This window comes from Balneolaceae bacterium (assembly GCA_034521445.1).
Lineage (GTDB): Bacteria > Bacteroidota > Rhodothermia > Balneolales > Balneolaceae > JAXHMM01.
Genome location: JAXHMM010000005.1, coordinates 227,766 through 338,794 on the forward strand (window position 1 = coordinate 227,766; position 111,029 = coordinate 338,794).

Sequence of the window (111,029 nt, forward strand, 5' to 3'; positions counted from 1 at the left end):
TTCCGATCTAAAAGGGCGTATCGGAGGTACCGGGGCGATATCCCTCCGACTGATTGTCTGTAGTTGCGGGATTGATTACCTTGGTATGTAGTAAAGCCGGAAAATCATGAGCGAACAACTCCTGCATAGAATTACCAAGAACCCCGAAATTTGCCACGGGAAGCCTACCATTCGCGGCCTGCGATATCCCGTTGACTCGATGTTGGAGCTTATGGCGTCGGGCATGAGCCATGAGGAGATCTTAGAGGATTATCCCGATCTGGAGAAAGAGGACCTGCTGGCCTGTCTGGAATATGCCGCACGGGTAACCCAAACCAAGAAAGCGCAAAAAATTGCCCCGTGAGAGTCGTAAATGAGGAAGAAATCCAGGTCCACTATTAACGGACGTATTTACCATGCCGCAGTCCGAGCTGTTCACGCCTTCCACGCTGAGCGTTTCCGATCTTACAGGGGAGATCAAGGAGATTCTGGAGGGACACTTCCCGGACGTACGGGTGGAGGGGGAGGTAAGCAACGCCAGCCGCAGCCGCAGCGGACATGTATACTTCACACTGAAGGACGAGGACGCCCAGCTCTCCTGCGTGATCTGGCGCAGCACGCGCAGCCGAAGGGAAATCGAGCTGGAGGACGGACAGCAGATCGTGGCCGGCGGAGAAATCCAGGTCTATCCCCTCACGGCAAGTACCAGCTCATCGTGCGCTCGGTGGAACAGGCCGGAAAGGGCGCCCTGCAGGAGGCCTTCGAAAAACTGAAGGCCCGGCTGAAAGACGAAGGGCTCTTTGAGGAAAAGCACAAACAGGCCCTGCCGAAATACCCCCGGCGCATCGGCGTGATCACCTCCGCCACCGGGGCCGCCTTTCACGACATCAGGGATACCGTGGCCAAACGCTGGCCGCTGGCCACCCTGGTACTGCACCACGCCAGCGTGCAGGGCGTGAAGGCCGCCCCCGAACTGGTGCGCGCCATTGAATACTTCACGCGCGAGAAGAACGTGGACGTACTTGTGGTAGGACGCGGGGGCGGCTCGCTGGAAGATCTCTGGCCATTCAACGAGGAGGCGGTGGCACGGGCTTTATTTGCCTGCCCGCTTCCCGTGATCAGCGCGGTGGGACACGAAACGGATTTCAGCATTTCTGATTTTGTGGCCGACGTCCGCGCCGCTACGCCCACCCAGGCGGCCATCCTGGCTACGCCCGACATCAACGAGCAGCGGATGTACGTGGACGACCTGGCCACGCGGGTGGCCGAAGGAGTGCCCGAACGTATACTGCGGCAAAAGGAGCGGGTAAGCCAGCTCCTGAAATCCCATGCGCTGGGGGCCATCCGCCAGAAAGTGATCAACACCCGGGAGCGTATTCACAGCTATGCAGGCCGGCTGAAGCATGTTGGAGAGCGAACGCTCACCGGACGGAGGGACCGCCTGAAACGCCTGGCCGAGCAGCTGCGCCACCGCGGGGAGCTCCAGCTCTCCGGCCGCCGGGAACGGCTGACGGAGCTTCGTCACCGCCTGGAGATGCTTGACATGAACGCCCCGCTGGAACGGGGCTTCGTGCGTGTGCACCAGGAGGGGAGGTGGGTGCGCAAGGCGGAGGCCTTTGACAATGACGCGGCTTTCGAGCTGGAATGGAAGGACCGGCGGGTGGACGTGCACCCCTGATGCCGCCGGCACCCGGAGCGCCGCCTACTGCACTTTTTTCCTGTAACGCATCACCGCGGCCGGCAGGATGAGGGCCGCCATTCCCCCCAGCACGCCCACCAGAAGGGCGATGTCCGCCAGCCCCGCCCCCTTCAGCATGACCCTGCGCATGATCTCAATGAAATGTGCCACGGGGTTGCCCCAGGTGAGCTGCCGCGCCCACTCCGGCATGCTCTCAACAGGCGTGAAGAGCCCGCCCATGAGAATAAACACCACCATGATGAACCAGGCGATGAACATGGCCTGCTGCTGGGTGTGGGTAACGGTGGAGATGAACAGCCCCAGTCCCTGCACCACCAGCAGGTAGAGGGCGGCCACGCCCATAAGAAGCAGCACGCTGCCGGTAAAAGGAATGTGAAAGCCCCAGCGCGCGATGGCCAGTCCCAGCGCCAGCTCAAACATGGCGATGATCCAGAAGGGCAGCAGCTTGGCGATAATGAACTGGTACCTGCGCACCGGGCTGACGTTGAGCTGCTCGATGGTGCCCAGCTCCCGTTCGCGCACGATATTCATGCCCGACAGAAACATGCCTATCATGGAGACCAGAACCACCAGGATGCCCGGCACCATGTAGTGCAGGTAGTCCAGCTGCGGGTTGTACCAGTTGGAGGGATGAACGGCGATGGTCCCGGCCCGGGTGACCTGGGCGCCGGCTTCCCCGCTGGCGCCGGCCGCTTCGAATCGGGGAGTCACCTCCCGGTTGAAATCCGCCACGATAGCCTGTCCGTAGGCCTGGATAAGGCCCGCCTTGGTGCCGTCCACCGCGTCGATGAGAAACTGCACCGGCGCGCTTCCTCCCCCGGCCAGCCTCTCCCCGAATCCGTCGGGTATTTCCAGGACCACGTCGGCTTCGCCCGATTGCAGCAGGCGAATGCCCTCGCCGGAGTTGCCGGAAGCGGAGGCGACCCGGAAGTAGCCGGAGGCCTGCAGTTTGGCCGTCAACCTCTGAGAGAGCTGCGAGCGGTCGCGGTCCACCAGGTGCAAATTGGCCCGGTTCAGCTCGAAGGTGGCGGCGAATGAGAGCACCACCAGCTGGATTACCGGCATCACGAAGATGATGGGCAGCATCCCCTTGTTGCGGAAGATCTGCAGGAACTCCTTCTGCAGGAGAAATCGTATGGTTCTCATTCCAGCCTCGATTTGAAGTTGGCGATACTGAGTCCCACGAAGCCGGCCATCATGACGACCAGTATGAGGGTTTCCTTCCAGAGCATGGGCAGTCCCGCGTCCTTGAGCATGACGCCGCGCACAATGACCAGAAACCAGCGCGCAGGTATGAGATTGCTGAGCCACTGCAGTACCCCGGGCATGCTGGAGATGGGAAAGATGAAACCAGACAGCAGCACGGTAGGCAGCAGGAGCCCGGCCAGGGAAACCATCATGGCCGTCTGCTGGTCGTCGGTGCGCGTAGATATGAACACGCCCAGCGAAAGAGCCACAAAAATAAAGAGCAGTGACTCGCCCAGCAGCAGGATGTAGGAGCCTCGCACGGGTACGTCGAATACCAGCCTGGCCAGCAGCAGGATGGCGAGCACGTCGAGGAAGGCGAGGGCCAGGTAGGGCAGTGTTTTGCCCACCACGATGTGAAGGGGTCGTAGGGGCGAGACGAGCAGCACCTCCATGTTGCCCATCTCCTTTTCCCGGGTTATAGAGATGGAGGTCATCAGCGTGCAGATGAGCATGAGGATGACCGCGATCAGTCCCGGTACGAAAAGATTCACGCTCTCCAGGGTGGGATTAAACATCATTACGGGCTGCAAGGCGGCCCCCGGCACCAAATTTTGATTCTGAGGGCCTATCTCATTCTGGTAATCGTTTACTATGGCCGTTGCATACTCCTGGACAAGCTTTGAGAGATTGGGGTTGGAGGCGTCTGTGATGAGCTGAATGTCCGCCTGACGTCCGCTGAGTAGGGTTTTGGCAAAATCAGGTGCGATGACCACCACCTGGCCTATTTCTCCTTCGCGAAATGTGGATTCAATTTGAGACACATCGTCAAGATGCCGGTTGACCGAAAAAGTTCCGGAGGCGTCCAGCTTGGCAACGAGATTCCTGGAGTGGACGTCTCTGGAATGGTCCAGCACAGCCAATGAAGCACTATTTATCTCATTGCGTATCGCGAATCCAAATATCAACATCATGATCACCGGCATGCCGAAGAGCACCGCCAGGGTTCGTTTGTCCCGGTAGATCTGCTTGAATTCCTTGACCACAAAGCCCTTGAAACTGCTCATGACCCCTCCCCCCTGATGGCTGTACGCGCCAGCCTGATAAAGATCTCCTCGATGGAGGCCGCGTTCCGGCTCTCTTTCAGTCCTTCCGGACTTCCCAGGGCCTCAATGCGCCCGTCCACCATGATGGAGAGGCGATCGCAGTACTCGGCTTCGTCCATATAGTGCGTGGTGACGAATACGGTGGTACCATGGGAGGCCACGCGATAGATCTCCTCCCAGAACTGCCTCCGTGTCACGGGATCAACGCCGCTGGTCGGCTCGTCCAGGAAGACAATCTCGGGATCGTGCAACAGGGCTACCGAAAAGGCCAGTTTCTGCCGCCATCCCAGGGGCAGGGAGCGAATGCGCTCGTCCCTGCTGCCCGATAGGCCCGTAGCCTGCAACAGGCCGCTGGCCTTGGCTTCAATTTCACGGTCCGTCAGCCCGTAAATCCCCCCGTACAGGCGAATATTCTCCCAGACGGTGAGATCTTCGTAGAGAGAGAATTTCTGGCTCATATAGCCGATGCGCCTCTTGATATCCTCCGCCCGTCGGTAGATGTCCAGTCCGGCCACTTCGGCATGGCCGGACGTGGGGCCAAGCAGTCCCGTCAACATACGCATGGAGGTGGTTTTTCCCGCCCCGTTGGCTCCCAGAAATCCAAAAATCTCCCCTCGCTCCACACGAAAGGTTATGCCGTCTACAGCGGTAAAATCGCCAAAATCACGCCTGAGATCCTGGACATCAATAGCTGCTTTACTCATTCCGGGCTTTCCCCCCTTCGGTCCATGAGCTCCATGAATACGTCCTCCACGCCCGGTTTGATCTCCCGTACATCCACGTTCTGCGGCAGGTGATCACGCAGCAGTTTTTCCAGGCGGGCCGTATCCAACCCGCTCGAGACAGCGGTCACATGTACGGAGGCCCCGAATGGATGAACCGAATGGAGCTCTTCAAGAGACCTCAGCTGTCCAATCAATGCATACCTGTTTTCCCCTTTAACGGCCCATACGCGCCTTTGCATCCCGGAAGCCAGCTCGTCGGGCGGTGCCACCCGAAGCAGGCGCCCCTGCTGCATAAGCGCCACCCGGTCGCACCGGCGGGCCTCGTCCATGTACGGGGTCGACACTACTACGGTGATGCCGCTGCCTGTTATCTGACCGAGCATCTGCCAGAATTCCTGTCGCGAGACGGCATCCACTCCAGTGGTAGGCTCGTCTAGCAAAAGCAGGTGGGGCCGGTGCACCAGGGCGCAGCTCAAGGCCAGCTTCTGTTTCATGCCGCCCGACAGGTCGCCCGCCAGGCGGTTCTTGAAGGGTTCAAGATGACGGTATATGGGCTCAATGAGCTCATAGCCCTCCTGCACCGAGGTGCCAAATACAGAAGCGAAGAACGCAAGATTCTCAACTACGGAGAGGTCGCGGTAGAGTCCGAATTTGCCCGGCATGTATCCCAGCAGGGGACGCAGGCTTCGGTAGTCCCGTACGGTATCCATGCCGAGCACGCTTGCCCTGCCGGCGTCGGGACGTATTAGAGAGGCCAGGATACGGAAGAGGGTGCTCTTGCCCGCTCCGTCCGGGCCTATTATTCCAAATAATTCTTTATTTGCGATTCGCAAACTTAAGTCTTTCAATGCCTGGACATTCTTATACGACTTTGCCAGGCCTTCCGCTATGACGGCAGGGGCGCTCACGGACTTCCCTCCACCCCTTCGAAGCGCACCTCGCCCGGCATGCCGATCTTCAGGCGTCCCCCGGGGTTGGGCACCCTCACCTTGACGGCGTAGACCTGGCTGACACGCTCCTCGCGCGTCTGGATCATTCGCGGAGTGAACTCCGCCTGCGAGGCGATCCAGCTTACAGTCCCCCGCATGCTGCGCAGCCCGGCGGCGCTGCTGTCCACCAGCACCTCCACCGACTGGCCAAGGCGCACGGCGGTAAGCTGGCCCCCGCTCACATAGACCCTCAGCATCAGCGTATCGAGAGCTGCAATTTCATAGAGAGGCTGTCCCGCGCCCACCAGCTCAAACTGTTCGACCATGGTGGTGAGCACACGTCCCCGTATGGGATTGACGACCGATGTCCTGCGCAGCCGGTCACGCACCTGCCGGATACGCACCTCCAGTGGACCCGCTTCGGAGGAGACGGTGTGCTGCTGTGCCTCCAGGGCCTGCACCCTTTTCTCCAGCGTGCTTACCCGCCCACGGGCGTCGTCCAATTGCTGCCGGGTGACTGCCTCCTCCTCCGCAAGAGCCTCCACACGGCGCAGGTCACCCCGCGCCACGGCCAGCTCCTGTCGCGCCACCTCGGTCTCGGCCTCCACACCCGCCCGTCTTGCACGCAGGGAGCGGCGCTGTGCCTGCAATTCCTCAAGCTGCATGGCCAGCTGGGTGGTGTCCACCCGTCCCACCCGGCGTCCCGGCGCGAGGGTGTCCCCTTCCCGTACCTCAAAGTGAAGAAGCGCCCCCCCCACCTCGGCGGAGACCGTCACCGGCTGCGCCTCAAACTGTCCCCAGGCGTCCGATGCGCGCTCTTGGGTACACCCTGCGACCATCGTCAACAGGAACAGAAGCGTGGCGATTGTGCCTGCGCTTGTTTCCAGTCTGCCCTCACCGTGCGTTGCGGCTTCCTCTACCTTATCGTCAGTCGTTTTCATGGCTTTGCTCCCAATTTGGTGTTGTAGTCGCTTACGGCCCTGGCCAGCTCCACGCGATGCACCTGGCGGTTCAGCTCGGCGCGGTTAAGACGGTTCAGAGCCGAGAGGTATTCCGTGGCGGTAATGGCGCCCTGCTCCAGCCGGCTGGCATGCTCCTCGACGATCTGCCGGCTGAGACGGATCAGTTTTTCATCACTTGCAACGACCTCCTCCAGGGAGAGGATCTCCCGGCGCAGGGTGGCCAGCTCCCCGCCGAGCCGACGTTCGAACGCCCGCTCGTCAGCCTCTGCCTGCTGCCGCTGCAGGTTCAATACCTGCCGCTCCCGGCCGGCGTTCACGGCCTGCCACAGGTTCCAGCGCAGGCGCACGCCCACCACATACCAGGCCTGCAGGTCGTCGTCAAAAGCATCCAAACCGGGCCGTCCCCATGCGGTGGTGGCGAAGGCCGACAGGCTGGGCGTCCTGCGGGAGCCCGCCAGCTCCGCTCGCCGGTCTAGAAGCGCCATAGAGGCATCATAGAGACCGAATTCGGGTCTTAGCTCGTCCTGCAGACCGGCCCGGGACATCTCTGTAGGGGGCACCGACAGGGCGGTGCCGGTACCCAGCTCGCGTCCCAGCAGCTCGCCCAGCATCTCCCGGGCGCCGTGCAGGCGCGACGCGGCGCGAATGGAGTCCTGCCGGGCCCGCACCAGCTCCGCCTCCAGGATGTACTGCTGGCTGGCGAGTAGCACGCCCTGACGCACTCTGGCGCGAACCGTGCGGAGCTGCTGACGAAGGTCCCCGGCCAGCAGGCGCACCGATTCGGCCTCCTTCTGCAGCATCAAGGCATTGAAGTATACGCGGCTCACTTGCTCGCGCACCTGCTGCAGTTCCACCCGCACCGAGGCCGCGCCCCGTCGCCCGGAGGCCTCCTCCACGGCCTGCAGGGCCGAAATGCGGCCGCCGGCATAGATGGGCTGAGCCAGCTCCAGGGAGAGCCGGTAGTGATCCCTGCTGAAGGTGGGCGGTTCGGCGCCCGGTGGAGTGAAGGTAACTTCGGTAACATCGGACTGATAGCTGGCCATAGCGCCCGCCTGCACCTGCGGGAAGGCGCCGCTGGCCGCCATGCGGCGGTTGATCTCGGTCATACGGCGCTGCAGCTCCTCTTTGTCGGCGGTCGGGAAACGCTCCTCTACCAGGAGGTGGCTCTCGGCCAGGGTGAGGGTGTCCGGGGCGGCGCCGGATGGGCCGGCGGCCACCTGCATTCCAAACAGCAGTGCGAAAAGCCAGATCATAGTCGACCTCCCTTATTTGCTTACGGAGTTGAGTATGTAGCCTGGGAGCGACCTGCGACGCTCCTCCATGAATCGCTCGTATTCCCGCGGATCCATTTCGAAAACCGTCTCCACCATGCTCCGGGCGATAAAGGGAAATACACAGAGGGCGATGATGTTGACCAGAAATTCGTGCGGCTTGACCTGCTTCATGCTTCCCGCCCGAATCTCCTCCTCCACCTGCCGCAGGAAGGGGGCCGGAATGCCCCCCACCTGGCCTTTCATAAACTGCTTGAATCGCTGGGGGTTCTGATTCATCTCATAGATCACGAAGGAGGGCAGGTGCGGATGCTCTCGGAAAATGCCGTAGTAGGTGTCGACCAGCTCCTTCACTTTGGGCACAATGCCCTGATCGCCGGCCAGCACCTTCTGGATCACGGGAAAGAAGTGGCGGACTGCGTCCTGGAATACGGCCTGAAAGAGCTTGTCCTTGCTGCGGTAGTAGTAGTGCAGCATGGCCTTGTTAATACCGGCCTCGTCGGCGATGGCCTGCATGCGCGCGCCTTCGTAACCTTCGCGGTGGAATACCATTTTAGCTGCCTCGAATATCTGCTCTTCGGTCTCTTCGCTTTCGGACATGTGTGGCATCTTGCATTGTACGATTTCGCGTATATAGGCCCACAGGGGAGTATGCGCGCCTTCTGCACCAGTATAGGCCATTTAACTGAATGGTTCAACCATATAGTTAAATCTTGTGGTTGAAATACTTCGGGAAACAGGGCCTCGTCTTTTGAACTATCTGCCGGACATGCAGGCCAAGGGAATCCGAAGAGGACAGATCGTGCAGAGAAAACTGGAATTTACGGCCGGTCACCTGTAAACCAACACGGTGGGTTAATGTCACTCTACTATCTCTTTGGCAACCTGGCACTGCTCATCCTGGGCATGGTCCTCATTTACCGCAGCTCCCTTTCCCCCAAAGCTAAATCGCGCGGCTACCTGGTCTTTTTCGCCGTGATGGTCCTGGCCAACTGGGGCTTTCTCTGGTTCTTCGGCCGTGTATTGGAAAGGATGTAAACCTCCACCGAGACCCTAGCCGATGCGGTACTTCAGGTCCTCAATCATTTCCAGAATCTCTCCGCGGTCCATCTTCCGGTAGCGCTCGGGAAGCAGCTCCTTCGAGGTACACTCGATCACCGCGCTTAATGTCTGAAGCTCAATCTCCTCCGGGTAGGTGGGCGGGAGGAAATCAGCCAGGGCGGCGTCGAGCATCTGCGGGGTGACCTTACGCTGCCCCTCGGCGGCCGCACGGAACTTGGCGCGTGTGAGGGCGGCCTCCATGTCGGCTCCCGAAAAGGTTTTCAGTCCGTCCTCGATGATGCCCGGCACATACTCCTCGGTCATCTCCAGGCCCGTTTTTTTGGCCATGGCCTCGTAGAGCTCCAGGCGCTCCTCCCTGGTGTGGGGCGGAAAGAGGGCCAGGTGCTCCTCGGCGCGGCCCTGCCGCTTGAGATCCACCGGCATCAGGTCGGGGCGAGCCGTCATCAGAAACCAGATGATGCGTCCCCGGTTCCTCGTATCGCTCATAAAGGTCGCAATCTGCGAGAAAACGCGGCTGGAGACCCCGCTGTCGCCGCTGGCGTCGCGGTCGCCCAGGTAGGCATCCGCCTCGTCGATCATCACCGCCACCGGCGCCATGGCTTTAAGCAGTCCCAGGATCTTCTCCAGGTTCCCTTCGGTGACGCCCTGCCACTGGCTTCGAAAGTTTTTGAGTTTAACCATGGGGATGCCTACCTCGCTGGCAAAGCAGGTCACCAGAAAAGTCTTGCCGGTGCCCACGGGACCGCATACCAGGTAACCCATGGGGAGCACGTCCTCGCGCCCCGCCTTCAGGGCCTGCACCGCCTGGCGCAGGTGCCTCTTCACCCCGCCGTGACCCGCAACGTTGTCGAGGTTGTACTCGGTCTCCACGAACTCCAGGAGCCCGTAGGCCTCCGCCTCGATCATCTCCTTCTTGATCTCCTTGAGCTGGGCGAAGGTGACCGGTTCGTTGTTCTCGCGGGCATTGGAGAGGATGGCTCGCAGGTTGATGTAGTTGAGGCCGGCCGTCTGCCGTGCGAGGTTCTCCGCCTGCACCTCAGAAAGTTTCCTGAACTCCTCCTCCCCGCAGTCGAAGCGGATGTAATCCAGGCGGTCCGACTCCCCGGGGATGTTGATTCTGATCTCGGTGGTGTAGGGATTCTGGATCAGGGTCTTGCTTAGATCAGCAAGGTTTTCGGAGACAAGCACCGTAGTGAAATCGGCCGCCAGGAACATGGGGTCGTGGGCCCAGCGGGAGAGGTAGACCAGGGCGTTGCGGTCTTCCGAGCCTGTGGAGCCCGCCTCGTTCATAGGCACCACTGTTTCGGCGTAGTCGATGATGAAGGCGATGCTCTTGCCGTCGTCTATACGGATGCGGAAGTACTGCTCCAACAAGGCGAAAACACGGACCGGGTCCTTCGGCAGCTTTTCGGCATACTCGGTGCCCACCAGGGAGTCGCGTCCTGCCACCGCCCGGTTGAAATCCTTCTGGGTCTCCTTGTCCCTGAAATAGATGCCTGAGGAGCGGTCGTAAAATATCACGTAGTCGCGGGCCCCGAAGAACTCCTCCGACAGAAAGGATTTGAGCCGCACAAAGCTCGTCTGTTCCTCCCGGCGCAAGGCAACCAGGTCGTGCACGTTGCCGTGGATGATGAACTGGTTGATGGTCCGGCTGAGGTATTTCTGGGCGAACTCCTGCGCCCAGCGCGGGTAGTGGTCAAACATGGCTCGGGGGTTGGTTGGTTACTCCACGTTCAGGATCAGCCGTATGGTCTCGATACGGCTGGGCGTGGCCTTGCTGATGATAAACTTGTGTCCGCCGAGCAGCAGCTCCTCGTTCACCTTCGGGATGCGTCCCAGCTCATGGATGATGTAGCCCGCCACGGTCTCGAACTCGGCCGACTCCTCCGGGAGGGCGATCTCCGGGAAAGCCTCCCCCAGGTCTTCCAGCTCCACGCCTCCGCTGATCACGAAGGAATTGGCGGAAAGTTTTTTGGCGAAATGCTCCTCGGTATCATACTCATCCTGTATGTCCCCGACCACCTCCTCCAGCAGATCCTCGATGGTCACCATCCCCGCCGTGCCGCCGTACTCGTCAATGACAATGGCCACGGATATGTTCGATTTGCGAAACTCGGAAAGCAGGTCTTTGGACTTCTGGGAAGAGGGGACCAGCTTGATCGGACGCATGATCTGCGTCAGGTTTTCAGGATTGCCAAACAGGTCGTAGGCAAAAATAACCCCGATAATGTCGTCGATGCTCTCCTGGTAGACCGGCAGCTTCGAGAAGCCCGAACCGATAAAAACCTTGAGGGTCTCTTCGATGCTGGTGTTCTTCTCCACGGCCACGATGTCGGTGCGAGGGATCATAGACTCGCGTACCCGTTTGCTGGAGAGCTCCAGCACGTTGTGCAGAAGCTCCGAGTCATCTTTGTCCAGGTCACTTCCTCCGGTGTCGCGCAACTCCTTGAAGATCAGCTCCACGTCCTGGCGGCGAAGGAGATGTTCGGAAGGCTCGGAGCCTGGAGCCAGGGCGCGGATAAGTATGTTGGAGGCGGCGTTGGCCACCATAATGAGCGGCTTGAATAACCAGTGGAACAGCTGCTGCGGGATGGCGATAATCTTGAACCACCAGTCAGCGTGGATGCGGAAGAGCGCCTTGGGAAGGATCTCCCCAAAGATCATGATTATCACCGAGGCGATGAAGGTCTGCACGGCCAGTACCAGTCCGGTGGAGGGAGGGACGCCGGTCCATCCCAGGTAGACCTGCGTGATGGGACCCACCAGGAAGATGGTCATCAGCGTGGCGTAGAGCACGTTGACGATGTTGTTGCCCACCAGGGTGGTAGTCAGAAAGGTTTCCGGGTTGCGGGTAAAATAGTTGATGGTGCGCCCGGTAAAGGAGCTCTTGCGTGACTCGATCTCCAGTTTGAGGCGGTTGGCGGAAACAAAGGCGATCTCCGATCCCGAGAAAAAACCGCTGAGCAGGACGGTGAGAACGATGAGGGCGAGTTCGAACATCTACCTGCCCTTAAAATCCGCCTTTCGCTTCTCCAGGAAGGCAGAGGTTCCCTCGGCGAAATCCTCGGTATCGCAGAGATTGCCGAAGAGCGAGGCCTCCGCCACATAGCCTTTTTCGCCGCCTGCCCGGTTGACGGCGCGGATGGCGTTGCGTACCGCGAGGGGGCCGTTCTTGAGGATGGCTCCCAGCAGCTCCCGCGCCTCCTCGACGGGATCATCGTCAGCGAGGCGGTTTACAAGCCCCATCTCCAGGGCCTTCCCTGCCTTCACCTGGCGTCCGCTGGCGATCATCTCCACGGCGCGTGCGTTGCCTACCAGACGCGGCAGACGCTGAGTGCCCCCATACCCGGGGATGATGCCCAGTCCCACCTCGGGCAGCCCGAAGACCGCCGAGGGTCCGGCCACACGCAGGTGACAGGCCATGGCCAGCTCGCACCCGCCGCCCAGGGCATAGCCGTTTACGGCGGCCACCACGGGCTGGGGATTGTCCTCTATCTGCTGCATGATCTGCTGTCCGCGGCGCGAAAACTCCTCCCCGGAGGCACGGTCAAGTTCGCTCAGCTCGCCGATGTCGGCGCCGGCCACAAAGGCCTTGTCGCCTGCGCCGGTCACGATGACCCCCGCGATCTCTCCGTCGCCGGCAATAGACTGGAAGGCTTCCGAGAGCTCGTCCAGCACTTCGGCGTTGAGGGCGTTCATCTTCCGGGGACGGTTGACCGTCAGTTGGGCGATGCCGTCGGCACCGGTTTCCAGGGAAAGGGTGCTGTAGGATTGGCTCATAAATGAAGGTGTGCTATTCTTTGACGCGATTGGGGGAATTGGCCTGGGACTCCCGCGATTCCTGTCCTGTTTCGCCGGAATCCGCCTCGGAGTCCAGTTCGGCGTCTATCTCGGCTTTTCTGCCTGCGCCCGCCTCCGATTCGGCTTTCCTAAGTTCGGCATCCAGCTCCATTTCATCAAGTTCGGAGTGCACCGGCAGGATGTCGCGGTCAAGGTCGTCGATAAGTTGCGAGGTCTCCTCCACCTCCTCCAGCAGATTATCAAGCTGGAAACCGATCTCCTCGGGGTTGCTCATGGTCATCGACTGCTCATAAATGTAACGGATCGCATCCTCTATGGTCTCCAGGTGCGTCTCGCAGATGAGGTACTTTTCCTTGGCGATCTCAAATTTTTTGAGCCTCTTTTTCAGAATGGCGATACGGCGTTTCTTGGTCTTCTTCAGCCGTTCCGAATGCAGCTTCTCCACGTTCTGCTCCTCGGCTTCGACCTCACGCTTCAGGCTCTCCTCCACGGAGGTGTTCATGTAGAGCTGATAGCGTTTGTGCAGATCCAGCAGGGTAAGGTAGTTGGAGGTGAGCTCCTCAATCTTGTTGCGAATGTTGTCCAGCAGCCCCTGGGAACTGTAGGGCAGTTTATCGAAATTTTCCCGGATCAGCTTGGCCAGGTGTTTCAGCACCAGGAAGCGCTTCTTGCTCTTCTGGTCCAGCTCCTGGAAAGTGTTCTTGTCATCATGGGCCGCATTGCGGTCGCGCAGCTTCTTCAGCTTGATGTTTTTGCGGAAGCGTGGCAGGCGCGGCACAATGCCCAGGTACATCAGCTCCACGCCGAAGGTCATGGTAAGCACCAGGTTGGAGATGAGTCCCATGTCGCTCAGCACGAAAGCCGATACGGTGGCCACCAGCAGCCCGCCCAGGTTCAGGGGGTGCAGGAAGGCCTCGCGCGCATAGTTTATGGAATCTTGTTCCTCTTCCATGCTTTTCAGGACTGGCTGTTTTGTGATTCGGAATCCGGCCCAACAGACTTTTCGACTTTTGGACTTCCCGACTTCCCGACTTTATGACTTTCTGACTTCCCGACTTTATGACTTTGTTTACCGATAGTCTTATCCACGTCCAGGGCGGAGGCCTGCTTCTCGATCTCGCTGTAGAGCAGCCCCATCTCCACCTTCACCTGCTTGAGGGTCTCCTTGGCACGGACGCGGTTAAGCTCCTCGTCACGCTCCATCTCGCCCACGGGCGAATCCGGATCCTCGTCCAGGCTGTCCATGGCCACCTCGAGGCGGGCCTCCACGGTGGCGATTTTCGTCTTTACGCCGGTCAGGAAATCGTCAAAGGAGTCCATCACCTGGGAGGTGTCCATGTCGCGCAGAGCCTGGGCAATGTTGCGCGTTTTGCGGGTGCGATTAAGCCGCTCCTTGGTCTCCCGCATCTTGCGGTAGTGCTCCTTGTACTCCTCCTTGAGGCGTTCGCGTTCCTCGCGGCTGTTGCGGCTCATGGCGTGGGTGCGTTGGCGTTGTGTGGGGTCAGGACTTCGAGCGCTCCTTGTTGCCGATAGTCTTGCCGGACTCCTCCTGCTTTTCGCCGGAAGCGTCCACGTCAATGCGACCATCGGACTGGGAGGCTTCCTTCCCGGCGAATTCTCCGCCGGCCTCGAGTCCCATTTCGGACTTGAACTGCTTGACCAGCTCGCTGGCGCGCAGCTTCTCGGCGTTGGCCTCGATTTCCATAGCTTCGGTGTCCACGCTGTCGAGGGCAATCTCCATGCGCGCCTCGTTTTTGGCGGTCCGCTCGTTGAGGCGGTTGATCATCTCGTCGTGGGTCTGGTCGAGTCCGCCCACTTCGAACTGCTCCAGGGTGTCGGCCACCTTGGCCTGCCACTCGGCGCGTTCGCTGGCCCGAAGGGCCTCCTTGGCCTCCTGGATTTTGTGATCCTTCTCACGAATAAAGGCCTTCTTAACCTTGAGGGCTTTCTCGTAGGCCTGCTCGGCAAACTTGAGCTGTTCCCTGGAGGTCTGCAGATTTTCCTTCGCTTTCTCCAGCTGCAGGGCGTAGCCCTCGGCGATGTCGTCGCGGTCGGCCTGGATGGCAGACTTGATTTTGGCGGTGAGGTCCTCGATGCGCTTCTCGTACTTCTTGACCTCCTTCTGAAGCATCATCAGGTTGGCCTTCACCGTGGCGATGTTCTCGTTCATCTGCGGAATCTGGTCGTTCAGGTCCCGGATGTTCTGCTCCAGGATCAGCTTGGGATCCTCCATGGAGCTGATAAAACCGCCAAATATCGATTTGAGAGCCCTAATAAATCGTTTAAACATGATACGTTCCCTTAGATTGAAATTGCCCATGCCCGCTGGCCTGAAACCGCACAGGGGCTACAATGTTAGGTTTAATTGATTTTATTGCAATTATTTATCGCTTTTTCCTGCCGATTCCAAAATGCCCCGTTCGTCCACCTTGCCGGAGATCAGTCGAGGGGGGTCCGGCGGCGTTTGACCTACCGAGAAAGCATCCCGTAACATGGCGTTAACTTCCTCAATGGCATGGTTATTGTTCGTAAAGGCCCTTAGTATTGTTTCATCCTTTTTGACAGTATCCCCAATTTTCTTTTCAAGCACAATGCCGGCGACAGGGTCCACCCCGTCCTCTTTCCTCCGGCGGCCGGCCCCCAACTCCAGGGAGGCCATACCCAGCGCGTAGGCGTCCAGGCGCTCCAGCCATCCCTCCTCTTCGGCCTCCACGCTGAAGGCGTGCTCCGCCGGCGGGTAGCGGTCGGGGTGGCGCAGCAGTCCGACATCCCCGCCCTGGGCCTCGACGAGCCGCAGAAAGGTCTCCCAGGCCTCCCCGGATACCACCGCCTCCCGGCTCATGGCCCGGCCCTCCTCCTCCGAGCCGGCCGCCCCGCCCAGGTGCAGCATGCTCCCGGCCAGGGTGTGGGTCACCTCCATGACGTCATCGGGTCCCCCGCCCTGCAGGCAGGCGATACTCTCCTCCACTTCCAGCCAGTTACCGATACGGCGTCCCAGGGGCTGCTCCATGGAGGTCATCCAGGCCACGGTCTCCACCCCGAAGCGCCGGCCGATGGACACCATGGTGCGGGCCAGCTCTTCGGCCTGTCCAGGGTCGGGAAGAAAGGCCCCGCTGCCCGTCTTTACATCCAGCACCAGCGCGTCGATGCCCTCGGCCAGCTTCTTGCTCATGATGCTGCCGGCGATCAGGGGGATGCTCTCCACGGTGGCCGTCACGTCACGCAGGGCATAGAGGCGCTTGTCGGCGGGGGCGATCTCCTCGGTCTGTCCGCACATGACCATACGGTGCTCCCGCAGGAGCTCGCGGAAGCGGTCGGGCGGCACGTTCACGTCGAAGCCTGTAATCGACTCCAGTTTGTCGAGGGTGCCGCCTGTGTGGCCGAGTCCACGTCCCGAAATCATGGGCACATTCACGCCCCGGCTGGCCACGATGGGCGCCAGGACCAGGGAGACCTTGTCGCCCACCCCGCCGGTGGAGTGCTTGTCCACCTTGCTGCCGGGGATGTCGTCCAGGTCGAGCACCGTGCCCGAACGCAGCATGGCCTCGGTGAGCACGGCCGACTCCTCCGGGTTGAGTCCCCTGATAAAGGCGGCCATGAGGAAGGCGCTCATCTGGTAGTCGGGGATCTCGTCGGCGGTATAAGCCTGGATAAGGCGGCGGATCTCCTCCCCGGAGAGCGTGCCGCCGTTCCTCTTCTTGCGGATGATCGATACGGGGTTGAACTTGATTCCCATAAAAGGGATTGTAGGTTAGCGATGACACATGGAACCAGAGCCTCCAATATACAGCACAGAAGGTATTCATGATAAACGTACTGGCCGACCGATACCTGGTGGAACTGGAGTCCCTGCTCCCCGAAGGGGCAGAGCTCCGTACCTTCGACCCGGCCGACGGATGGCCCGGGGGACAGCTGGATGTGGACGCCCTGCTGACGCGCACCGTACTGCAGGTGGACCGCCCCGCACTTCAGCGTTTCACCTCACGGCTCGCCTTCGTGGGTACGGCCTCGGCCGGCACGGACCATGTGGACCTTCCCGCCCTTCGCGAGCGCGGGGTGGCCTTCGCCGACGCCGGCGGCAGCAACGCCCGTTCAGTGGCCGAATTCGTGGCCGCCTCCCTGATCTGGTGGACCGAAGCGCACCATCGTCCCCTGGCGGGCCTCACGGTGGGCGTGGTGGGCGCGGGTCACACCGGAGGGGCTACCGCAGAGCTGCTGGCCACCTGCGGCGCGGGGGAGGTGCGGTGCTACGACCCGCCGCGCGCCGCGCGCGATTCAAACTTCGAAAGCTGCGTCCTGGAGGAGGTGCTCGGCTGCGAGGCGCTCACCTTTCACGTGCCCCTGACCGAAGGCGGCACCTGGCCCACCCGCGGGTGGCTGGATGCGGAAACTCTCGGGCGCTTCAGCGGCTCGCTGGTCATCAACGCCTCGCGCGGAGGAGTGGTGGACGAGGAGGCCCTGCTGCGATGGGGACGCGGGGGACCCTCCCGACGGTTCGTCATCGACACCTGGGAGGGGGAGCCCGCCTTCTCCGAGCGCACTGCACGCACGGCTTTCCTGGCCACCCCCCACATCGCGGGTTACGCGCGGCAGGCCAAGCTGAAGGCCAGCCTCATGGTGGTGCAGGATCTCTGCGAACATTTCGGGCTCACGCCCCCGGAAGTGCCGGCCCGGGGCAGCAAGGTCCGCGCCGCCGAAGTGGAGGGCCATCCCTCCTCTGCCGGACAGGTGCTGCGCCAGGTCCATCCCGCCCGTCGCTACGAGGAGAAACTGCTGGAGCTGGCCGGGCTGCCCGACGGCGAGAAAGGGACCGCCTTCAACCGCCTGCGCGCCACCTTCCCGCTGCGGGACGAGTTCTCCTTTCTGGCTCTTCCGTACGAACTGCTGCAGGCCCACCACCTGCTGGAGAAACTGGGATTTCATTCGGCGGAGGCCTGAACGCCTTCCAGCCCGGGTGGAGCGCTAAACCTGCAGCCCGAAGAGTTCCAGAGCGGTGGCCGTGGTGCGGCGGGCCACCTCGCCGAGGTCCGTCTCCTTTACCTGCGCCAGCCGTTCGGCCGTGTGGCGCACGAAGGCAGGCTCGTTGCGCTCACCGCGGCACGGCTCCGGGCTCAGGTAGGGCGCGTCGGTCTCCAGCACCATGCGCTCCAGGGGTAGCTGTGACACGGTGAGGTCCACCCCCGCATTTTTAAAGGTGAACACGCCCCCAATACCCAGATGAAGTCCCAGGTCCAGCGCCCGGCGCCCCTCCTCTACGCTGCCGTTGAAGCAGTGCCAGATGCCGGTCAGAGATCCGTCCTGCTCCTCTCCAATGATGTCCAGCAGATCGTCCGTGCTGTCCCGGTTGTGCAGGACCACGGGCTTGCCGCAGGCACGGGCCACCTCGCAGTGCATGCGCAGGCTGCGCTGCTGCGCCGCCTTGTGGTCGGTGTCCCAGTGATAGTCCAGGCCCGTCTCCCCCACCGCCACCACGTCCGGCGCCGCGCAGGCCTCGGCCAGCTCATCGGCGCCCGCGCGCACCCCATCGTTGATCTCCGTGGGATGTACGCCCGCCATGGGATAAAAACGGATGTCCGGGTGCTCGAGGGCGCGCATGCCGGGGAGGGAACCGAGGTTGAGGGCGGGCAGGAAGATGTGCCCCACCCCCGCCTCCACGGCGCGGTCGAGCACGGCGGGCAGGTCGTCCGAAAAGGCGTCCATGTAGAGATGGCAGTGGGTATCGGCAAGCATGGTCAGGCGTTTCGGTTGGGATGGAAAGGCGTCTGTCAGCCGGGACGCAGGTGGAATTCCACCAGGCGCTGCATGGGCTTGCGGATGAAGAGCCCCGCCTTCATGCCGCGCTCCTCCAGCACCCGGGCAATGAGCTTGCGGTGCGCGTAGGCCACCGAGCCCACGAAGCGCACCTCCAGCTCCCCGGCCCCGCTGTACTTGGCGAGGATGCGCCCGGCGAGGTTTTGGAAGCCCTCCCGAAGCAGCGACTTTACATAGTCCGATTCAGGGTGCCGTCCCATAAAAGAGGCGTAGGAGGCCACGAACCGGCTGGGCTGCTGCTCGTCGTAGACCCCCCGGTGGATGGCCTCCAGCTCCATGTCGCACTCCGCGGCCAGGGCCTCCCGCAGCTCGTCCGGCATCTCGTATCTGAAATAGTCGTTGATGAGGCGCTTGCCGAACCAGCCCGCCGAGGCCTCGTCTCCCAGCACGAACGCCAGCGAGGGGATGTGCTCGGTGATGCGGCGCCCGTCGTAACGGCAGGAATTCATGCCCGTACCCAGTATGCAGGCGATGCCCGCCTCGTCAAAGAAGCAGGCGCGGGCGGCCCCCAGCAGGTCGTGGTGCACGTGGATGCCCGCCCCCGGAAAGTGAGGGCCGATGGCCGTGGCCACTGTCTTCTCGCGGCGTGGACTGTCCACCCCGGCCCCGTAGAAGTGGATCTCCTCCACCTCGCGCCCCTCCAGGCGGGCGTGCACCCCACGGCCGGTGATGCGGCGGATCCCCTCCAGGGTGTGGTAGTAGGGATTGAGTCCCTCGGTCTCGAGCTCCAGCTTCTCCTCGCCGGAACTGCTCACGTAGCTCCACTCGGTCTTGGTGGATCCGCTGTCGGCAATCAACAGGCTCATGGGGAATGCGTCCAGGCTGGTGGTTAGGGGTTCTCATGCGCTTCGTGCCGGGCCAATCTAAACATTTTTGGGGAGAAGATTTAGGGAGGCGTTTGCACGCTGCGGCCGCGATTGTTACCATTCCCCTGACATGAAACTCACCTACAACAACTACCTGAAAATCGACGAGCTGCTCGACCTGCAGGAGCTGCGCTCCGATCCGCAGGAGCACGACGAGATGCTCTTTATCATCATCCACCAGACCTACGAGCTCTGGTTCAAGCAGATCCTGCACGAGTTCGGCAAGCTGCGCCGGGAGCTGAAGGAGGGAGAGACGTGGACTTCGGTGAAGACCATGCGCCGCGTACTCTCTATCCTGAAGACCATGGTGGCCCAGATCGACATCCTGGAGACCATGACGCCTCTGGAGTTCAACTCCTTCCGCGGTTTCCTGGACGAGGCCAGCGGTTTCCAGTCGGTGCAGTTCCGCGAGGTGGAGGTCCTTTGCGGGCACCGCTCCCCTCACGTGATGAAGGCCTACGCCGACAAGCCGGAGTACCTCCGCCGCATGGAGGAACGCATGGAGGAGGACACCCTCTGGGAGTGCTTCTGCATCTACCTGCGACGGAGTGGCTGGGAGGTGGACCTGCCGGAGCGCGCCAACGATAAGGGCCTTCTCTACGACCCCAACCCCGCCACCCAGGAGACGCTCATCGAGATCATGAACAGCGATCCCGAGACCGCCATGCTCTGCGAGCTCTTCGTGGACTTCGACGAGGGCATGCAGGAGTGGCGCTACCGCCACGTGAAGATGGTGGAGCGTACCATCGGCAACAAGATGGGCACGGGCGGCTCCGACGGGGTCTCCTACCTGCGGGGCACCCTCCACCAGCGCATCTTCCCCGATCTCTGGGAGATCCGCTCCGAACTCTGACCCGAACGGTGACATGGACATCGACGAACTGGCCGGGCGCCTCGCCCCCCACTATTCGCACTTCGACGTGGCCGACCGCCTGCTTTTTACCGGCCACTCCCACCAGGCCTGGCCCGATGCGGCCCGCGAGGGACTACTGGAGGCCTGGGAGGCCGCCGCGGGGGAGGTGGACGCCAAGTGGGAACGCGCCTTCGAAAAGGTGGACGTGCTCCGCGGCTACCTGCGCGACTGGTACGACGATCCTGACGGGCTCTGGTGCCGGGGCGAGAACACCCACACGCTGCTGGTCTCCTGGCTGTCGGCCCTCGACCTGCCCTCCAATCCGCGGGTGGTGACCACCGATGCCGAATTCCACTCCATGGCCCGCCAGCTCAAGCGCCTGGAGGAGGAGGGCGTGACGGTGGACCGTGCGAAGGCCGACCCCGACAGCCTGGTGCGCCAGCTCGGGAAGCTGCTCGAGCGCCCCGCGGCCGCCCTCATGCTCTCGCGGGTCTGGTTCGAAAGCGCGGTGGTAAACCGGCGCCTCCCCGAAATCGCCGCCCTCGCCCGGGAGCGCGGAGTGCCCCTGCTGGTGGACGACTACCACGGCACCAACGTGGTGCCCCTCTCACTGCGGGAGGCGGGCATGGAAGACTGCTATCTGCTGGTGGGCGGCTACAAATACCTGCAGTGGGGAGAGGGCAACTGTTTCCTGCGCTACCCGACCGGCTGTGGGCTGCGTCCCGTAGTCACCGGCTGGTTCGCCGACTTCGGCTCCCTGGACCGCCCGCAGGAGGGTCCGGTGGCCTACGGGGAAGAGCACATGCGTTTCGCCAGCGGCACCTTCGACCCCGCCCCGGTCTTCCGCGCGGCGGCGGTGGTGGAATTCTTCCGGGCGCAGGGACTCACCCCGCAGGTGCTGCGGCGGCAGTACCGGGCGCAGGTGGGCCTGCTGCGGGAGTGTTTCAGGGAGACCGGCCTCAACCCGGATAGCATCCGCCTGCTCCACGAACGTCCCCTGGACCAGACGGGCGGCTTCCTGGCCCTGCAGGCCCCGCGGGCACGGGAGATTCGCGCGGAGCTGATGCGCCGGGGCGTCTGGACCGACGCCCGCGGAGAGGTGCTGCGCATGGGACCCGCACCCTATACCACATCAGATCAGATCCGTGAGGCCGTGGGGCTCCTGGCCGAGGCGGTACGCAGCCTCTGAAGGCCGCTCGTCGGAGCTGGCGTAAGGCCCCGCCCGCTGGCGGGTCTACCCCGTACGCGGCATGGAGGAAGAGCGCATATTTTACTTATATTGTTCCCCGTCCGTGCAGCGGACACGCCAGCATCGCCGGCTGGCATGCAGCCCGCAGCCTTTTTGAATTACGGGTGACACCGGGCTGTCACCAACGCCCCGTATCTTGCAGGCGTCACCCCAAACGAGCAACGCAACCGTTCAACCACTTTCGCTATGTCAGAGAAAAAGGACCGGGAAAAAGCCCTGGAAATGGCCATCGGCCAGATTGAGAAACAGCACGGCAAGGGAACCATCATGCGCCTGGGCGACGAGGCCAGCCGCAACGTGGAGGCCATCTCCACCGGTTCCATCATGATAGACTATGCCTTGGGCGTGGGCGGCATCCCCCGGGGCCGCGTCACCGAGATTTACGGACCGGAGGCCAGTGGCAAGACCACCCTGGCCATGCACGTGATTGCCGAGGCCCAGAAAGCCGGGGGCTACGCCGCCTTCATTGATGCCGAGCACGCATTCGATCCCAAATACGCCAAAAATCTGGGCATCAACACCGACGAGCTGCTCGTCTCCCAGCCCGACAGCGGGGAGCAGGCCCTGGAGATCATGGAGACGCTGATCCGCTCTGCCGCCCTCGATGTGGTGGCCATCGACTCGGTGGCCGCCCTGGTGCCCCGCGCCGAGCTGGAGGGCGAGATGGGCGACGCGCACGTGGGTCTGCAGGCCCGCCTCATGTCGCAGGCCCTGCGCAAGATCACCGGCATCGTCAGCAAAACGCGAACTTCCTGCATCTTTATCAACCAGATCCGCGAGAAAATCGGCGTGATGTTCGGCAATCCCGAAACCACCAGCGGCGGACGCGCCCTGAAATTCTACTCTTCGGTACGCATCGACATCCGCCGAATCGGCTCCATCAAGCAGGGCGACGACGTGGTGGGCAACCGCACCAAGGTCAAGATCGTCAAGAACAAGGTGGCCCCGCCCTTCAAACAGGTGGAGTTCAACATCATCTACGGCAAGGGCATCTCCAGGATGGCTGAGATCCTCGACCTGGCCGTGGAGTTCGACATTATCCAGAAGCGGGGCAGCTGGTACCGCTACGACGGGGAGCCTATCGGCCAGGGCACTGACAACGCCATCGAGTTCCTGGAGTCCGACCCCGAGATCACCGATAAAATCGAGAAGCAGGTGCGCCGCGAGATTGACCCCGATCAGCAGGCCGAAGAGGAAAAGGCTGAAGGAAACGGGGAGGAAGGAGAAAACGGCGGCAATGGCGACGACGGGGATGACGACTAGCGGTGAAGGAGGAGATTCCGGCTGAACTCCCGGGGCCCATCACCGAGATCCGGCCCCAAAAGAAAAGCAGCGAACGTTATTCGCTCTTCGTAGGGGAGGCCTTCGTCATCGGCCTGTCGGGTGACACCCTGCTGGAGTTCGGCCTCAAGAAGGGCGACCTCCTCACGCCCGAACTCTGGCGGCGGCTGCGCGAGGCCGAGGGGCGCGGCGCCGTCAAGTCGTACATGGTCCGCATGCTCGGCCGCCGCGACCACGCCCGCCGGGAACTGTCCGACAAGGCGCGCCGCAAGGACCTCAACCACGCCTTTATCGACGACGTGCTCGACGAGCTGGAACGCAAGGGCTACCTGGACGACCGCGCCTTCGCCGTCTCCTTCGCCCGCGACAAGTACGAGCTGAACCGCTGGGGACCCTCCAAAATCCGCGCCCACCTGCGCAAGAAAGGCATAGGACGCGCCGACGCCGACCGCGCCCTCGAAGAGGTCTTCGAGGAGGCCGATCTGCAGGCGGCGCTGCGCGGGCTGGTCGAAAAGCGCCGCAGGCACTTCTTGCGGGAGGAGGACCCCTTTAAGAGAAAGAAGAAAATATTTGATTATCTTGCCCGCAAAGGCTTCCGGGCCGGCAGCATCCACGCCTGCCTGGACGAGCTGACAAAGCTGGTGTCGGAATGAAAAACATCACTCTCGAAAAGGTCGTACGCTCCATCCTGGCGCTGGCCGGGATTGTGGTGCTGGGCATGGTGCTCTACAACTTTGGTGTGCTGGTGGGCTACGCCGTCATCGCCATGATCTTCAGCTACATCCTCGACCCGGTAGTCAACCGCATGCAGACGGCCGGCATGAACCGCACCGTTGCCATCACCCTTGCCATGCTGGGTGTTGGACTCATCCTGGTCTGGATCTCCACCAATATCATCCCGGTCATCGGCAACCAGATGGTGGAGCTGGCCGCCCAGCTCAACATCCAGAATATACAGACCATCGCCCAGCAGGTAGAAAACCGCCTGGTGGCACAGTTCTCCTTTCTGCCTGACCGTTTTCTAAGCGACAACATTACCGACGTGCTCCGCGAGCTTTTCACCGTGGGCGAGGTGCCGGCCGCCGTCGGCAACCTCATCGGCATTTTCACCAACCTCTTTGCCGCCTCCCTTATCATCCCCTTCGCCACCTTCTTTTTCCTGAAGGACGGCTCGAAGATACGGCGCGACATCCTCTCGCTGGTGCCCAACAAGTACTTTGAAACCACGCTCAGCCTGGTGGACAAGATCGAGGCGCGGCTGGGCCACTACTTCCGCACCGTCATGCTGCAGAGCGTGCTGGTGGCCCTGACCTCCTTCCTGGGACTCACCATCGCAGGGCTCAACAACTCTCTCTCGGTAGGCATCGCCGTAGGCGTGGCCAACACCATTCCCTACTTCGGACCGGTTATCGGCTACTTCCTTTCGGCTGTGGTCTCCATTATCGAGGTGGGCGACTTCTCGCTGGTGCTGCCCTGCGTGCTGGCCATCCTCTGCGTACAGATCCTGGACAACGTGGTCTTCCAGCCCATGCTCTTCTCCCGCTCGGCCGACATGCACCCGGTGGCCATCCTCTTCATCATCATGATCGGGGCGGAGGTGGCCGGCATCCTGGGCATGCTCATCGCCATCCCCATCGCCACTATGGTCAAGATCACCATCAACCAGGTGCGCTGGAGCCTCAACAACTACTACGTCTTCCGCACGGGCGGCTGACCGCCTGCGGGCGGGGCGAGGCCCCGATTCTCTTCACTATTTTCCTTATCTTCCTGCTGAACCGAAACGCCCGAACATCTCACCTACCGCGGACGTGCCCAGCATCGTCGTTTTTGCCTCCGGCTCAGGCTCCAATTTCCAGGCCGTCATCGACGCCGCCCGAAGCGGACGCATCCCCGCCTCCGTCGCCGGACTGATCACCGACCGGGAGGGTATCCGCGCCATTGAACGGGCACGGGAGGCAGGGATTCCCGTGCGTGTCATCCCCCCCGGCGAACAACCCGGCAGACAAAACTTCGCCGGGGCCCTGCTCGACGCCCTCAATACCTGGAAGCCCGACCTGGTGGTGCTGGCCGGTTACCTGCGCAGAATTCCACCCTCGGTCATCCGCCGCTATCCCGGGCGCATCATCAACATTCATCCGGCCCTGCTGCCCGACTTCGGCGGGGAGGGCTTCTACGGCATGCGCGTGCACCGCGCCGTCCTGGAGGCGGGCCGTGAGACATCCGGGTGCACTGTCCACCGGGTGACCGAGAACTACGACGAGGGACCCATCCTGGAGCAGGTAACCGTACCCGTGCACCCCTGCGATACCCCCGAGACACTGGCCGCCCGCGTGCTGGAAAAAGAGCACGAACTGCTGCCCCGTGTAATCCGCAATCTGCTGGAGGGTGAGCGTTCCTCCGCGTCCGGCAATTCCGCAGCCCCCTCATCTCAATCCCAATCCTGATCCCCGACGCCCTTGGCTCTCCAACCCCTGGAATCCCTCCCCGAAACGCCCCTCACCCCCAAACGCGCCCTGGTCTCGGTATCCGACAAGCGCGGGCTGGAGTCTCTGGCCCGCGCCCTGCACGCCGCGGGCGTGGAGATCATCTCAACCGGCGGCACCGCCGCCCGCATTCGCGAGCTGGACATCCCGGTCACCGGCGTCTCCGAGCTTACCGGCTTCCCGGAGTGCCTGGACGGCCGCGTGAAGACGCTCCATCCGAAGGTGCACGCCGGCGTGCTCGCGCGCACCTCCCACGCACCCGATCGGGAGGAGCTCGCCCGGTTGGACATCGAACCCATCGAACTGGTGGCCGTCAACCTCTACCCCTTCGGGGAAACGGTGGCACGCGACGGAGTCGGCCCCGCCGAGGCTACCGAGCATATTGACATAGGCGGACCCACCCTGATCAGGGCGGCCGCCAAGAATTTCGCCCACGTGGCCGTGCTCACCTCCCCCGACCACTATGCCTCCCTCATCGAAGAGCTCCAGGCGGACGGCACCGTTTCCTTCAGGCTGCGCCGCAAACTGGCCCTTGAGGCTTTCAACCACACCGCCGCATACGACGCCCGCATCGCCGGCTGGTTCAGCGGCTACTGCGGGGAGGAGGTGCCCTCCCGGCTCCATCTCTCGCTGCCGCACTCCCAGGAGCTTCGCTACGGAGAGAACCCGCACCAGAAGGCCGCGGTCTACGGGAAACAGAATCGCCATATCGACTGCTTCCACGGCAAACAGCTCAGCTACAACAACCTGCTGGACGTAGATGCCGCACTCAATCTCATGGCCGATTTCGGGGAGGCAGGTCCCACCTGCGCCATCTTCAAACACACGGTTCCCTGCGGAGTGGCCTCCGCCGGCACCCTGCGGGAGGCGTGGTCCCGCGCCTTCGCCACCGACACGCAGTCGCCCTACGGAGGCATCGTGGCGGTGAACCGACCCATCGACCGGGAGACCGCCGAAGCGATTGACGAAATCTTCACCGAAATTGTGCTGGCCCCCTCCTTCGAGGACGAGGCCCTGGAGCTTCTCACCGAAAAGAAGAACCGCCGCCTCATCCGCATCACGGAACCGGTGGACCACACCGGGGTCCGTCAGGTGCGCTCCATCTTCGGGGGCGCCCTGGCCCAGGAGCCCGACCACGGCCCCATCCGCTATGAAAATTACGAGGTGGTTACCAAACGCCGTCCCACGGAAGAAGAGGTCGAAAACCTGCTTTTCGCCTGGAAGGTGGTCAAGCATGTGAAGTCCAATGCCATCGTCTACGCCCGCGGGGGACAGACCCTGGGTATAGGCAGCGGACAGACCAGCCGGGTGGAATCCTCCAAAATTGCCATCGCCAAAGCACGCGAGGAGGGCCTCTCCCTGGAGGGCAGCGCCATCGCCTCCGATGCCTTTTTCCCCTTCGCCGACGGCGTGGAGGCGGCCGCCGAAGCCGGGGCCGAATCGGTCATTCAGCCCGGCGGAAGCATTCGCGACGAGAAGGTGATCGAGGCCGCCGACCGCCACGGCATGGCCATGGTATTCACCGGCATGCGCCATTTCCGCCACTAATCCTCAGGCCCTGCAGAATGAGTCCTTAATTCGCAAATAGATTAACAATATTGTATTTTCAATCTGCCGTTTCGGCAGGCAACCGAATCCACACATCGCGCACCCCAAGAAGGAGACCATGCAGACTACCGAGGCCACCGATAACCAAAGCCAGAAAAAGAAGGGCGGGCTCTTCGACTGGCTCTATACCGACATCGCCATCGACCTGGGCACCGCCAACACCCTGATCTACTCGCGCGATGAAGGCATCGTACTCAACGAACCCTCCATCGTGGCCCTCAACATGCAGAACGAGCCGGTGGCTACCGGACACGAGGCGCGCCTCATGCACGAGAAGACCCACAAGAACATCCGCACGGTTCGTCCCCTGCGCGACGGGGTGATCGCCGATTTCGAGGTGGCCGAGCAGATGATCCGGGGCATGATCAAGAAGGTACAGATGAAGTGGTATTCCAGCACCCGCAAGATGGTGGTCTGCGTTCCCAGCGGCATCACCGAGGTGGAGCGGCGCGCGGTGCGCGACAGCGCCGAACACGCCGGCGCCAAGGAGGTCTACCTGGTGGACGAGCCGATGGCCGCCGCCATCGGCATAGGCCTCAACGTCCATGAGCCCATCGGCAACATGATTGTGGATATCGGCGGGGGCACCACAGAAATAGCCGTCATCGCCCTCTCGGGCATCGTCTACGCACAGTCGGTGCGCCTTGGCGGAGATGAACTGAACGAGGACATCATCAACTATTTCCGGCGCAACCACAACCTGCTGATCGGCGAGCGTACGGCCGAAAGCATCAAGTGCGAGATCGGTTCGGCGGCCCCGCTGGACGAGGAGCTGGAGAGCGTGACCAAGGGACGCGACCTGGTTAACGGCGTGCCACGCACGCGTCATGTTACTTCCAAGGACGTGCGCGAGGCCATCTCCGAATCGGTAAACACCATCGTGGAATCCATCACCAAGTCCCTCGAACAGACCCCGCCCGAGCTCTCGGCCGACATCCTCGACCGCGGCATTATGCTCACTGGAGGAGGCGCCCTGCTGAAGAATCTGGACAAACTCATCATGGAGACCACCGACCTCCCCGTACACATTGCCGAAGATCCACTTACGGCGGTGGTGCGCGGCACGGGCGCCATCCTCGAGGATCTCGACTACTATCGAACCGTCATTACCTGAAACCCCTCCCACGTGAATGCGCTTCCGACTCCCACGCATATCCGACGCTAAGGACCACATCCTGGCGGCTGTGCTGCTGGTACTCGCCTCAGCCCTGATGCTGGGACGCTACCAGGGGGGCATCGACAACCTGCGCAAAGTCTCCATCACCCTCTTTTCCTACCTGGAGGAGCCCCTTTCCAACATACGGGTCTACCGGCAGGCCTTGAAGACCAACGCCTACCTGCGCAAGCAGAACGTGCTGCTGCAGGACGAGGTAAGCCGCCTGCGCGCCGCCGGGCAGCGCAACGAGGAGCTGCGTTCCCTGCTCAACTTCCAAAGCGAAAGCACCCTGCAGATGGAGCCTGTGCGCGTGGTGGCCAAAGAGATTAACCAGATCAATAATTTCCTGACGGTGGACGCCGGCGCAGAAGCCGACATCGAGGTGGGCATGCCCATGGTGGCGGCCGACGGACTGGTGGGCAAGGTGATCCTCACCTCCGGCTCCTACGCCCAGGTCATGCCCTTCTACAATTCCGCCTTCAGGGTCAGCGCCAGGCTGCTGCGTTCCAGTCAGCCCGGCATCGTCTCCTGGGAGGGTACCAGCGGCATTGCCATGGGCGAACTGGTGCTCAACTACGTGCCCCAGACCGTGCCGGTGGACACCGGTGAGGTGGTGGTCACCTCGGGCTTCAGCAATCAGTTTCCTGCCGACATTCCCATAGGCCGGGTGATACGCACCGAGCCCCTGGAGGGCAGGGAGACCCAGCGCATCTATCTGCGGCCCTACGTGGACATACGTCCCCTGGCCGAAGGTTTCCTGGTGCGCTTCACGCCGGACACCACCATCTCAAACCTGAACGAGGCCTACCGGGAGATGTTTGAATGAGCGGAAAGCAGATTAAGCAGATAGCGCTGGGACTTGGCATGGTGGCGGTGCAGGTGATGCTCTTCCGCCATCTCAAAATCCTGGACATGCAGCCCGACCTGGTGCTGGTGTTCCTGCTCTGGTACATGAGCCGCGCCGACCGGACCTCCGCTATTCTTATGGGTGCACTGCTGGGACTTACCCAGGACGCCATGATGGATCTCTGGGGACTAAATATGTTCTCCAAAACGTTTATAGCCTTTGCGGGACACAACCTATTGCCAGGCGGCAGCGAGACCCGCCTGCTGCTGAACCAGGTGGCCCTGACCGTCCTGATCGCCGCCCTTGCCCACAACCTGGTCTTCCTGGGACTGAATTGGGTCGTCGATATCTACTCCGGGGAGTTCATATTCTGGCGCCACTGGCTGGGCAGCAGTGTCTACACGGCCGCGCTGGCGGGCTTTATTCACCTGTTCCGCACCCGATAAGATATTCTCATGCACTACCGCTCCAAACAGCGAACTAAAACCTCCATCCGGGTCCTCCAGATCGCGATGGGCGGGCTTGCCCTGATCATCCTGGGAAGGCTGGTGCAGCTGCAGATTGTGGAGCACGACACCTACGGACCTCTCAGCCGCGAGAACGCCCTCCGGCAGGAGACGGTAACACCGGCACGGGGACTGATCTTCGACCGCAACGGGCGGCTGCTGGTGGACAACGAACCCATCTATACCATCACCATCACACCCGCCCGCTACGACAACAGCAAAAGTCCCGTGCTGGCCGACATCATGGACGTGTCCCTGGACGTCGTGGAGCGGAGGGTTCAGGAGGCGCGCGACTACTCATGGTACCGCTCCTCGCGGCTATTCACGGAGGTGGACTTCCGCAAATTCTCAGTACTGCAGGAGAACATTTGGAGGCTCCCCGGCATCGGACACCAGTTGGAGAGCAAGCGACACTACCCGGTGGACAGCCTGCAGGCCTCCCACGTGATGGGCTACCTGCGGGAGGTCTCCCAGCAGGAGTACGAAAGCTCCCGGAACTACCACCTGGGCGACAAGGTGGGCAAGAGCGGACTGGAAATGGTCTACGAAAACCACCTGCGCGGGGAGTCGGGCATCGAGTACATCAAGATCAACGCGCTCGGGCAGTCCCTCGGCAGTTACGACAACGGTTCGCTCGACGAGTCACCGGTCAAGGGGGCCGACCTCTACACCACCCTTGACGCCGGCCTTCAGGTATTGGCGGAGGATCTCATGGAAGGGCTGCGCGGTGCGGCCGTGGCCATAGACCCCGACAACGGGGCCATTCTCTCCCTGGTGAGCGCTCCCCAGTACGATATCCGCAAGCTCTCCGGACGCATCGACTCGGCCTATTGGCAACAGGTCAACGCCGACACCACCGACCCCCTCTACAACCGCGCCATCTCCAGCATCCAGCCGCCGGGTTCCACCTTCAAGCCTCTGATGGCGTTAATGGGACTTGAAATGGGCCTTATTACCCCCGAAACCGAGATCAACAACCCGGGTTACTACCAGCGCGGTCGCCGTTACAACGACCTGGCCCCCCCGGGCGCCTACGATGTGGGACGCGCCCTGGAGGAGTCGTCCAATACCTTCTTTTTCTGGCTGATGGACCGCATGGCCAATAGTCGCAGCATCAACCGCTGGCACGAGCTGGCTTCCGATTTCGGCTTTGGCAAGGCCAGCAACGTGGACCTGCCCTATGAAAACGCCGGCATCCTTCCCGACTCCGCCTGGCTGAACCGCAACCTGGGCGAAGGGCGCTGGGGCATTGGCGACATGATGAGCCTGGGGGTGGGACAGGGTTTCATATCGGCAACCCCCCTCCAAATGGCGCAGCTTGCCGCCCAGATCGGCAATGGGGGATACCGCATTCGTCCCCACCTGGTCAACACCATCCGCCAGAGCGACGGTACGGTGCGCTACACCGATACGCCCCGCGAGAAGATCGCTTGGGTGGACGAGGAGAACCTCGAGGTGGTCAAAAGCGGCATGCGGCGTGTGGTGCAGAACGGCGGCGCCCGCATATACGCCGACCTGGACAGCGTGCGCGTGGCGGGCAAGACGGGCACCGCGCAGAACCCCCACGGGGCCGACCACGGCTGGTTTATCGCCTTTGCCCCCATGGACGACCCGCAGATCGCCGTCGCCGTGCTCGTGGAGAACGCAGGATACGGCTCCCAGTCGGCCGCTCCCATCGCCTCGCTCATGATTGAGCAGTACCTGAACGGGCGCATCGGCGACAGCTGGGAGCGGCAGTTTACACGGCAGCGGGTGGAAGAACTCAAGGCCGAGCTCCGGGGAGGCGGGTCCGCCGACAGCGTGGCCGTGCCCACGACCGCCCCCTCCAACACCGAAGACGACCCGCAATGAAGAGCCTACGAGACCTGAACTGGATTATGGTAGGCCTCTGGGCGGCCCTCTGCGCCATCGGCATGGTGGCCATCTACAGCGCCACGCTGGGACCCGTCTCGCAGTTCCTGCCCGAATACATCCAGGTCAACTTCTGGAAGCAGCTCATCGCCTTCGGCATCGCAGTTGTGGTGCTTGTGGGCGTGCAGTTCTTTGATCCGCGCAACTTCCAGGAGGGTTCCTACCTCTTCTACGCAGTCTGCATCGTACTGATGATTCTCACGCTGATCTTCGGGCGCGAGGTGAACGGTGCAAGGAGCTGGCTGGTTATCGGACCCCTGAACCTGCAGACCAGCGAGCTGATGAAGGTGGCCACCATCCTGGCCGTGGCCAACTACCTGACCAGCCGGCGCAACATCTCCACGGAAAACCTGCGCTACGCCTTAACCACCGTGGGACTTATCCTGCTGCCCACCGTACTGGTGATCCTGCAGAACGACACCGGAACCGCCATCGTCTTCCTGGCACTCATCCCCGTCATGCTCTTCTGGTCCGGCCTCCCCTACGGGATCTCTCTGCTGATGATCTCCCCGGCTATCATCGGCTACCTGAGCATCATCGCATGGTACTGGGGACTGGCCGCCGCACTGGTGCTTACGCTGGCCATCTTCCTGATCCAGCGTCGGACCTGGCTCACCTTCGTCTCCTTCGCCAGCGGACTGCTTATCGTTATCGGCATGCAGGTGGCCCTCTTCCAGGTGCTTCAACCCCACCAGCGTGCGCGCATCGAAGCCTTCACCAACCCCTCATTCGATCCCCAAGGGGCCGGCTGGAACGTAATTCAGGCCAAGACGGCCATAGGTTCGGGGGGACTCTACGGCAAGGGATTCACGGAGGGGACCCAGACCCAGCTCCGCTTTCTGCCGGAGCAGTGGACCGACTTCATCTACTGCGTCATCGGCGAGGAGTTCGGCTTTGTCGGCTCCAGCCTGGTGCTGCTGCTTTTTATGGGTCTCGTGCTGAGGCTGCTCAACAGCGCGGGCACCCACAAGTCACCCTTCGCCCAGCTTGTCATCGTTGGGGTGACCACCATCCTATTCATCCACTTCTTCATCAACGTGGGCAGCGCCACCGCCCTGCTTCCCGTCATTGGACTGCCCCTGCCTTTCATCAGCTACGGGGGCTCGGCCCTGCTCGCCAACACCCTCATGCTGGCCATCTGCCTGAACCTGGACTTCTATAAGCGCCACTTCAGTATCTACGGCTAAAGGCACCGTGTGAAACTTCCCTTCCTGTACGCTATATTACATAGGTACTTTTGCATCGGCCCTCCTCTATATGACCAAGCCGGAGCGCACAAACCCATCGCGCCACCCATTCGGGACCACGTCCCGAAGAAAGATCCGCCCCGGCCCTACCTAGTTTTACATACATAGATACACCTAGTACAAGATTAGGCGGATAAACCTATATACATCATCCCACAAAAAACGTATCCTAGTTAAAAATCACAGACAGTTTATCAGGGGGGATTCCCCTCCAACGATTCTCGATGCGTGGGCTGAGATTGCCTGATGAAGGCAGTCGTGCCGGGACGGGGACGCACGGGGCACGGTTACGTAGCTAGGAACTATCAGTACCACCTATTTCATCTATGGCATCGGTTACAATCCTGATCGCGGTCTACTACGAACTGGTCCGTGACGGTATTGAAAAGCTGCTGGACGGCCAATCCGGGCTATCGGTCGCCGACACGGTGCAGAACTCCAAAGAACTTGCCTCCTACGACTTTCCCGGGGGGGCCGACCTGCTGGTCCTGGACCTTGACATGCCTGACCTGGATGCCCGCAATTTCATTCACGGACTGCGCCGGGAACATCCCGACGTCCACGTCCTGGCGCTGAGCGACCAGGCCGACGCCGAAACGGCTCGCGCCGTCATGCGGGTGGGCGCCTCGGGCTATATGATGAAAAAACGGGGCGTGGAAGACCTCGTCAAGGCCATCGAGAATATTGCCGGGGGCGGACAGTACGTCTGCGACGACACCCTCCGGCTGCTGATTCAGCAGAGCGGGACAAGCCATGACGGGGCGCTCGAATCGGACATCCTCACCGATCGCGAGATGGAGGTGCTGCGTGAAATCTGCGGGGAGCTTACCAACAAGGAGATCGCCGAAAAACTCTCCATCAGCGTCCGCACGGTGGACGCCCACCGCCGCAACCTGCTTCAGAAGACGGGCGCACGCAACACGGCCGGCCTGGTCAAATACGCGATAAAGCATGGCCTTTACGAGCCGTGAAGGCCTGCCCCGCCTTTGCCGGCGCCGGATGGACGCCAAGCACCCACCGTCCGGCTAGAACTTAGGCCTATATACCTAGTCATATTCACTTTATCTCCAACTAGGTGTTTTACGTCATCCCTTTTCGCGCTGCGCGTCTTATATTAACGTTAACATCGATTAATCCCATCCAATACTGATTCACTATCGCACGCCATCATCCTGACAGGCGTTAGCTTCGCCCAGGCACCTGAGATGCCGGCAGCCGGTGGAGCCGCGTTAAACATTCAGCACCCATGAGTACTGACGCACGCGTACCCACCGGCCTGGCAGGGCTGGATGAAATTCTGAAAGGGGGCTTCCTCCCAAATAACGCCTACTTGGTCCGCGGCGGACCCGGTACGGGAAAGTCCACCTTCGGCATGCATTTCCTTTCACACGGCGCGCGACTGGGTGAAAAGGCGCTCTACATCACCCTTGGGGAATCCGAGAAAAACCTGCGACGCAACGCCGGACGCATGGATATCGACCTGGAGGGCGTGTATTTCGTGGACGAAAGTCCCCGGCAGGACCTGGAGGAGGAATCCGGCTCCTACGGTATTTTCCATTCGGGGGATGTAGAACAGCAGCCCATCCTGGAATCGGTGGTCGAAAAAGTCCGCGAGCTGGAACCCAACCGGGTCTTCCTGGACTCCATCACCATGCTGCGTTTCCTGAGCCGGGACCCCTTTCAGCTGCGCAAGACGGCCCTCTCGCTCATGAATTACATCGGCGATCGCGGGGGAACCCTGCTGATGACTTCCGAGACGGCCGACGACAAATCCGAACAGGACGCCACCTTCTGGGTGGACGGCAACCTCCACCTGGAATACAGTCCCGACTGGCGGAAATTGAGGGTGACCAAGTTCCGGGGCTCCGACTTCATGCACGGCACCCACGCCTTCCGGATATCCGAACAGGGCATTACCATTTTCCCACGCCTGCAGCCCCGCAACTACGAGCGAAAGTTCGTCAGCGAAGCCCTCTCCAGCGGCATACCGGAGCTGGACAACCTTCTGCACGGGGGACTGGAGAAGGGAACCATCACCATCGTAACGGGTCCCACCGGGACGGGCAAGACCAACATGGGGGTTCAGTTCCTAAAGGAGGCCGCCTCGAGGGGCGAACGTTCGGCCCTCTACACCTTTGAGGAGTCGGCCGAGACGGTGATCCGGCGATCGGAATCCATCAACGTGCCGATCCGACACATGATCGAAAAGGGCAACCTGCGCATCGTACCGGTGGGACCCCTGACCTATTCGCCCGACGAATTTCTCAACATGGTGCGTACCGACGTGGAGGAGAACGGCACCACCATGGTGATGATTGACAGCATCGGCGCGTACAGCCTGGCTGTACGCGAGGAGAACACCCTGGAGAGATTGCACACCCTCACCGTCTACCTGCAGAACATGGGCATTACGGGACTGCTTCTTCACGAGGCCTCCAACATTACCGGCCAGTTTGAAACCACCGGCATGAACGCCAGCTACCTGGCCGACAACATTATATTCCTGCGCTACATGGAAATGGAGGGCGAACTGCGCAAGGTCGTGGGCGTACTCAAGAAACGCATGAGCGATTTTGAGCGCAGCATCCGCCACTTCGAGATCACCTCGGAGGGACTCCAGGTGGGCGGGCGCCTCGACAATCTGCGGGGCATCCTGACCGGCCTGCCGGAGCAGATGCAAAGCTGATTCCCGTGTCCTACGACTTCGCACACATATCGCCAGGCGCTGCTCAGGACCGGAAGACCGCCAAACCGGTGATCCTGGTCTGTATGAGCAACGAGGCCGATTTCAGGCAGCTCAGCAACAGAATGTCCGACAACTACCTGGTGGTGCAGTCCAACCGCGGGCTGGAGAGTATCCGTTTTGATCTCTGCCTGGCCGACCGTTCCTACCTCCAGGAAAACCTGGGCGCGGTCCGCCGATGCCGGGAGTCCTCCGCCCCTGCCTTCCTGCCCTTCGTGCTGCTGGAACATGATACCAGCTGGCTCGGCCACGACGACCCGGTGATGAGCCTGGTTGCCGACGTGGTTCCGGTACCCGTCTCCCCCACCATCCTGCGCTCCCGGCTGGATACGCTGCTGCAGACCCGTTCCTACTCCCTGCAACTGGTGCGGCAGAACCGCAAACTGAACGAGGAGCGCTCCTTCATCAACCGCGCCATCCAGAGCCTTCCCGGACTCTTTTACGTAATGGACGACAACCTGAACATGGTCCGGTGGAACGAAAACCTGGAGCGCGAGCTGGGTTACGGCGGAGAGGAGCTTCGCCAGATGAAACCCACTGATTTCGTACAGCCGGGAGAGGGCCCGCGCGTGCGCGCCGCACTGCAACGGGCCATAGAACACGGCTCGGCGGAACTGGAGCTGAACCTCAGGTCCAGCAGGGGCGACTTCATGCCCTATTTCGTAACGGGAAAGGTATTCGAACGCAATGGGGAGAGATTCCTCGTAGGCACCTGCACCAACCTCACCGATCTCAGGGACGCTGAATCCGAACGGGACCGGCAGGCCAGTCTGCTGCAGAACCTCTTCGAGCACTCCCCCACCGCCATTGCGCTGCTGGACGATGAGGAGCGGGTGGTCTCGGTGAACCGGCGATTCCAGAGCATGTTCGGCTACACCGAATCGGAAGCGAAAGGCAGGATCATCAACGAACTTATCACCCCTGAAGGAGAGGAGGTGGACCAGCATGAGCTGCTGGAACATCACGAGCAAACAGGGGATAAAATGCAGTTCGAATCGATGCGCCGTCACAAAGACGGCAGCCCGGTACCTGTGCTCATTGGCGCCGTGCCTATCCGCAACGGGGACACCTCGGAATCGCTCGGCAGCTACGTTCTCTACACCGACATGAGCCTGCAGAAAGCGACTGAGGAAAAGCTCTCGGACAGCCGGCAGCGCTGGGAAAGCCTGGTAAACAACGATCCCGATCTTATTCAAATCACACGCCCGGACGGCATAATCCTGTATATTAACCCGGCCGGCGCCCGCTTTTACGGCGTGGACGACCCGGAAGAACTGAAGGGGGAGAACTACTTTGACCTGCTGGACATCGACGACACGGCCAAGGCGCGCGACCGCATCCGCCGCGTGCTGAACGGGGAGACCTTCCCCCCCAGGGAGTACCGCATCACCACGCCCGACGGCATCGACCGGTACATTGAGGTGCAGGCCGTCCCCATTACGCTGGAGAACGGGGAGGCTGCCCTGCAGCAGGTGGGCCAGGACCTGACCGAACGTATCCGCTACGAGCAAGAGCTGGAGCAGTCACTGACAGACCGCGAGGTGCTGCTCCAGGAAATCCACCACCGCGTCAAGAACAACCTCGCCGTGGTATCGGGCCTGCTGCAGATGCAGCGCTTCGATTCGGAAGATCCCGATCTCATTGAAGCCCTTCTTGCCAGCGAAATGCGCATCAAATCCATGGCCCTCATCCATGAGAAACTCTACAACTCCAACTCCCTTTCCAACATCTCCCTGGAGCCCTACCTCAGGGACCTGATCGATACCATGCAGGGCACCCTCGAGCTGGGATCCCGGGTGGAGGTCGAGCTGACCTGCGACGCCATTGCCCTGAACGTCAACCAGGCGGTGCCCTGCGCCCTTATCCTCAACGAGCTGCTCTCCAACGCCCTCAAGCACGCCTTCGGCAAGGAGGAAGAGGGACAGATCTACATTCGTGTGCAAAAGGAGGGAGCAAAAGTCCGTGTCACCGTACATGACAGCGGACCAGGCATCCCGCCTGAGGTGACGGAGGAGGAGGGCGGATCGATGGGCTTTACCATCGTACGCACGCTGGTGGACCAGCTCGGTTCCAGCCTTCGGATCGAAGAACGCCAGGGCGCGCACCTCTCCTTCGCCTTCGAGCCGGAATCGAGCCGCGGCTCATCCAGCGCACTGGTAGAACGCGAAGAAGGCTAGTCTAATCCTCCCTGTAGATCTTCTCCGTGCGCAGCCGAAAGGTGCGACGGTGGTGCGGGGTGATGCCGTGCTCGGCCAGTCCCCGGTAGTGCTCGCGCGTGGGGTAGCCCACGTTGGTCTTCCACCCGTAGTGAGGATACGTCTCGTGTAGCTTTTTCATCAGGCGGTCACGGTGCACCTTGGCCAGGATGGAGGCCGCGGCAATGCTCGCCGACCGGTCGTCGCCCCCCACCACGCAGCGCCGGGGCAGAAGTCCATCGGGAAAACGGTTGCCGTCCACCAGCAGATAGTCGGGCTCGCCCCCCTCCTGTTCGGTGCATCGAACCATGGCCCGCAGGGAGGCGTGAAGAATATTCAGCTCGTCGATCTCCCCGGGCGAGCACTGCTGCACGCTCCACCAGGCGGCCCGCTCCTTTACCAGCTCCGCCAGCCGCTCGCGGTCGGAAAGCTCCAGGGTCTTGCTGTCACGCAGCTCCTCCAGTCCCGGTCCGCTGCCCGGCTCGAAGATCACCCCGGCGGCCACCACCGGACCCGACAGGCACCCGCGCCCCGCCTCGTCGAGTCCCATGACCCGACGGTATCCCTCCTCCCAGAGCTTTTTTTCCATCTTGAATCGGTCCATATCCCTTCCTTCTGCGGCCGCCCGCCTGAATGAATTATCGATTCATCGCGTTCTAGACTACCCGACTTCCAGACTTTCCGACTTTAAGACTTATTAGACTTATTAGACTTTAAAAGACTTTAACACTTAGTAGCATGCATTTCAAGTACCAAGAGTGGGATGAGCGCTTTGCCCGTATAGACGGATCGAATCCCTTCGACTCCCTCTGGGAGCTCTTCCAGGAGCTGCTCACCATCGCCAGCGGCGACGTGGCCCAGGCCATGCGCTGGCTCACCCAGCTCGACGAAGATTACAATATTACCGAGGAGTTTGAGGACTATGCCCTCGGTGATTTCATTGAGGAGCTGGAAAACCGGGGCTATATACGACCAGACCAGAATGAGCAGGTCATGGTCATCACCCGCAAGACCGAACGCGCACTGCGGCAGCGCTCCCTGGAAGAGATCTTCCGCAACCTGGACAAGGGTGCGGCGGGGGGACACCAGACCCCGCATGCAGGCAAGGGCCTCGAGCGTCAGCCCGAGACGCGCGACTGGAAGCCCGGCGACGACCTTGGCCACATCGACAGCGTCGGTACCATGATGAACATGCTGCGCCACAGCAGCATCGACCGATTCAACCTGCGCGAGGACGACCTCCGCATGCACGAGACCGACCACAACACCGCCGTAGCCACTGTGCTGCTCATCGACCTGAGCCACTCCATGATCCTCTACGGTGAGGACCGCATCACCCCCGCCAAGAAGGTGGCCATGGCCCTCTCCGAGCTCATCATGAACAACTATTCATCGGACTCCCTCGACATTGTGGCATTCGGCAACGAAGCCTGGCAAGTGGAGGTGGAGGACCTTCCCTACCTCAAGGTGGGTCCCTACCACACCAATACCCAGCAGGCCCTGCAGCTGGCCCGTCACATCCTGCACCGGCGCAAATACGCCAACAAGCAGGTGTTCATGATCACCGACGGCAAACCCTCCTGCATCATCGAGAATGGGAAAATGTATAAGAACAGTTTCGGGCTGGACCGCAAGATTATCAACCGGGTGCTGGACGAGGCCGTGAAGTGCCGGAGGGACGATATCGAAATCACCACCTTCATGATCGCGCGCGATCCCTACCTTCAGAACTTTGTGCGCGAGCTTACCGAAGCCAACAAGGGGCGCGCCTACTTCGCCTCCCTGGACGAGCTGGGCGGGTACATTTTCGAGGACTACATCCGCAACCGCAAGCGCCGCATCTCCTAAACAAAAAAACCGAAGCAGCACAGCTGCTCCGGACCCCCGACTCCCCGACTCCCCGACTTTCGGACTTCCCGACTTTCGGACTTTCGGACTTTCGGACTTATAAGACTTTAAGACTTTATAGACTTAAATACCGAGTTGCTGCATCACCTGGTCGGTGATGTCATTGTTCTGGCGCATATCCTGCGAGGCGTAGAGAATGATCATGTCGCCCTGGTAGGTGCGGGTATTCAGCACGTAGTCCAGACCCTGCTGCTCGGCCACCGCGTCGATGGCGCCCTGGATCTTCTCGAAGAGCGGGTTCAGCAGCTCCTGCTGCTTCTGCTGCACTTCCTGGTTGACCTGCTGCTCAAACTGCTGAAGGTCGGCGCTGAGCTGTCCCAACCGCTCCTCCTCCTTGGCAGCGGCCGCATCGGAGATGACAGCTGATTTCTGCTGGTACTCGGAGATAGCGGTCTGAAAATCCTGCTCCTTCTGGGCCAACTCGGCCTGTTTGCGTTCGCGGAAATTCTGCAGGCTCTGCTGCACCGCCGCAAAATCGGGCATGCGCTGAAGTACCGTAAGGGGATCCACGAAACCGATGCTGGTCTGGCGGACCTGGGCCTCCGTGGCCGGAACCCAGGCGGCCAGCCCTACGAATAGAGTGAGAATGAATAGCGTAATTGTGCGTCGTACCATGGTTCGTTTAACGTAATTTAAATGCGGTCGGTTGGTTTCTGTCGCTTCAGTTGCCGCCCGAATTGCCCTGGGCTGCGTTGCCGTTGCCGGTGGTGTCGGGCGACTGGCTGTTCACGCGCTGGATCACCTGCTGGGTAATGTCCATACTGGAATCGGCCGAGTAGTAAACAATGTTGCTGCCCTGGGCGGTGATCTCACTAAGCACCATGTCCAGCCCGTTCTGCTGGGCGATGGCCTGGATGGCCTGGTTGATACGCTCGTAGATGGGTCCCAGCAGCTCCTGGCGCCTCTGGGCTATCTCCTGCTGGGCGGTTTGTTGAAGCTGATTCAGGTTCTGTTCCATCTGGGTCAGCTCCTGCTCCCGCTGGTTGATCTGATCCTGGGTCATGCCGGACTGGTTCTGCTGGTAGGTGGCCACTGCGTTTTGGAATTCGGTGGAAGCCTGCTGCAGCTCCTGCTGCTTCTGCTGGATGAAGGTGTTCAGCTGGTCCTGGATCTGCTGGCGCTCGGGAAGCTGGTTCATCACTTCCTGGGTGTTTACGAATCCGATTTCGATGCGATCCACCTGGGCACTGGCCAGGGAGACGCATAAAAACAGTAAAAGACTTGCAAGTCCGGTTAGCTTTCTAAACATCGTTGATTGCTTCTAAATTGCCGTTCTGGTTCACCATAGTACACTTTTTCTCCGGTGTGGAAAGCCTGAGATAATACTAACTATTTTGCTCAATTGCTTGTTTCATCGGGGCTGATGCCCATCTGACGGAGCACCGCTTCGTTGAGGTTCCACTCCTCGCCGCCGAAAAGCATGGATGACTGGCGGGCCCGGTCAAACACAAAGTCAAACTCCTGGCGCTGCGCCACCACGCCGACAGCTTCCATGATCCGCTGCTGAAGCGGCTTCAGGAGCTCCTGCTGTCTCTGAAAATAGTCACCATCGGGTCCAAAGTGCTGCTCCATGTAACGCTGGCGCTCCTGCACAAGGGCTTCGATCTCGCCCTGTCTTTGTATACGTACGGAATCGCTGAATAGTATCTCGCGTTGCTGAAATTGCGCTCTCAGGCGGTCAATTTCATTCTCCTTGGAAGCAAGTTCCTTTTTCCAGTCCGCAGCAAGAAGCTGCAACTGTTCACGTATGCCCTCGTAGTCAGGCAACTTCTCCAGGAGCTGGTCGGTGTTTACATATCCGATTTTTTGCTCCTGCGCCTGGGCTTCGGGCGCCGCAAGCGCAGCCAGCATCACGGCCAGCACTATACAGGCTGTTCGTCTCATTGGAAAGGCGAGCCGATGTTGAAGAGGAACTGCCACTCGCCGGCGCGCACTCCTGTGCCCGGTATGCCGTCCATACGATAACCGTAACTCAGGTCTACCAATCCGAGGACAGGCAGAAAGAGGCGCACGCCCACGCCGGTAGCTCGCTTCACATCGAAGGGCGAAAAGTCCTCCACGTTAAGGTAGGCGTTGCCCGCATCAATAAAGGTGTAGGGAATCACCTGAAGCTGCTGTTCGTTGACCGCGCGGATGCGCAGCTCCATGGTATACTTGCTGAAAAGGCGCCCTCCCACCGCCTCGCCATCCTGGCGGGGCGATATGGAGCCGTTGCGTCCCCCGGGAAAGCCCCTCAGGTCGATGTTGTCCTGAAGGAAACTCTGTCGCTGCTGCATGGGCGTGCCGCCCAGGATATAGCGCTGGAATTCACTGCGTCGTTTACTTCCCAGATAGCCCAGGTAGCCGAATTCGACGGTATTGGTCAGCACCAGGTTGCCTATAATGTTCGTATGGTTTTCATACAGCGTCTTAGCCTTGTAGTACTGGGAAAAGCCGGGAAGAGGAGGCGCCACTTCCACCGAGAACTGCAGCTTGGAACCCCCGGTTGGGGCGATGGGATTATCCACCGAATTGCGTTCAAGCATGTGTCGCAGGCTGATGATGCTGGACGTCCCCTCTGCCAGGAAGCTGGTACCTCCGGTCACATCGTAATTCTGGTAGGAGAGTGAAAGTTGCTGACTGAAGTAGTCGTCCGGCCATGTGAGGCGACGCCCGATGGAGACGCTGCCCTGGAAAAGCTCGTTGCGGATGTCGCTGTTGCGGTAGCGGATCAGATCGTAGCTGGCGTTCACGCCCAGCGAGATGGGATTTCCACCCAGCCAGGGTTCCTGAAACCCGGCGTTGAAACTCTTGTAACCGCTCCCGGTAATCTGGGCGCCCACGGTGAGACTCTGTCCGTCGCCGGAGGGAATGGGGTCCCATCCCTCCCCGCGCAGGGCGCGGGAAAGTGAAAAATTGTTGAAGTTGAAGCGGGTGGACAGAATCAGACCGATGCCGCGCCCTCCGAAACCGCCGGAAAGTTCGAAATTGTCGGTACTCTGCGATTCGTTGAGTTGGTAGAAGATGTCTACCGTATGATTCTGCTGGTCGGGACTCAGGTTGGGACGGACCGACTCAGGCTGGAAGTAGCCGAGCTGTCCCAGTTCCCGTACGGTGCGGATCACCATCGCCTCATTATAGACCTTGCCGGGGATGGTGCGCAGGGAGCGCCGCACCACGTCGTCGTGCGTCTTGGTATTGCCGGAGAAGGAGACGCGGCGTATTTCCGCCTGTTCGTCCTCAGTCATGGTAATATGGATATCCACCGAATCTCCCTCCACCATCTGTATGTCGGGAAAGGCCTGGAAAAAGAGGTATCCCCGATTGCTGTAGAGCGTGCGGATGTCGGTCTGCGGGCCGCCCTGACCCTGCCATTGACCCAGGTTTTTCTGGAACTTCGTCTGGTTGTAGACGTCCCCCTTTTCCATGTCCATGATCTGCCGGAGTGTCTGCGTCGGGAAGATTGTATTGCCCTCGAACGTCAGACTGCGTAGGTGGTACTGGGGACCTTCGGCCACCTCCATGTTCACACGAATGCCCTGCTTGCCCTCCTTGTACTCGTAGGTATAGACCGAATCGTCCAGAATGCGGAAGTCGATATACCCGTTCTGGGTATAGAAATTCTCCAGGTTGGTCTGCGCCGTCTCGAAATCCTCCTCCTTGAAGAGCTTCTTGGAGAAGAACTTCCACCACTTGTCTTCCTGAATGGCATCCAGCTCCTTACGAAGAGTCTTGTCGCTGAAGTTCTCATTGCCGGTGAAGGTGATGTCCTTGATCTCAAGGCGTTCCCCCGGGTCAATGTCGAAGATCAGGTCTACCCGGTTGGTCACCGTATCCACCTCGCTGGTGCTTACCTCCACCTGGGTTGACCAGTACCCCTTTTGCCGGTAGAAGCGGTTGATGGTATTCACGGCCTGGGCCTCCGAGGCCTCGGTCACCGCAAATCCGGGCTGCAACATAATGCGCTCGCGCAGGTCCTCGCGCTGGGAGCGCTTGATATTGCGCAGTTCGTAGCCCTGCAGCCGCGGCTGTTCCTGCAGCGAAATGCGCAGATAGATGTTGGTGCCCTCCAACCGGGTCTGCGTAATGCAGATGTTGGTAAAGAGCCCCGAGTTGTGGAGCTGGCGGATGGCGTTGGGAATGTCCTCGCCCGGGTGGGTAATGGTGCTGCCAATGTCCAGCCCGGACTGGGAAATCACGAAATTGTCACTCACGGTCGCATTGCCCTCCACCTCCACGTCCTGTACCGTATACTGGGTCGGATTGACCTGGAGGGGATTGGTGATCTGAAAGTCAGAGGAACAGGTCTGAACCTGGGCTTGGAGGTCGGCGGCGCCCAGGACAAAGAGCATGACAATAAGAAAACCGAATGTTGAGGTGCCTGAGAACTCCTGAAACACGATTGAGCTTCCGAGATTAATAGTGATGGATTAGGTTGTCAGCTCTTGAACGAACGATCCGGACGATTTCTTGCCATTGAGTTTCCCGAAGCGGCGATCCCTTTCCTGGAAGGAGTGAATGGCGTTGTAGAGCTCGTCGCGGCGAAAATCAGGCCAGTAGGTTTCCGTGATATAGAGTTCGGAATAGGCGAGCTGCCAAAGCAGGAAGTTGCTGATGCGGTATTCACCGCTGGTGCGAATGATGAGGTCGGGATCGGGAATATCGGCCGTCGACAGGTGGGAGCTGAGCAGTTCGTCGTCAATCTGGTCGGGCTCCAGCCCCCCCTCCTTGACCTCCTGGGCCAGCTTCTTGACGGCCTCCACGATATCCCATCGGCCTGAGTAGCTCAGGGCCAGGCAGAGATGCAGCCGGTCGTTGCCCCGGGTCAGCTCCATGGCCTCCTCCAGTTCCCGCTTGCAGCGGGAGGGGAAGCGGTCGATCTGCCCGATGGTGTTCAGGCGGATGTTGTTCCTGTTTAGGTTTTCGGCTTCCTTGCGAAGGGAGTTGGCCAGTAGCTTGAGGAGGGCGTTCACCTCGGTACGGGGACGGCCCCAGTTTTCGGTGGAGAAGGCGTAGAGGGTGAGGTATTTCACGCCGATCTGAGCGCAGGCTTCGGTAATGTCGCGTACCGAATCGACGCCCGCCTTATGGCCGAACGAGCGGAGGTTGCCTCTCCGCTTGGCCCAGCGGCCGTTGCCGTCCATAATGATGGCGACATGCGCGGGCACTTTCCCCGACTCCTTGAGTGCTTCCTGTTTCTTCAGATCGGCACGGTCTTGCGCCTTATTTGTCAGCGAAATAGTTTCCAAATTATACCCTTATAGTCGTTTTGTCGTAAGCTCAACATATTAGAGCTTTCACTGCGTTAATTCAAGCTGTTTAACGTCACAGCTCATCGATATTGTCCAGCAGCGAAAGCATTTCCAGGAGGCTCCACGCCGCTTCGGCCCCCTTGTTCCCCTTCTCCCCGCGCTGACCCGACCGCTCCTGTGCCTGTTCCACCGTATCGGTGGTCAGCACCCCGAAGGTCACGGGCTTGTCCTCTTCCATATTCAGCTTCAGCACGCCCCTGTTGGCCGCATCGCAGACGTAGTCAAAGTGCGAGGTTTCGCCGCGTATGACGGCGCCCAGGGCCAGCACCCCGTCGGTGTGCGCCAGCAGGCGCCTGGCCGTGAGGGGCAGCTCGTAGGAGCCCGGGCAGTGCGCCACCACGATACGGTCATCGCTCACGCCGCAGTCGCGCAGGGCCTCCAGGGCTCCCTCCAGCAGCTTGTCGGTGACAAAGGAGTTCCAGCGGGCCACCGCGATGCCGATGCGCCAGCCGCGGTCTTCCGTATCGCCTTCCAGTTCGGTTATACTCATGGCTGCTCTGCAGGTTCCGGTTGTCGGGAGGCGGCCAGGCGCTGCAGGCGGTCGGCGTGCGAGCGGGCCACCGCCACCACCCCGAAGCGTCCGTGGTAGCCGTCGGCCTCCCCGTGAAAGTCGCTGCCGCCGGTAACCAGCAAGTCCTGCTGTTCGGCGAAGGATTCCAGCTCCTTCTGGGTCTCCCAGTCGTGGCTGGGGTGAATGACCTCGATGCCGTCCAGTCCAAGTCCGGCGAGCTCCCGACGCTCATGGGGCGAATAGAGCTTGCCGGGATGGGCCAGCACAGCCGCACCCCCCGCCTCCTTTACCCGCCGCACGGCTTCTGCGAAGTCAAAATAGTCGTTTTCTATAGGACCCAGGGCGTGGTCGCCCAGGTAGCGGATGAAGGCCTCGCGGGGAGAGGCTACATAACCTTTCTTGACCAGCAGGGAGGCGATGTGCGGGCGCCCGATGTTTCCCCAGCTGGCCTCCACCTTCACCTCTTCAATGTCCAGGTCAATGCCCTCCCGGGAAAGTTGTTCGATGATCCACTTGCCGCGCTCCAGGCGCGCCCGCCGGTGGCGACGGCAGAGACCCGCCATGGACTCGTGCGCGGGGTCAAAGGCGTAGGCCAGCAGGTGACACTCGCGTCCCTCCCAGCCGGCCGTGATCTCGATACCGGGGATGAGCTCCACCTCATAGTCACCCGACAGCTCCTTCGCCTCCCGGTAACCGTCGAGGGTGTCGTGGTCGGTGATGGCGATGCAGGCCAGCTTCATGCGGTCGGCCAGCGCCAGAATCTCCTCCGGCGAGGATTTCCCGTCGGAGGCAGTGGTATGAATGTGCAGGTCAGCCTTGTCCACGTCAGTTCCCCAATTGAAGGATGCTTCGGTAGCGATCGCCGTCGCCCAGCAACTCCACGGCCCGCCCCATCAGGGGATCGCGGTCCAGGCTAAAGGCGATGCGCGACTGCTGGTCACGGTAGCGGAGCAGCAGCTCCCGGTAGAGCAGGGTCTCCAGGCGGCTGCGCTCCTCCTCGAAATTCTGCCGCTTGCGCTTGTCCACCAGCTCGCGGAGGGCGGCCACGTGAGAGGAGGCCTCGCTGTCCTGAACGGCCGAGTCCACCTGGTCCAGGTAGGCATCGGCGGGCACACGGTAGCTGAAGGACGCCTCCTCCAGGTATTCGCGGAAGTCCTCGTAGACGGCTGGAATCTCCGACTCACCCGGCATTCCGGGATGCTCGGAGGCGTAGCGGTTGGCGAAAAAGAAGATGTGGTTCTGCTGCTGAAGGGCGGTCTGCAGGGCTGTGGGCTGCGGGGCGGTCACCTCCACGTCGGGCGCGATGCCCTCCCCGTCGTAGACCGTGCGGCCGTTGCGCGTAGTGAAGGCGCGATGAGTGGAGTCGGGGGAGGCGGCGCTGTCGCCAGCCGCGTAGTCCATCGACTGAATACTGCGTCCGCTGGGGATATAATACCTGGAAGTGGTGATGCGCAGAGAGGTGTTGTAGGAGAGAGGGCGCACGATCTGCACCAGTCCCTTGCCGAAGCTGCGCTCGCCCATGACCACGGCGCGGTCGTAATCCTGAAGGGCACCGGCCACAATCTCCGAGGCGCTGGCGCTGCCGCCGTTCTGCAGGACCACCACCGGCAGGTCGGCCGCCAGGGCCGGCTCGCTGCTGGCGTAACGATCGGTATGCTCCTCGCTGCGGCCTCGCGTCTCCACCACCGTGAGCCCCGGCGCGATGAACTTGTCTACGATGCCCACCGCCTCGCCCAGGAGTCCACCGGGATTGTTGCGCACGTCCAGGATCAGTCCCCGGAGCTCGCCCTCCTCCCGCAGCTCATTGAAGGCCGTGCGCACCTCGTCGGCGGCATTTTGGCCGAAGCGGTTGAGCTGGATGTAGGCAATGTTGCCCTCCGGCCCCACCCGCGAGCGGTAGGCCACGTTGTGCACCTCGATGCGCTCGCGGGTCAACTCAAAAGTCAGCGGTTCGTCCATGCCGTAGCGACGCACGGTGACAGTCACCGTGGTGCCGGGCTCCCCGGAGGTCATATTGCGAATCTCGTCGGGCGCGTAGCCGCTTATATCCACGCCGTCTACGGCTATGATCTCGTCGCCGGTACGGATGCCCTGCCGCTGGGCGGAATGGCCGTCCGTGGGCGCGATGACCACCACGCGGTCACCCCGGAAACCCACCTCCAGTCCCACGCCGCCGTAGCTGCCGCGAGACATGATTTCCATCTGCTGGCTCTGCGCCTCGTCCACGAAGACGGTGTAGGGGTCAAGCGTCTCCAGCATGGATCGAATGCCCCGCTGCATGAGGCGCTCAGGGTCCACTTCCTCCACGTAGTTGAGGGAGACCTCGCGGTAGACCTCGCTGAAGATGGTGAAGTTCTTCTTGATGAGGAAGAAGATATCGGGGTTCCGTACCGCTCCAACTGCCGTAACAAGCAGTACGGCGGCCAGCAGCGTTGCGGCGCTCTTCCTCAGCAGCTTCATGACGGGAGGGATTTAGTTGGGCTGGTTGATGCGGAGAGTCTGTCCCTCGAAAATGCGGTTGCCCGAAAGGTTGTTGAGTCGCTTCAGCTGGTCCACCGAGATGCCGAAATTAATGGCGATCTCACTCAGCGTGTCGTTAGCCTTCACCTGGTACCTTATGGTTTCGGCCTCGCCTTCCGAGGAATCCATATAGGCCTGCACCACGTTGGTACCGGAGCGCTGCTCCCGCTCAATCTGCTGCTTGCGGTCATAAGACATGCTGTTCACCTGGCGGTAGTAGGCCTGCTGGCCTTCCGGCACATAGACGGTCAGATCCTGTCCCACGTGGATGGTGTTGCTCGTGTTGTTCCAGCCGCGGATCTCAAAAGACCGCACGTCGTACCATTCGGCGATGTGCCCGATGGTGTCCCCGCTCTTGACCGTATAGTTCATGGCGGCAGAATTGGCCGGGGCCGAACGCTGCTGGCGGGTACTCGGGGCGCTGCTGCGTCCCTGGTTGGAGGGACGGTTGGCGGCTATTTCGCCGGAGCCGCCGGGCGGCAGGGGCACCACAATCTTCTGACCGGGATGGATAGTGGAGGAGAGATTCTCGTTGGTTTCAAAGAGGCTGCGTACCGTGGTGCCATAGCGGTTGGCGATATAGCCCAGGTTCTCCCCGCGGCTGACGGTGTGCATGGTGACGTTGCGGCTGCGCTCCTCCTGGGGAATCTGGTCGTAGTTCGAAGCCAGCGTCTGGCGCGCGCCAACAGGCAGCTTGAGCGGGTACTTGCGTCCGGGCGGAGTGGCCCAGCGCAACAGCTCGGGGTTGTACTCCTCGAGCTGTTCGGTGGTGATGCCGGCGGCCTCGGCCAGCGCCTCCAGCGGCATGAGGGGATCCACCTCCATGACTTCGTAGTCGTAGGGCTCTCCTTCGTACTCCTCCTGGAAGCCGAACTCGGTGGGGTTCATGGCCACCATGGTGGCGGCAATAAAGCCGGGCACGTAGTTGCGGGTCTCCCGCGGCAGAAAGGGATACGCGGCCCAGTAGTCCTCCTCCCCGGCGGCCCGTATGGCGCGCTTGAGTCCCCTGGGACTGATATTATAATTGGCCATGGCCAGGTGCCAGTCGCCCCAGATATTGTGCAGGTCGCGCAGGTGGCGCGCCGCAGCACGGGTGGCCTTCTCGGGATCGCGGCGCTCGTCCATCCACCAGTTAGCCTCAAGTCCGTACATGCGCCCGGTGGCGCCAATGAACTGCCACATGCCCACGGCGGCCGCCCAGCTCCGCGCGTTGGGATTGAGCCCGCTTTCGATCATGGCCAGGTGCACCAGCTCGGTGGGCACGCCCTCCTCACGGAAGATGCGGCGCATCATGGGAAAATACTTCTCGGAACGCTCCAGCCAGGTCTCCATCACCTCGGGCACGCGCATGGTGTAGTAGAGCAGCGTGCGATTCACCTGTTCGTTCTGGACCAGGGGTACCTCGGTTCTGGGCGTAGTGATGTCTTCGGGGAGCGAGTAGCTATCGTTCATCCAGTCGTCCTCACCGGAAAAAAGTTCGTCCTGTATGGCGAAAATCTCACCCTCCGCCTCGTTGGCCGGCTCCTCGATGCCGTAGAACGAGCGGTACTCGGTCATCAGGGAGCGGTAGAGTTCGGCGAATCGCCGGTCGTCCTGCACCTCGGGATAGTCTTCCAGCAGTCCCTGCATACTGTTGAGGGCGCGGGTAAGCTGTTCCTCCGCCTCCAGAGGGTTGTCATTGACCTGGGCGTCAATGGCATTCACCTGCATGCGGTAGATGTCGGCCACACGCACCATGACGTCCTTCTGAAAATCGTCCAGCGGGCGCCGCTCGGGGGGCGTCTCGGGGCCGAGGCTGTCGCCGGCGGCGATGCCCGAGAGCATGGGATTGGTGAGGGGTAGCAGTTGCTTCTGAATGGGAACGGCCAGCAGATCGAGATCCAGGGTATCGGCCTGCGGTTCGTGGGTATGGGACCCGTCATCGGATCCGTTTTGAGCCGCCAGGGGCGTCCAGCTTGCGGTCAGGAAAAGGACTAGAGCGGTCAGTATCGTTTTCTGCATCTCCGGAAAATTGGTTGGGGTCTTTGAAAGCTACACAAAATTAGCAAAAATAATGGAAAAGGGAATAGATTTTCCCCCCTGCCGCAGGACGGCATCGTCGCGCACCGGATTGGAGGGGATACCGGCATACCCGACGCGGCGGGCGGGAGCGACGGAGGTTCAACGCACAGAAGGGGCATTTAGCGTGGGGAGTCGCCGCGAATCTAACCCTGGGCCAAGGGCCAACGTCGTCCGCTCCCGAAGGCCTTGACGCTAACCTTTAGGCCGGGCACGGCCTGGAAGCGCTTGAATTCGTTTTGCTGCACCATGCGCACGATTCGCCGGACGGTCTGCGGGTCGTAGCCCGCCCCGGCGATCTCTTCGGGCCCCTCCTGCAGCTCCAGGTAGCGGCGCAGGATGCCGTCCAGCTCCTTGTAGGGCGGCAGGCGGTCCTGGTCGGTCTGACCGGGCGCCAGCTCCGCGCTGGGCGCCTTCTCCAGGACGGCGCGGGGAATCACCTCGCGTCCGTAGTGTTCCCGGTTCAGCCAGCGTGCCATTTCGTAGACCTCCATTTTGTACAGGTCGGCAATGACGCCCAGCGCGCCGGCCATATCGCCATAGAGCGTGCAGTAGCCGGTGGCCAGCTCCGACTTGTTGCCGGTGTTGAGCAGCAGGGCTCCCGTGTCGTTGGAAAAGGCCATGAGCAGCGTCTGCCGGATGCGCGGCTGAAGGTTCTCCGCGGTGTGTCCCCCGGGCCGGCCGATTACCGGCTCCAGGGCGGCGGCATAGCGCTCATAGAGACCGTCCACCGGCACCTCGTGAAGCTGAATGCCCAAGTTCCGGGCCTGGGCCTCCGAGTCAGTCACGCTGCCCTCCGAGCTGACGGCCGAAGGCATGGTGAGGGCGGTCACGCGGCCGGGTCCCAGCGCCTCGGCGGCAATGCATGCCACCAGTGCGGAATCGATACCCCCGCTGAGTCCCAGCACCGCGCTGTCGCTCACGCCCGTTTTTCCAAAATAGTCGCGTACACCCAGCACCAGGGCCCGGAAGACACTTTCCGGGGCCTCGGGGGGCTCCGCCGCCGCGGATGACTCCGGGTTCGCGTCCAAGGCCTGCAGGCTGCCGTCCTCCTCCCAGCGCAGGTCCACCCACCCCTCCTCGAACAGGGGCACGCGGGCCGCCACCCGTCCCCGGGCGTCCAGCGCCATGGAATCGCCGTCATGAATGAGCTCGGTGTTGGCCCCCACCTGGTTGGCATAAAAAAGTGGAAGCTCCAGGCGCTCCACGTGGCGGCGCAGCATCTTCAGACGCGAGGCAGGCTTGCCGCGGGTATAGGGAGAGGCGGAGATGTTGATAATGCACTGTGCCCCGCGTTCGGCCAGCTCGGCGGCGGGACTGGTGTCGTAGGTATGGTACTGGATTTCGTTCTCGTTCTGCCAGAGGTCCTCGCAGACGGTCACCCCGAGGGCGCGTCCCCGGAATGCCAGCGGCTCGAAGGGCCCCCGGTTGGACTCGAAATAGCGCAGCTCGTCAAAAACGTCGTAGGTGGGCAGCAGGGCCTTGTGCACCTCGCCCAGGAGCTCCCCGCCGGAGGCCAGCAGGGCGCTGTTGTAGCAGGGACGTCCGGTACCGCTGGTGTTGGCGGTCACCGTACCGAATAGCAGGCCGGTTTCCGCGCCGGAGGTGGCCGCAACGAGCTCGCGGTTGGCCGCGTAGAGGGCCTCCCGGAAGGCAGGCCGCTCCAGCAGGTCCATGGGCGAGTAGGCCGCCGTCACCAGTTCGGGGAGGATGAGCAGCTCCACGCCTGCCGAAGCCGCCTCTCCCATACGCCTGTCGGAATGGCGGCGGTGTTCCCGCGCACCGCGCCGACGGTGGGATTCAGCTGTTGGACGCGGATTCTCATACAACGGCTCCTTCTATTGCTATTGGGTGGTGTCGTACACTTTCTCGCCGGCCACCCAGGTCTGCAGCACCTCGGTCTGCCAGATCTCGGAGGCCGGAACCTCGAAATAGTCGCGATCCACCAGGATGAAATCGGCCCACTTGCCCTCCTCCAGGGTGCCCAGCACCTCCTCCTGGTGGGCGGCCCAGGCAGCGTCGAGAGTGAAGGCGCGGAAAGCCTGCAGGCGGCTCATCGCCTCGGAGGGATACCATCCGCCCTCGGGATTGCCCTGGTGGTCCATGCGCGTCACGGCCGAATAGAGCCCGTAGAAGGGATTCACGTGCTCCACGGGAAAGTCAGAACCCGCGGCGATCACCGTGCCCTGGTCCAGGAAGGTCTGCCAGGCGTAGGCGCCCTCCATGCGGTCGGCCCCGATGCGGTCCTCCGCCATGTTCATGTCGCTTGTGGCGTGGGTGGGCTGCATGGAGGCCACGATGTTGAGCTCCTCGAAGCGCGGGATGTCGTCCGGGTGGACAATCTGCGCGTGTTCGACGCGGTGGCGAAGTCCCTGCTCGCCCAGGCTGTCCCGGGCCGCCTCAAAGGCGTTCAGGATCACCCGGTTGGCCCGATCGCCTATGGCGTGCACGTTCATCTGCCAGCCGGCGGAAGCGACCTTCATGACCATGCCGTTCACCTCTTCCTGCGAATGAAAAAGCAGTCCGCGGTTGCCGGGATCGTCCGAATAGGGTTCCAGGAGCGCGGCGCCGCGGCTGCCCAGCGCGCCGTCAATGGAGAGTTTGACGCTGCGCAGGGCAAGCATGTCGTCCGCGTAGGAGTTCACCGGTCCGTCGGCGGCCAGCTGCTCGAAGGTGTCCCCGGTGCCCCTGTACATGGCGTAGATGCGCGTGGTGAGGCTGTCGCCGTCCACAAAGCGTTTGTAGCGCTCCCAGCTGTCGAGGCCGATGCCCGCGTCGTGCACGCTGGTCAGCCCGTGCGAGCGCATCTGCTGCAGGGCGAGCGAGAGGGCCTGGTCGCGCTCCTGTTTGCTGGGCGCGGGGATCTGGGAGGTGATCAGACTCATGGCGCCGTCCACAAAAACCCCTGTGGGATTGCCCTCCTCGTCGCGTATGATCTGTCCCCCTTCGGGCGCCTCGGTCTCGGCCGTGATGCCGGCGATCTCCATGGCGCGGGAGTTGGCCCAGCCGGCATGCCCGTCCACGCGTCCCAGCCAGACGGGACGATCGCTGACGGCCTGGTCCAGCTCTTCGGCCGTGGGGAAGCGCCCGATCTCCCAGAAGACCTGGTTCCATCCGCGTCCCCGTATCCATTCCGCGTCAGGATACTGCCCGGCGTAGTCGGAAACGATCTGCAGGGCCTCGTCCAGGGTCTGCGAGCCGGTCACGTTGGCGCCCAGCTCCTGGCTGCCCAGGTTTGAGACATGCACATGGGCGTCGATCAGTCCCGGCAGAAGCACGCGGCCCTGTCCGTCGATACGGTTGGCGGCCTCCACAGCCAGGCTGTCACCCGTCTGTAGTACCCTGCCGTCGCGGAAAGCGATGCTGGTGAAGGTCTGCAGTTCCCCTTCGGCGTCCAGGGTGTAGCCGGTTCACGTTGTGGATAACCGTGGTTTCGCCGCCGGAGCCGGCGCAGCCGGCCATCAGAAAGACGGCGGCCAGAACCACAGCTAGTAGTCTATGGGAGAGGTACATGGATACGATGGTATGGGTTGGGAAAAGTCAATGCGATCGGGAGGGGCGGCTGTCAATTGACTACCGCTTCCTGCGATTGCGACACCGGCCCGGAGAGCTCGTTGCGTCCGGCGTACTCAAGGCTGGCCTTCACGAAATCCACAAAAAGCGGCTGCGGTTGGTTGACCGTGCTGCAGTATTCCGGGTGAAACTGCACGCCCACAAACCAGGGGTGGTCTTCCAGTTCAATGATTTCCACCAGGTCGCGGCCGGGGTTGAAGCCGACCAGCTTCATGCCGCCCTCCTCCAGCCTGCCGCGAAGCTCGTTGTTCACCTCGTAGCGGTGGCGGTGGCGCTCCTGGAAAAGCTCCTCGCCGTAGGCGCGGTAGGTAATGGAGTCGCGGGCCACCTTGCAGTCGTAGAGGCCCAGGCGCATGGTGCCGCCCTTGTTCTCGATCTCCTTCTGCTCGGCCATCAGGTCAATGACAGGATGCGGGGAATCTTCGTCAAATTCGGTGCTGTTGGCCCCCTCCATGCCGCAGACGTTGCGGGCGTACTCGATGACGGCGCACTGCATGCCCAGGCAGATGCCGAAAAAGGGAATGCCGTTGGTGCGGGCATGGTTCACGGCGGCCACCTTGCCCTCGATGCCGCGTCCCCCGAAGCCGGGCGCCACCAGGATGCCGGCCACGCCTTCGAGCTGGTCGCAAACGTTGTCCGCGGGTGATGTCGTCGGACTGTACCCAGCGCACGTTCACCCTGCAGTCGTTCACCGCGCCGCCGTGCACGAAGGCCTCGACGATGGATTTGTAGGCGTCGTGGTACTCCACGTACTTGCCCACCAGGGCTAGGGTGATCTCATGGGAGGGATTTTTGACCGCCTTCACGAAACCCTTCCAGCGGTCCAGCTCGGGCTCGCGCGCCTTGAGCTGCAGCTTCTCGATCACGCGGGTGTCCAGCCCTTCATCCTGCATGAGCAGGGGCACCTCGTAGATGCTCTCGGCGTCGAGGGAGGAGATCACGTCATCGTACTCCACGTTGCAAAACTGGGCGATCTTCGAGCGGATGCTCTGGTCGAGCGGGTGCTCCGAACGCGCCACGATCAGGTCGGCCTGCAGCCCGCTCTCCTGCAGCGTTTTGACGGAGTGCTGCGTGGGCTTGGTCTTCAGCTCGCGGGCGGCCGAGAGGTAGGGCACCAGCGTCAGGTGAATGGAAAGGGTGTTCTTTCGTCCCACGTCGTAGCGGAACTGCCGGACCGCCTCGATGTAGGGGAGGGATTCGATGTCGCCCACCGTCCCCCCTATCTCGGTGATCACCACATCGTGGTCGCCGGACTCGCCCAGCTTCAGAATATGCGACTTGATCTCGTCGGTGATGTGGGGAATGACCTGCACGGTCTTGCCCAGGTACTTGCCCTGGCGCTCCTTGGTGATCACATCGTGGTAGACCCGGCCCGTGGTGACGTTGTTCTCCTGGGAGGTCTTGATGTCGAGAAATCGTTCGTAGTGCCCCAGGTCAAGGTCGGTCTCGGCGCCGTCCTCCGTCACGTACACCTCCCCGTGTTCGTAGGGATTCATGGTGCCCGGGTCGACGTTGATGTAGGGATCGAGTTTCTGCACGGTTACCCGGAGTCCCCGTGCCACCAGCAGACGCCCTAAAGATGCACAGATGATCCCCTTTCCCAGCGATGAGGTCACACCGCCGGTAATGAAAATATACTTGGTCGCCATGGAAGAAGCTTTCGGTTGGAGGTTCCTCTAAGATAGAACCTTCGGCGTCATCTTTCAAACCGGAATGGAGCTTGGGGAAGGCGATATGCCATTCAAGATTCTCGATCCGCATGACACATACGCGGGTGTCGTTGATCTATTGAATTCGTCAGAATGCCGGATCATTTAACCAGTGCTAAGGTTTTGATACCACCTTTAAGTCCAGTTTTTTGGCCATGTGGTCAAAATCCTTGTCGTTATGCAGGAGCGGCATACTATGTTCCGCGCACCATGTTCCTACAATCAAGTCTACGGTCTTCCGGATGGTAATGCCTCCGGATCGCAGGAATCGGTAGTTGGAGGCCGATTTCATGGCCATTTCCTTCCCCCCAAGCTGGACACACTCCAGAAAATCCAGAAAATCCCGCGCCGTATAATAGTCACGGTCTTTTCTGAAACCCCTGAGTATTTCCGTCAATATGATATCGCCAATAATGATTGAATCACTGGATAGCGACTGCTCCAGGTAGTCGGTTTGCCAGTTCACGACTCCATTGAAATAGTCAATCCAAACGCTGGTATCCACGAAAATCATTTGTCATCCCGCCGCATGTCTTCCAGGTCACCCTCCCATCTCAGTTTTCCCCGCAACTCACGAATCTGCTCTTGCTTCTTGCGCTGCAAAAGTAATTTCAGCCCAGCCTCTACCGCGTCTTTTTTGGTCTTGAATTTGCTCATGCTCAATACCTCGTTCATCAGATCGTCGTCAATTACAATATTGGTTCTCATATTCTTTATACTTAATGTGTAATATTTAATTAAATATACACATTAGCCCGTCAAGTACAAAGGAATAGTAACCGTGTGACCCTGAAACCATTGTCCCATTACAAAATTGGGATCTGTATCAAGCGCGCAGGCTACCTGACCTCCTCCGCCACCTCCCTGAGCAGGCCAGGCTTGTTGGAGAAGATGCCGGCCGCGCCCCGGCGGATCAGCCTGCGCATGCGGCGGGGGGAGTCGACCGTATAGACCAGGAAGGGTATGCCGTACTCCTTCAGGTTTTTCAACCGCTTGTCGCTGAGCTGCGTGTAGCTGCAGTTGAAAGCGTCCACCCCGTACTCGGACACCAGGTGGGAGGGTGACTTGTCGCCCGAAAGCCCGCGGTTGTAGAGCAGGGCCACGGACAGGTCGGGCGAGATGCGTTTGAATCGTCGCACCGCGCGATAGTCAAAGCTGGAGAAGATCACGTGCTCCTCCATGCCGTACTCGCGAACCAGCTCAGCCGCCTTCTCCTCCACGCCGCCCCTGGGCTTCTCCCCCACCGCACCGGTCTTGATTTCCAGGTTCAGGGCGATCTTTCCCCTGGCCCAGCGCACCACCTCCTCCAGGGTGGGGATCTTCGTGCCGGCAAAGCGCTCGCCGAACCAGGAGCCGGCGTCCAGCTCACGCAGCTGCTCCAGAGAATGATCGGCCAGGGGACCCGCCCCGTCGGTGTGGCGGTTCAGACGGGCGTCGTGAAAAACCACCGGCACCCCGTCGCGGCTCATCAGCACATCCAGCTCGATCATCTCGGCGCCCCGCTCCACCGCCGCCTCGAAGGCGGGCATGGTGTTCTCCGGGAAGTCGGCGCTGGCGCCCCGGTGGGCGATCACGATGAATCCGTCTCCGTCGTCGTTGTACAGCTTCGGCAGAGGCATGTCGGTGGATATGATTTCGTGTTCAGCGTTGTCTTGGGCTGCGCCTGGAATGGCCGCCAGCAACAGCAGAGCCGGCAGGAGCAGCTGTACGGGGCACCTCCTCATTCCGCGCCGCCCTCCGCCTCCAGCCAGTCGCGCAGCTCGCGAATCTGTCTTTTCTGCCAGAAAATGAGTCCTACATTGACGGCAAAGACGCCCGTGATCACCCAGAAGACCGCCTTGCTGAGCTGGGTGATGTCGTAGTAGAACGAATAGCCGAAAAAGATCATGGCCGCCAGGTTGATGGCCAGCTGAATCCATTTGTTCCGTGCGCGCTTGTCCAGCGCCTCCAGCTTGTCGCCGGTGGACAGGTCGCGCTCGTCCTTCTTGAGATGAATATGGAGGTATGACTCCAGCCGCTCCCGATCGTCTTCGCTGTACTCGGTCATGTCAGTTCCGGGCGTCCATGATTCGGCGGATGGCTTCCCGGATCAGGGAGTCTGATCCCCCGCCTCCCGCGAAGGAGGAATAGAGCAGCCAAACTCCCAGCATGGTCACCACGCTGGCAAACATGGTCAGCACCGTGGAAAACCAGAGGGGCGAAACCAGTCCCAGCACCGAGATGAGCACCACCGTCAGTCCCAGTCCCACCTGCGCGGCGCCCGCGATCAGGTGGAGGACGCTGGAGGCGTGCACCTGCTCGATAAGGCCGGCGAGCCGTGAGTGATACTCCGATTTATTGTGTATGTTGGAAGCGGTTTTCCGTCCCTCGCTGCGATCCTTGTCGTTCATAACGGTTACCCCAGATTAGATACACTCCCTCTGTCCAATTTAACCGAATTTGCCAATTTATCAATCGGAATTAACCCCCTCCATGTCCGATAACATATATATCTACGGGAAAAATCCCGTCCGGGAAGCCCTCACCGACCAACCCGAAAAAGTGGACAAGATCTTCCTGCGCGACTCCCTGCACGACCACCAGGTCTCAGGCATCATGGAGATGGCCTCCTCCCACCGCATCCCGGTAAACCACGTGCCCGGCGCCAAGCTGCATGAGCTGGTGGGCAGCGTGAACGACCAGGGCGTGGTGGCCCTGATGAGCGCCATCGCCTACCGCGAATTCGGCGAATGGCTGGGGGAGGTGGACACCTCGGACTATCCCGCCGTTCTCATGCTCGACGAGATCACCGATCCCCACAACATGGGCGCCATCCTGCGCACCGCGGCGGCGGCCGGCATGGAGGCGGTGCTGGTGCCCAAGCACCGCCAGGCCCCGGTCAACGCCACCGTCTATAAGGCCTCGGCTGGGACCGCAGGGCGCATTCCCGTGGTGCGGATGGGCAACCTTAACCAGTCCATCATGAAGCTGAAGGACGAGGGGTTCTGGATAGGAGGACTGACTGCAGGCGGGGAGACGCCCCTGTTCGAGCTGGAGGTGGATCGTCCCCTGGCTTTCGTAATCGGCAGCGAGGGAGAGGGCATTCACGAAAAAACCCTCGAGCACTGCGACTACCGGTTCAGCATTCCCCTTCGCAACCGCGTGGAGTCGCTCAACGCCTCCGTAAGCGCGGCGCTGGTCTGCTACGAGTGGCTGCGCAAGAAAGGATAAGGATCCTGCTGCTGACTACTCGTAGAGCAGGTAGGGCCTGCGCAGCTCGCGGAACGCACGCACCTCATCCTCCCAGGTGGCGGAGATATCCTCCCGCTGCAGCCAGGCGCGGAGGGAGTCGTTGGGGATGCCGGTCAGGTTCTGCATGTAGGCGTTCACAGCGCCCCCTTCGGTATGTTCCAGGAGGAAGCGCAGCAGGTCGGTCCCCAGCACCAGGGGATCCACGGCCGAAGGATCCTCCAGGGTCAGAAGCACCCCGTAGCATCGCCGCCCGTCGTAGTCGATCTGCCCGTGCCGGCCCGCCGCCTTGGTGCAGGGCTGATACCCTTCAGGCTCCATGCCTACGCCTGCATGCCGTTCGTCCAGCTCAACGATGCGCTCGTAGCTGTTGTCGGTGGCGGGCGAGCCGATCAGCAGAAAGGGCTGTTCGGTATCCCTTCCCTCCGACAGGTTGGTCCCCTCGAACAGCACGGTTCCCAGGTAGAGGTAGGCGTTGTCGAAGGCAGGCAGGTTGGGCGAGGGGGCGATCCACTCCAGGCCGGTCTCCGGCCAGAGCATGTCGCGGCTCCAGCCCTCCATCTCCACCACCTGCAGGTCGGGCTCCCGGTCGGCACTGATCCATCCCTCCCCCACCATCATGCGCGCCAGTTCGCCCATGGTCATACCGTGGATCATGGGCACGGGGTAACGTCCCACAAAAGAGCGGAAACGGTCTTCCACCACCCAGCCGGCCACGTATTCCCCGCCGGCCGGGTTGGGACGGTCGAGTACCCAGACGGAAACGCCTGCGCCGGCCGCGGCCTCCAGGACGTTTCCCACCGTGGAGCTGTAGGTATAAAAGCGCGCCCCCACGTCGGGCAGGTCCGCCAGTACCACGTCCACCTCCTCCATCATCTCCGGCGTGGGCGTGCGGGTCTGCCCGTACAGGGAGTATACCGGCAGGCCGGTGGCCTGGTCTATCCCGTTCTCGATGGTTTCGCCGGCCTCACCCTCCCCGCGGAAGCCGTGCTCGGCGGCAAAAAGGGCGGTCACGTTCACACCCCGGGCCAGCAGGGTATCCAGCATGTGCACCCCGTCAACGCGGGAGGTGGGATTCATGAGAAGTCCCACGCGCAGGTCCTCCAGCTCCCCCAGGCGTTCGTCGAGTAGCATCTCCGCGCCGGTGCGCACCGTCTGACGGGCGTCCGGAGAGGTGGAGTTGGACCCGGGCGCGCTGCCGCAGCCCGACGCGGCCATCAGTGAAAGGGCCGTCAGAATCAGCGGGATAAGGAGGGCATTGCGCATCGCAGCCGGGCCGGCAGATTATGCGTGGTTGGCCACCACCTCCTGATCGCTGAAGAAGAAGGCCGATTCAATCCTGCCGTTCTCCACCGAGTCGGAGCCGTGAATGATGTTCTCACCGATGCTGTCGGCAAAGTCAGCGCGGATGGTGCCCTCCTCAGCCTCCTCGGGATTGGTGGCCCCGATGAAGGTGCGGAAATCCTCGATGGCGTTCTCCTTCTCCAGGATCATGGGCACGCAGGGACCGCTGCTCATGAAGGCGCAGAGGTCGTCGTAGAAGGGGCGTCCCTTGTGGACAGCGTAGAAAGCCCCGGCGGTGGCTTCGGTAAGCCGGGTCATTTTCATTGCGCGGATGGTAAATCCGGCTTCCTGAATTCGGCGTATGACCTCGCCCGCGAGCTCTTTTCGCAGGCAGTCAGGTTTTAGAATCGTAAGGGTTTGCTCAACAGCCATGTGCTTCTAATCGTAATTAATTTGTAACAATTGGGGTTCAAATCGCTCTTTTAAGTACAACGGTCGATAAATATAAGGCAAAATCGCTAATTCCCGAAGCTCTTTCGGGCCCCGCGGCGCCGCCCGGCGGGCCGCCCAGCCAAGGACATAGATGACCGCATACGAATTCAATTGGAACTGGCAGCTGGCCTCCGGGCCGGAGTACCTCTGGCCGATGCTCGCCGACACCGGCGCCCTCTGCCGCGACCTGGGCGAGCCGGCCATCCGGGTTGACGAGCGCCGGCTGCCCAACCGTCCCGATGGCCTCCGCATCGCCCACGAGGGCGTCTCCAACTACGAGGTATGGGAAGAGGAGCCCTGCGAGTGGGAGTATCCCTACCAGTTCACCCGGCGGAGAAATTATCTCAACGGCCCCTGGCGCTCCATGTCCCGCCAGGTGGAGTTGGTGCCCAAAGCGGGGGGCACGCGGGTTTACGTGCGCACCCGGCTGAAACCGCGAAGCCGACTGCTGGCCATGGCGGCCGCCCTTCACCACGCCACCCTGGGAAAACGGCGCTGGCAAGGTGTGCTCCGCACCTACGACCGGCTGGCCCTGTCGGGGCGCCTCCCCTACCAGGAGCGCAAACCCCGCTCGACGGTCCGCGGCGGCGAGGAACGCCTGGAGGAGGCGCGCCGAAAAGTGATCGAAATGACCGGCAACACGCAGGTCACCGAATACCTGGCCGACTTCCTGCGGCGGGCCCACAAAACCGAACTGCACCGCATCTCCCCCTACAAGCTGGCCGACCTCTGGGGTACGGGGCGACGGGAAACCCTACGCGTCTTCCTGGCCTCCGCCCACGCGGGAATATTGAACCTTGCCTGGGAAGTGACCTGCCCGGCCTGCCACAGCGTGCAGGACCGCTGCCGCACCCTCCCCGATGTGCGCGAACCCCTCTACTGCCGGCGCTGCCGCGAGAAATTTTCCGTGCACTTGACCCGCACCCTGCGGCTGCGTTTCCGCGCCCACCCCCTGGTGCGGAAATCAGACCCGGCCCTCTACTGCGCAACCGGTCCCCGCAGCCGGCCGCGCACCGCCGTGCGCCAGGTCATGGAAGCCGGGGAGACGCGCTACCTGAAGACCCGCCTGCCGGCCGGCGCCTATACCATCTCGGCGGGACGCGCGGAAGGCTCAGCCACCCTGGAAGTCAGCGAGGAGGGACACGACACCGTGCGCGTGCTGCTCACCCCTCGCGGCTTCGACGGAGAGGAAATCCCACTCTCGACCGAACCCAACCTCGTTCTGGACAACAAAACCCCCTTCCGCCAGTCCATCGCCATCGAGGCCAAGGCGTGGGACGACCGCGAGGTCTGCGCCTCGGAGGCCATCTCCCTTCAGATCTTCCGCGAGCTTTTCAAGCGGGAGGTGATCGGACAGGGCGAGCGCCTGGAGGCCGAAAACCTCACCTTTATGTTCACCGACCTGCGCGACTCCGCCGCCCTCTACCGGAACCAGGGCGACCGGCGCGCCGTCGGCCGGCTGATCGAACATTTCGCCATCCTTCAGAAGACAGTGGACCGCGCCGGCGGAGCCGTTGTAAAAACCATCGGAGACTCGGTGATGGCCGTGTTCAACCGACCCGCATCGGCCATGAAGGCCTTCATGGAAGCGCAGCGCCTGACCCGGGGACGTACGGGCAGCGACTTCAGGCTCAAGGCGGGCATCCACCGGGGCGACTGCGTGGCCGCGGGCGTAAACGACCGCATCGACTATTTCGGCAATACCGTAAACCTGGCTTCCCGGCTGGTGGACTACGCCGGGGAGAACGAGGCTGTGCTCTCCGCCGCCGTAGCCTCCGACCCCCTGGTACGAAAGCTCCTGGACCGGCGCGCGCCTCAGTTTCGGGTGGAGGAAGACACGCCCGCCATCCGCGGCTACGAAGGCGAGGCCCTGCCCGTCACCCGCGTGGCCATGGAGACCGCCACTGGGCAGGAGCGTCCGTTCGAAGAAGAGTCAAAAAGTCTGATGCCAAGCGTCGGCCGAAGTCGGCAAGGCCTCCGGTGCACAAGTCTGCTGCCTGCAGTCCTAAAGTCCGGAAGTCCCAACCGGTCTCTTCGACTCCGGCAGTCTGACGGGCGTGGTTCCAGGTATGGACATGCTCGCGCGCACCCGCAGCTGTCTTTGCATCCCTTCCTGCCGCCTCCCGGCCTGCGCTTGGAATGCTACCCGCCCTTTCGCCATTTAGTCCAATGACCCCCCGACTTTCCGACTTATTAGACTTTCTGACTTTCCGACTTTATAGACTTATAGAGACTTGAACCGACTAAAAGACGAAAAAAGCCCGTATCTCAAGCAACACGCCGATAACCCGGTGGACTGGCATCCCTGGGGCGAAGAGGCTTTCAGGAGGGCCCGGGAAGAGGACAAGCCCGTCTTTCTCTCCATCGGCTACGCCACCTGCCACTGGTGCCACGTCATGGCGCACGAGTCCTTTGAGGATCCCGAGGTGGCCCGGCTGATGAACGAGGCCTTCGTCTCGATCAAGGTGGACCGCGAAGAGCGGCCCGACATCGACCACACCTACATGCTGGTCTGCCAGATGATGAGCGGGCAGGGCGGCTGGCCCCTCAACGTGCTGCTCACCCCCGACAAGGAACCTTTTTATTCGGCCACCTACCTTCCCAAAAGAGGACGGGGAGGACGGCCGGGCATGCTGGAGCTTGTGCCATGGATAGACGGGCTCTGGGAGGACGAACGCGAGAAGGTGATGCGCTCGGCGGAGAACCTCACCGAGGCCTACCGCAAGAGCACCCGCCACGCCGGAGAGACCTTCGACTATGAAGAGACGCTCGACACCGCCTGGCAGGCTTTCCGCTCCAGCTACGATCCCGAACACGGGGGCTTCGGCGAGGCGCCCAAATTCCCCTCCCCCCACAACCTGGGCTTCCTGCTGCGCTACGGCTGGCGCACAGACTCCGGGGAGGCCGCCGACATGGTGGAACGCACCCTCACCCGCATGCGCTACGGGGGACTATTCGACCAGGTGGGCTTCGGCTTCCACCGCTATTCCACCGACCGGCGCTGGCTGGTGCCCCACTTTGAAAAGATGCTCTACGACCAGGCCGGACTGCTGATGGCCTATACCGAGGGATGGCAGGTGACCGGCCGCGAACTCTTCCGCGACACCGCCCGCCAGATCGTGACCTACCTGGAGCGTTGCCTGCTGTCCGACACGGGAGGCTTCCACTCGGCGGAGGACGCCGACAGCCCCGGCGGCGGCGAGGGCGACTTCTATACGTGGACCGCCGATGAAATACGCGAGCTGCTGCCACCTGGACAGGCCGAGCTGGTGCTGCGCGCGTGGAACTTCACCGAGGAGGGCAACTGGCGGGAGGAGTCCAGCGGCCGGCGCGACGGCACCAACATCCCCCACCGCGACCGTAGCCTGGCCGAACTGGCCGGGGAGCGGGGCGAGGAGCCTGAAACCACGGCCGACCTGCTGGAAAATGCGCGTGGCGCCCTCAGGGAGGCGCGCGAAGAGCGCCCCCGCCCCGGCCTCGACCACAAGATACTCACCGACTGGAACGGCATGACCGTGGCCGCCCTGGCCCGCGCCGCCCGCACCTTCGGCCGGGAGCGCGAGGAGGAGCTGGCCCGCGGAGCGGCGGACTTCCTGCTGGACGAAATGCGTCACGGCGAGGGACACCTGCTGCACCGCTGGTGCGAGGGCGAGCGATCGGTGCGCGGCAACGCCGACGACTACGCCTTCCTGCTCTGGGGACTCCTGGAACTGCACGAGACCACCCGGGAGACCCGCTGGCTGGAGGAGGCGGTCGACCTGGCGAAAGTTTTCGTGCGGGAGTGCTGGGACCCCGCCGAGGGGGGCTTCTTCTTTACCGGCGCTTCCGAGGAGGTGATCCTGGCGCGCGCCAAGGAGTTCTACGACGGAGCTATGCCCTCCGCCAACTCCGTGGCCGCCTGCTGCCTGCTTCGCCTCGCGCGCCTGACCGGCGAGAGCTCCTGGGAAGAGAAGGCCGAACGCACCCTGGCCCTCTACAAGGAGCAGGTATCCGGCGCCCCCACCGCCTTCTCGCAGATGCTGCAGGCCCTGGAGTGGCAGGTGGAGGGAGGAAGGGAAATCATTGTGCGGGGCAAGCCCGGCGAGGCGCCGGTGCGCCGTTTTCTGGAGGACCTCAACAGGCGCTTTCTGCCCCACCGCGCAGTGCTGGTGGCGGGAGAGGGCGACGAAACACTGGCCCGGCTGGCCCCCTTCCTGGAAAACTTTACCCGCCGCGGCGGCGAGCCCGCCTTTTACATCTGCCGCAACTACACCTGCGAGCGGCCGGTCACCGACCCGGAAAAGGCCCTTGAACTGCTGGAATAGCTTTCCTGCCCGATCCTGCTTATCTTTAACAGCATAAATCCGTCCGACCGGCTTTGACGTATATACCAACAGAATAACCATACGTGATCTTCTTCAACCTGATGATGGCCATCGGCAACAGTCCCGGAGGGGCGGAGCGAGAAGTGCGGGCTGCTCCGCAGGATACAGCAGCGCGATCAGCAGGCTCTGGAGGAATTCTATGAGCTGTACAAGGGACTGCTCTTCGGGATGATCCTGTCGGTGGTGGGAGACCGCGAGGAGGCGGAAGACCTGCTGCAGGAGGTCTTCCTGAGGATATGGGAGAAGGCATCCAGCTTCGACGAGTCCCGCGGCAACGTCTACAGCTGGGTGGTCACCCTTGCACGCAACCGTGCCATTGACCGTATAAGATCCAAGGGCTACAAGACCCGGGAAAAACAGTCCCAGGTCCTGAACGACGAGGAGCGCGGACCGACCCTGGAGGGCCAGGCCCGGGACCCGCTCACGAGCACCATCTACGCCGATCGGGCCGAGGCCGTCACAAAGGCCCTGCGGGAAATCCCGGACGAGCAGCGCAAGGTTATTGAAATTGCCTACTGACAAAGGCCTCAGCCAATCGGAGATCGCCGAGCGCCTGGACCTCCCGCTGGGTACGGTCAAGACCCGCACCCGGCTGGCATGATGAAACTGAAGGATTTACTCGAAGACACCATCGAACACCATGGCTGACCAACACACACCGGATAAGCGTTTCCAGGAGCTGTGCGCCGGCTACGTGCTGGGCGCTCGGAACCCGGCGACCGCCATGCGTTCGAGGAGATGCTGGAGGAGGCGTCGGAGGAGGATTACGCCTGGTACGAAGAATGAAGGCCGCAGCCGCCCAGCTCAGCTACGCCGCGGAGCCAGGGGAGCCTCTCCCGAAGTGAAGGAGCGCCTGATGGCACGCATCACCAGCAGCAGGCAATCCGCTTCCGGGTCCGGGCAGGCCGGTGCGGGCGCGATGAACGGCGGGGCGGGTGGCCCCGGCACCGGTTCCGGCGAGGAAAAGGACTCCCGCATGCGCCTGGCCGTGGCCGCCTCCTTCGTGCTGCTGGTGGTCAGCCTCAGCCTGATCTTCTACGCCTTCTACATGAGTTCGCAGCTCAGCGACACCCGTCAGACCGTCGAGCGGCAGCAGGTGCGCATCGAGCAGCTCACCTCGGAGCTGGAGCAGAAGGAGGAGATGCTGGCCATCCTGGGCTCCCGGGAGATCAACGTGGTCTTCATGTCGGGCATGGAGGTGAATCCCGACGGCTACGGCAAGGTGATCTGGGATCCCGAGCGCGAGCAGGCCCTGCTGCAGGTCTCCAACCTGCCGGCGGTGCCCGAAGACAAGGACTACCAGCTCTGGATCCTCCGTGACAACCAGGCGGTCAGCGCGGGGCTCTTCTCGATGACGGACTGACATGGGCAACGCCTTTTTCAAGATCGAGAGGCTGGCGGACATACGGGAGACCGCTGCCAACGCCTTCGCCGTCACCATGGAGCCCAAGGGGCATGCCGCAGCCCACCGGCGACATGTACCTGATGGGCAACATGTAGCAGGGACCTGTTTAGTTCCCGCTCATCTTCTGGAAGAGAAAGTCCTGCAGGCTGAGCACCTGCACGCCGCTGGGAATCTCCACCATGGCGCGGGCCACGGCCGATTGGTTGATGCTGCTTACCTCGGTCACCGACACCTGCCGCCGGTCCTTGATGTACTCGATGCGCATGGGAAAGTAGCCCTCCTGGAAGATGGGGTTGAAGGAGAGATCGCCCCCCCCGAGCATGGTCGGGCTGTCCATCCAGGAGTCGCCCAGCATGCCCCAGTTGATTTCCAGGCCGTCGGTCATCCAGATCTCCGTTCGCTGGTCCGGGTTCTCACGGTCGCGGAAAACGAACTTCTCGCAGGTGTAGCCCTGAACCTGGCGCATCTCGCCGGTGCGTTCATAGTCAATGCGCTCTCGCTGCAGGCATCCTGCCGGCCGGATCCTGCGACTCCTCGCCGAACATCCGGGTGAAGGAGGTGATGTCGGCCTTGGAAATGGTCAGGGCCATGTCATTGCCCGTCAGGAACACGAAATCCTCAAAGTCCAGCCGCACCAGTACGCCCTCGGTCTGGAAAGGCATGTTCATGTTGTAGCTGTTCTCCCTGCAGGAGGATGCGCTCCGGGCGATGTGCAGGGTGAAGGTGTCGTCGGCGCGGCGCTCGCCGTTCTCGATTTCGTAGCTGTCAAAAACGATGGTGCCCTGGAACTGTGCCAGCGCGGGCAGGGCGGGAATGGCCAGCAGCAGCGCCAGCAGGAGGGTAGTATGCGTAGGGTCTTCATAGTGATGCGGTTGTATGCAGGTTGTTTACCATCTTGTACTCAACGCGTGAGACTTTGTTGCGGGGTAGGCCCCTGCTCTCTCAAGCCTCCTGGAGCACGTCGGTGTCCACGTTCACCTTCTTGATCCAGCCGCCGGCCAGCAGGTCGTCGCCTTCGTAGCAGACCACGGCCTGTCCGGGTGTGATGGCCTCGCGCCCGGCGGGGAAATAGACCTCCATCTCGTCGTTCGCCGGTCTGGGCGAGATAGCCCACCGCGCCGTCGTCATTGTAGCGTATGGCGCCGGTGATCTCCATGCCGTCTTCCGGCACACGGTCGTATTTCATCAGGTTGATGTCACGGGCCACGCAGGTGGTGCTCACCAGGTCCTTTTTCTCGCCCACGGTAATCACGTTGGTCTCGGGATCAATGTCCGTCACGTACACCCTCTTGCCCAGGGCCAGGTCGAGTCCCCTCCGCTGGCCGATGGTATAGAAGGGATAGCCCTCGTGCTCGCCCACGATGTTGCCCTCCTGGTCCACGAACTTGCCGCCGGACACGCGCTCCTCGAGGCCATCCACACGGTCCTTCAGGAAGCGCCGGTAGTCGTCGTCCGGCACGAAGCAGATCTCGAGGAGTCAGGCTTGTCAGCCACCTTGGTGAGGCCGAACTCTTCGGCCATATCGCGGATTTCGGTCTTCTCATAGGTACCCAGGGGAAGATGGTACGCGCCAGGTGCTTCTGGTGCACGCCCCAGAGGGCGTATGACTGGTCCTTGCGCGGGTCGAGTCCCCTCGAAACCACGTAGCGCCCGTTTTCCTCGCGGACACGGGCGTAGTGCCCCGTGGCAATGTAGTCGCAGCCCAGCTTGTCGGCGCGGCGCAGCAGGGCTGCCCATTTGATATGGGTGTTGCACAGCACGCAGGGATTGGGCGTGCGCCCCGACATATAGTCCTCCACGAAGCGGTCGATGACCCAGTCACCGAACTCGTCGCGGATGTCCACGATGAAATGCTTGAAGCCGTGGCGCACCGCAATCTGCCGGGCGTCGTTCATCGACTCCAGCGTGCAGCAGCCCGTCTCCTTGTCGGACTTCCCCTCTACCCGGGAGTAGTCCCAGGTTTTCATCGTTATGCCTATCACGTCGTATCCCTGCTCCTTGAGCATCACGGCGGAGACCGAAGAGTCCACGCCGCCGCTCATGGCAACCAAGATGCGTCCTTTGCTGCTCATGGGTCGGTTTGCGTGTGCGTTCAATGTGGAATAAGTGCGGTTAACAGGCGCTGCGGGCAGATGGCCCGGCGCGAACCCGCAAAGTACCAATTTTTTGTGTAAATCGTGTGAACGTGCAGGCCCGCGAAGAGGTGAAACGGGGAGCCCGCCCGGCCATTGCCCAACCCCGGACTCCAGACTACAGATAAAGATAGGGCTTCCAATCCTCCTGAACCCCACTGAGGATGGACTGCAGGAAGGTAATGTGCACGGGCCGGAACGGCTTGCGCTCGAGGGCATGGAGGCTTCCTCCGGGGTACGGTTGCCCTTGCGCACGTTGCACTCGTCGCAGGCGGTCACCGCAGGTTCTCCCAGGTGTCGCGTCCCCGCGGCTGCGCGGTAGCACGTGGTCGATGGTCAGGTTTCGGGAGGCCCCGCAGTACTGGCAGCGGTTGCCGTCGCGCTTCATCACGTTGCGCCGGGACAGGACGATTCGATCGTAGGGCAGGTTGATGTAGCGGCGCAGGCGGATGACCGAGGGATATTCGTACTCCTCGACTGATGGTGCGGAGCTTCTTGTCGGGATAGTCGTGCAGCAACTCAGCCTTGTCCAGCCACAGCAGTTTCACGGAGCGTTCCACGGAGCAGACGCTCAGGGGCTGGTAGTCCTTGTTGAGTACGAGACATTCGCATCCATCGCTGGAAAAGGTTGTTCCGCCTGCCGGCGGAGGGCCGTCCGGCTCCGGCCGATGCAGGCCCGCCGGGAGGAATTCCGGTTGATCGTCAACGTGTGGAATCAACATGAAATTTCGCTTAAATGCAACGCAGGGGCGCCTGAAGGCGGTCTCCCTTTCAACTTCGCGGGACTTACCCGCCGAAGAAGAACTTGACGATCTCCGCCTTGATCTCGGGATTGATGGCCACGGCCAGGGCGATTGAGACGGCCAGTCCGATGAGGGCGTAGCCGGCGTCCTTGCCGATAAGCTTGAGCGACCGGCCCAGGGGCTTGCCCTTGCCGCGCATGTCGCTGAAGGTCATGGCGAGCTCCCGTCGGCCAGCAGTCCGAATGAACACCCAGGTGGTGCGTCATGGGGATGCGTTGCTCTGGATCTTGAAAAGTCAGAGGATGACGGCGTAGACGAAGTCGATGATGGTGGCCGATCGGATGTCGCGCACATCCGATTTCTCGGTGACCACCTTCTGGATCTTGTCCCCGCGCAGGGTAGAAGAGAATGCCCAGCCCGAAAAAGATGTAGAGGGCGAAAGCCAGGAACTGCCCAGGCTCAGCGAACGCGGCAGGTAGACCGCGATGTTGGCGGCGTCCTGCATGATCCAGACGGCCCAGAGCGAACCGCTGGTGATCCACTGGATGACCGTCCAGTACACTGCCGGCTCACCCTTGACGAATTTCTGGATCACCTTCGAAAGCACCATCCAGACCACGATGGCGACGACGAAGGCTACAAGGTAGCCCGAGAGACTTTTCACCAGCACGTTGCCGATGGCGCTCGCGCTGGCCGAGAAGCAGCTCAGCAGAAGAAAGGTGGTCGAGACCGGCATGCGCACTGCGCGTCAGCAGCAGCAGGAAGATGGGCGCGGCCACCTGCAGAAAGGTGAAGGAGCTGGGGGCCTCCGAAAAGCCCTTCGAGGCCAGGCGCTGGTGGCTGACGTCCCCGTCGTAGACCACCCAGCTGTAGGATACCGTCACCAGGAAGATGCCCCCGATAAACAGCCAGAGCACCCACCACTTCTTGTCCTCGTTGGAGGCCAGGAAGGTGCCGATGGTCTGGATGCTGTCGTTGGCGATGGCCGAGTAGCCCGCCAGGGCGAAGCCGACCCACCTGGCCACCTCGGCGTTGGGGAAGGTGACGCCCGCGATGAAAAGAAGATGCCGATCAGCGCCAGGAAGGTCCGCTCCTCGCGAAAGACCGTGTAAAAACTGGTGGGAATGAGCTGCTGCAGGAAGGATCGTTTCTCGGATTGCTCGGAGGACTTGGACATTAATGGCAGGTTACATTGCAATGTGCCGGTGCTGTCGGATCGCCGCTGATGATGCGCCGCGGCCCCGAAAATCCATCCAAGGGTATTAAACATATGTTAACTTAATGTTAACAAACCGCTATATGTCCAATTCTTAACACAATCTTAATGCCGCTCCTCCGCCGAAAGCCCCTGCGCCGCCCTCCCCGGCCCGCCGCCTTAAGGGCTGAACGTTTTTTTTCGTACCTTTCGGTGGGCAATTAAGTGGGTGTTTTCTTCAAAATCCTCTTTATATTTAGCCCGTTTCAATCACCGCGATTTCAATCCATTCAGCACCTTTTTCATGCCCTACCACAAGAACATGTACACCACCGGCTGACGACAAGGAGCCGGGGCCCAAACTGGACGAGGAATCCCCTTTTGAATCGATGATGGAGCGCTTCCGCTTCGCCGCGGAGATCCTCGACCTGGACGAGGGCATGTTCCAGTACCTGGGCCAGTCCGGTCAAGCAGGTGATCGTCTCTCGTGCCCGTGGTCATGGACGACGGGCGCATCGAGGTCTTCGAGGGCTACCGTGTGATCCACGACAACGTGCTGGGGCCCCTCCGAAGGGGGACTCCGCTACGCCCCCGACGTCACCCTTGAGGAGGTGAAGGCCCTGGCCGCCTGGATGACCTGGAAGTGCGCCGTGGTCAACGTGCCCTTCGGCGGCGCCAAGGGCGGCATACGATGCAACCCGACGAACTTTCCAAGGCGGAGCTGGAGCGGCTCACCCGCCGCTTCACCACCAACATGGTGGAGATCTTCGGAGCCGACCGGGACATTCCCGCCCCCGACATGAACACCAACGAGCAGGTGATGGCGTGGATCATGGACACCTACTCCATGAACGTGCGGCGCACCGAAACCGGCGTGGTCACCGGCAAGCCCATCATCCTGGGCGGCTCGCAGGGTCGCAGGGAGGCCACCGGCCGCGGCGTGGTGACGGTCACCCTGGGCGCCCTCGACCGCCTCGGCATCCTCCCCAACAAGTGCACGGTGGCCGTGCAGGGCTTCGGCAACGTGGGATCGATCTCCGCCAAGCTCATGTATGAGCAGGGGGCCAGGGTCATCGCCGTCAGCGACATCTCCGGGGGATACTACCGCAAGGACGGACTCGACATACCGGCCATGATGGACTACGCCCGGGAAAACGACAACGCCCTGCAGGGATACCCCGAAGCCGACCCCATTACCAACGAGGAGCTGCTGCAGCTGGAATGCGACGTGCTCATTCCCGCGGCCAAGGAGGACCAGATCGGCGTCACAATGCCGACAAGATCCGGGCCCGCGTCATCGCCGAGGGAGCCAACGGACCGGTGACCGCCAACGCCGACTCCATCCTCGAGGACAACGGGATTATGGTTCATCCCCGACATCCTGGCCAACGCCGGGGCGGTGACCGTCTCCTGCTTCGAGTGGGTGCAGGACCGCCAGGGTTACTTCTGGACCGAGGAGCGGGTCAACCGCCGCCTCAACCGCATGATGCGCGACGCCTTCGACAACCTGTTCAAGGTAAGCGAGGAATACCACTGCACCCTGAGGCAGGCTGCGTACGTATTCGCGATTAACAAAGTGGCCACGGCCCTGAAGATGCGTGGCATCTACGCCTGACTCACTCCTAACCGGGGATCTCACCCTGAACGCCGAATCAGTGACGGGAACCGAACTCGACACGCTGGTACTCTCCTCGAGCTACCGACGAGCTGGAGCGCCTCGAGCCTCATCTGAATAAGCTGCAGGACCGGCTGGAATTCCACAACGACGAGTACGCTCGCATCATGCTGGCACTCAGCGAAGCCGTCACCAACGCCATCGTGCACGGAAACGGGGAGGACCCCGAAAAGAGCGTCACCGTGCGCTCCACGTTGGATGAGGGCCGCCTCAGCATCTCGGTGCAGGACGAGGGGAGGGCTTCGATCCCGAACGATCTGCCGGACCCGCTCAGGGAGGAGATCTGCTCAAGGAGGGCGGGCGCGGCGTCTACCTGATCGAACAGTACTGCGACAGGGTGAACTTCAGCCGGGAGGGCACGCGCATTACCATGGAATTTGACCTCGGCTAGGCCGCCTGCCGGCGACCTGCCTCCGCACACACGGCCGGCTGATGTTTCCTAGTTGGCAAGCTGGGCTTCCAGCTGCTTCTTCAGCTGCGCCTTGGGCACGGCGCCCACGATCTGATCGACCACCTCGCCGTTCTTGAAAATCGAGGAGAAGGGGATGCTGCGAATGCCGTATCTTGGTGGAAATCTGCGGGTTGTTGTCCACGTCCACCTTGCCGATCTTGGCCTGCCCTTCAAATTCGTTCGGCCAGTTCCTCGACGACCGGGGCCACCATGCGGCAGGGCCCGCACCATTCGGCCCAGAAATCGACCAGGACCGGCTTGTCGGATTGGATAACGTCTTCGTCAAAGGAGTCGTCGGTAAAGGTCAATGCTTTTCCCATAATGCTGTGCTGCTTCAGGTGAGTATTTTTCCAGTGATAATGACACCATTTCAATCAAGAATATCAACGAATAATTCCTCCCGCGCATATCGTTTCTTGCTATAACGCTCATCACCGAACTTTATGCAGCGGTGCCCTCAGGAGGTCCCCCGTTCGACTTGGCCAGGGCCACCGCATCCTCCCCGACCAGGCCGCGCAGCTCGGACAGCAGCTCCTCGCTGGGCTCCACCACAAACTTGCGAACATGCATGGGAAAGGGCCGCTTGGCCTCCTCGCTGATCACGTTGAAGCGCACGTTGGCCTCCCCCGGTGCTCGGCGAAGAGTTCGGCCATGCGGCGCAGCTCCTCCTCGCGCACCTGCGAGGTGTCGATATCCAGGCGCAGCTCCAGGCGGTCGGAGGAACTTCCGCGCATACTTTCGATGCGCTCGAAGGAGTTGGCGATGATCTTGGGCTCGCCCCTGCGGCTGTCGGTCACGCCCGTCGATAACCACCAGGGTGTCCACCTGTATCATGCCGAGACAGCGGTCGTAGACGTCGTTGAAGGCGATCACCTCCAACGACCCGCTCAGGTCTTCCACCTGCAGGAATGCGAAGGGTCGTCCCCGCTTGTCGGTAACCCGTTTCGCCGAGGCGGTGATGCCCTGCGCAACGCACTTCGGTGCGGTCGTCCAGCCGCTCCAGCTTGTCGGGGTCGAGGGAGTGCGAGCAGAAAAGGCGCACCTCCTCGCGGTACTTGCTCGAGCGGGTGCCCGCTCAGGTAGAATCCGATCAGCTCGCGCTCCTTGTTGAGGCGCTCGATGTTCGACCACGGCTCCACCTCCCGCAGCGGCGGCTCGTCGATGGCCGAGGCGCTGCCCGAGCCGTCCCCGAAGAGGTCCGACTGGTTGGATTCCTTCATCTCCTGCACGCGCGAGCCGTAGCTGAGCAGGGTCTCGATATTCTCCAGCAGCTGCCGCCGGTTGGGATTGACGCTGTCGAAGGCGCCGGCCTGGAAGAGGCTCTCCAGGGTGCGCTTGTTGCAGACCCGCGAGTCGATGCGGCTGGCGAAGTCATAGACCGAGTCGAAGGGACCGTTCTCCTCGCGCTCTTCCACCACGGCCTCCACCGCGCTGGTCCCCACGCCCTCGATGGCCTCCATGCCGTACTGGATGCGGCCGTCGAGTGCCACGAACTTGCCCTCCCCGGTATTGATGTTAGGCGGGTCTACCGTAATGCCGTTGCGGTAGCACTCCTCGATAAACTTGGACACCTTGTCGATGTCGCCCATGTTGTGGCTGAGCACCGCCGCCATGTACTCGGCGGGATAGTTGGCCTTGAAGAAGGCGGTCTGGTAGGCCACCACGGAGTAGGCGGCCGAGTGCGACTTGTTGAATCCGTAGTTGGCGAACTCGGCCATCATGTCGAAGATCTCCCGGGCCTTGGCCCTCCTCCACCCCGTTGGCCAGGGCCTTCTCCACGAAGATCTCCCGCTGCTCGTCCATCACCTTGGTCTTCTTCTTGCCCATGGCGCGGCGCAGCAGGTCGGCTTCGCCGAGGGAGTAGTTGGCGATGATCTGGGCGGCCTTCATGATCTGCTCCTGGTAGATCATGATCCCGTAGGTGGGACGCAGCAGCTTCTCCAGGTCGGGGTGCGGGTAGCTCACCTCCTTGCGGCCGTGCTTGCGGTCGATGTACTCGGGGATGAATTTCATCGGACCCGGCCGGTAGAGGGCGTTCATGGCGATGAGATCGTCCAGCGAGGTCGGCTTGAGCTGCTTGAGGTACTTGCGCATGCCATCCGACTCAAACTGGAAGGTTCCACCGTGTTGCCCTTCTGGTAGAGCTCGAAGGTGGTCTCGTCGTCGAAGGGGATCTCGTCGAGTTCGTAGTGGCGGCCGTAGTTGCGCTCCACGTACCGGATGGCCGTCTTGAGGATGGAGAGGGTTTCGAGTCCCAGGAAATCCATCTTCAGGAGCCCGCACATCTCGGCGTTGGGCCCGTCGTACTGGGTGATAAGCTCCTTGTCCTTCGACAGGGCCACCGGCACGTACTCGTCATCTCGACCGGGGCGATGATCACCCCGGCGGCGTGGATGCCCGACTGGCGCACCGAGCCCTCCAGGGTGCGGGCGTAGCGCATCATCTTGGCCACCTGCGGATCGGGCGCCTCGAAGAGACCGGCGATCTGCTCGGCCGTCTCCGGGTTCTCGCTCTTGTCCAGTACCTTGTCGAAGGTGTCCACCCGGGGCGGTCGGGGAAGAGCTTGGCGATGCGGTTCACCTCCTGCAGCGGCACCCCCAGCACGCCGTCCCACGTCGCGTATGGCCGTCTTGGCCTTCATGGTGCCGTAGGTGACGATCTGCGCCACGTTGCAGCGGCCGTACTCCTCCACCACGTAGTCGATGACCTCCTGGCGGCCGGTGTCGTCGAAGTCTATGTCGATGTCGGGGGGACTCACCCGCTCCGGGTTCAGGAAGCGCTCGAAGAGCAGGTCGTACTCCATGGGATCGATGTTGATGATGCCCAGGCAGTAGGCCACCACCGAGCCCGCGGCCGATCCCCGGCCGGGCCCCACAAACACGCCCCGCCGCCGCGCCTCCGTCGTAAAGTCCTGCACAATCAGGAAGTAGCCCGGAAAGTCCATTTCGCTGATGATGGACAGCTCCTGCTCGATCGCGCTCGTGCACGTCCTGGGTGACCTCCCCGTAACGCTTCTTCGCCCCCTCGTAGGTAAGGTGGCGCAGGTAGGCGTCCATGGAATCGAAGCGGTCCGGGATGCTGTAGTGGGGCAGCAGCAGCTCGGAGCTCAGGTCGATGGGATCGACCTTGTCCACGATCTCCCGGGTGTTGTCCACCGCCTCCGGCAGGTCGCTGAAAGCTCCTCCATCTCCCCGGGGTCTTCAGGTAGTATTCGGGGTTGAGGTTGTTGTGGTCGTCCGTAAAGCGGAAGCGGTCGCGGTCGTTGATGTCGGCGTTGGTCTGCAGGGCCAGCAGGATGTCGTGCGGCCTCCGAGTCCTCGCGATCCACGTAGTGGCAGTCGTTGGTGGCGATCATCTTCACCCGGTACTCCTTTGCCCAGCGTACCAGCACCTCGTTGCAGCGCTGCTGGTCGGAGAGCCCGTGGCGCTGCAGCTCCACGTAGTAGTCGTCCCCAAACAGGTCCAGGTACCATTCGAAAATCGCGCGCGCCTCCTCCTCCCCCTTCTTGATGATGGTCTGGTTGATCTCGCTGGCCAGGCAGCAGGTGGTGGCGATCGAGTCCCTCGCTGTAGCGGGCCAGGGTTTCGTGGTCGATGCGCGGCTTGTAGTAGAGCCCGTCGGTGTAGCCCAGCGAGCAGAGCTTGGTCAGGTTCTTGTAGCCGGTCATGTTCTTGGCCAGCAGCACCTGGTGGTAGCGGGTGCGGTCCTTGCGGTTCTCCATGCCGGAGGGCGTCACATAAAACTCGCAGCCGATGATGGGCTTCACGTCCTGGCGGCGTGCCTCCTTCACGAACTCCGGCACCCCGTACATGTTGCCGTGGTCGGTGATGGCGAGGCCCGGCATGCCCGCCTTTTTGGTCTTGCGAACCAGCTCGGAGATGCCGGCGGCCCCGTCGAGCATGCTGAATTGCGTGTGGCAGTGAAGGTGGGAAAAATCCATGAGGTCAGCCGCGCTCCCGCTTGATCATTAATTGCATTTTTTTACGAATGGAAACTAGCTTTTTAGTGGCCCAACTGTTTCTTTTTATACCCCTTTTAAAATAGTAAACAGACACCAAAATAGTGAACCGTTCATGAAGACTTTCCACCGCAATCTGCTACCTGCGCTTTTGATGGCTGCAACCCTGTTGGCGGGCTGCTCATCATCAGGTAACTACTACCTCGCCCCCGACTACCAGGAGAACAAGGTGAACGAAGAAGTGCTTATCCTGCCGGTCAAGCAGGAGATCTTCGCCCGGTACTTCCAGCATACCTTCGGCTTCCTGTCGAGCACGCAGGAAGAGATCTTCTGGGACGCCCTGGAGCGCGGCTACTCCCGCTCGGCCGGCGTCACGGCGCGCACCTACAACCTACGAAAGCATCGATTCCTCCGACTACAAGATCACCTCCCTCGAAATCGAGGACGGCACGATGGAGGTCATCACGCCCAGCGGCACCCGGCAGTTCCAGGTGGAGGGCCTCAGCCCCGGTTTCGTGCTGCTGCTGGACCAGTTCAGCTTTGAGAAACGGCTGAGAACGCCGGCAGCTCGGGCTACGCCGGACACGAGCGCGAAATCGACTACGCGCTGCGCTTCGAGACCAAATATGTGTACCGGGACACCCGCAACAACGCTCCCGTGGCCTGGGGCATCGCCACCTCCGACAAGGACCTTGAAGGGGAGGATGCCGACCAGAGACGACTACAAGGACCTTCTGACGCGGGTCATGCAAGCGTATCGCCGAAAATGGTCCCGTGCGCGGGAATCCGCAGCCCTGACGGCCTGCAGGAATCAACGTGGAGGGCTGCCCCTGCCCGCAAAGGGGTTCGCCCACGGGTGAAATCTTCAGTCTTAATGTATAATTTCCAGTACCTTACCACGTTGATCACATGGTTATGCGATTTTGAAGAAGCTTGACAGTCCCTACACTTAATCAAAGCAAAGAGAAATCGCATATATACAGACTCAAAACATCCCAGCGCCATGAAGAAACTATTGACCATTTTCGTCGGTTTTCTGCTGTTCGCGACGAGCCAGGGCTTTGCCCAGGATAACCAGATCACGGCCGAAGAACTACGGCAATACATAGGTGAGAAAGGCGTCTACCGCACACGTACCAGCAAGCGCGTCAAGGGCACGCCCTACCTGAACAAGGACTTCAAGATGGGCTACATCATGCTCACCGAGAAGTCCCGCAGCGAGGACCTGCCGCTCCGCCTCAATACCTACGATCAGGAAATTGAATTCGCCCGCGGCGAAGAGGTATTCGCCATTCCCCCAACCGGATAAAAGGCTTCGTCATCTACAATGAATTCGGCAACGTGGTTTTCAAGAACGGCTTCCGTTCCGAGGAATACGACGTCAACGGCTCCACCCTGCTGCGCATCATTCACGACGGGCAGACCAAGCTGCTGGCCCATCATGTCACCAACCTGCAGGAAGACATGGCCAGCTACGGCATGGCCAGCCAGCTTGACGAATACATTGACGACCGCCACTACTACCTGGTCCAGCCCGACGGCACGTGGAACGAGATCCGCCTGCGCAAGCGCGACATGCATGCGGAGCCTCGAGCCCTACCGCGACCAGATCGAGGAGTTTGCCAAGCGTAACAGCCTGGACTTCGGCGAGGAGCCCGAAGTGGCTACCATGCTGAAACACTACGACTCGCTGATTCAGCAGAATTCCGCCTCGAATTCCGGATCGGACGGCGGCTCCTGACCCGTCCGAATCCCGGACCGGGCTATTCCCCGCCCCGGCGAGTCACTCCTGCGCGTCCCCGCTTTGAAACGGGCGCGCGCCGAATGAACAGCTCCGTTTGCGGGTTAAGGTGCTCTCGAAGAGCACGAATTCCCGGACGGGGCATGGTGGTCCCTCCCAGTCGCGGTGGCGGCGCAGCCAGGCGCGGGCCGCCTCCCCGCCGGACCTTCCGGGTCGCCCTTCACCCGCGCCAGGGTGACGTGCGGCACGTAGCCGCGCCGTTCGGGATCAAGTCCGGCGCCCCGGCACACCTCCTCCACATCCTCCTGCAGCCGCATGAGAGGCTCCTCCGGCAGCACGCCGGCCCAGATGGCGCCGGGATTCCGTTCGTCCGGGAAACGCGCCCGTGCCCCGGAAGGTGAGCCCGAAGGGCTGAACGTCCACCGTGCGGAGGGCGCCGGCAATCGCGCCGGCCGCCGGCTCGGTCACCTCGCCGATAAATCGCAGGGTAAGATGCATCTGTCCGGTGTCCTGCCATTTGAGTCCGGCGGCGGATGCATCCTGCAGCCGGCCGAGGCTCTCCCGGAGCTCACCGGGAAGGGGTATGGCGACAAAGAGGCGCATGGGGCTTTATCAGGCGTAGCGTACGTCAAAGGAGGCCATTTCGGGGTCGGGAGCTTCCTCCTCCACCTCAACTGTGGAGACTCGCGCGCTCCGGGGTCCCCTCCGGCAGCGCTCCACGATGGTGTCCACCGCCTGCTCGCCTCCCTGGAAGACGGCCTCGACGCGGCCGTCGGGCAGGTTCATGACCCAGCCGCCCAGATCGAGCTCTTTGGCGTTCACGCGGGTGAAATGGCGGAATCCCACACCCTGCACTCGTCCGCTGATATGCACGTGCACTCGTTTCATGATGGTCTCTTCTTTTTTTTAGGCTAATATAGAAAAGGAGATTTGAGGTAAAGGGACAAGAGGGTGGGGCAGATTGGGAGGCTGGCGGATTGACAGGCCGGGAAATGGACGGGAGGGAGAATGAAGCGGGAATCTTCTGTATCATAGTCTATCCTCTACAACCTCAACCATTGAGAACGATGACGCTTACCCAGTTGTCCTATATCGTGGCCGTGGATCGCTACCGGCATTTCGCGACGGCCGCGGAGAAGTCCTACGTCACCCAACCCACGCTCAGCATGCAGATCCACAAGCTGGAGGACGAGCTGGAGGTGACCATCTTCGACCGCTCCAAGTCGCCCGTGGTCCCTACCGAGATCGGAGAGAAGATCATTGAACAGGCCAAGGAGATCCTCAAGCAGTCGAAGCGCATCGAGGACATCGCCGCCCTCACCGACGCGGAGCTGCGCGGCACCTTCCGGGTGGGCATCATCCCGACGGTGGCCCCCTACCTGCTGCCGCTCTTCCTGCGCAGCTTCGCCGACAAGTTTCCCACGTGAAGCTCATCTTCGAGGAGGTCATGACCGAGGAGCTGCTGGACCTGCTGGATGAGGACCTGCTCGACGTGGGCATCCTGGCCACGCCGGTGGAGCGCGGCAACATCTACGAGGAGGAGCTCTACTACGAGCCCTTCGTGGGCTACATCTCCCGCGACCATCCCCTGGCCGAAAAAGATAAACTGACGGTGGACGACCTGGACGCGGCCAACCTCTGGCTGCTCAACGAGGGCCACTGCTTCCGCGACCAGACCGTCAAGCTCTGCAAAAAGCAGCGCCGTGAACTGCTCAACAACACGCAGATTGAATTCGAGAGCGGCAACCTGGAAACCCTCAAGCAGCTGGTGGAGCAGGATTTCGGGATGACCCTCCTGCCCTTCCTTGCCAGGAACCAGATCGACGAGCAGTGCGCCCGCGCCCACCTGCGCTACTTCACCGAACCCGCGCCGCGACGCAAGGTGCGCCTGGCCTACGGGCAGAAGTTTTTGAAGCGCAACATCGTGCAGGCCTTCCTGGAGGAGATCCGCGGGGCCATTCCCGAGGAGCTGTCCTCTCCCAAAGACGCCCTCATCGTGGAGTAGGCAGGCGCCGGACCAGACCAGGCCCCGGCCTTCCCTTGTCGCCAACTCCCCCATCTCCGCCTTGGTTTTTCTGGCCCAGTATGCCTAAATTTCGGGCTATTTCGAATCCGCCCTAACAACCCGTACGTGGAGCACAGCTTACTTCTCTGGCTTGTATTCAACGCCTTCATCGTCCTGATGCTGGTGATCGACCTGGTGGTGTTCCACGGCAAGGAACACGAGGAGAGCATCCGGGAAGCGCTGATTTGGACCGGCGTCTGGATCACCCTCGCCCTCATCTTCGGCGTGGGCGTCTACTACTACATGGGCACCGATACGGCCATTGACTACTACGCGGGCTACCTCATCGAGAAGTCGCTGTCGGTGGACAACATCTTCGTCTTCCTGCTGGTCTTCTCCTACTTCCAGGTGCCCGCCGAGTACCAGCACAAGGTGCTACTTCTCGGGGCATCTTCGGGGCGCTGGTGTTCCGCTTCCTGTTCATCTTCGCCGGTGTGGCCCTCATCGAGCGCTTCGACTGGATCATCTACGTCTTCGGAGCCTTCCTGGTCTTCACCGGCATCCGCCTGGCCCTGGAAAAGGACAAGGAGGTGCACCCCGAGCGGAACCCCGTCCTGAGGCTGATGCGCAAGTTTGTACCCACGACCAAGACCTACCACGGATCGCGCTTTTTCATCCGGAAGATGGGGCGTACCTTCGCCACCCCCATGCTGGCCGTGCTGGTGGTCATCGAGACCACCGACGTGATTTTCGCCATCGATTCCATCCCCGCCATCCTGGCCATCACGCAGGACGAATTCATTGTCTACTCTTCCAACGCCTTCGCCATCCTGGGGCTGCGCGGCCCTCTACTTCGCCCTCTCCGGCATCATGAAACTCTTTCACTACCTGCACTACGGACTGTCGCTGATCCTGGTCTTCGTGGGCGTGAAGATGCTGATCTCTGATTTCTATCACGTGCCCACCGAGTACGCCCTGGGCTTCATCGCCCTGACGCTGACGGCAGCGGTCATTATCTCCATCTACTTTCCCAAGGAGGATGATCCGGTGCACGGGAGAACATGCCGGATGAGGAGTAAGCCAGGCCATGAACCCGCCCGTAAATACGACCGTTAACCTGTCCATGCCGCCAACCCGCCTTAACCGAGTAACACGAGCAGCGTGATCGAAGCTTTTACCGCCAAATGGTTCATCTTCTACTACCTCGCCCTGGGCAGCCTGCTGCTGGCCACGGGTGCGGGACTGCTCTGGCGGCCGGGACCTCTCAAGGACTACCTCCTTGAGGCCGCCTCCACCGACCGGTACCCCAGGGGACTGCGCCGCCTGTTCTCCTGGATCTTCTTCTTTACCCTCCCCGGGCTGGTGTTCAGCTTCATTCCCTTCTCGTGGACCGAGCTCCTGCTGTCCCTCTGGAGTTTGTTTATCGTGTACATCGGCGGGGTGCAGCTGCTGCGCTGGCCCGAGTTCCGCTACCTGCTGCGCTCCCGCAAATTCCGCCTGGACCGGGACCTTCGCAAGGGGGGTGCCGTCATGGTGTCAGCCGGCCTGGTTATCATCCTGCTGGCTTACTTCAAAGATGCACGGACAAGCATTCCTGTGACCGCCATCCGGAAAGGATCATCGCACGCCATCCGCCTGCCGGGCTATGGGGTGACGCTGGACGGGAGCGGTGCGCACGAGGGACATACCTTCATCTCCCACGCCCACGCCGACCACCTGCCCCGCCGCTCCGGCGCCGGCCGCCGGGGTCGGCCATCGTGGCCACCCCGCCCACGGCGCGCCTGATGCGCTTGCGCGGGCTTACCGGGGCAAAGTGCGCGAGCTCCCCTTCGGCGAACCCCTGGAGCTGGAGCGCTGCCGGGTGACCTTTCTCCCGCCGGACACATCCTGGGCTCGGCAATGACCTTGGTTGAGGGGGAGGAGGGCAATGTGCTCTACACGGGCGACTATCGAACGCCGCCCTCCCCCGCCAGCGAGGGATTCAGGTTGCCCGGCGGGGGAGGTGGACCACTTCATCACGGAGGCCACCTTCTCGCCTTCCCTATCTACCGCTGGCCCTCCAGCGACGCGCTGGCCGCCCAGGTGCGCGGTTTCGCCCTGAAGACCCTGCAGGAAGGCGCCACCCCCGTCTTCCTGGCCTACAGCCTGGGCAAGGCGCAGGAGGTGATGCACCTGGTGGCGCCCCTGGGGCAGGACCGTACAGATCCACGGCGCCGGCCACGAGCTCTGCGGGGTCTACGAGGAGGAGGGCATCGACCTGGGGCGCTACGAGTCCTACGACGCCGACACCTGCGAGGGAAAGATCCTGGTCTGTCCCTCCTCGGCCTGGAACAGCGGCTTTGCCTCCCACCTGAAGAGCACCCGGCTGGCCTACTGCTCGGGCTGGGCCACCCGGGAGGCGGCCCGCACGCAGATGACCGTGGACGAGCTCATCCCGCTGTCGGACCACCTGGACTTTTTTGAACTGATCGCGCTATGCAAAAAGCTGCGGCCCGGCAAGGTCTGGATCACCCACACGCCCAACCCCGGCGTGGTGCAGCACTACCTGCAGGAGGAGGGCATCGCGACGGAATTTCTGGAGGAGCCGGGGAAGGCGACGAGGAAAACTCCGGCGACGGCGGCGAATCCGCGGGGGATGATGCATGAGCGACCGCAGCTTCCATAGCCTGGCCGTGGCCGCCGGCGCATCAACGCCACCCGCGGCACCAACGCCAAGACGCGCATCTGCGCCGGCTACCTGCGTTCGCTGGAGACCGACGAAGACCTGGAGCTGGCCGTGCAGTTCCTGGCCGAGGGCGCCTTCCCGGCCTCTCCGGCAAGCGGGCCTCCGTGGGCAGCCGCACCTACTCCACGGCCGCCGCCCGGTACTGCGAGATCGACTACGACAAGGTGTTCTCGCCCTGCAAGACCGCCCTGGGCAGCGCCTCCGAGGCCATCCAGAAGCTGACCGCCAACATCGACGCCGCCCGCGCCAAACGCTCACCCGACCGCCCCACCCTGCAGGAGGTGCGCGGGTATTACGAGGAGCTCTACGGGGTCTCCTCCCGCGCCGACAAGCAGGAGATCCTCCAGCGCGCCTGGCGCCGCATGGAGCCGGTGGAAATCAAGTACTTCATCCGCATCATGAGCCAGGGCTCCCTGCGCATCGGCTTCGAGACGCGCAGCGTGATCGACGCCGTCGCCGAGGCCTGGGACGCGACCCGGAGTCGGTGCGCTACGCCCACATGATCACCGGCAGCGCCGGGCGCACGGCGGTGCTGGCCCGCCGGGGCGAGCTGGACCAGGCGCGGTTCACCCTCTTCAGCCCCTCTCCTTCATGCTCGCCTCCCCCATCGAGAGCCGGGCGGTGGAGGACCTCTCCGGCTATATCGCCGAAGAAGAATTCGACGGCGATGCGCAGCCAGGTGCACGTGAGCGGGCAGCAGGTGAAGCTGTTCTCGAGAGACCTCAACGATATTACCCCTTCCTTCCCGGAGGTGGTACAGCTCTTCGCCTCACGCCCCCTGCCCGACCTGGTGCTCGACGGGGAGATCTGCGTGTACCGCGACGAGGAGATCCTCCCCTTCCAGCTGCTGCAGAAGCGCATGGGACGCAAGAAACCGGGCAAAAAGGTGCTGGAGGAGTACCCCGTGCTCTTCATCGCCTACGACGTGCTCTACCACGACGAAGGGCCGTTCTTCGGACGCACCCTCAGCCCGGCGGCGGGAGCTGCTGGAGGAGCTGGCCGCCCGGCACCGCCTGCCGGTCACCAGCCAGTTCGAGGTGGAGGACCACGGAGACGTGGAGCGGCTTTTCGAGCGGGCGCTGGCCCACGGCAACGAGGGACTCATGCTCAAAAGGAAGCAGAGCACCTACGAGTACGGGCAGCGGCGCAAATCGTGGCTCGAAGGTGAAAAAGCCCGGGGGCACCCTCGACACCGTCATGATGTACGCCCATGCGGGCAGCGGAAAGCGGGGCGGCTACTCTCGGACTTTACCCTGGGGGTGAGCGTGAAAGAGGACGAGCGCTACGAGGAGGAGTTCATCCCCATCGGCAAGGCCTACGGCGGCTACACCGATGAGGAGATGAAGGAGCTCAACCGCAAGATCAAGGAGATCACTGCGGAGCGCTACAGGTCCCACGCTGGGCCTGCTTCCCGAAATCGTCATCGAGCTGGAATTCGACGACATCCAGGTCAACAATCGCACCAAGGCCAATTATACCCTGCGGCTGCCCCGGTTCAAGGCCATCCGGTGGGATCTGGGACCCGGGAACGTCGACACCCTCAAGGACGTGGAACGTATGTACCGCGAAAAAATCGAGCGTGACCGCCTCAAGCAGCACGAGAACCCGTCCTTTTATTACGGGGAGTAGCCATTAAGAATTGTTGCACCACAAAATGTAGAGGCACAGCATGATAACCAGCAAATCTGAGTTGTATAAGGACCTTGCCTTTGCATCAGAGGCATCAGATTGAGATCGCTTCTTCCACCAGGAATAAGCCGAATAAACTATGATCAATACCATCACCGCATTTGCGAGCATCCGTGTCGTACTGATATTTAGTATTACGCCAGTTAATAAGTATTTCCATGAGCAGATAAAGAGTGATCAATGTTGTTGTTTAATTGCAACAAAGACTAATGTTGCACTATAATCGCAACAAAACAACTTGTTGCAATATTATTGCACGGATTCAGGATCGATGCCGTTTCCAAGTCTACTGGTATCACCTGATAGATCGGAATGGAGCGCCTTCCTTACTGCTCAATGGATGCTAAAAAGCACCATGACATTCTATGAACTTTTCTCATCCGCCGGCTCCCCGCGGTCGCACTTTTTGCAGTCCAGCTCATCACCCAGCCGGCTCTCCCTGCCCTGCTGCGTGGTCACCCAGGGCCGAAGCTGCCACGGGGGATCGTGGCGTACGTGCTGGTTGTGTCCGCAGGCCAGCTCGGCCACCCAGTCGTCCTCTTCGTCCTTGTGGTATCCCGTAATCGGCTGTTTCATACATCAGGATATTTACAGGACATTCTCCTACTCCCAGCTTTCCAGTAGGTGTTCCCGTTTGTTCTCCCGCCCGCTCCAGGCGTCCGCTTCCGGCAGCGACGCTTTCGTTTCGTTTATGACGTGCTGTTCCCACTGCTCCGATAGACGTTCGTTTAGCGCTATGTACTCCTCCCACTCCAGGGGCACTTCGTCGTCTGGGAAAATGGCCTCTTCGGGACATTCGGCCACGCATGCGTCGCAGTCTATGCACTCCAGAGGATCGATAACCAGGAAATTGGGGCCTTCCCGGAAGGCATCCACCGGGCAGACCGCGGCGCAGTTGGTATGCTTGCACTGTATGCAGGGATCGGTGACGACGTAGGCCATGATCGGAGCGTGCGGACAGGTTTGATTCGGGATGACTCAGACCAAAGTTAGAGCACCCCCAACCTAATTTCAACTTTAAAAACGGTATTTACCGATTTTATTGATTTAATGATGCGGGAATACCTAACTTCACGGGTGCAAACCCGGAACCAACCGCAAGACCCATGCCCGCAAATTCAACGCTCACACGAACATAACGCCCGAAGCCACGGTCGGCCAGATCCTCGAAGCCGGTGAGCAGTCAGAGGAGCTTCTGGCCTCCATCGGCTTCTCCCCGCGCAGCCACGAGAGGAAACCCTGCGGGCCGCCTGCCGGCAGAAGCATTGGGACGAAGAAGAGGTGCTCCGGTGGCTCAAGAAAAATCTTGCCGTGGACGGGAAAAACACGCGTGGTCCCATGCCAGCCGAGCGTGACAACGTTTCCGACTGGTGCCGATACATGGAGAACGAATACCTGGATCGGAACAGCCAACTGCTCGAGGAGATCGAGGAGGTATATCCCCGTGTACGAAAGATTCATGGAAACCAGTACATATGGCTAAAGCAGATGCACTGGCACTTCGAAAAGCTGAATGAGAAACTGAATTGGTACATGTACTTCCAACGCCGGAAATGGTTTCCTCTCTTGCATAAGCTGGACGCCGATCACGCAGGTCCCTGCGGCACGGCACCCTCAAGAAGATTGAAAACAGCCTGAACCTTATGGAAAATGACCAGCAGACGCTGCTGGACATGGTAGAAGATGTAGAAGACAGGAGTCGGGATTTTCGCAATCCCCCCGGCGCCTGCTCCACGTTTCGTATCCTGAATTTCCACTTGGAAAATCTGGCCTCCTCCGTACGAGGACAGGTGGCCATAGAACGAGAAAACCTCTTCCCGTATGTACGAAAGCAGCTGAGATAACCTGACAACGGTACGGAAATACTCTTTCACCGAATGTTCCAGCCAACCATGTTCACCGGTTCCAAAAAGCAACTTCTCGAACTTGTCAAAAGAAAAGGAAGGGTTTCCCTGGATGAGGCCGTCGACCACACCGACCTGGCGAAAACCACGCTGCGCGAGCACCTGCTGCAGCTGGAACGCGACGGCTATGTCGAGCGCGAATACGTGCGCTCCGGACCCGGCCGGCCCAGCCTGGAATACCGGATGACCCGGAAGGGCAACAGCCTCTTCCCTTCCTCCGAGTCGGCCCTGGTCAGGGAACTGCTGGCCTACCTGAAGTCGCGGGGAGATGAGAAAACCATTGAGGATTTTTTCCGAGTTTTCTGGCAGGAACGCATCGACAAGGCCCGCGAGCGCATGGAAGGCTCACCGGAAGCGGATCTCCGGTCCCAGCTGAAGGCCTTGATGGAGCTGTTGGAGGAGGAAGGTTTCATGCCGGAATTCTCGCTGGATGAAGAGAAGGAAACCCTCACCATCAGGGAGTGCAACTGCCCTTTCAGCGAAGTGGTCAAGGAGACGCGCCTGCCCTGCAAGCTGGAGGCCATGTTCTACCGGGAACTGTTCAACGAGGGAGCCGAGCGCACCTCCTACCTCGCCGAGGGCGATCATTCATGTACCTACGAAATTTCTCTTTAAGATTAACTGCGGCCGAGCTAGCCGTTTCATCGACCCATTACACCATAGAATGTTATGATTGTCCACCAACTCGCACGCTTTGTACAGGAAGCCTCTTTTGAAGATCTCTCCCGGGAAGCCCTGACCCAACTTAAAATAAGGCTCCTCGACTCCCTGGGAACCGCCATCGGGGCTGTGGAAGGTCCCCCGGCGCAAGCCATACGTTCGATGATCACCGACTCCCTGGGAGGAAACGCCCGGAGCACCCTCATCGGGGGAGGGCAAACCGCACCGGATCGCGCCGCCCTTTACAACAGCGCCCTGGTGCGTTACCTCGACTTCAACGACAGCTACCTGGCCGAAGGGGAGACCTGCCACCCGAGCGACAACATTGGCTCCATCCTGGCCGCGGGCGAGACGACCGAAATGAACGGCAGGGAATTCCTTACCGCCCTGGCGGTGGCCTACCAGGTGCAGTGCCGCCTCAGCGACGAGGCGCCAGTGCGCGACAAGGGTTTCGACCATACCACGCAGGGATCCTACGCCGTGGCGGCGGGCGTCTCCCGGGCCCTGGGGCTGGACCAGGAGCAGACGGCCCACGCCCTCGCCATCGCGGGAACGGCCCTGAACGCCTTGCGGGTAACGAGGACCGGCGCGCTATCTCACTGGAAGGGACTGGCCTATCCGCATACGGCCTTCGGAGGCACGCACGCGGCGCTGCTGGCCAGCCACGGCATCACGGGTCCGCCCGCCGTATTTGAGGGCAACAAGGGATTCATGGATTCCATCGCGGGCGACTTTTCGATCGACTGGGATCAGGAGGACCTGGAGCGGGTCACCCGCACCATCATCAAGAAATTCAACGCCGAAATTCACTCCCAGTCCGCCATCGAGGGGATCATCGAACTGCGGGACCGCCACGGGTTGCGCGGCGGGGAGGTGGCGTCTATCGACATCGAGATCTTCGAGGTGGCCTACCACATCATCGGCGGAGGCGAGGAGGGAGACAAAACCGTCGTGCGCACCAAGGAGGAGGCCGACCACAGCCTGCAGTACATGGTCTCGGCCGCGCTGCTCGACGGGCAGGTCATGCCCGAACAGTACCGGCCGGAGCGCATCGAATCGGAGGACATCCAGTCCCTGCTCCGGCGCGTGCAGGTCTCCCCTGACGGGGAGTACAGCGACCGCTTCCCCGACGCCATGCCCGTCCGGATTACCGTGCACCTGGAAAACGGGGAGCGGCACCGCATCGAAAAAAGCGACTACGAAGGCTTTCACACACGTCCCATGAGCTGGGACACCGTCATGGACAAGTTCACGGGCCTTGCGGCCCCCTACACCACCCCGCAGCTTCGGGAACGGATCGTAGAGGCCGTACAGGATTTTGAAAACCGCACCGTCCCGGAGCTGATGCGCCTGCTCCGGGAGGTGCGCCTCAGTCCGAAGAATTCGAACAGCTAATCAAACCGAAAGCATTATGAGCAACGAGAAAAACTTCGATTTCCTGAACAAGAACGAACGAGACGACAAACCCCGGAGCAACGGCGTGACCGAAATACGCGGCCCCTATTACGCCGTCATGGGTCGGCGGTACCTGGAGGATATCATGGAGACCATGGGCGAACACGTGGACTCGCTGAAATTTTCGGGGGGCTCCTTTTCCATCATGCCCCGTGAGGCGGTCACCGAACTCATCGACATCGCCCACAAACACGACGTGATGGTCTCCACGGGTGGGTTCATGGAGTACGTGCTCACCCAGGGCAGGGAGGCGGTGGACAGCTACATCGCCGCCTGCAAGGACTACGGCTTCGATATCATCGAGCTTTCGGCCGGCTTCATCTCTCTGCCCACCGGCGACTGGCTTCGGCTCATTGAGAAGGTGCAGCAGGCGGGACTTAAGGCCAAGCCGGAAATCGGCATTCAGTTCGGGGCCGGCGGGGACACCGCCCGGGGCGAGCTGGAGTCCGAAGGCACCCTCGACACCGATTACGCGGTCAGGCAGGCCAGACGCTTCCTGGACGCCGGCGCCTACATGATCATGATCGAATCGGAGGGCATCACCGAAAACGCGGATCCCTGGAGAACCGAGGTGCCCGCGGCCTTTATTAATGAACTGGGACTCGAAAAACTCATGTTCGAGGCCGCCGATCCCGAGGTCTTCGCCTGGTACGTCAAAAACTACGGGCCCGAAGTGAACCTCTTCGTAGACCACAGCCAGATCGTGCAGCTCGAAACTCTGCGGCGCGGCATCTGGGGAACCAAAAGCCTGTGGGGACGCGTCCTGACTTACAAATCCTGAACGCCCGCAAGTCCTTGCCGTCCGGGTTCAAGGCCTGCAGCACCATGCTCCCTGTTCGGGAAACTCCCGCGGGGCTGGGACAAATTCACATTTCATTTGAGATTTAATAGTATTTTATCTTTTTTATGACATCACATAGGGCCATGATGTTGTGGACAGCATGGAAACCGGATGCAAATACAAGGAACAACCACGATGAAGCAATGAAAAAATGCTACGCGCTCATACTGCTTTTCTCCTTCCTGACCGGCATGCTACAACCCGTCCTGCCCATGATCGAATACCAGCTCTACGAGGATGACCTGCTCGAATTTATCTGGCAGGACCAGAATCCGGGAGAGGATCTCAGTGCCCTGGCCTGCCTGTCCTACGGCAACACCGCCGCCCAAAACAGCGACGCCGGCGATTCCCTGCTGAACGACAATTTTTATCCGCTGGCCCCCGATATCGCACTAGTACCTCTTCTGCAGGTATTCTTCAACTCCGACCGTGTGTATATCCCGGTCGTGCGACAAACGCAGAGCCCCTCTTTCCAGCCACTCATTCCCCCACCCCGGGCCGCCTAACCCGGGAGAGGTATGGGCTGTACACGGCGCAGCACGCCCGGCCAGGGTGTGGCCCGGACTCCTCCCCCATCTCACATCCCCTGTCTCACGACCCATGGTGCATGCGCCGCGCACCACCCGGAAATTAATCGTTCAAAAAATCAGGTATAGCATTATGAATTCCGATCAACGCAAATCAGGATATTCCCGCAAACAATTCATGAAAAATATCGGCGGTGCCATGCTCTCAGGCGGCGTTTTGGCCGGAGCCTTTCCATTCACCGGCCGTGCCAACGATGCGCCTGCCTTGGCGGCGGACGGATCCGGCAGGAAGCCGGCCGAAGTGAAAGTGGACCGCGTCGCGGCGGACCCCACCAACCTCCCCGGTCCCATTCGCCGTTCCCGGCCCAAGACCCATGAAATCGAACTGGTGAGCCGCGAGGTCCTCGCCGAAATAGAAGACGGGGTGCAGTTCCGCTACCTGACCTTCGGCGGGCAGGTCCCGGGTCCCATGCTGCGCGTTCGCAGGGGCGATACCGTCATCCTTACCCATACCTCGGCTCCTGAAAATGCGCTGCTTCACAACGTGGATTTCCACGCGGTCTACGGCACGGGGGGAGGCGCCGCAGCCACCTACTGTTCGCCCGGCCAGTCCAAGACCATCAAGTTCAAGGCCATGTACCCGGGTGCCTACATCTATCACTGCGCCGTACCGCGACTCGATTACCACATCAGCAGCGGCATGTACGGGCTGATTCTCGTGGAGCCCGAAGAGGGCCTGCCGGAAGTGGACCACGAATTCTACTTCGGGCAGAACGAGATCTACTCCCAGAAACTCCCCGGGGAGACCGGCATGCACGAATTCAATTTCGAAAACATGCAGGACGAAATCGCCCAGTACGTCGTGCTGAACGGCGAGAAGCAAGCCATTACAGGCAATCGCTACGGACCTCTCAAGGTGAAGAAGGGCGAAACCGCCCGCATCTTTTTCGTGAATGGGGGACCCAACCTGGCTTCCAGCTTTCATCCCATCGGGAACGTGTGGACCAAGACCTGGCGGGAAGGAGCCATAGCCAGCAATCCAGAGCGCTTTGTGCAGACCGCGCTGGTGCCCCCTGGCAGCTGCGGCATTTTCGAGATGGACTTCCCCGTCCCCTCAACCATCCACCTGGTGGATCACGCCCTCAGCCGCGTGGCCAACAAGGGTATGATGGGCGACATCGTGGTCGAAGGAGCCGATGATCCCGACATCTTCGATCCCGACTACACCGCCTAGTTCCCAGATTCATAACGTGCCATTGTTCACCGATAAACACCCACTATATCATGTTAGCACCTAAAAGACTTATTGTCCTTACCATCCTCGCACTCACCGCCATGACCTTCCTGGCGCCCGGAACCGCCGCAGCGCAGCAGGCCAAGGTCATCGAGATGGACGGCACCGACCAGCTCAAGTTCACCGTAACCGAAATCACCGCCCGGCCCGGCCAGCAGATTACCGTCAAGCTGACGACCGTCAGCGACATGCCGGCCGCCGCCATGTCGCACAACTTTGTGCTGCTGGCGGCCGATGCCGATGCCACCAAGGTGGTCCAGGCTTCGGCAACCAAGGCGGACAACGAGTACATCGCCCCCGAAATGAAGGACAAGATCATCGCCTATACGGGCATGGCCGGGGGCGGCGAGACCGTGGAGGTCACCTTCACCGCCCCGGAAGAGCCGGGCGAATACACCTATGTGTGTACCTTCCCCGGGCACTTCCTGGCCGGAATGAAGGGCACCCTCATCGTCAAAGGGTAGGACGTTATCTGCCGGTATGCCAACGGGAGGCCCTTCGCCGGACGAGCGGAGGGCCTCTCTTTTTCAATACCTCCCACGCGATCGCAACTAGCGTGACCGTCACGCCGGACACAACCTCGTCCGCCGCACTCCCCATCATCCAAGTTCCAATGTTATGATTCGGTTACCATCCTTTCGCCTTGCCCTCACCCTGTTCCTGTTCACCCTCCTGCCCTTCGCCGTCCAGGCCCAGTTCAGCCTGGACGGGGAGTACCGTCCGCGCACCGAGTACCGCGACGGCTACCGGCTGCTGGATACCCCGGAGGCGGACCCCGCCTTCTTCGTCTCCCAGCGCACCCGCCTGGGCCTGCAGTACGAAGGCGACGGCTACACCTTCCGCCTGTCCGCCCAGGACGTGCGCGTCTGGGGTGAGGTGGCCCAGCTGCAGGACAACGCCAGCGTGAACATTCACGAGGCCTGGGCAAGGCTGAAGGCCGCCGGCAATCTGCACCTGAAACTGGGACGCCAGGAACTGGTTTATGACGACCAGCGGCTGCTCGGCTCGGTGAACTGGACCCAGCAGGCCCGCAGCCACGATGCCCTGGTGATCCAGTACCGTGATCCGCAAAGCGAACTGAACCTCCACGCGGGCGGGGCCTACAATCAGCAGGGCGAAAACCTGCTGGCCAACACCTATGCCGTCAACAATTACAAAACCCTGGCCTACCTGTGGGCCAACAAGCGTTTCGGCGATCTCTCGGCCTCGGCCCTGTGGCTGAGCGACGGATTCCAGGTGGACGAAAACAGCACCAGCTTTCGCTACACCTGGGGCACGCACCTGGACTGGAATCCGGGCCGCTGGCAACTTGTCGGCAGCGCCTACCACCAGGGCGGCGACGATCGTACACGCAGAAACATCTCCGCCTACCTGCTGGCCGCCAGTATATCCTACCAATGGGAATCGCTGGAGCTGTCGGCGGGCTACGACTACCTCTCCGGGGGCAGCACCGCCGACGCCAACCCGTCCCGCCACGCCTTCCATACCCTCTACGCCACCAACCACAAGTTCTACGGCAACATGGACTATTTTCTAAACGTACCGGCCGACACGCGCGGGGGAGGACTGCAGGACGCCTGGCTGGGCACCCGCCTCCGCCTGGGGGCCCGCAGCACCGCAGGACTCACCTGGCATTACTTCACGCTGGCCGGCGAAATCGCTGATCCGGGGAATCCCTCAACCGCGCTGGACCCCTACCTGGGCTCGGAACTGGACGCCTCTCTAAGCCACGCCGTCTCGGAGGAGGTCAGCCTGCGGGTGGGTTACTCGGTGCTCTTCAACGGCCGTTCCCTGGACAGGCTGCAGGGGCGCAACGCCGATTCGGGTCAACACTGGGCCTGGGTCATGCTGAGGGTGCAGCCGACGCTCTTCCGCGAATAGCTTCGTCGTCTGCCGGGGGAGATATGGCCGCCCCTCCGGCACCGGGGTCCGGAGATGATGCACATTACGTGTCCTCATGGCCTTTCAAAGGGCCATTCCCCTGGAAATTTCATTAGACAGCATTTTTCCACATCTTGGTAAAAAATGGATTAGGGCGTCTTGCGGTGGACCGGCGACGGCTCACCGCATTCTTTGAGGCATGCCCGCTAAAGCTAAGATGGATGGTATGATGAGGATTCAAGGAAAGTTCATTCAATGGGGATGCGCGATAGTTCTGATTGCCACGCTGGCCGGCTGCTCCGCCGGGGATGATTTCAACCCCGAGACGGCGGAAATCGTCGGGGAGGAGACGGCCGAGCTGACCCTCCCTCCAAACGTGCCCCCTCCCATCGACCGGGACCACGCCACCAAGCTCATTGTGGAGATGGAGGTCGTGGAGCAGGAAATGAGGCTGGCGGACGGGGTGACCTACACCATGTGGACCTTCGGCGGCGATGTGCCCGGCAAATTCATCCGGGCCCGGGAAGGCGACATGATCGAGTTTCACCTGCGGAACCATCCCGACAACAAGCTGCCTCATAACATCGACCTGCACGCGGTCAACGGACCCGGCGGGGGCGCCGAATCAACCTTTACCGCACCCGGGCGGGAGACCGTTTTTACCTTTCGCGCGCTTAACCCGGGCCTCTACGTCTACCACTGCGCCACGGCCCCGGTGGGCATGCATATCGCCAACGGCATGTACGGTCTGATCCTCATCGAGCCCGCGGAGGGTTATCGGGAAGTGGACCAGGAGTACTACGTCATGCAGAGTGAATTTTATACCGAGGGCGATTTCGGAGACCCCGGACTGCAGGCCTTCTCCATGCAACGGGCCATTGACGAAGATCCCGAGTACGTGGTATTCAACGGCGCGGTGGGATCCACCACAGGGGAGAACGCCATCACCGCCCAGCCGGGCGATGACGTGCGGCTGTATGTGGGCAACGGGGGACCCAACCTGACTTCCTCCTTCCACGTGATCGGGGAGATTTTCGACCGGGTGCATTACGAGGGAGGCGACCGCGTCCAGACGAACGTACAGACCACCTCCATACCCGCAGGCGGCTCCGCCATCGTGGAATTCGAAACGGAGGTGCCCGGAGATTTCATCCTGGTGGACCATGCCATTTTCCGCGCCTTCAACAAGGGGGCGCTGGCCATCCTGAACGTGTCGGGAGAAGAAAACGAAAACATTTACACCGGCCAGCAGCTGGACCGGGTTTACCAGCCCGAAGGGGGCGCCATCCAGGATATTCCTTCCCAGGAATCGCGTGATGCCCCGCCCGCCCAGACCCTCGAAGAGCGCATCGATCGGGGCGCGCAGATCTACAGCTCAGTCTGCCAGGCCTGTCACATGAGCGACGGATCGGGCATAGAGGGAGCCTTTCCCCCTGTGGTCGAATCGGACTACCTGAACGAAAATCCGGACCGGGGCGTCAGTGCGGTGGTGCACGGCCTGTCGGGAGAGATCACCGTGAATGGGGATACCTACAACAGCATCATGCCGCGGCAGAACCTCTCCAACGAACAGGTGGCCAACGTGATCACCTACCTGCTCAACAGCTTCGGCAATGACGGCGGGGAGATTACCCCGGAAGACGTCCAGCGCGTCCGCGACCAGGGACCGGTTCGGTAGCCTGCAGAACATGAAATCAATGGTTACCACATCATGACATACCGCATCCTTCTCGCGCTTCTCCTCTCGGGACTGACGTTTGCGGCGCAGGCGCAGCCCGAAGGCATGGTGCGGGTGGAAGCCGGCTCCTACCTGCCCTTCTTTTCGTCCTCGGGTGACAGCGTTCGGGTGGACGATTTCTATCTGGACACCCACCCGGTGACCAACGCCGAATTCCTGGCCTTCGTGCGCCAGAACAAAAAGTGGAGGCGCTCGCAGGTGCAGGGCATCTTTGCCGCCGAGGGCTACCTCACTCATTGGGAGGGCGATCTCACACTGGGCGAGAGCGTCCACCCGCAGTCGCCGGTCACCAACGTAAGCTGGTTTGCCGCCCGGGCCTACGCCCGCTGGAAAGGCAGGCGCCTGCCCACCCTGGACGAGTGGGAGTACGCCGCCTCCGCCAGCGCCGACCGCGCCCTGGCCTCCCGTGATCCCGATTTCTCGCAAAAAATCCTTGACTGGTACAGCCGCCCCTCCCCCGAAACCATGCCCGCCGTGGGACAGAGCGAGGAAAACGTGCACGGACTGTTCGACCTGCACGGGCTGATCTGGGAATGGGTGCGCGACTTCAACACGGTGTTTATCAGCGGAGAGTCGCGCGCCGACCAGGGCGAGCTGAAACAGTTTTACTGCGCCGCGGGCAGTGCGGCGGCAGCCGACTCCGACAAGGAAAACTACGCCGCCTTCCTGCGCTTTGCCATGCGAGGCAGCCTGGAGGCCGACTTTGCCGTTAGCAACATGGGCTTCCGTTGCGCACGGGATATCACCGACTCATCCTCCATTGAATAAAAAGCAAGAGCCTATGAAACGCCCCATCACCCATGCTGCCTTATGCTTCGGATTGCTGATCGCCGGGGTGGGCTGCTCCGGCGGCGACCAGAATTCCGACGCCGGCGGAAACAACGACACTGCGGAACAGGCAACCGCCCACGAAGGCATGTCCAACATGGGGATGGAGGCCGGGGAACCCTCCGAGGGCTCCATCTACCACCTGGAGAGCAGGTGGCAAAACCGTCACGGCCGGCCAGTATCCCTGGACACCCTGCGAGGTAAAATACAGGTGGTCGCCATGGTCTACACCCACTGCGAGCACGCCTGCCCCCGCATCCTCGCCGACATGAAGCGCATTCGGGACAATCTCTCTCCCCGTGCGCTGGAGCGCACGCATTTTACCATCGTCTCCATCGACCCCGAACGGGACACTCCCGGACGACTGACACAGTTCGCCCGTGAAAACGACCTCTCCGGGGAGCAGTGGACCCTGCTGAACGGCAACGAGGGGAATGTACTGGAATTGGCCGCCGTGCTTGGGGTACGCTACAAACGGGTAAGCGAGACGGACTTTGTGCATTCCAACATGATCACGGTGCTGGACCAGGAGGGCGTGATCACCTACCAGCGCAAGAAACTCGCCGACAGCCAGCAGCCCGTCGTAGAGGTCATCGAGAAGAAAGCCACCTTCTGAGTCAAGACGCCCGTCCCGGCGAAGGCACCGGATATATTTTGATCTTTAGCAAGCTCTCCTTAAATATAAGCGGAGGATAATCAGTCCCATAGGTCCATTCATTCACCACGCGATACCTCTTATGAAAAAACAAGCTCTCCTGTTTCTCTTACTCCCTGTTCTCATCTTCGCCTGCCGGCAAGAGTCCGGCACGGAGCAGGGATCCGCTGCCACATCAACGGCCGATTCCACGCTCTTTGAGGTTAAGGAAGCGTTGTTTGATGCCACGCTGACGCGTATCTCCACGGAGGAGACGAGTCAGATCAGGAGTGAGGGAGAAGGACCTACCGTATGGGACCGGTCCGGTTCCCTGGAGTTTGTACTCGCAGAGCTTTACCGGTCTCCCGTTGAACTTGAGGCCAACCCCTACGAGGGAAACACTTTTGCGCTGGAACTGGCGTGGAGAGACGATACCTCGCTGGAAGAGATCCGTGAGGAGGTCGCCCGCTATGTCCAGGAGGCCCTGGGATACACCCTCCAGACGGCCACGCGCACCCAGCTCCAATACCGCCTGTCTCTCGACGACACCTCCCGGCTGCTCACGGCCTCGGACACCGACTTCGCAAGCGAGGGCACCCTTTCCAAGGCATCCATCGGAGATGGAAACTGGAGGATCTACGGGAACCTGGAAAAACTGGCCCAGGTATTTCGACAGGAAACCGACAGCATGGTGGTGGCCGCCCCGGAACAGGATTCCACCGCCTACTATTTTGAGCTGACCGACACTTCGGACTTAGAGAGCATGGTTGATCAATTGCAGTCGAAGTATGGCGTGTCGGTCAGCGAACAGTCGGTGGAAGTCGAATACCACACCATCCATTTCAGCGCCCGCGAGTGAGCGGCGGACCTGGGCCCGGTCCACGCCTTCCGGTATCTTTTAAAAAGGCAATGCCGCTCGCACCCGGTAGTACAGGTCGTAAACCGAGTCGCCCAGCAGGTGATCGTAGGGCTGGCCGACGCCCACGGCGTGGGTGAACCGCAATGGACCCAGCCGCAGGCGGTTTTTCACCTCGGCGCCCAGCCCCAGACGCGCCGTCTGACTGCCCATCCAGGGCTCCCATACCTTGCCCGCGTCGGCAAAAAGCGACAGCGTCGTTTGTCCCATTCCAATAAAACCCAGCACCTGCGTATTCAGCGAGCCCATCAGGGGCACGCGGTACTCCAGCGAGCCGAAGGCCACATGCTTCCCAGCCACAAACTCCCGGTAGCCGCGCACCCGCTCCACGTGGTTCTCAAAAAGGAAACCCACCTCGTCCGGCAGTGGAAACTGAATCTGGTCATAGCGAGAAAAGCCTACATAATTCTGCGGAAGGGCGTCTCCATACTGTCCCGTATATCTCCCGTAGACAAACAGCCGGTGCATGCCCAGGGCCGGCAGCACGGCATAGGCGCTCAGGTCGGGCTGCAGGTAGGAGGTGTCTCCGCCCAGCACCCCGGCGGCGCCGAGGAGGGTGAACTTGACGCCCGTGCCGTCGAGCGGATGAATGCCGTTGCCCTCCCACGGCCGCTGGTGTTTCCAGGCCCAGCCCAGCCGAAGGTCAGCCTGCTCGGCCAACACGGGCGGGGCCACGTCCCAGCGCCCCGCCCGCAGGGGATCGGTTTGAACATAACGCAGCCGCAGATTGAGCGCCGAGCTGTGGTAGCTTTTCCAGGTGAGGTTCAGCGGCCAGGTGGCCGAGACCTCCCCGCCGGCATGCTCCTCCACCAGGAAGTCCCCCTGGTACCAGCGCGCGGCGGCCGGGGTGCGGTAGACCGAAAAATCGAGCGTGGGCTGCAGGGTGTTGTTCACGTAGGAGACCACCCCGCGGGTGCCGTCCAGCGGATCGGCCAGCGAGAGGTAGCCCCCGCCCACCAGCAGGTGCTTGCCCAACGGCTCCGTAAACGACGTGAAGCCCATCAGCCCGAAATCGCCGGGATTCTCGTACCAGGGCAGCCCGAAGGTGACCCCGTGGGTGAGGTTGGCCAGGGCGTTGTAGTCGCGCCGCCCGGTCACCAGGGCCGCGTCCTCCTCCACCTCCCAGGGAATGATCTCCGGGGGAAGCTGACCGCGCCAGGAGCTGTTGGGCAGGCTGCCCGGCAATGGAGGCTCGGGTGAGGTCGCCGAAGCGTGCACCTCCCAGATCGCCTCGCGGCTCATCGATTCCGTGCCCTTCACCCAGATGCGTCCCTCGCTGTGGGACGAATCGGGCGCCAGCCAGGCCACGGCCTCCGCCCCCGTAAACTGATCGGTCACCCGCCGGGTCTGTCCGCTCTCAAAATCGTACACGAAAACATTGGGCACCTCGTCGCGCAGGGAGGTGAAGGCCATCTCACGGCCCGAGGGACTGATCACCGGACGGCGGTTGTCCGCTTCCCCCTCCCCTATCGTACGCGTGCGTCCGGTGGCCACCTCCCGCACCACCAGGCGGCGGCTGCCGTCGGCATCAAACAGGTGGTAAACCAGCTCGTTGCGGGGACGGTTCCAGGCCAGGTGCACGATCTGCACGTCCCCGGTATAGTCGGTCAGCCGCTCCTCCGTCCCGTCCGACATGCGCCGCAGCCAGATGTTGGCCGTGCCGTTTTCGCCGGCCACGTAGACGAGGCTGTCACCCTCCGGCCCGAAGGCCGGCCAGCCAAGACGTCCCCTGTGGGTGAGCCTGCGCTCTTCATCCGCTTCCAAATCGTACAGGAAAAGATCCGGCCGCTGGGAACCATGCTCGCCCCGCACCGTGCGGCTGTAGGCCAGGATGCGTCCATCGGGACTCCAGGCGAGGTCCGGCGACACGGCGCCCTCCGCCAGGGCGCGCACCGGCTGCGTGGAATCGGCCGGCACCAGGTAGAGCCGCGGCACGGGGCGGCGGTCCGACGGCACCGAAAGCACGGCGGCATCGCCCATTGGACTTACCGCCAGGTCGCGGATCCACGTGCCCGGGATGCGGTCCACCCGCTCCAGGGAGTCGAGGCGTCCCATGCCCCCGGCCAGGGTGTTGTAGTAGATGTTCACGTGCTTGCGCCAGTCGTCGTAAAATTCGCTGTAGCTCTTGCCGATGGTGGCCTGCAGGGATTCCCCGAAGTCGTGCACCGGCAGAACGCCCAGCCGCGTCTGCCTTCTGGAGAGCAGCTCCGCCAGCGTGGTGTCCCCGTAGGACTCCGTAAAGTATCGCAATTGCGAGTTGCCCAGGGCGTAGCGCAGCCGCCCGTCGAAGGTGGACGAGCCGCTGTAGTCCATGTCGTCGTCAAAGACCGCGCGCCGCAGCCAGCGGTCCCCGCGCTGCGAATCCCATTTCTCGGTCTCGTACTGGGCCAGTCCCTCGGTGAAGAAAGCTCGGCGTGGGATCCCCCACCAGGTACTGCAGCAGTCCAATGCCCGTGCGCGTGGCCTGGAAATGGAAGATGTGCGCCAGCTCGTGGGCGATCACCTTCCGCAGCCACTTCTCCCCGCCCGTCCAGGTGTCCGCGTAGTCGTTCACGTGCACCCAGATGCAGGTGTAGCCGTTGCCCAGCGGAACGGCGAATCCGTTGCTGATGGCGTCTTCATCCGACAGGTAGATGCGGATTTTATCGCCGAAACTTACCTCCAGGTTGGCAGCCAGCGCGGCGTAGGAGGCCTCCGCGATGGGCGCCGCCTTCGCCTCGATGCCCGCCAGGCGCGCCGGGTAGACGATCTCGAAGTGGGACGTCTCCGCCACCTTCCAGTCCAGCTCCGGGTGGTTGCGCCCGTTGCGCGAGCCAAATCCCTGGGCGTGCAGCAGCTGCGGCAGCAGGAGGGCTGCCAGCAGGAACAGAAATGCCATGCGGGGGCGGTCGGGTGAGCTGCGGAAAAGAGGAATGGATTTCATCACTTCATCCGTTAGATTGGTATAAAATTGAAGATGCGGGGCAATCCCTAATTACACAAACCGTATTTTGGCCGTGCAAATCCATACCATCATCATGCGATGGGATGAACCTGCCGCCAGAAAGCCTACGAAACCGAGAGCCCTTATGTTATGAGCACCTGGACCCTCCCCTCCGTCCCGCCGCACGACTGGTTCATCAGTCTGGACGTGGACGCCTACTTCGACCACGAGCACGATCCGGAGATCATCTTCGAGGAGGGCTTCACGCGTCCCATTCCCGTGGGCGACCGCGACGTGGTGATCACCTCCTTCTTTAACGGGGAGGTGGACAGCCCCGAGTTCCACATGGAGAGCGCCGAACCGCTGGACAAGGCAGGGATCGCCGAGGCCAACCAAAGCCTGGCCCGCATCTTCGGCACGGAACTTGACCTTCGTCCCCTCTACGACCGGGCGGCCGACGACCCGGTGCTGGGACCCAAGCTGACGGAGTTCTACGGGCTCAAGCGCATGGCGCGGGCAAACCTCTTCGAGGATACCCTCAACCGCATCGTGGAAATGCGCCTCTCCCACAAGCCCACGGCCAAAAAAATGGTCTATCGCATCCGGGAGAATTACGGCACCATGCTGCAGTACCGCGGCCGAAGCTACCCCGCCTGGCCGCGTCCCCACCAGCTCATCAAGGCCTCCCCCATGAGCATCCGCAAACTGGGTCCCACCAAACGCAAGGGGGAGTACATCATCGGCTTCGCCGAAGACCTGCTGAGCGGCGAGCAGGAGATGAAGCAGCTTGAAAACTGCGAGCCGGGGGAATTTTACGAGCGGATCTCCGAGGTGCGCGGCGTGGGACCCACCTCCGCCCAGCAGCTCATGCTCTTCCGCGAGCGCACCGACGCGGTTTTCCCCAGCCGCAAGAAGAAAGGCGAGGAGAAGGGCCTGCGCAGGTGGATCATCCTGAGCTACGGGGGCGACCCCGCCGACACCGGCGAGGAAGAATTCGGGGAGATGATCGCCAACTGGGAAGGATACGAGGCCGCGGCCTTGGAATTCCTGTACGTGAATTACATCATGGGCGAGAAGCGGAAAGGGTCCTCCTGACCGCCGGTTTATGAATCTCTTTTGGACGTAAAAAGCTCCATATACTCCCTGAAGAGATAGACCCTATTTCGCTCATTGCCGGTAATCTCATCAAGAATTCCCAGATCCTCGAGGGAAGTGATCAGCGTATAAGCCGTAGGCTTAGATACGTCGGCCGCCTCACCCACCTGGTCGGCCGTAACAACGGGTCGTTGGAAAAGTCGGTGAACGACTTTTTGTGCATTGCCTGCCCTGCTACCTAATGTTTGCAACTTCCTGTCCACCTCATCCTTAAGTTGCAAAATACCGTCAAGGGTAGCGATCCCACTTTCGGCTGTTTCAATGACCCCGGCAAGAAAGAACTTGATCCATTGGCCCATATCATCTCTTTCACGGACTCTCATCAAATTATTAAAATAGGTCGTTCGATTTCGCTCAAGAAAATCCGATAGATACAGCATGGGTTTTTTCAGAATATTCCTGCTGACCAGATAGAGTGTGATAAGCAATCGCCCAACCCGGCCATTCCCGTCCAGAAAAGGGTGTATGGTTTCGAACTGGTAATGTACGATCGCAATTTTGATAAGATCGGGAATATCGATTTCCTGGTTATGAATAAATTGCTCCAAATCGCTCATCAGATCAGGAATATTCTGATGCAGCGGTGGAACAAAAAGGGCATCGTCCAATGTAGCACCCCCAATCCAATTTTGAGAGCTGCGGAATTCTCCCGGCTGCTTGCGCTCACCTCGGACACCCTGCATTAAGACTCGATGCGTCTCCCGGATCAGCCTGGTGGAAACAGGAAGGTGCTCAAGCTCTGTGATCGCCCTGTTCATGGCTTTTATATAATTCTGTACCTCCTCCCAATCGTCCCGCTTTTCCGGGGAAATATGTTCCTCGTCCATAAAGGCTTCTTCCATCCTCGTCTGGGTGCCCTCAATCTTGCTGCTCTTTGTAGCCTCCTTTGCTACGTGGGCACTTATGAACAGATCGATATTGGGAACGTACTCGGAGTACATGTCAAGGCGACCAAGCTGCCTGTCCGCCCGGCTCAACAAACTCATTACCTTCATATCCCTTATCTGCCACTGCCTATTGATGGCATTGGGCTCAAAACTCCGGTAATGGTCCCTTTGTAGATATTTACCAGCTTTAAATGAGTCCATAGAACTTAATTATACAAATTCTTATTTAAGATATTGAACAATAATTTAACTAAGGGTGCGCTCTAATAAAGAATTGGCCTAAGATTATTATTACGGGTGGATACCATACAGTTATTTTGTATATATTTAGGGCTTAGGAGTGAGACACAACGTTAAAAACAAAACGGAAGGGCTATCGGAAGTTCAGTAACGTTCAATAACAGCACCAGCCGCGAATTCGGCCGTACGGTAAAGAAAAGGGTCAACGAATATTTCGAGGAGAACGGCATCTCCAAGCACGCCAATACGGAGATGGTCGTCAAAACAGTGATCCTGCTCACTGTTTTCTACGGCTCCTATGCCCTGATCATATCCGGGCAGCTGTCGCTCAACGCCATGTGGTTCCTGTGCTTTATGATGGGGATCGGCATGGCCGGCATAGGCTTCTCCATCTCCCATGATGCCCTCCACGGGGCCTACTCCTCCAACAAGACCGTGAACCGGATGCTGGGCTTTACCTTTGACCTGATGGGGGCCAACGGGTATATCTGGAAAATCACCCACAACATCATCCACCACACCTACACCAACATCCATGGCCACGACGAAGATCTGGAGGTGGCGGGCTTCATACGCCTCTCCCCCCATGACGAGTACAAACCCATCCACCGCGCGCAGCATATCCTGGCCTTTTTAGCCTACAGCCTGGCCTCCTTCTTCTGGGTGTTCATCAAAGACTACAAGTACTTCCTGCAGAAGGACCTGGGGCCCTACAAGGACAAGACCCACCCGGTCAGCGAATGGATCATCCTCTTCGTGACCAAGGCCATCTACTACACCTACATGCTGGTGCTGCCCATGGTATTGCTGGACATTGCCTGGTGGCAGCTGGCCATCGGATTTGTCACCCTCCACCTCACGGCCGGCACCATTCTGGGCATTATCTTCCAGCTGGCCCACGTCGTCGAGGAAACCGAGCATCCGGAGCCCGACGAGGATAACATGATCGATGAGCACTGGATGATTCACGAAATGGTGACCACCAACAACTTCGCACGCGAAAACAAGGCCCTGTGCTGGTTCGTCGGGGGACTCAATTTCCAGATCGAGCACCACCTCTTCCCCAGGGTCTGCAGCGTCCACTACCCCGAAATAAGCTATATCGTCGAGGACACAGCCAAGGAATTCGGCATCCCCTACAACCACCACGAAACCTTCTTCGAAGCGGTCGCATCCCACTACCGCACGCTCAAGAAGTTCGGGGACCCGGATTTTTCCTATCCGGAGGACTGGGCAACGACGGGATAGGGCTCAGCTCCTGAACGCCTTTCGATAGGTCTCCTCCAACATGGCCACTTCTTTCTCCGTCAACGCTTTAAACTCCCTGGTCCGGGCACGTTTTGACAGTTGACCCTCGTTTTGCCGCAGAAAACCGATAAGGTTTTCCATCTTTTTGTCCGGCATATCAAAATGCTCGGTTATAACCTTTCTGAGCTTGTCATGGCCTTCAAGATACCTGACTTCCTCAGGCAAGATATTCCGTACCGTTTCGTCAACACATTCATACAGAAACTCCGCTTGCCTGGTCGCATCAAAATAGCGGTAGAGATCAATCGTATCATTCAGCACCTCTACATTACCGTCCGGAGTTGCCTGCCATTCAATGAAATCAAGACGGGGTTTGGACCAGGATTCCAACACCTCTTTATACTTGTCCATACGGTCAAAGATTACCGCTGATACAGGAAAGACCAGCCCCTTGGGGGCGAAATCCTTTTGGGCCAGAACATGGTGAATGATATATCGATGCACGCGGCCATTACCATCGGCGAAGGGATGGATAAATACAAAGCCAAAGGCAATGAGCGCGGCTGCCAGAACAGGATCATAGTCACTGTCGACAAGTGATGAATTAGCATCCAGGAGGCCTTCAACCAACAGGAGAACATCCTGCCATCGGGCAGAAATGTGATCCGGGAGTGGCTTGCCCGTCACGCGATTATGAACACCGACAAATCCTCCCTCTTCTCGCCAGCCCATTTCTACAAACCGATCGTCTTCAATAACCAACTCCTGAAGACGCAAGAGCTCATCTTTTGTGAGATCAGTCTGGCCGGCCTGACCGATAGCCTTCCCCCACCGCCGGACACGATTTTCAGGGGGCGATTCACCCTCAATGGCAAACGATGCCTTGGAGTCTTTCAGCAACAGAAAGGCCGCTGCCCTGGATAACATATCCGGGTGCACCTCCCCGATTACCTCTTCAGCCTTCTGTGCTAATTCTTCACCACGAAACTGCTCGATCATTTTTGTCCGCCGGACCAGGGGACAGAAATCACTGTTCCCTGGCAGGTTATCCCAGACCCTGTGTCGCTTGGATCGTTGCCTGGATCCGGGATATTGCAATTCGGGATCAAGCGCATCTACATAATTGCCCCTTTTGACATCAGCCAGCTCAAGCTTCCCACCTGTCAGCCACTCATAAAAAAACCATATACGCCTGCTGTACTGACCTGTTGGCTGATCTTTGACAATCGTTTCAATCTCATCCTTATCAACCGTTTCGAACAGCTTTTTTAAAACAAGAAGATCCAATGCCTCGTATTTCAGAGCAAATACGAGATGGCCATACAACGAAGGATCGGGTTCCTGTACCGTTTTGTATACCTGCCACTTGCCTTCCTTGTAGCTTCTGTGCTTCTCGCTAACCGCCGACATCGTTTCCGGCAAGGGCACCACCAGTCCATATCGAGAAATCAAGGCACTGTATCCAGCCAGCTTCATACCGGTTTCAGGGAGGGTATAATTCCTAAAAACCGTTATATTTTCTTTAAAACGATTACTATCAGGCATAATTTACTTGTATCAATTATCAATTTGCCTAATTACAATATCACTAATTTTGATTACTTTTTATAAATAATGTTTATATATAAGACATATTTTCCAAATTGATTACCTATGCTTTGTATTTGTGGCTTTGAGTACCAGGCTCCTTTTGCTAGTTTGTGTGCAGCATCAAGAAAGCCAGCAGGCTTACCAACCGACCCGCTCGAGGCACGGTGGTCAAATGATGTGGGATGATTCCAAACAAACGAGTCCCGCCTTTCTCCTTCAGGCCGATACCATCATTGTCACCGAATTCACCGACCGCGGCAAGCCGGGCGATGTTGTGGTTTTTGAGGAAGGGATGAGCAGGGATGAAGCCGCTGAAAAGCTGAACATCCGGGAATCCGACCGGTTTGGCGACACCAAATGGTTTATCTACCGTCATACCTTTTCCGTTGACAGGCTCCTGTCAGAGGAAGATTCTGGCCACGCACGTTAGCACTCCCCCTCTTATGACGGTTGCAACTTGCAGGCTGCATCAATTCCAAGTATAATGAAATCTTAAGGATGGCAGCATTTATGCCGGTAACCGTATAAAAGGGTCCCGTAAGGTATGGATGTGCAATCGATTGACTTTCTATTTGAGGAGAATCCCAATCCGATGTGGATCTACGATCCCTCCGACCTCTCCATCAAGCAGGCCAACCAGGCCGCCAGCGAACTCTACGGCTACTCGATGGAAGAGCTGGAATCCCTGACCATCGCCGACCTGCGACCCGAAAGCGAGATCCCCAAACTCAAGGAAGAGCTGGCCAAAAAGGCCGATGCCTTCAACAACGCCGGCCTCTGGCAGCACCGGAAAAAGAACGGGGACCCCCTTTTCGTCCGCGTGCTTTCGCACCCCGTCTCGGAAGGCGACCGCACCTACAAGCTGGTCACCGTCCACGACGCCACCAACGAGGTGCAGTACCAGCGGGAGCTGGGCATGATGCTGGAGAACAGCCTGGACGGGATCATGCTTTCACGTCCCGACGGGCGCATCCTACGGGCCAACAAGGCAGCCTGTAGCATCCTGGACATGACGGAGGAGGAGATCATCCAAAAAGGTCGTGAGGGGATCGTCCACAAGGACGAAATGTTCGAAAAGGCCCTGCAAAAGCGGAAAAAGACAGGCTCCTATTCCGGCGAACTCACCTTCCTTCACCGCTCTGGTCGGAAGTTAACGGTGGACCTGAGTACCTCCGTCTATGCCAACCTGCAGGGCGAAAAGCGCACCAGCATCGTATTTCGGGACGTCACCGGGCGCCGGGAAACCGAGCAGCAGCTCAAGGAGAGCCTCAATCGCTTTCACTACGCCACCAAGGCCACCTACGACGCCATATGGGACTGGGACCTGCGCAGCGATTACATTCACTGGGGAGAGGGCTTTGAAAACCTCTTCGGCCATGACCTGGAGAGCCTGCCGGAAGACTCCAGCTCATGGACCAACCACATCCACCACGACGACCGAGAGTGGGTGTACGACAGCATTCGGGAGGCCATCGAGGGTGACCACAGCCGCTGGTTTGAGGAGTACCGCTACCGGAAAGCCGACGGCAGCTACCGCATGGTGGAAGACCGCGGCTACATCATCCGTGATGAGGATGGCGAAGCTGTACGCATGATCGGTGCCATGCGCGACGTGACCGAGCGCCGGGATCTGGAAAAGCTGCTGGACCAGGCCTACTCGCTGGCCCGTATTGGCGCCTGGGAGGTAGACATGAAAAACGGCCAGCTCTACTGGTCGTCCATTACCCGGCGCCTGCACGAAGTGGAGTCCGATTTTGAACCTGACCTGGATCAGGGAATTAACTTTTACAAGGAGGGGGAGAGCCGGGAGACCATCCGCAAGCTCTGGAACAGGGCGATCGAGGAGGGTACGCCCTGGGACGTGGAGCTGCAAATCGTCACCGCCAAGGGGAACGTGCGATGGGTGCGAACCAAAGGCGAGCCCGTGATGGTGGACGGGCAGTGCCGGCGGGTCTACGGCATCTTCCAGGATATCAACGAGCGCAGGCAGGCCCGCGAAAAGATGCTGGAGGCCCTGCAGGAACGGGAGCGCATCCTCGAGCGCATCACCGTGGCCTTCTTTGCCGTCGACGAAAACTGGACCGTCACCTACTGGAACAACCAGGCCGAGGAGATCATCGGGGTCAGCCGCGAGGAGGTATTGAACCAGAACCTGTGGGAGCAATTCCCGGAGGCAAAGGAACTTGCCTTTTTTAAAGAGTACGAGCGCGCGCTCAAGGAGCAGACTCCCACCTCCTTCGAGGAGTACTATCCTCCCCTGAATGTATGGCTGGAAGTCAACAGCTATCCCTCGCCCGACGGACTGAGCGTGTTTTTCCGCGATATTACCGACCGCAAACAAGACCAGCTTGACCTGGAAAAAGCCTACCGGGAGAAGGAGACCATCCTGGAGAGCATCGGTGATGGCTTCTTTACGGTCAACGAGGAGTGGACCGTCACCTACTGGAACAGCGCGGCCGAGCACCTGCTGAAAACGCCCAAGGATATTATTTTGGGCAAAAACCTCTGGGATATATTCAACGACGCCTCCGACCGCCCCTCCTACGCCAACTACCACAAGGCCATGGATGAGGGCGAGCCGGTGGAATTCAGGGATTACTACGAGGCCCTGGACCGCTGGTTCGACGTCAGCGCCTACCCCGCCGAGGAGGGCATCTCTGTCTACTTCAAGGACATCACCGAACAGAAACAGCGGGAGGCCCAGCTCCAGGAATCCCTCAAGGAGAAGGAGACGCTGCTCGCCGAAGTGCACCACCGCGTCAAAAACAACCTGGCCGTGGTCTCCGGCATGATGCAGCTGCAGGCCTTCGGGGAGGAAGACGATACTGTCCGATCGAAGCTGCACGACAGCGTGGGCCGCATCAAGACCATGGCCCTCATCCACGAGCTGCTCTACCAGTCGGAGAGCTTCTCCCGGCTGGACTCTTCCGAGAACATCGAAAAATTGGTGGAGGAGATCGCCCGCTCCCACGGGCCCTCCGTCGAGCTGGACGTCGAGTTTGAACTGCAGAAGGTGGAACTCAATATCAACCAGGCCATGCCCGTCTGCCTCATCGTCAACGAGGTGGTCACCAACATCTACAAACACGCCTTCGAGGCGGGCGACAGTGGAATGCTGCGGGTGTCAACCGGGACCGGTACCAGTGCCAGTACCGACCAGACCTTCCGGCTTGAAATTACAGACGACGGGAAGGGTCTGCCGGACGATTTCCCGGAATCCGCCGAAAACGGCTCCCTCGGCCTCCAGCTCATCGACACCCTCGCCGAGCAGCTGGATGCGGAGTACCGCTACCGATCCGGCGGCGGCGAGGACGGCGAGGACGGCGAAACGGTCTTTTCGCTTACCTTCGAAAAAACGGACGTCAGGGGGCCTTCGGCGACAGGGGTGTTGTAGGGGGAAACCTACACACACGCTGTCACTCATCACGAAGCGCCAGCTCATCGTCCCAGAATCCAGCTCAAAAAAAAGTCCCTATACGGGCCACGCCTTTTCGGGCAAATTTTCCGGGTCTGAAATTTGAGAAAAAATCACAAATCCAGGGATCCCAATCGTCCCTCAGATGCACGAAGGCCCCGTAGGCCAAAAGAACATTGTGATAAAATCACAAAATGGAGGTATCGATTTCGGAGCCCAATGGGGGTGGCGACAGACTCACCAAATCGGCAAATACTTGCAAATTTTTCGCGAAAGTAGGAGGGGCTGTAACAAATACAATTCTAGGATATGCGTCGGCAAAATTCCAAAACCAGTCCTGACACATCAGCTCGCAACTCTTCGTCATCTGCCTCCTCCCCACCAAGAAACCGATCAACTTTTTGGGGACCAATACTATCAATGGCAGAAAAATCAGATTCCAAATATTCTATTGCTTCTCGAATTATTTCATTTTTCGGGAGCTTGTCTATCCGCTCAACAATATCGTCCAGGCCGTCAGGCCAATGGGCAAGTGTATAATGCAAATCATAGGCATCCTTCGGTTCTCCTCGGGAATGAAGGGCCAATGACTTTAATATGACAAATGCACCGGGCCCACAGACCCATATTCGCCTCGTTGCATGATCTCCTTCCGGTGTTTTACCCTCCAATTCGAGCACTGCAAAATCTCTGAATGCGAATTCAAGACCAGGGGTGACCACAGCAGCGAAATCACCTTCAAGATCCTGGAGGGTACCTGCCTCGTCTTCACCAGATGCCGGAGGTATAAGAAAATCAATGGTCAGTTCATTTGAGGGAGTGGTCCATCTCTGTCGGGTAGGATTTCCAGTTTCCGTTACATCATTTTGCAAACCTGCTTGCCGCAGTCGTTTTGAAATTTCCTGGTAGTATTTCTTTTCCAGGACAGCAAGTTCAATGCCCAGATCCAGGTCCGTTGTACCGATATGAATTTCCTTTTCATCAGGAAGGCGTGGATTGATAAGTAACGCCGGAACCCTACCACCCACAACACGTATTCTTGGCATCAGGTCCCCGATACGGGTTGCTACAAGCAAACAAAGCTGACGAAGGGCATCGGTGGTTTCCGATGAATATCCACTTCTATATTGAGGTTTATCCGGCATGCTTTTTAGATATTTGCGAAAAGATTTCAGACCGTGCCTCATCCGACCGTTCGGGCAGATCTCCTAAATCAAGATAGGTTTGGAGAGGACTGACAAACCGGATGTCACGGTAGTTTTCTCCTCCCCACAGAACGCCGGTGTCATTGGGTTGGATCAGCCAGACATTAGCTCCTTTGGGTTCCAGGGACATACCAATCTTACGTAACTCGTTTGGTCCCAAAGGCCGCTGGATATAAGCAGTGACCAGGCGGAAATTGGAAAACGGACTATAATGCCATGCCGATGCCAATCCCGTAAAGGCATTTTCAACTCCAAGGTCTTGCAGCTTTTGAGAAAGAGATTTCACCAACTCAGGTCCGCCATTCTTACTATGAATATGTCCTTTTGTAAGTGAGTGATCGGTAAGAGTGTAATGTGATTGCCATTCATTCAATAATAGTGTCGGATCCTCTATCACTATGGATTGATCCTCGAGCCGATGTACATAATTTTGTTCCTCCAAATAGTTGATAACCTGGCTGACCAAAGCTTTGGAAACATCCGTTTGCTCTACCAGATTTTTTTGATAAAAACGCTGGCTCGAGTTAGAAAGAAGATGTCTCACAATTCTTGAGCTTTTAGGTGCAAAGGGATTCCGCGGCCGGCCACGCTTCTTAAATTGATTTGGTTTACCTTCAATCCTTACATAAAGATTGTTGTGTCTTATGAAGGCATTTCCAGATAAATCAATCCAGGAAACTCCCCCTCCCTCGCAAAGCTTCTTACCAGCGGAAGTCATATAGGGCACGACTAGCAAGGGAACAGCATTCGAGTCAATATCCTTCTTCGCGTTTATAAGGTGATTCATTCCCTGATCTACCGATGCGGAAGTATTTGAGCTTTTGTACTCAATCAAGAATGTGCGTTGGGCTACATGAGCCCGTGCATCCACTTCAAGTGCATCAACTCCACGTTGAACGACTTCAATTTCCGGTTGCTCCTCGAATATGCTTCCAAGAATGGTCTGGGCTTTTTCGAGTGCAATGGTTTCAGAAGGCAAGGACATATCCAGAGATTATGGCTGTTTATCAATTTGGTAAACTACCTGAATATAGCGAACAAATTAATAGTTTGCTTATTACATCAGTTTACACAATCAGTAAACTACTCTAGTTAGCGATCATAAAAATTACTGACCGACATTTGGAATACTAATAGATTCATTCCTCGACCCAATGGGTATTTCCCAGCGGGCCTTTGCCCGAAGCATTGACGTACCAGCCAATCGGTTCAACGAAATCGTTCGTTCTTCTCTCTGGCTTCCCTGCTGCAGCCCTGTTGTGCATAAACCTTCCGAAACGGGGCATCCCCTTTCAGGCGATTTTTCGGTGTCTGAAATTTGAGAATTTATCACAAATCCCGGGATACCAATCGTCCCTCAGATGCACGAAGGCCCGGTAGGCCAAAAGATGATTGTGATAAAATCACAAAATGGAGGTATCGATTTCGGAGCCCAATGGGGGGTGCCGGCAGACTCGCCAAATCGGCAATTCGCAGCAAATTATTTGAAATACTGTAAGGTTCCCTTTCTTGATCAATCATTTAAAATCATTTCTAAGAACATCTTAAATGTTCG

General features: G+C 60.6%; 124 protein-coding genes, 4 pseudogenes and 1 riboswitch. Of the genes and pseudogenes, 62 read left to right on the forward strand and 66 right to left on the reverse strand.

Going from position 1 to position 111,029, the window contains the following annotated elements; all coding sequences use genetic code 11:
- Nucleotides 1-106 precede the first annotated feature (106 nt).
- The 3 genes from U5K31_04910 to xseA are packed head-to-tail and all read left to right on the forward strand — an operon-like array spanning nucleotide 107 to nucleotide 1,657.
- Nucleotides 107-343: a DUF433 domain-containing protein gene (locus U5K31_04910; GenBank protein ID MDZ7772068.1), complete on the forward strand. Its 237-nt coding sequence runs from the start codon at nucleotides 107-109 to the stop codon at nucleotides 341-343.
- 52 nt (nucleotides 344-395) lie between these two features.
- A complete protein-coding gene (locus tag U5K31_04915) occupies nucleotides 396-752 on the forward strand; it encodes an exodeoxyribonuclease VII large subunit (GenBank protein MDZ7772069.1) in 357 nt (118 codons plus the stop codon).
- On the forward strand, nucleotides 704-1,657 hold the full coding sequence (xseA, locus tag U5K31_04920) for an exodeoxyribonuclease VII large subunit (protein ID MDZ7772070.1): 954 nt from the start codon (nucleotides 704-706) through the stop codon (nucleotides 1,655-1,657). Before U5K31_04915 ends, xseA begins: the two co-directional genes overlap by 49 nt.
- 24 nt (nucleotides 1,658-1,681) lie before the next feature.
- On the opposite strand, the gene U5K31_04925 is transcribed toward xseA, so the two are convergent.
- From U5K31_04925 to U5K31_04955, 7 genes are read right to left on the reverse strand one after another with little or no spacing between them, the layout of a single operon-like run.
- Nucleotides 1,682-2,824 carry an ABC transporter permease gene (locus U5K31_04925; GenBank protein ID MDZ7772071.1) on the reverse strand — a complete coding sequence of 381 codons (1,143 nt, stop codon included), beginning with the start codon at nucleotides 2,822-2,824 and terminating at the stop codon, nucleotides 1,682-1,684.
- Nucleotides 2,821-3,930: an ABC transporter permease gene (locus tag U5K31_04930; protein MDZ7772072.1), complete on the reverse strand. Its 1,110-nt coding sequence runs from the start codon at nucleotides 3,928-3,930 to the stop codon at nucleotides 2,821-2,823. Before U5K31_04930 ends, U5K31_04925 begins: the two co-directional genes overlap by 4 nt.
- Nucleotides 3,927-4,673, reverse strand: a complete 747-nt coding sequence (locus tag U5K31_04935) for an ABC transporter ATP-binding protein (GenBank protein MDZ7772073.1) — start codon at nucleotides 4,671-4,673, stop codon at nucleotides 3,927-3,929. Before U5K31_04935 ends, U5K31_04930 begins: the two co-directional genes overlap by 4 nt.
- The gene (locus tag U5K31_04940) at nucleotides 4,670-5,602 is read right to left on the reverse strand and encodes an ABC transporter ATP-binding protein (GenBank protein MDZ7772074.1); all 933 of its coding nucleotides are present in this window, start codon (nucleotides 5,600-5,602) and stop codon (nucleotides 4,670-4,672) included. The genes U5K31_04935 and U5K31_04940 overlap by 4 nt, the downstream gene beginning before the upstream one ends.
- Complete coding sequence (locus U5K31_04945; GenBank protein MDZ7772075.1) at nucleotides 5,599-6,564, reverse strand: HlyD family efflux transporter periplasmic adaptor subunit; 966 nt, start codon at nucleotides 6,562-6,564, stop codon at nucleotides 5,599-5,601. The genes U5K31_04940 and U5K31_04945 overlap by 4 nt, the downstream gene beginning before the upstream one ends.
- The gene (locus U5K31_04950) at nucleotides 6,561-7,838 is read right to left on the reverse strand and encodes a TolC family protein (protein ID MDZ7772076.1); all 1,278 of its coding nucleotides are present in this window, start codon (nucleotides 7,836-7,838) and stop codon (nucleotides 6,561-6,563) included. Before U5K31_04950 ends, U5K31_04945 begins: the two co-directional genes overlap by 4 nt.
- Nucleotides 7,839-7,850: 12 nt before the next feature.
- Entirely contained in the window at nucleotides 7,851-8,456 is a 606-nt protein-coding gene (locus U5K31_04955) for a TetR/AcrR family transcriptional regulator (GenBank protein ID MDZ7772077.1), read from the reverse strand.
- A 258-nt stretch (nucleotides 8,457-8,714) separates the two neighbouring features.
- Here U5K31_04955 and U5K31_04960 point away from each other — a divergent pair, with 258 nt between their 5' ends.
- Nucleotides 8,715-8,894, forward strand: a complete 180-nt coding sequence (locus U5K31_04960; GenBank protein MDZ7772078.1) for a hypothetical protein — start codon at nucleotides 8,715-8,717, stop codon at nucleotides 8,892-8,894.
- A 15-nt stretch (nucleotides 8,895-8,909) separates the two neighbouring features.
- Here the strand turns inward: U5K31_04960 and U5K31_04965 are convergent, their stop codons facing one another.
- The 7 genes from U5K31_04965 to U5K31_04995 all read right to left on the reverse strand — a co-directional run bounded on the left by U5K31_04965 (nucleotide 8,910) and on the right by U5K31_04995 (nucleotide 16,455).
- Nucleotides 8,910-10,622 (reverse strand): AAA family ATPase, encoded by a 1,713-nt coding sequence (locus U5K31_04965; GenBank protein ID MDZ7772079.1) that lies wholly within the window; start codon nucleotides 10,620-10,622, stop codon nucleotides 8,910-8,912.
- An 18-nt stretch (nucleotides 10,623-10,640) separates the two neighbouring features.
- A complete protein-coding gene (locus U5K31_04970) occupies nucleotides 10,641-11,918 on the reverse strand; it encodes a hemolysin family protein (GenBank protein ID MDZ7772080.1) in 1,278 nt (425 codons plus the stop codon).
- Entirely contained in the window at nucleotides 11,919-12,698 is a 780-nt protein-coding gene (locus U5K31_04975) for an enoyl-CoA hydratase-related protein (protein MDZ7772081.1), read from the reverse strand.
- A gap of 13 nt (nucleotides 12,699-12,711) precedes the next feature.
- Nucleotides 12,712-13,671 (reverse strand): hypothetical protein, encoded by a 960-nt coding sequence (locus tag U5K31_04980; protein MDZ7772082.1) that lies wholly within the window; start codon nucleotides 13,669-13,671, stop codon nucleotides 12,712-12,714.
- A gap of 5 nt (nucleotides 13,672-13,676) precedes the next feature.
- Nucleotides 13,677-14,192 (reverse strand): hypothetical protein, encoded by a 516-nt coding sequence (locus U5K31_04985; protein MDZ7772083.1) that lies wholly within the window; start codon nucleotides 14,190-14,192, stop codon nucleotides 13,677-13,679.
- A gap of 28 nt (nucleotides 14,193-14,220) precedes the next feature.
- Entirely contained in the window at nucleotides 14,221-15,009 is a 789-nt protein-coding gene (locus U5K31_04990) for a PspA/IM30 family protein (GenBank protein ID MDZ7772084.1), read from the reverse strand.
- 90 nt (nucleotides 15,010-15,099) lie between these two features.
- Nucleotides 15,100-16,455, reverse strand: coding sequence for a thymidine phosphorylase (locus U5K31_04995; protein ID MDZ7772085.1), 1,356 nt, complete (start codon nucleotides 16,453-16,455; stop codon nucleotides 15,100-15,102).
- A 68-nt stretch (nucleotides 16,456-16,523) separates the two neighbouring features.
- Between U5K31_04995 and U5K31_05000 the strand changes: the two genes are divergently transcribed.
- Nucleotides 16,524-17,657 (forward strand): 4-phosphoerythronate dehydrogenase, encoded by a 1,134-nt coding sequence (locus U5K31_05000; GenBank protein ID MDZ7772086.1) that lies wholly within the window; start codon nucleotides 16,524-16,526, stop codon nucleotides 17,655-17,657.
- 24 nt (nucleotides 17,658-17,681) lie between these two features.
- Here the strand turns inward: U5K31_05000 and U5K31_05005 are convergent, their stop codons facing one another.
- Nucleotides 17,682-18,449 carry a TatD family hydrolase gene (locus U5K31_05005; GenBank protein MDZ7772087.1) on the reverse strand — a complete coding sequence of 256 codons (768 nt, stop codon included), beginning with the start codon at nucleotides 18,447-18,449 and terminating at the stop codon, nucleotides 17,682-17,684.
- Between the two features lie 35 nt (nucleotides 18,450-18,484).
- Nucleotides 18,485-19,336 (reverse strand): hypothetical protein, encoded by an 852-nt coding sequence (locus U5K31_05010; protein ID MDZ7772088.1) that lies wholly within the window; start codon nucleotides 19,334-19,336, stop codon nucleotides 18,485-18,487.
- A 130-nt stretch (nucleotides 19,337-19,466) separates the two neighbouring features.
- Between U5K31_05010 and U5K31_05015 the strand changes: the two genes are divergently transcribed.
- The 15 genes from U5K31_05015 to U5K31_05085 all read left to right on the forward strand — a co-directional run bounded on the left by U5K31_05015 (nucleotide 19,467) and on the right by U5K31_05085 (nucleotide 37,457).
- Nucleotides 19,467-20,249: a tryptophan 2,3-dioxygenase family protein gene (locus U5K31_05015; protein ID MDZ7772089.1), complete on the forward strand. Its 783-nt coding sequence runs from the start codon at nucleotides 19,467-19,469 to the stop codon at nucleotides 20,247-20,249.
- Nucleotides 20,250-20,262: 13 nt separating this feature from the next.
- The gene (locus U5K31_05020; protein MDZ7772090.1) at nucleotides 20,263-21,438 is read left to right on the forward strand and encodes a hypothetical protein; all 1,176 of its coding nucleotides are present in this window, start codon (nucleotides 20,263-20,265) and stop codon (nucleotides 21,436-21,438) included.
- A gap of 246 nt (nucleotides 21,439-21,684) precedes the next feature.
- Nucleotides 21,685-22,761 (forward strand): recombinase RecA, encoded by a 1,077-nt coding sequence (gene recA, locus U5K31_05025; protein MDZ7772091.1) that lies wholly within the window; start codon nucleotides 21,685-21,687, stop codon nucleotides 22,759-22,761.
- Between the two features lie 2 nt (nucleotides 22,762-22,763).
- On the forward strand, nucleotides 22,764-23,432 hold the full coding sequence (locus U5K31_05030; protein ID MDZ7772092.1) for a RecX family transcriptional regulator: 669 nt from the start codon (nucleotides 22,764-22,766) through the stop codon (nucleotides 23,430-23,432).
- Nucleotides 23,429-24,493 carry an AI-2E family transporter gene (locus tag U5K31_05035; GenBank protein ID MDZ7772093.1) on the forward strand — a complete coding sequence of 355 codons (1,065 nt, stop codon included), beginning with the start codon at nucleotides 23,429-23,431 and terminating at the stop codon, nucleotides 24,491-24,493. The genes U5K31_05030 and U5K31_05035 overlap by 4 nt, the downstream gene beginning before the upstream one ends.
- A gap of 94 nt (nucleotides 24,494-24,587) precedes the next feature.
- Nucleotides 24,588-25,223, forward strand: a complete 636-nt coding sequence (gene purN / locus U5K31_05040) for a phosphoribosylglycinamide formyltransferase (GenBank protein MDZ7772094.1) — start codon at nucleotides 24,588-24,590, stop codon at nucleotides 25,221-25,223.
- Nucleotides 25,224-25,235: 12 nt separating this feature from the next.
- Nucleotides 25,236-26,810 (forward strand): bifunctional phosphoribosylaminoimidazolecarboxamide formyltransferase/IMP cyclohydrolase, encoded by a 1,575-nt coding sequence (gene purH, locus U5K31_05045; GenBank protein MDZ7772095.1) that lies wholly within the window; start codon nucleotides 25,236-25,238, stop codon nucleotides 26,808-26,810.
- A 118-nt stretch (nucleotides 26,811-26,928) separates the two neighbouring features.
- On the forward strand, nucleotides 26,929-27,984 hold the full coding sequence (locus tag U5K31_05050) for a rod shape-determining protein (GenBank protein MDZ7772096.1): 1,056 nt from the start codon (nucleotides 26,929-26,931) through the stop codon (nucleotides 27,982-27,984).
- 16 nt (nucleotides 27,985-28,000) lie between these two features.
- Entirely contained in the window at nucleotides 28,001-28,852 is an 852-nt protein-coding gene (gene mreC / locus U5K31_05055) for a rod shape-determining protein MreC (GenBank protein ID MDZ7772097.1), read from the forward strand.
- Entirely contained in the window at nucleotides 28,849-29,319 is a 471-nt protein-coding gene (mreD, locus tag U5K31_05060; GenBank protein MDZ7772098.1) for a rod shape-determining protein MreD, read from the forward strand. Before mreC ends, mreD begins: the two co-directional genes overlap by 4 nt.
- 9 nt (nucleotides 29,320-29,328) lie before the next feature.
- Nucleotides 29,329-31,230, forward strand: coding sequence for a penicillin-binding protein 2 (gene mrdA, locus U5K31_05065; GenBank protein ID MDZ7772099.1), 1,902 nt, complete (start codon nucleotides 29,329-29,331; stop codon nucleotides 31,228-31,230).
- On the forward strand, nucleotides 31,227-32,477 hold the full coding sequence (rodA, locus tag U5K31_05070; GenBank protein ID MDZ7772100.1) for a rod shape-determining protein RodA: 1,251 nt from the start codon (nucleotides 31,227-31,229) through the stop codon (nucleotides 32,475-32,477). Before mrdA ends, rodA begins: the two co-directional genes overlap by 4 nt.
- Before the next feature lie 386 nt (nucleotides 32,478-32,863).
- Nucleotides 32,864-33,508 carry a response regulator transcription factor gene (locus U5K31_05075; GenBank protein MDZ7772101.1) on the forward strand — a complete coding sequence of 215 codons (645 nt, stop codon included), beginning with the start codon at nucleotides 32,864-32,866 and terminating at the stop codon, nucleotides 33,506-33,508.
- A 275-nt stretch (nucleotides 33,509-33,783) separates the two neighbouring features.
- Nucleotides 33,784-35,223, forward strand: coding sequence for an ATPase domain-containing protein (locus tag U5K31_05080; GenBank protein MDZ7772102.1), 1,440 nt, complete (start codon nucleotides 33,784-33,786; stop codon nucleotides 35,221-35,223).
- 5 nt (nucleotides 35,224-35,228) lie between these two features.
- Nucleotides 35,229-37,457: a PAS domain S-box protein gene (locus U5K31_05085; protein ID MDZ7772103.1), complete on the forward strand. Its 2,229-nt coding sequence runs from the start codon at nucleotides 35,229-35,231 to the stop codon at nucleotides 37,455-37,457.
- A 1-nt stretch (nucleotide 37,458) separates the two neighbouring features.
- On the opposite strand, the gene U5K31_05090 is transcribed toward U5K31_05085, so the two are convergent.
- Entirely contained in the window at nucleotides 37,459-38,079 is a 621-nt protein-coding gene (locus U5K31_05090) for a ribonuclease HII (protein MDZ7772104.1), read from the reverse strand.
- A gap of 134 nt (nucleotides 38,080-38,213) precedes the next feature.
- Here U5K31_05090 and U5K31_05095 point away from each other — a divergent pair, with 134 nt between their 5' ends.
- Nucleotides 38,214-39,323 carry a VWA domain-containing protein gene (locus U5K31_05095; GenBank protein ID MDZ7772105.1) on the forward strand — a complete coding sequence of 370 codons (1,110 nt, stop codon included), beginning with the start codon at nucleotides 38,214-38,216 and terminating at the stop codon, nucleotides 39,321-39,323.
- 123 nt (nucleotides 39,324-39,446) lie between these two features.
- Here U5K31_05095 and U5K31_05100 read toward each other — a convergent pair whose 3' ends face one another.
- The 19 genes and pseudogenes from U5K31_05100 to U5K31_05190 form a co-directional block, all read right to left on the reverse strand.
- On the reverse strand, nucleotides 39,447-39,998 hold the full coding sequence (locus tag U5K31_05100) for an OmpH family outer membrane protein (GenBank protein MDZ7772106.1): 552 nt from the start codon (nucleotides 39,996-39,998) through the stop codon (nucleotides 39,447-39,449).
- Between the two features lie 46 nt (nucleotides 39,999-40,044).
- A complete protein-coding gene (locus U5K31_05105) occupies nucleotides 40,045-40,632 on the reverse strand; it encodes an OmpH family outer membrane protein (protein MDZ7772107.1) in 588 nt (195 codons plus the stop codon).
- A gap of 89 nt (nucleotides 40,633-40,721) precedes the next feature.
- Entirely contained in the window at nucleotides 40,722-41,246 is a 525-nt protein-coding gene (locus U5K31_05110) for an OmpH family outer membrane protein (GenBank protein MDZ7772108.1), read from the reverse strand.
- A gap of 17 nt (nucleotides 41,247-41,263) precedes the next feature.
- Nucleotides 41,264-43,762 (reverse strand): outer membrane protein assembly factor BamA, encoded by a 2,499-nt coding sequence (bamA, locus tag U5K31_05115; protein MDZ7772109.1) that lies wholly within the window; start codon nucleotides 43,760-43,762, stop codon nucleotides 41,264-41,266.
- 30 nt (nucleotides 43,763-43,792) lie between these two features.
- Entirely contained in the window at nucleotides 43,793-44,611 is an 819-nt protein-coding gene (locus U5K31_05120) for an isoprenyl transferase (protein ID MDZ7772110.1), read from the reverse strand.
- Between the two features lie 76 nt (nucleotides 44,612-44,687).
- Nucleotides 44,688-45,164 (reverse strand): 6,7-dimethyl-8-ribityllumazine synthase, encoded by a 477-nt coding sequence (ribH, locus tag U5K31_05125; protein ID MDZ7772111.1) that lies wholly within the window; start codon nucleotides 45,162-45,164, stop codon nucleotides 44,688-44,690.
- A complete protein-coding gene (locus tag U5K31_05130; protein ID MDZ7772112.1) occupies nucleotides 45,161-46,009 on the reverse strand; it encodes a PHP domain-containing protein in 849 nt (282 codons plus the stop codon). Before U5K31_05130 ends, ribH begins: the two co-directional genes overlap by 4 nt.
- Before the next feature lies 1 nt (nucleotide 46,010).
- Nucleotides 46,011-47,645, reverse strand: a complete 1,635-nt coding sequence (locus U5K31_05135) for a S41 family peptidase (GenBank protein ID MDZ7772113.1) — start codon at nucleotides 47,643-47,645, stop codon at nucleotides 46,011-46,013.
- Nucleotides 47,646-47,657: 12 nt separating this feature from the next.
- Complete coding sequence (locus U5K31_05140; GenBank protein MDZ7772114.1) at nucleotides 47,658-49,706, reverse strand: LysM peptidoglycan-binding domain-containing protein; 2,049 nt, start codon at nucleotides 49,704-49,706, stop codon at nucleotides 47,658-47,660.
- A 203-nt stretch (nucleotides 49,707-49,909) separates the two neighbouring features.
- Entirely contained in the window at nucleotides 49,910-51,511 is a 1,602-nt protein-coding gene (locus U5K31_05145) for an NAD+ synthase (protein ID MDZ7772115.1), read from the reverse strand.
- Between the two features lie 96 nt (nucleotides 51,512-51,607).
- Nucleotides 51,608-53,077 (reverse strand): amidohydrolase, encoded by a 1,470-nt coding sequence (locus U5K31_05150; protein MDZ7772116.1) that lies wholly within the window; start codon nucleotides 53,075-53,077, stop codon nucleotides 51,608-51,610.
- Between the two features lie 10 nt (nucleotides 53,078-53,087).
- Nucleotides 53,088-53,276: a hypothetical protein gene (locus U5K31_05155; protein ID MDZ7772117.1), complete on the reverse strand. Its 189-nt coding sequence runs from the start codon at nucleotides 53,274-53,276 to the stop codon at nucleotides 53,088-53,090.
- 52 nt (nucleotides 53,277-53,328) lie between these two features.
- Entirely contained in the window at nucleotides 53,329-53,946 is a 618-nt protein-coding gene (locus U5K31_05160; protein MDZ7772118.1) for a gamma-glutamyl-gamma-aminobutyrate hydrolase family protein, read from the reverse strand.
- Between the two features lie 85 nt (nucleotides 53,947-54,031).
- Nucleotides 54,032-54,985: pseudogene (locus U5K31_05165) on the reverse strand (CTP synthase).
- Nucleotides 54,986-55,160: 175 nt separating this feature from the next.
- A complete protein-coding gene (locus tag U5K31_05170) occupies nucleotides 55,161-55,550 on the reverse strand; it encodes a PIN domain nuclease (GenBank protein MDZ7772119.1) in 390 nt (129 codons plus the stop codon).
- 5 nt (nucleotides 55,551-55,555) lie between these two features.
- Entirely contained in the window at nucleotides 55,556-55,753 is a 198-nt protein-coding gene (locus U5K31_05175; GenBank protein ID MDZ7772120.1) for a type II toxin-antitoxin system VapB family antitoxin, read from the reverse strand.
- Nucleotides 55,754-55,884: 131 nt separating this feature from the next.
- On the reverse strand, nucleotides 55,885-56,664 hold the full coding sequence (locus U5K31_05180; GenBank protein MDZ7772121.1) for a glycerophosphodiester phosphodiesterase family protein: 780 nt from the start codon (nucleotides 56,662-56,664) through the stop codon (nucleotides 55,885-55,887).
- Between the two features lie 101 nt (nucleotides 56,665-56,765).
- The gene (locus U5K31_05185; protein MDZ7772122.1) at nucleotides 56,766-57,092 is read right to left on the reverse strand and encodes a hypothetical protein; all 327 of its coding nucleotides are present in this window, start codon (nucleotides 57,090-57,092) and stop codon (nucleotides 56,766-56,768) included.
- 1 nt (nucleotide 57,093) lies between these two features.
- Entirely contained in the window at nucleotides 57,094-57,435 is a 342-nt protein-coding gene (locus tag U5K31_05190; protein ID MDZ7772123.1) for a hypothetical protein, read from the reverse strand.
- Between the two features lie 82 nt (nucleotides 57,436-57,517).
- Between U5K31_05190 and rlmB the strand changes: the two genes are divergently transcribed.
- The gene (rlmB, locus tag U5K31_05195) at nucleotides 57,518-58,255 is read left to right on the forward strand and encodes a 23S rRNA (guanosine(2251)-2'-O)-methyltransferase RlmB (protein MDZ7772124.1); all 738 of its coding nucleotides are present in this window, start codon (nucleotides 57,518-57,520) and stop codon (nucleotides 58,253-58,255) included.
- A gap of 15 nt (nucleotides 58,256-58,270) precedes the next feature.
- Here the strand turns inward: rlmB and U5K31_05200 are convergent, their stop codons facing one another.
- Nucleotides 58,271-59,539, reverse strand: coding sequence for a DUF1343 domain-containing protein (locus tag U5K31_05200; GenBank protein ID MDZ7772125.1), 1,269 nt, complete (start codon nucleotides 59,537-59,539; stop codon nucleotides 58,271-58,273).
- A gap of 18 nt (nucleotides 59,540-59,557) precedes the next feature.
- Entirely contained in the window at nucleotides 59,558-59,989 is a 432-nt protein-coding gene (gene ndk / locus U5K31_05205; protein ID MDZ7772126.1) for a nucleoside-diphosphate kinase, read from the reverse strand.
- A 151-nt stretch (nucleotides 59,990-60,140) separates the two neighbouring features.
- On the opposite strand from ndk, the gene U5K31_05210 reads away from it, so the two are divergent.
- The 5 genes from U5K31_05210 to U5K31_05230 all read left to right on the forward strand — a co-directional run bounded on the left by U5K31_05210 (nucleotide 60,141) and on the right by U5K31_05230 (nucleotide 65,776).
- Nucleotides 60,141-62,222, forward strand: coding sequence for an adenylate/guanylate cyclase domain-containing protein (locus U5K31_05210; GenBank protein MDZ7772127.1), 2,082 nt, complete (start codon nucleotides 60,141-60,143; stop codon nucleotides 62,220-62,222).
- 61 nt (nucleotides 62,223-62,283) lie between these two features.
- Entirely contained in the window at nucleotides 62,284-64,353 is a 2,070-nt protein-coding gene (locus U5K31_05215) for a thioredoxin domain-containing protein (GenBank protein ID MDZ7772128.1), read from the forward strand.
- A gap of 204 nt (nucleotides 64,354-64,557) precedes the next feature.
- Nucleotides 64,558-64,932 (forward strand): sigma-70 family RNA polymerase sigma factor, encoded by a 375-nt coding sequence (locus tag U5K31_05220; GenBank protein ID MDZ7772129.1) that lies wholly within the window; start codon nucleotides 64,558-64,560, stop codon nucleotides 64,930-64,932.
- Entirely contained in the window at nucleotides 64,922-65,014 is a 93-nt protein-coding gene (locus tag U5K31_05225) for a sigma factor-like helix-turn-helix DNA-binding protein (GenBank protein MDZ7772130.1), read from the forward strand. The genes U5K31_05220 and U5K31_05225 overlap by 11 nt, the downstream gene beginning before the upstream one ends.
- Nucleotides 65,015-65,254: 240 nt before the next feature.
- Nucleotides 65,255-65,776, forward strand: coding sequence for an anti-sigma factor (locus U5K31_05230; protein MDZ7772131.1), 522 nt, complete (start codon nucleotides 65,255-65,257; stop codon nucleotides 65,774-65,776).
- 148 nt (nucleotides 65,777-65,924) lie between these two features.
- On the opposite strand, the gene U5K31_05235 is transcribed toward U5K31_05230, so the two are convergent.
- The 7 genes from U5K31_05235 to U5K31_05265 form a co-directional block, all read right to left on the reverse strand.
- Nucleotides 65,925-66,284, reverse strand: a complete 360-nt coding sequence (locus U5K31_05235; protein MDZ7772132.1) for a DUF4412 domain-containing protein — start codon at nucleotides 66,282-66,284, stop codon at nucleotides 65,925-65,927.
- A 19-nt stretch (nucleotides 66,285-66,303) separates the two neighbouring features.
- Complete coding sequence (locus tag U5K31_05240) at nucleotides 66,304-66,480, reverse strand: hypothetical protein (protein MDZ7772133.1); 177 nt, start codon at nucleotides 66,478-66,480, stop codon at nucleotides 66,304-66,306.
- Between the two features lie 239 nt (nucleotides 66,481-66,719).
- The gene (locus U5K31_05245) at nucleotides 66,720-67,178 is read right to left on the reverse strand and encodes a tRNA methyl transferase PRC-barrel domain-containing protein (GenBank protein MDZ7772134.1); all 459 of its coding nucleotides are present in this window, start codon (nucleotides 67,176-67,178) and stop codon (nucleotides 66,720-66,722) included.
- A complete protein-coding gene (locus U5K31_05250; protein MDZ7772135.1) occupies nucleotides 67,084-67,890 on the reverse strand; it encodes a hypothetical protein in 807 nt (268 codons plus the stop codon). The genes U5K31_05245 and U5K31_05250 overlap by 95 nt, the downstream gene beginning before the upstream one ends.
- An 846-nt stretch (nucleotides 67,891-68,736) precedes the next feature.
- The gene (locus U5K31_05255) at nucleotides 68,737-68,907 is read right to left on the reverse strand and encodes a hypothetical protein (GenBank protein ID MDZ7772136.1); all 171 of its coding nucleotides are present in this window, start codon (nucleotides 68,905-68,907) and stop codon (nucleotides 68,737-68,739) included.
- Nucleotides 68,908-68,988: 81 nt separating this feature from the next.
- Complete coding sequence (locus U5K31_05260; GenBank protein ID MDZ7772137.1) at nucleotides 68,989-69,357, reverse strand: hypothetical protein; 369 nt, start codon at nucleotides 69,355-69,357, stop codon at nucleotides 68,989-68,991.
- Nucleotides 69,263-69,718 carry a hypothetical protein gene (locus U5K31_05265; protein ID MDZ7772138.1) on the reverse strand — a complete coding sequence of 152 codons (456 nt, stop codon included), beginning with the start codon at nucleotides 69,716-69,718 and terminating at the stop codon, nucleotides 69,263-69,265. Before U5K31_05265 ends, U5K31_05260 begins: the two co-directional genes overlap by 95 nt.
- Nucleotides 69,719-70,375: 657 nt before the next feature.
- On the opposite strand from U5K31_05265, the gene U5K31_05270 reads away from it, so the two are divergent.
- From U5K31_05270 to U5K31_05290, 5 genes and pseudogenes are all read left to right on the forward strand, one after another.
- Entirely contained in the window at nucleotides 70,376-70,495 is a 120-nt protein-coding gene (locus U5K31_05270) for a Glu/Leu/Phe/Val dehydrogenase dimerization domain-containing protein (protein MDZ7772139.1), read from the forward strand.
- Between the two features lie 4 nt (nucleotides 70,496-70,499).
- Nucleotides 70,500-70,678, forward strand: a pseudogene (locus tag U5K31_05275) (Glu/Leu/Phe/Val dehydrogenase dimerization domain-containing protein).
- Between the two features lie 57 nt (nucleotides 70,679-70,735).
- Nucleotides 70,736-71,212 carry a hypothetical protein gene (locus U5K31_05280; GenBank protein ID MDZ7772140.1) on the forward strand — a complete coding sequence of 159 codons (477 nt, stop codon included), beginning with the start codon at nucleotides 70,736-70,738 and terminating at the stop codon, nucleotides 71,210-71,212.
- 75 nt (nucleotides 71,213-71,287) lie between these two features.
- Complete coding sequence (locus tag U5K31_05285; GenBank protein ID MDZ7772141.1) at nucleotides 71,288-71,503, forward strand: hypothetical protein; 216 nt, start codon at nucleotides 71,288-71,290, stop codon at nucleotides 71,501-71,503.
- Nucleotides 71,504-71,670: 167 nt separating this feature from the next.
- On the forward strand, nucleotides 71,671-71,880 hold the full coding sequence (locus U5K31_05290) for an ATP-binding protein (protein ID MDZ7772142.1): 210 nt from the start codon (nucleotides 71,671-71,673) through the stop codon (nucleotides 71,878-71,880).
- A gap of 122 nt (nucleotides 71,881-72,002) precedes the next feature.
- On the opposite strand, the gene U5K31_05295 is transcribed toward U5K31_05290, so the two are convergent.
- The 9 genes from U5K31_05295 to U5K31_05335 all read right to left on the reverse strand — a co-directional run bounded on the left by U5K31_05295 (nucleotide 72,003) and on the right by U5K31_05335 (nucleotide 75,955).
- Nucleotides 72,003-72,188 carry a hypothetical protein gene (locus U5K31_05295; protein ID MDZ7772143.1) on the reverse strand — a complete coding sequence of 62 codons (186 nt, stop codon included), beginning with the start codon at nucleotides 72,186-72,188 and terminating at the stop codon, nucleotides 72,003-72,005.
- Entirely contained in the window at nucleotides 72,185-72,334 is a 150-nt protein-coding gene (locus U5K31_05300) for a thioredoxin domain-containing protein (GenBank protein ID MDZ7772144.1), read from the reverse strand. Before U5K31_05300 ends, U5K31_05295 begins: the two co-directional genes overlap by 4 nt.
- A 121-nt stretch (nucleotides 72,335-72,455) precedes the next feature.
- Nucleotides 72,456-72,629 (reverse strand): hypothetical protein, encoded by a 174-nt coding sequence (locus U5K31_05305; GenBank protein ID MDZ7772145.1) that lies wholly within the window; start codon nucleotides 72,627-72,629, stop codon nucleotides 72,456-72,458.
- On the reverse strand, nucleotides 72,614-72,811 hold the full coding sequence (locus tag U5K31_05310) for a hypothetical protein (GenBank protein MDZ7772146.1): 198 nt from the start codon (nucleotides 72,809-72,811) through the stop codon (nucleotides 72,614-72,616). The genes U5K31_05305 and U5K31_05310 overlap by 16 nt, the downstream gene beginning before the upstream one ends.
- Nucleotides 72,812-72,901: 90 nt before the next feature.
- Nucleotides 72,902-73,627: a hypothetical protein gene (locus U5K31_05315; protein MDZ7772147.1), complete on the reverse strand. Its 726-nt coding sequence runs from the start codon at nucleotides 73,625-73,627 to the stop codon at nucleotides 72,902-72,904.
- Nucleotides 73,530-74,108, reverse strand: coding sequence for a hypothetical protein (locus U5K31_05320; GenBank protein ID MDZ7772148.1), 579 nt, complete (start codon nucleotides 74,106-74,108; stop codon nucleotides 73,530-73,532). Before U5K31_05320 ends, U5K31_05315 begins: the two co-directional genes overlap by 98 nt.
- Complete coding sequence (locus U5K31_05325) at nucleotides 74,051-74,356, reverse strand: hypothetical protein (protein MDZ7772149.1); 306 nt, start codon at nucleotides 74,354-74,356, stop codon at nucleotides 74,051-74,053. Before U5K31_05325 ends, U5K31_05320 begins: the two co-directional genes overlap by 58 nt.
- Nucleotides 74,284-75,075 carry a hypothetical protein gene (locus U5K31_05330; GenBank protein MDZ7772150.1) on the reverse strand — a complete coding sequence of 264 codons (792 nt, stop codon included), beginning with the start codon at nucleotides 75,073-75,075 and terminating at the stop codon, nucleotides 74,284-74,286. The genes U5K31_05325 and U5K31_05330 overlap by 73 nt, the downstream gene beginning before the upstream one ends.
- Before the next feature lie 139 nt (nucleotides 75,076-75,214).
- The gene (locus tag U5K31_05335; protein ID MDZ7772151.1) at nucleotides 75,215-75,955 is read right to left on the reverse strand and encodes a PHP domain-containing protein; all 741 of its coding nucleotides are present in this window, start codon (nucleotides 75,953-75,955) and stop codon (nucleotides 75,215-75,217) included.
- 133 nt (nucleotides 75,956-76,088) lie between these two features.
- On the opposite strand from U5K31_05335, the gene U5K31_05340 reads away from it, so the two are divergent.
- The 4 genes from U5K31_05340 (at nucleotide 76,089) to U5K31_05355 (ending at nucleotide 77,714) form a co-directional block, all read left to right on the forward strand.
- Nucleotides 76,089-76,517, forward strand: a complete 429-nt coding sequence (locus U5K31_05340; protein ID MDZ7772152.1) for a hypothetical protein — start codon at nucleotides 76,089-76,091, stop codon at nucleotides 76,515-76,517.
- Between the two features lie 459 nt (nucleotides 76,518-76,976).
- Nucleotides 76,977-77,282 carry a hypothetical protein gene (locus U5K31_05345; GenBank protein MDZ7772153.1) on the forward strand — a complete coding sequence of 102 codons (306 nt, stop codon included), beginning with the start codon at nucleotides 76,977-76,979 and terminating at the stop codon, nucleotides 77,280-77,282.
- Between the two features lie 32 nt (nucleotides 77,283-77,314).
- On the forward strand, nucleotides 77,315-77,605 hold the full coding sequence (locus tag U5K31_05350; GenBank protein MDZ7772154.1) for a hypothetical protein: 291 nt from the start codon (nucleotides 77,315-77,317) through the stop codon (nucleotides 77,603-77,605).
- On the forward strand, nucleotides 77,553-77,714 hold the full coding sequence (locus tag U5K31_05355; GenBank protein ID MDZ7772155.1) for a hypothetical protein: 162 nt from the start codon (nucleotides 77,553-77,555) through the stop codon (nucleotides 77,712-77,714). The genes U5K31_05350 and U5K31_05355 overlap by 53 nt, the downstream gene beginning before the upstream one ends.
- Before the next feature lie 267 nt (nucleotides 77,715-77,981).
- Here U5K31_05355 and thpR read toward each other — a convergent pair whose 3' ends face one another.
- Both thpR and U5K31_05365 read right to left on the reverse strand, forming a co-directional pair.
- Nucleotides 77,982-78,317 carry an RNA 2',3'-cyclic phosphodiesterase gene (gene thpR / locus U5K31_05360; GenBank protein MDZ7772156.1) on the reverse strand — a complete coding sequence of 112 codons (336 nt, stop codon included), beginning with the start codon at nucleotides 78,315-78,317 and terminating at the stop codon, nucleotides 77,982-77,984.
- A 9-nt stretch (nucleotides 78,318-78,326) separates the two neighbouring features.
- Nucleotides 78,327-78,602, reverse strand: a complete 276-nt coding sequence (locus U5K31_05365) for an acylphosphatase (protein MDZ7772157.1) — start codon at nucleotides 78,600-78,602, stop codon at nucleotides 78,327-78,329.
- Between the two features lie 179 nt (nucleotides 78,603-78,781).
- Between U5K31_05365 and U5K31_05370 the strand changes: the two genes are divergently transcribed.
- The 11 genes and pseudogenes from U5K31_05370 to U5K31_05420 all read left to right on the forward strand — a co-directional run bounded on the left by U5K31_05370 (nucleotide 78,782) and on the right by U5K31_05420 (nucleotide 84,027).
- A complete protein-coding gene (locus U5K31_05370) occupies nucleotides 78,782-79,141 on the forward strand; it encodes a LysR family transcriptional regulator (GenBank protein MDZ7772158.1) in 360 nt (119 codons plus the stop codon).
- On the forward strand, nucleotides 79,138-79,719 hold the full coding sequence (locus U5K31_05375) for a LysR substrate-binding domain-containing protein (protein ID MDZ7772159.1): 582 nt from the start codon (nucleotides 79,138-79,140) through the stop codon (nucleotides 79,717-79,719). The genes U5K31_05370 and U5K31_05375 overlap by 4 nt, the downstream gene beginning before the upstream one ends.
- Nucleotides 79,720-80,022: 303 nt before the next feature.
- A pseudogene (locus U5K31_05380) lies at nucleotides 80,023-80,139 on the forward strand (hypothetical protein).
- 74 nt (nucleotides 80,140-80,213) lie between these two features.
- Complete coding sequence (locus tag U5K31_05385) at nucleotides 80,214-80,666, forward strand: hypothetical protein (protein MDZ7772160.1); 453 nt, start codon at nucleotides 80,214-80,216, stop codon at nucleotides 80,664-80,666.
- The gene (locus U5K31_05390) at nucleotides 80,647-80,835 is read left to right on the forward strand and encodes a hypothetical protein (protein ID MDZ7772161.1); all 189 of its coding nucleotides are present in this window, start codon (nucleotides 80,647-80,649) and stop codon (nucleotides 80,833-80,835) included. Before U5K31_05385 ends, U5K31_05390 begins: the two co-directional genes overlap by 20 nt.
- A 45-nt stretch (nucleotides 80,836-80,880) precedes the next feature.
- Nucleotides 80,881-81,504, forward strand: coding sequence for a hypothetical protein (locus U5K31_05395; GenBank protein MDZ7772162.1), 624 nt, complete (start codon nucleotides 80,881-80,883; stop codon nucleotides 81,502-81,504).
- Nucleotides 81,505-81,618: 114 nt separating this feature from the next.
- Entirely contained in the window at nucleotides 81,619-82,182 is a 564-nt protein-coding gene (locus U5K31_05400) for a hypothetical protein (protein ID MDZ7772163.1), read from the forward strand.
- On the forward strand, nucleotides 82,133-82,384 hold the full coding sequence (locus tag U5K31_05405; GenBank protein ID MDZ7772164.1) for a hypothetical protein: 252 nt from the start codon (nucleotides 82,133-82,135) through the stop codon (nucleotides 82,382-82,384). The genes U5K31_05400 and U5K31_05405 overlap by 50 nt, the downstream gene beginning before the upstream one ends.
- 164 nt (nucleotides 82,385-82,548) lie before the next feature.
- Nucleotides 82,549-82,947: a hypothetical protein gene (locus tag U5K31_05410; protein ID MDZ7772165.1), complete on the forward strand. Its 399-nt coding sequence runs from the start codon at nucleotides 82,549-82,551 to the stop codon at nucleotides 82,945-82,947.
- A 164-nt stretch (nucleotides 82,948-83,111) separates the two neighbouring features.
- Nucleotides 83,112-83,339: pseudogene (locus U5K31_05415) on the forward strand (hypothetical protein).
- A 118-nt stretch (nucleotides 83,340-83,457) separates the two neighbouring features.
- On the forward strand, nucleotides 83,458-84,027 hold the full coding sequence (locus tag U5K31_05420) for a hypothetical protein (protein MDZ7772166.1): 570 nt from the start codon (nucleotides 83,458-83,460) through the stop codon (nucleotides 84,025-84,027).
- Between the two features lie 469 nt (nucleotides 84,028-84,496).
- Here the strand turns inward: U5K31_05420 and U5K31_05425 are convergent, their stop codons facing one another.
- From U5K31_05425 to U5K31_05440, 4 genes are all read right to left on the reverse strand, one after another.
- The gene (locus U5K31_05425; GenBank protein MDZ7772167.1) at nucleotides 84,497-84,709 is read right to left on the reverse strand and encodes a DUF3565 domain-containing protein; all 213 of its coding nucleotides are present in this window, start codon (nucleotides 84,707-84,709) and stop codon (nucleotides 84,497-84,499) included.
- A gap of 27 nt (nucleotides 84,710-84,736) precedes the next feature.
- Nucleotides 84,737-85,075, reverse strand: a complete 339-nt coding sequence (locus U5K31_05430) for a ferredoxin family protein (GenBank protein ID MDZ7772168.1) — start codon at nucleotides 85,073-85,075, stop codon at nucleotides 84,737-84,739.
- A gap of 183 nt (nucleotides 85,076-85,258) precedes the next feature.
- A complete protein-coding gene (locus U5K31_05435; GenBank protein MDZ7772169.1) occupies nucleotides 85,259-85,594 on the reverse strand; it encodes a hypothetical protein in 336 nt (111 codons plus the stop codon).
- Nucleotides 85,595-85,719: 125 nt separating this feature from the next.
- A complete protein-coding gene (locus tag U5K31_05440) occupies nucleotides 85,720-86,049 on the reverse strand; it encodes a hypothetical protein (protein ID MDZ7772170.1) in 330 nt (109 codons plus the stop codon).
- Here U5K31_05440 and U5K31_05445 point away from each other — a divergent pair.
- The 11 genes from U5K31_05445 (at nucleotide 86,026) to U5K31_05495 (ending at nucleotide 96,754) form a co-directional block, all read left to right on the forward strand.
- A complete protein-coding gene (locus U5K31_05445; protein ID MDZ7772171.1) occupies nucleotides 86,026-86,652 on the forward strand; it encodes a DeoR family transcriptional regulator in 627 nt (208 codons plus the stop codon). The two genes, U5K31_05440 and U5K31_05445, sit on opposite strands and share 24 nt — an antisense overlap.
- 54 nt (nucleotides 86,653-86,706) lie before the next feature.
- Entirely contained in the window at nucleotides 86,707-88,092 is a 1,386-nt protein-coding gene (locus U5K31_05450; GenBank protein ID MDZ7772172.1) for an MmgE/PrpD family protein, read from the forward strand.
- A 16-nt stretch (nucleotides 88,093-88,108) separates the two neighbouring features.
- Entirely contained in the window at nucleotides 88,109-88,933 is an 825-nt protein-coding gene (locus tag U5K31_05455; protein ID MDZ7772173.1) for a phosphosulfolactate synthase, read from the forward strand.
- A 203-nt stretch (nucleotides 88,934-89,136) separates the two neighbouring features.
- The gene (locus tag U5K31_05460) at nucleotides 89,137-89,499 is read left to right on the forward strand and encodes a hypothetical protein (GenBank protein ID MDZ7772174.1); all 363 of its coding nucleotides are present in this window, start codon (nucleotides 89,137-89,139) and stop codon (nucleotides 89,497-89,499) included.
- Between the two features lie 199 nt (nucleotides 89,500-89,698).
- On the forward strand, nucleotides 89,699-90,754 hold the full coding sequence (nirK, locus tag U5K31_05465; protein MDZ7772175.1) for a copper-containing nitrite reductase: 1,056 nt from the start codon (nucleotides 89,699-89,701) through the stop codon (nucleotides 90,752-90,754).
- 50 nt (nucleotides 90,755-90,804) lie between these two features.
- Nucleotides 90,805-91,278, forward strand: coding sequence for a plastocyanin/azurin family copper-binding protein (locus tag U5K31_05470; GenBank protein ID MDZ7772176.1), 474 nt, complete (start codon nucleotides 90,805-90,807; stop codon nucleotides 91,276-91,278).
- A 154-nt stretch (nucleotides 91,279-91,432) separates the two neighbouring features.
- Entirely contained in the window at nucleotides 91,433-92,695 is a 1,263-nt protein-coding gene (locus tag U5K31_05475) for an alginate export family protein (GenBank protein ID MDZ7772177.1), read from the forward strand.
- 226 nt (nucleotides 92,696-92,921) lie between these two features.
- Entirely contained in the window at nucleotides 92,922-94,373 is a 1,452-nt protein-coding gene (nirK, locus tag U5K31_05480) for a copper-containing nitrite reductase (protein MDZ7772178.1), read from the forward strand.
- Nucleotides 94,374-94,406: 33 nt separating this feature from the next.
- Entirely contained in the window at nucleotides 94,407-95,201 is a 795-nt protein-coding gene (locus tag U5K31_05485) for a formylglycine-generating enzyme family protein (GenBank protein MDZ7772179.1), read from the forward strand.
- Between the two features lie 13 nt (nucleotides 95,202-95,214).
- Nucleotides 95,215-95,877, forward strand: a complete 663-nt coding sequence (locus U5K31_05490) for an SCO family protein (protein MDZ7772180.1) — start codon at nucleotides 95,215-95,217, stop codon at nucleotides 95,875-95,877.
- Between the two features lie 121 nt (nucleotides 95,878-95,998).
- A complete protein-coding gene (locus U5K31_05495; protein MDZ7772181.1) occupies nucleotides 95,999-96,754 on the forward strand; it encodes a hypothetical protein in 756 nt (251 codons plus the stop codon).
- Between the two features lie 39 nt (nucleotides 96,755-96,793).
- Here the strand turns inward: U5K31_05495 and U5K31_05500 are convergent, their stop codons facing one another.
- Both U5K31_05500 and U5K31_05505 read right to left on the reverse strand, forming a co-directional pair.
- Complete coding sequence (locus U5K31_05500; protein ID MDZ7772182.1) at nucleotides 96,794-99,124, reverse strand: BamA/TamA family outer membrane protein; 2,331 nt, start codon at nucleotides 99,122-99,124, stop codon at nucleotides 96,794-96,796.
- A gap of 7 nt (nucleotides 99,125-99,131) precedes the next feature.
- Nucleotides 99,132-99,734, reverse strand: coding sequence for a hypothetical protein (locus tag U5K31_05505; GenBank protein ID MDZ7772183.1), 603 nt, complete (start codon nucleotides 99,732-99,734; stop codon nucleotides 99,132-99,134).
- 150 nt (nucleotides 99,735-99,884) lie between these two features.
- Here U5K31_05505 and U5K31_05510 point away from each other — a divergent pair, with 150 nt between their 5' ends.
- A complete protein-coding gene (locus tag U5K31_05510) occupies nucleotides 99,885-100,829 on the forward strand; it encodes a hypothetical protein (protein MDZ7772184.1) in 945 nt (314 codons plus the stop codon).
- An 8-nt stretch (nucleotides 100,830-100,837) separates the two neighbouring features.
- Here the strand turns inward: U5K31_05510 and U5K31_05515 are convergent, their stop codons facing one another.
- Nucleotides 100,838-101,977, reverse strand: a complete 1,140-nt coding sequence (locus U5K31_05515) for a Fic family protein (GenBank protein ID MDZ7772185.1) — start codon at nucleotides 101,975-101,977, stop codon at nucleotides 100,838-100,840.
- A gap of 291 nt (nucleotides 101,978-102,268) precedes the next feature.
- On the opposite strand from U5K31_05515, the gene U5K31_05520 reads away from it, so the two are divergent.
- A complete protein-coding gene (locus U5K31_05520) occupies nucleotides 102,269-103,264 on the forward strand; it encodes an acyl-CoA desaturase (protein MDZ7772186.1) in 996 nt (331 codons plus the stop codon).
- A gap of 3 nt (nucleotides 103,265-103,267) precedes the next feature.
- Here the strand turns inward: U5K31_05520 and U5K31_05525 are convergent, their stop codons facing one another.
- Nucleotides 103,268-104,809, reverse strand: a complete 1,542-nt coding sequence (locus tag U5K31_05525) for a Fic family protein (protein MDZ7772187.1) — start codon at nucleotides 104,807-104,809, stop codon at nucleotides 103,268-103,270.
- Nucleotides 104,810-104,966: 157 nt separating this feature from the next.
- A riboswitch (SAM-I-IV-variant riboswitch) is annotated at nucleotides 104,967-105,060 on the forward strand.
- On the opposite strand from U5K31_05525, the gene U5K31_05530 reads away from it, so the two are divergent.
- Nucleotides 105,027-105,284: a hypothetical protein gene (locus tag U5K31_05530; GenBank protein MDZ7772188.1), complete on the forward strand. Its 258-nt coding sequence runs from the start codon at nucleotides 105,027-105,029 to the stop codon at nucleotides 105,282-105,284. (Overlaps the previous riboswitch by 34 nt.)
- 114 nt (nucleotides 105,285-105,398) lie before the next feature.
- Nucleotides 105,399-108,248, forward strand: a complete 2,850-nt coding sequence (locus tag U5K31_05535; protein ID MDZ7772189.1) for a PAS domain S-box protein — start codon at nucleotides 105,399-105,401, stop codon at nucleotides 108,246-108,248.
- A 323-nt stretch (nucleotides 108,249-108,571) separates the two neighbouring features.
- On the opposite strand, the gene U5K31_05540 is transcribed toward U5K31_05535, so the two are convergent.
- Together U5K31_05540 and U5K31_05545 are read right to left on the reverse strand one after the other, a co-directional pair.
- Nucleotides 108,572-109,414, reverse strand: coding sequence for a hypothetical protein (locus U5K31_05540; GenBank protein MDZ7772190.1), 843 nt, complete (start codon nucleotides 109,412-109,414; stop codon nucleotides 108,572-108,574).
- Nucleotides 109,404-110,453 (reverse strand): hypothetical protein, encoded by a 1,050-nt coding sequence (locus tag U5K31_05545; protein ID MDZ7772191.1) that lies wholly within the window; start codon nucleotides 110,451-110,453, stop codon nucleotides 109,404-109,406. The genes U5K31_05540 and U5K31_05545 overlap by 11 nt, the downstream gene beginning before the upstream one ends.
- Nucleotides 110,454-111,029: the final 576 nt, after the last annotated feature.

Excerpts from the sequence above, each read along its gene's own strand:
- U5K31_04910 (MDZ7772068.1), top strand. The coding sequence starts at position 107 with ATGAGCGAACAACTCCTGCATAGAATTACCAAGAACCCCGAAATTTGC.
- U5K31_04915 (MDZ7772069.1), top strand. The coding sequence starts at position 396 with ATGCCGCAGTCCGAGCTGTTCACGCCTTCCACGCTGAGCGTTTCCGAT.
- U5K31_04925 (MDZ7772071.1), bottom strand. The coding sequence starts at position 2,824 with ATGAGAACCATACGATTTCTCCTGCAGAAGGAGTTCCTGCAGATCTTC.
- U5K31_04930 (MDZ7772072.1), bottom strand. The coding sequence starts at position 3,930 with ATGAGCAGTTTCAAGGGCTTTGTGGTCAAGGAATTCAAGCAGATCTAC.
- U5K31_04935 (MDZ7772073.1), bottom strand. The coding sequence starts at position 4,673 with ATGAGTAAAGCAGCTATTGATGTCCAGGATCTCAGGCGTGATTTTGGC.
- U5K31_04945 (MDZ7772075.1), bottom strand. The coding sequence starts at position 6,564 with ATGAAAACGACTGACGATAAGGTAGAGGAAGCCGCAACGCACGGTGAG.
- U5K31_04950 (MDZ7772076.1), bottom strand. The coding sequence starts at position 7,838 with ATGATCTGGCTTTTCGCACTGCTGTTTGGAATGCAGGTGGCCGCCGGC.
- U5K31_04955 (MDZ7772077.1), bottom strand. The coding sequence starts at position 8,456 with ATGTCCGAAAGCGAAGAGACCGAAGAGCAGATATTCGAGGCAGCTAAA.
- U5K31_04960 (MDZ7772078.1), top strand. The coding sequence starts at position 8,715 with ATGTCACTCTACTATCTCTTTGGCAACCTGGCACTGCTCATCCTGGGC.
- U5K31_04965 (MDZ7772079.1), bottom strand. The coding sequence starts at position 10,622 with ATGTTTGACCACTACCCGCGCTGGGCGCAGGAGTTCGCCCAGAAATAC.
- U5K31_04970 (MDZ7772080.1), bottom strand. The coding sequence starts at position 11,918 with ATGTTCGAACTCGCCCTCATCGTTCTCACCGTCCTGCTCAGCGGTTTT.
- U5K31_04975 (MDZ7772081.1), bottom strand. The coding sequence starts at position 12,698 with ATGAGCCAATCCTACAGCACCCTTTCCCTGGAAACCGGTGCCGACGGC.
- U5K31_04980 (MDZ7772082.1), bottom strand. The coding sequence starts at position 13,671 with ATGGAAGAGGAACAAGATTCCATAAACTATGCGCGCGAGGCCTTCCTG.
- U5K31_04985 (MDZ7772083.1), bottom strand. The coding sequence starts at position 14,192 with ATGAGCCGCAACAGCCGCGAGGAACGCGAACGCCTCAAGGAGGAGTAC.
- U5K31_04990 (MDZ7772084.1), bottom strand. The coding sequence starts at position 15,009 with ATGTTTAAACGATTTATTAGGGCTCTCAAATCGATATTTGGCGGTTTT.
- U5K31_04995 (MDZ7772085.1), bottom strand. The coding sequence starts at position 16,455 with ATGGGAATCAAGTTCAACCCCGTATCGATCATCCGCAAGAAGAGGAAC.
- U5K31_05000 (MDZ7772086.1), top strand. The coding sequence starts at position 16,524 with ATGATAAACGTACTGGCCGACCGATACCTGGTGGAACTGGAGTCCCTG.
- U5K31_05005 (MDZ7772087.1), bottom strand. The coding sequence starts at position 18,449 with ATGCTTGCCGATACCCACTGCCATCTCTACATGGACGCCTTTTCGGAC.
- U5K31_05010 (MDZ7772088.1), bottom strand. The coding sequence starts at position 19,336 with ATGAGCCTGTTGATTGCCGACAGCGGATCCACCAAGACCGAGTGGAGC.
- U5K31_05015 (MDZ7772089.1), top strand. The coding sequence starts at position 19,467 with ATGAAACTCACCTACAACAACTACCTGAAAATCGACGAGCTGCTCGAC.
- U5K31_05020 (MDZ7772090.1), top strand. The coding sequence starts at position 20,263 with ATGGACATCGACGAACTGGCCGGGCGCCTCGCCCCCCACTATTCGCAC.
- recA (MDZ7772091.1), top strand. The coding sequence starts at position 21,685 with ATGTCAGAGAAAAAGGACCGGGAAAAAGCCCTGGAAATGGCCATCGGC.
- U5K31_05035 (MDZ7772093.1), top strand. The coding sequence starts at position 23,429 with ATGAAAAACATCACTCTCGAAAAGGTCGTACGCTCCATCCTGGCGCTG.
- U5K31_05050 (MDZ7772096.1), top strand. The coding sequence starts at position 26,929 with ATGCAGACTACCGAGGCCACCGATAACCAAAGCCAGAAAAAGAAGGGC.
- mreC (MDZ7772097.1), top strand. The coding sequence starts at position 28,001 with ATGCGCTTCCGACTCCCACGCATATCCGACGCTAAGGACCACATCCTG.
- mreD (MDZ7772098.1), top strand. The coding sequence starts at position 28,849 with ATGAGCGGAAAGCAGATTAAGCAGATAGCGCTGGGACTTGGCATGGTG.
- mrdA (MDZ7772099.1), top strand. The coding sequence starts at position 29,329 with ATGCACTACCGCTCCAAACAGCGAACTAAAACCTCCATCCGGGTCCTC.
- rodA (MDZ7772100.1), top strand. The coding sequence starts at position 31,227 with ATGAAGAGCCTACGAGACCTGAACTGGATTATGGTAGGCCTCTGGGCG.
- U5K31_05075 (MDZ7772101.1), top strand. The coding sequence starts at position 32,864 with ATGGCATCGGTTACAATCCTGATCGCGGTCTACTACGAACTGGTCCGT.
- U5K31_05080 (MDZ7772102.1), top strand. The coding sequence starts at position 33,784 with ATGAGTACTGACGCACGCGTACCCACCGGCCTGGCAGGGCTGGATGAA.
- U5K31_05090 (MDZ7772104.1), bottom strand. The coding sequence starts at position 38,079 with ATGGACCGATTCAAGATGGAAAAAAAGCTCTGGGAGGAGGGATACCGT.
- U5K31_05095 (MDZ7772105.1), top strand. The coding sequence starts at position 38,214 with ATGCATTTCAAGTACCAAGAGTGGGATGAGCGCTTTGCCCGTATAGAC.
- U5K31_05100 (MDZ7772106.1), bottom strand. The coding sequence starts at position 39,998 with ATGGTACGACGCACAATTACGCTATTCATTCTCACTCTATTCGTAGGG.
- U5K31_05105 (MDZ7772107.1), bottom strand. The coding sequence starts at position 40,632 with ATGTTTAGAAAGCTAACCGGACTTGCAAGTCTTTTACTGTTTTTATGC.
- ribH (MDZ7772111.1), bottom strand. The coding sequence starts at position 45,164 with ATGAGTATAACCGAACTGGAAGGCGATACGGAAGACCGCGGCTGGCGC.
- U5K31_05135 (MDZ7772113.1), bottom strand. The coding sequence starts at position 47,645 with ATGAAGCTGCTGAGGAAGAGCGCCGCAACGCTGCTGGCCGCCGTACTG.
- U5K31_05140 (MDZ7772114.1), bottom strand. The coding sequence starts at position 49,706 with ATGCAGAAAACGATACTGACCGCTCTAGTCCTTTTCCTGACCGCAAGC.
- U5K31_05145 (MDZ7772115.1), bottom strand. The coding sequence starts at position 51,511 with ATGGGAGAGGCGGCTTCGGCAGGCGTGGAGCTGCTCATCCTCCCCGAA.
- U5K31_05155 (MDZ7772117.1), bottom strand. The coding sequence starts at position 53,276 with ATGTACCTCTCCCATAGACTACTAGCTGTGGTTCTGGCCGCCGTCTTT.
- U5K31_05175 (MDZ7772120.1), bottom strand. The coding sequence starts at position 55,753 with ATGAGAACCAATATTGTAATTGACGACGATCTGATGAACGAGGTATTG.
- U5K31_05180 (MDZ7772121.1), bottom strand. The coding sequence starts at position 56,664 with ATGCCTCTGCCGAAGCTGTACAACGACGACGGAGACGGATTCATCGTG.
- U5K31_05185 (MDZ7772122.1), bottom strand. The coding sequence starts at position 57,092 with ATGACCGAGTACAGCGAAGACGATCGGGAGCGGCTGGAGTCATACCTC.
- U5K31_05190 (MDZ7772123.1), bottom strand. The coding sequence starts at position 57,435 with ATGAACGACAAGGATCGCAGCGAGGGACGGAAAACCGCTTCCAACATA.
- rlmB (MDZ7772124.1), top strand. The coding sequence starts at position 57,518 with ATGTCCGATAACATATATATCTACGGGAAAAATCCCGTCCGGGAAGCC.
- U5K31_05200 (MDZ7772125.1), bottom strand. The coding sequence starts at position 59,539 with ATGCGCAATGCCCTCCTTATCCCGCTGATTCTGACGGCCCTTTCACTG.
- ndk (MDZ7772126.1), bottom strand. The coding sequence starts at position 59,989 with ATGGCTGTTGAGCAAACCCTTACGATTCTAAAACCTGACTGCCTGCGA.
- U5K31_05210 (MDZ7772127.1), top strand. The coding sequence starts at position 60,141 with ATGACCGCATACGAATTCAATTGGAACTGGCAGCTGGCCTCCGGGCCG.
- U5K31_05235 (MDZ7772132.1), bottom strand. The coding sequence starts at position 66,284 with ATGCGCCAGGTTCAGGGCTACACCTGCGAGAAGTTCGTTTTCCGCGAC.
- U5K31_05240 (MDZ7772133.1), bottom strand. The coding sequence starts at position 66,480 with ATGCCTTTCCAGACCGAGGGCGTACTGGTGCGGCTGGACTTTGAGGAT.
- U5K31_05250 (MDZ7772135.1), bottom strand. The coding sequence starts at position 67,890 with ATGAGCAGCAAAGGACGCATCTTGGTTGCCATGAGCGGCGGCGTGGAC.
- U5K31_05255 (MDZ7772136.1), bottom strand. The coding sequence starts at position 68,907 with ATGACCTTCAGCGACATGCGCGGCAAGGGCAAGCCCCTGGGCCGGTCG.
- U5K31_05280 (MDZ7772140.1), top strand. The coding sequence starts at position 70,736 with ATGAACGTGCGGCGCACCGAAACCGGCGTGGTCACCGGCAAGCCCATC.
- U5K31_05290 (MDZ7772142.1), top strand. The coding sequence starts at position 71,671 with ATGCTGGCACTCAGCGAAGCCGTCACCAACGCCATCGTGCACGGAAAC.
- U5K31_05300 (MDZ7772144.1), bottom strand. The coding sequence starts at position 72,334 with ATGGGAAAAGCATTGACCTTTACCGACGACTCCTTTGACGAAGACGTT.
- U5K31_05315 (MDZ7772147.1), bottom strand. The coding sequence starts at position 73,627 with ATGGCGGCGGTGCTCAGCCACAACATGGGCGACATCGACAAGGTGTCC.
- U5K31_05320 (MDZ7772148.1), bottom strand. The coding sequence starts at position 74,108 with ATGCGCAAGTACCTCAAGCAGCTCAAGCCGACCTCGCTGGACGATCTC.
- U5K31_05335 (MDZ7772151.1), bottom strand. The coding sequence starts at position 75,955 with ATGGATTTTTCCCACCTTCACTGCCACACGCAATTCAGCATGCTCGAC.
- U5K31_05340 (MDZ7772152.1), top strand. The coding sequence starts at position 76,089 with ATGAAGACTTTCCACCGCAATCTGCTACCTGCGCTTTTGATGGCTGCA.
- U5K31_05345 (MDZ7772153.1), top strand. The coding sequence starts at position 76,977 with ATGAAGAAACTATTGACCATTTTCGTCGGTTTTCTGCTGTTCGCGACG.
- U5K31_05355 (MDZ7772155.1), top strand. The coding sequence starts at position 77,553 with ATGCGGAGCCTCGAGCCCTACCGCGACCAGATCGAGGAGTTTGCCAAG.
- thpR (MDZ7772156.1), bottom strand. The coding sequence starts at position 78,317 with ATGCGCCTCTTTGTCGCCATACCCCTTCCCGGTGAGCTCCGGGAGAGC.
- U5K31_05365 (MDZ7772157.1), bottom strand. The coding sequence starts at position 78,602 with ATGAAACGAGTGCACGTGCATATCAGCGGACGAGTGCAGGGTGTGGGA.
- U5K31_05370 (MDZ7772158.1), top strand. The coding sequence starts at position 78,782 with ATGACGCTTACCCAGTTGTCCTATATCGTGGCCGTGGATCGCTACCGG.
- U5K31_05400 (MDZ7772163.1), top strand. The coding sequence starts at position 81,619 with ATGACCTTGGTTGAGGGGGAGGAGGGCAATGTGCTCTACACGGGCGAC.
- U5K31_05405 (MDZ7772164.1), top strand. The coding sequence starts at position 82,133 with ATGACCGTGGACGAGCTCATCCCGCTGTCGGACCACCTGGACTTTTTT.
- U5K31_05425 (MDZ7772167.1), bottom strand. The coding sequence starts at position 84,709 with ATGAAACAGCCGATTACGGGATACCACAAGGACGAAGAGGACGACTGG.
- U5K31_05430 (MDZ7772168.1), bottom strand. The coding sequence starts at position 85,075 with ATGGCCTACGTCGTCACCGATCCCTGCATACAGTGCAAGCATACCAAC.
- U5K31_05435 (MDZ7772169.1), bottom strand. The coding sequence starts at position 85,594 with ATGAATCTTTCGTACACGGGGATATACCTCCTCGATCTCCTCGAGCAG.
- U5K31_05445 (MDZ7772171.1), top strand. The coding sequence starts at position 86,026 with ATGTTCACCGGTTCCAAAAAGCAACTTCTCGAACTTGTCAAAAGAAAA.
- U5K31_05450 (MDZ7772172.1), top strand. The coding sequence starts at position 86,707 with ATGATTGTCCACCAACTCGCACGCTTTGTACAGGAAGCCTCTTTTGAA.
- U5K31_05455 (MDZ7772173.1), top strand. The coding sequence starts at position 88,109 with ATGAGCAACGAGAAAAACTTCGATTTCCTGAACAAGAACGAACGAGAC.
- U5K31_05460 (MDZ7772174.1), top strand. The coding sequence starts at position 89,137 with ATGAAAAAATGCTACGCGCTCATACTGCTTTTCTCCTTCCTGACCGGC.
- nirK (MDZ7772175.1), top strand. The coding sequence starts at position 89,699 with ATGAAAAATATCGGCGGTGCCATGCTCTCAGGCGGCGTTTTGGCCGGA.
- U5K31_05470 (MDZ7772176.1), top strand. The coding sequence starts at position 90,805 with ATGTTAGCACCTAAAAGACTTATTGTCCTTACCATCCTCGCACTCACC.
- U5K31_05475 (MDZ7772177.1), top strand. The coding sequence starts at position 91,433 with ATGATTCGGTTACCATCCTTTCGCCTTGCCCTCACCCTGTTCCTGTTC.
- nirK (MDZ7772178.1), top strand. The coding sequence starts at position 92,922 with ATGATGAGGATTCAAGGAAAGTTCATTCAATGGGGATGCGCGATAGTT.
- U5K31_05485 (MDZ7772179.1), top strand. The coding sequence starts at position 94,407 with ATGACATACCGCATCCTTCTCGCGCTTCTCCTCTCGGGACTGACGTTT.
- U5K31_05490 (MDZ7772180.1), top strand. The coding sequence starts at position 95,215 with ATGAAACGCCCCATCACCCATGCTGCCTTATGCTTCGGATTGCTGATC.
- U5K31_05495 (MDZ7772181.1), top strand. The coding sequence starts at position 95,999 with ATGAAAAAACAAGCTCTCCTGTTTCTCTTACTCCCTGTTCTCATCTTC.
- U5K31_05500 (MDZ7772182.1), bottom strand. The coding sequence starts at position 99,124 with ATGGACTACAGCGGCTCGTCCACCTTCGACGGGCGGCTGCGCTACGCC.
- U5K31_05505 (MDZ7772183.1), bottom strand. The coding sequence starts at position 99,734 with ATGAAATCCATTCCTCTTTTCCGCAGCTCACCCGACCGCCCCCGCATG.
- U5K31_05510 (MDZ7772184.1), top strand. The coding sequence starts at position 99,885 with ATGAGCACCTGGACCCTCCCCTCCGTCCCGCCGCACGACTGGTTCATC.
- U5K31_05515 (MDZ7772185.1), bottom strand. The coding sequence starts at position 101,977 with ATGGACTCATTTAAAGCTGGTAAATATCTACAAAGGGACCATTACCGG.
- U5K31_05520 (MDZ7772186.1), top strand. The coding sequence starts at position 102,269 with ATGGTCGTCAAAACAGTGATCCTGCTCACTGTTTTCTACGGCTCCTAT.
- U5K31_05525 (MDZ7772187.1), bottom strand. The coding sequence starts at position 104,809 with ATGCCTGATAGTAATCGTTTTAAAGAAAATATAACGGTTTTTAGGAAT.
- U5K31_05530 (MDZ7772188.1), top strand. The coding sequence starts at position 105,027 with ATGATGTGGGATGATTCCAAACAAACGAGTCCCGCCTTTCTCCTTCAG.
- U5K31_05535 (MDZ7772189.1), top strand. The coding sequence starts at position 105,399 with ATGGATGTGCAATCGATTGACTTTCTATTTGAGGAGAATCCCAATCCG.
- U5K31_05540 (MDZ7772190.1), bottom strand. The coding sequence starts at position 109,414 with ATGCCGGATAAACCTCAATATAGAAGTGGATATTCATCGGAAACCACC.